Annotated in this window: 102 protein-coding genes, 2 tRNA genes and 1 pseudogene (2 of these 105 running past the window's edge); 58 read left to right on the top strand and 47 right to left on the bottom strand. The window is 65.9% G+C overall.

Annotated features, from left to right (window positions below):
- The 5 genes in view from BLW00_RS04795 to BLW00_RS04775 are tightly spaced (at most 40 nt apart) and all read right to left on the bottom strand, a layout consistent with a single transcriptional unit that may run on beyond the window.
- A protein-coding gene (locus BLW00_RS04795; protein WP_092549911.1) for an amidohydrolase family protein crosses the window boundary here: on the bottom strand, positions 1–520 show its 5' end (the start). Its footprint begins 932 nt before the window's first position; only the first 520 of its 1,452 coding nucleotides appear in the window; the start codon lies at positions 518–520; the stop codon falls past the left edge of the window.
- A 40-nt stretch (positions 521–560) separates the two neighbouring features.
- Positions 561–935: a hypothetical protein gene (locus tag BLW00_RS04790; RefSeq protein ID WP_092549908.1), complete on the bottom strand. Its 375-nt coding sequence runs from the start codon at positions 933–935 to the stop codon at positions 561–563.
- The gene (locus tag BLW00_RS04785) at positions 932–1,810 is read right to left on the bottom strand and encodes a DODA-type extradiol aromatic ring-opening family dioxygenase (RefSeq protein ID WP_092549905.1); all 879 of its coding nucleotides are present in this window, start codon (positions 1,808–1,810) and stop codon (positions 932–934) included. Before BLW00_RS04785 ends, BLW00_RS04790 begins: the two co-directional genes overlap by 4 nt.
- 39 nt (positions 1,811–1,849) lie before the next feature.
- A complete protein-coding gene (locus BLW00_RS04780; RefSeq protein ID WP_092549902.1) occupies positions 1,850–2,626 on the bottom strand; it encodes a citryl-CoA lyase in 777 nt (258 codons plus the stop codon).
- The gene (locus BLW00_RS04775) at positions 2,619–3,815 is read right to left on the bottom strand and encodes a CaiB/BaiF CoA transferase family protein (protein ID WP_245741266.1); all 1,197 of its coding nucleotides are present in this window, start codon (positions 3,813–3,815) and stop codon (positions 2,619–2,621) included. The genes BLW00_RS04780 and BLW00_RS04775 overlap by 8 nt, the downstream gene beginning before the upstream one ends.
- A gap of 164 nt (positions 3,816–3,979) precedes the next feature.
- On the opposite strand from BLW00_RS04775, the gene BLW00_RS04770 reads away from it, so the two are divergent.
- Both BLW00_RS04770 and BLW00_RS04765 read left to right on the top strand, forming a co-directional pair.
- Positions 3,980–4,777 (top strand): IclR family transcriptional regulator domain-containing protein, encoded by a 798-nt coding sequence (locus BLW00_RS04770; protein WP_217634293.1) that lies wholly within the window; start codon positions 3,980–3,982, stop codon positions 4,775–4,777.
- The gene (locus tag BLW00_RS04765; RefSeq protein WP_092549896.1) at positions 4,777–5,322 is read left to right on the top strand and encodes an NADPH-dependent FMN reductase; all 546 of its coding nucleotides are present in this window, start codon (positions 4,777–4,779) and stop codon (positions 5,320–5,322) included. Before BLW00_RS04770 ends, BLW00_RS04765 begins: the two co-directional genes overlap by 1 nt.
- Here BLW00_RS04765 and BLW00_RS04760 read toward each other — a convergent pair.
- Genes BLW00_RS04760 through pgm form a run of 3 tightly spaced genes read right to left on the bottom strand, consistent with a single transcriptional unit; the run spans position 5,319 to position 10,170 of the window.
- Positions 5,319–7,898, bottom strand: a complete 2,580-nt coding sequence (locus BLW00_RS04760) for a LuxR C-terminal-related transcriptional regulator (protein WP_092549893.1) — start codon at positions 7,896–7,898, stop codon at positions 5,319–5,321. The genes BLW00_RS04765 and BLW00_RS04760 overlap by 4 nt on opposite strands.
- Positions 7,895–8,491 carry a hypothetical protein gene (locus tag BLW00_RS04755; protein WP_092549890.1) on the bottom strand — a complete coding sequence of 199 codons (597 nt, stop codon included), beginning with the start codon at positions 8,489–8,491 and terminating at the stop codon, positions 7,895–7,897. Before BLW00_RS04755 ends, BLW00_RS04760 begins: the two co-directional genes overlap by 4 nt.
- Positions 8,492–8,541: 50 nt before the next feature.
- On the bottom strand, positions 8,542–10,170 hold the full coding sequence (pgm, locus tag BLW00_RS04750; RefSeq protein ID WP_092549887.1) for a phosphoglucomutase (alpha-D-glucose-1,6-bisphosphate-dependent): 1,629 nt from the start codon (positions 10,168–10,170) through the stop codon (positions 8,542–8,544).
- A gap of 61 nt (positions 10,171–10,231) precedes the next feature.
- On the opposite strand from pgm, the gene pheA reads away from it, so the two are divergent.
- A complete protein-coding gene (pheA, locus tag BLW00_RS04745; RefSeq protein WP_175494139.1) occupies positions 10,232–11,164 on the top strand; it encodes a prephenate dehydratase in 933 nt (310 codons plus the stop codon).
- A 112-nt stretch (positions 11,165–11,276) separates the two neighbouring features.
- Here pheA and BLW00_RS04740 read toward each other — a convergent pair whose 3' ends face one another.
- Together BLW00_RS04740 and BLW00_RS04735 are read right to left on the bottom strand one after the other, a co-directional pair.
- Entirely contained in the window at positions 11,277–12,707 is a 1,431-nt protein-coding gene (locus BLW00_RS04740; RefSeq protein WP_092549881.1) for a maltokinase N-terminal cap-like domain-containing protein, read from the bottom strand.
- Positions 12,708–12,799: 92 nt separating this feature from the next.
- Positions 12,800–13,207 carry a DUF5997 family protein gene (locus tag BLW00_RS04735; protein ID WP_092551978.1) on the bottom strand — a complete coding sequence of 136 codons (408 nt, stop codon included), beginning with the start codon at positions 13,205–13,207 and terminating at the stop codon, positions 12,800–12,802.
- A 76-nt stretch (positions 13,208–13,283) separates the two neighbouring features.
- Here BLW00_RS04735 and BLW00_RS04730 point away from each other — a divergent pair, with 76 nt between their 5' ends.
- Entirely contained in the window at positions 13,284–14,027 is a 744-nt protein-coding gene (locus BLW00_RS04730; protein ID WP_092549878.1) for a LysR substrate-binding domain-containing protein, read from the top strand.
- A 216-nt stretch (positions 14,028–14,243) separates the two neighbouring features.
- Here the strand turns inward: BLW00_RS04730 and BLW00_RS04725 are convergent, their stop codons facing one another.
- On the bottom strand, positions 14,244–15,407 hold the full coding sequence (locus BLW00_RS04725; protein ID WP_245741265.1) for a diacylglycerol/lipid kinase family protein: 1,164 nt from the start codon (positions 15,405–15,407) through the stop codon (positions 14,244–14,246).
- Positions 15,408–15,592: 185 nt separating this feature from the next.
- Between BLW00_RS04725 and serS the strand changes: the two genes are divergently transcribed.
- The 5 genes from serS (at position 15,593) to BLW00_RS04700 (ending at position 18,458) form a co-directional block, all read left to right on the top strand.
- A complete protein-coding gene (gene serS / locus BLW00_RS04720) occupies positions 15,593–16,861 on the top strand; it encodes a serine--tRNA ligase (RefSeq protein ID WP_092549872.1) in 1,269 nt (422 codons plus the stop codon).
- Positions 16,858–17,718 carry an HAD family hydrolase gene (locus tag BLW00_RS04715; RefSeq protein WP_217634292.1) on the top strand — a complete coding sequence of 287 codons (861 nt, stop codon included), beginning with the start codon at positions 16,858–16,860 and terminating at the stop codon, positions 17,716–17,718. Before serS ends, BLW00_RS04715 begins: the two co-directional genes overlap by 4 nt.
- Before the next feature lie 84 nt (positions 17,719–17,802).
- Positions 17,803–17,892, top strand: a tRNA-Ser gene (locus tag BLW00_RS04710).
- Between the two features lie 57 nt (positions 17,893–17,949).
- The gene (locus BLW00_RS04705; protein WP_092549869.1) at positions 17,950–18,201 is read left to right on the top strand and encodes a type II toxin-antitoxin system Phd/YefM family antitoxin; all 252 of its coding nucleotides are present in this window, start codon (positions 17,950–17,952) and stop codon (positions 18,199–18,201) included.
- Positions 18,198–18,458, top strand: coding sequence for a Txe/YoeB family addiction module toxin (locus tag BLW00_RS04700; RefSeq protein ID WP_092549866.1), 261 nt, complete (start codon positions 18,198–18,200; stop codon positions 18,456–18,458). Before BLW00_RS04705 ends, BLW00_RS04700 begins: the two co-directional genes overlap by 4 nt.
- On the opposite strand, the gene BLW00_RS04695 is transcribed toward BLW00_RS04700, so the two are convergent.
- Positions 18,446–19,333: a LysR family transcriptional regulator gene (locus BLW00_RS04695; protein ID WP_175494138.1), complete on the bottom strand. Its 888-nt coding sequence runs from the start codon at positions 19,331–19,333 to the stop codon at positions 18,446–18,448. The two genes, BLW00_RS04700 and BLW00_RS04695, sit on opposite strands and share 13 nt — an antisense overlap.
- 81 nt (positions 19,334–19,414) lie before the next feature.
- On the opposite strand from BLW00_RS04695, the gene BLW00_RS04690 reads away from it, so the two are divergent.
- Together BLW00_RS04690 and BLW00_RS04685 are read left to right on the top strand one after the other, a co-directional pair.
- Positions 19,415–20,677 carry an MFS transporter gene (locus tag BLW00_RS04690; protein ID WP_092549860.1) on the top strand — a complete coding sequence of 421 codons (1,263 nt, stop codon included), beginning with the start codon at positions 19,415–19,417 and terminating at the stop codon, positions 20,675–20,677.
- Positions 20,678–20,919: 242 nt separating this feature from the next.
- A complete protein-coding gene (locus tag BLW00_RS04685; protein ID WP_092549857.1) occupies positions 20,920–22,149 on the top strand; it encodes a ScyD/ScyE family protein in 1,230 nt (409 codons plus the stop codon).
- A gap of 74 nt (positions 22,150–22,223) precedes the next feature.
- Here BLW00_RS04685 and BLW00_RS04680 read toward each other — a convergent pair whose 3' ends face one another.
- Complete coding sequence (locus BLW00_RS04680; RefSeq protein WP_092549854.1) at positions 22,224–23,111, bottom strand: AraC family transcriptional regulator; 888 nt, start codon at positions 23,109–23,111, stop codon at positions 22,224–22,226.
- Between the two features lie 157 nt (positions 23,112–23,268).
- On the opposite strand from BLW00_RS04680, the gene BLW00_RS04675 reads away from it, so the two are divergent.
- Positions 23,269–24,288: an aldo/keto reductase gene (locus BLW00_RS04675; RefSeq protein WP_092549851.1), complete on the top strand. Its 1,020-nt coding sequence runs from the start codon at positions 23,269–23,271 to the stop codon at positions 24,286–24,288.
- 85 nt (positions 24,289–24,373) lie between these two features.
- Here BLW00_RS04675 and BLW00_RS04670 read toward each other — a convergent pair whose 3' ends face one another.
- Both BLW00_RS04670 and BLW00_RS04665 read right to left on the bottom strand, forming a co-directional pair.
- Complete coding sequence (locus BLW00_RS04670; RefSeq protein ID WP_092549848.1) at positions 24,374–24,847, bottom strand: SRPBCC family protein; 474 nt, start codon at positions 24,845–24,847, stop codon at positions 24,374–24,376.
- Positions 24,844–25,191, bottom strand: coding sequence for an ArsR/SmtB family transcription factor (locus tag BLW00_RS04665; protein WP_092551972.1), 348 nt, complete (start codon positions 25,189–25,191; stop codon positions 24,844–24,846). Before BLW00_RS04665 ends, BLW00_RS04670 begins: the two co-directional genes overlap by 4 nt.
- A gap of 143 nt (positions 25,192–25,334) precedes the next feature.
- Between BLW00_RS04665 and BLW00_RS04660 the strand changes: the two genes are divergently transcribed.
- From BLW00_RS04660 to BLW00_RS24480, 6 genes and pseudogenes are all read left to right on the top strand, one after another.
- Positions 25,335–26,609 (top strand): LCP family protein, encoded by a 1,275-nt coding sequence (locus BLW00_RS04660; RefSeq protein ID WP_092549845.1) that lies wholly within the window; start codon positions 25,335–25,337, stop codon positions 26,607–26,609.
- A gap of 58 nt (positions 26,610–26,667) precedes the next feature.
- On the top strand, positions 26,668–27,897 hold the full coding sequence (locus BLW00_RS04655) for an LCP family protein (protein ID WP_245741263.1): 1,230 nt from the start codon (positions 26,668–26,670) through the stop codon (positions 27,895–27,897).
- Positions 27,898–27,904: 7 nt separating this feature from the next.
- Positions 27,905–28,561: an alpha/beta fold hydrolase gene (locus BLW00_RS04650; protein WP_092549839.1), complete on the top strand. Its 657-nt coding sequence runs from the start codon at positions 27,905–27,907 to the stop codon at positions 28,559–28,561.
- Positions 28,562–28,603: 42 nt separating this feature from the next.
- Positions 28,604–28,694, top strand: a tRNA-Ser gene (locus BLW00_RS04645).
- A 791-nt stretch (positions 28,695–29,485) separates the two neighbouring features.
- Entirely contained in the window at positions 29,486–29,956 is a 471-nt protein-coding gene (locus BLW00_RS04640; RefSeq protein ID WP_092549836.1) for a hypothetical protein, read from the top strand.
- A gap of 292 nt (positions 29,957–30,248) precedes the next feature.
- A pseudogene (locus BLW00_RS24480) lies at positions 30,249–30,566 on the top strand (transposase); the annotation flags it as partial.
- A gap of 31 nt (positions 30,567–30,597) precedes the next feature.
- Here BLW00_RS24480 and BLW00_RS04630 read toward each other — a convergent pair.
- Positions 30,598–31,653 carry a cell wall-binding repeat-containing protein gene (locus BLW00_RS04630; protein ID WP_217634290.1) on the bottom strand — a complete coding sequence of 352 codons (1,056 nt, stop codon included), beginning with the start codon at positions 31,651–31,653 and terminating at the stop codon, positions 30,598–30,600.
- Between the two features lie 164 nt (positions 31,654–31,817).
- Between BLW00_RS04630 and BLW00_RS22845 the strand changes: the two genes are divergently transcribed.
- From BLW00_RS22845 to BLW00_RS24385, 6 genes are all read left to right on the top strand, one after another.
- On the top strand, positions 31,818–32,267 hold the full coding sequence (locus BLW00_RS22845) for a hypothetical protein (RefSeq protein ID WP_139256626.1): 450 nt from the start codon (positions 31,818–31,820) through the stop codon (positions 32,265–32,267).
- A 620-nt stretch (positions 32,268–32,887) separates the two neighbouring features.
- Positions 32,888–39,268: a GH-E family nuclease gene (locus BLW00_RS04625; RefSeq protein ID WP_139256625.1), complete on the top strand. Its 6,381-nt coding sequence runs from the start codon at positions 32,888–32,890 to the stop codon at positions 39,266–39,268.
- A complete protein-coding gene (locus BLW00_RS04620) occupies positions 39,247–39,675 on the top strand; it encodes an ankyrin repeat domain-containing protein (protein WP_217634289.1) in 429 nt (142 codons plus the stop codon). The genes BLW00_RS04625 and BLW00_RS04620 overlap by 22 nt, the downstream gene beginning before the upstream one ends.
- Before the next feature lie 146 nt (positions 39,676–39,821).
- The gene (locus tag BLW00_RS24390) at positions 39,822–40,004 is read left to right on the top strand and encodes an HNH/ENDO VII family nuclease (protein ID WP_092549824.1); all 183 of its coding nucleotides are present in this window, start codon (positions 39,822–39,824) and stop codon (positions 40,002–40,004) included.
- Positions 40,005–40,016: 12 nt separating this feature from the next.
- Entirely contained in the window at positions 40,017–40,445 is a 429-nt protein-coding gene (locus BLW00_RS04610) for an SMI1/KNR4 family protein (RefSeq protein ID WP_175494136.1), read from the top strand.
- A 7-nt stretch (positions 40,446–40,452) separates the two neighbouring features.
- On the top strand, positions 40,453–40,893 hold the full coding sequence (locus BLW00_RS24385; RefSeq protein ID WP_407650946.1) for an ankyrin repeat domain-containing protein: 441 nt from the start codon (positions 40,453–40,455) through the stop codon (positions 40,891–40,893).
- Positions 40,894–41,149: 256 nt separating this feature from the next.
- Here BLW00_RS24385 and BLW00_RS04600 read toward each other — a convergent pair whose 3' ends face one another.
- Positions 41,150–42,145, bottom strand: a complete 996-nt coding sequence (locus BLW00_RS04600) for a hypothetical protein (RefSeq protein WP_139256624.1) — start codon at positions 42,143–42,145, stop codon at positions 41,150–41,152.
- An 18-nt stretch (positions 42,146–42,163) separates the two neighbouring features.
- On the opposite strand from BLW00_RS04600, the gene BLW00_RS04595 reads away from it, so the two are divergent.
- A complete protein-coding gene (locus BLW00_RS04595; protein ID WP_175494134.1) occupies positions 42,164–42,619 on the top strand; it encodes an amidohydrolase family protein in 456 nt (151 codons plus the stop codon).
- A gap of 235 nt (positions 42,620–42,854) precedes the next feature.
- Positions 42,855–43,115, top strand: coding sequence for a hypothetical protein (locus BLW00_RS04590; protein ID WP_139256623.1), 261 nt, complete (start codon positions 42,855–42,857; stop codon positions 43,113–43,115).
- A gap of 228 nt (positions 43,116–43,343) precedes the next feature.
- On the opposite strand, the gene BLW00_RS04585 is transcribed toward BLW00_RS04590, so the two are convergent.
- Positions 43,344–43,919 (bottom strand): acyl-CoA-like ligand-binding transcription factor, encoded by a 576-nt coding sequence (locus BLW00_RS04585; protein ID WP_175494133.1) that lies wholly within the window; start codon positions 43,917–43,919, stop codon positions 43,344–43,346.
- Positions 43,920–44,045: 126 nt separating this feature from the next.
- Here BLW00_RS04585 and BLW00_RS04580 point away from each other — a divergent pair, with 126 nt between their 5' ends.
- A complete protein-coding gene (locus BLW00_RS04580; RefSeq protein ID WP_092549803.1) occupies positions 44,046–44,876 on the top strand; it encodes an SDR family NAD(P)-dependent oxidoreductase in 831 nt (276 codons plus the stop codon).
- Positions 44,877–44,929: 53 nt separating this feature from the next.
- Here BLW00_RS04580 and BLW00_RS23340 read toward each other — a convergent pair whose 3' ends face one another.
- A complete protein-coding gene (locus BLW00_RS23340; protein WP_175494132.1) occupies positions 44,930–45,106 on the bottom strand; it encodes a hypothetical protein in 177 nt (58 codons plus the stop codon).
- Here BLW00_RS23340 and BLW00_RS24380 point away from each other — a divergent pair.
- The 3 genes from BLW00_RS24380 (at position 45,036) to BLW00_RS04565 (ending at position 48,894) form a co-directional block, all read left to right on the top strand.
- A complete protein-coding gene (locus BLW00_RS24380; protein WP_092549800.1) occupies positions 45,036–45,335 on the top strand; it encodes a substrate-binding domain-containing protein in 300 nt (99 codons plus the stop codon). The genes BLW00_RS23340 and BLW00_RS24380 overlap by 71 nt on opposite strands.
- A gap of 163 nt (positions 45,336–45,498) precedes the next feature.
- A complete protein-coding gene (locus tag BLW00_RS04570; protein WP_175494130.1) occupies positions 45,499–47,046 on the top strand; it encodes an ABC transporter substrate-binding protein in 1,548 nt (515 codons plus the stop codon).
- Between the two features lie 60 nt (positions 47,047–47,106).
- The gene (locus tag BLW00_RS04565) at positions 47,107–48,894 is read left to right on the top strand and encodes a family 43 glycosylhydrolase (RefSeq protein ID WP_092549794.1); all 1,788 of its coding nucleotides are present in this window, start codon (positions 47,107–47,109) and stop codon (positions 48,892–48,894) included.
- Here BLW00_RS04565 and BLW00_RS04560 read toward each other — a convergent pair.
- The 10 genes from BLW00_RS04560 to uxaC are packed head-to-tail and all read right to left on the bottom strand — an operon-like array spanning position 48,884 to position 62,007.
- Complete coding sequence (locus BLW00_RS04560; RefSeq protein ID WP_092549791.1) at positions 48,884–49,993, bottom strand: LacI family DNA-binding transcriptional regulator; 1,110 nt, start codon at positions 49,991–49,993, stop codon at positions 48,884–48,886. The two genes, BLW00_RS04565 and BLW00_RS04560, sit on opposite strands and share 11 nt — an antisense overlap.
- Positions 49,978–51,009, bottom strand: a complete 1,032-nt coding sequence (locus tag BLW00_RS04555; RefSeq protein ID WP_175494129.1) for a Gfo/Idh/MocA family protein — start codon at positions 51,007–51,009, stop codon at positions 49,978–49,980. Before BLW00_RS04555 ends, BLW00_RS04560 begins: the two co-directional genes overlap by 16 nt.
- Positions 51,010–51,034: 25 nt before the next feature.
- A complete protein-coding gene (gene uidA / locus BLW00_RS04550) occupies positions 51,035–52,852 on the bottom strand; it encodes a beta-glucuronidase (RefSeq protein WP_092549785.1) in 1,818 nt (605 codons plus the stop codon).
- Between the two features lie 55 nt (positions 52,853–52,907).
- Entirely contained in the window at positions 52,908–54,131 is a 1,224-nt protein-coding gene (locus BLW00_RS04545; protein ID WP_092549782.1) for a glycoside hydrolase family 1 protein, read from the bottom strand.
- A complete protein-coding gene (locus BLW00_RS04540; RefSeq protein ID WP_092549779.1) occupies positions 54,128–55,606 on the bottom strand; it encodes a glycoside hydrolase family 43 protein in 1,479 nt (492 codons plus the stop codon). Before BLW00_RS04540 ends, BLW00_RS04545 begins: the two co-directional genes overlap by 4 nt.
- Entirely contained in the window at positions 55,603–56,430 is an 828-nt protein-coding gene (locus BLW00_RS04535) for an ATP-binding cassette domain-containing protein (RefSeq protein ID WP_092549776.1), read from the bottom strand. The genes BLW00_RS04540 and BLW00_RS04535 overlap by 4 nt, the downstream gene beginning before the upstream one ends.
- On the bottom strand, positions 56,427–58,253 hold the full coding sequence (locus BLW00_RS04530) for a dipeptide/oligopeptide/nickel ABC transporter permease/ATP-binding protein (RefSeq protein ID WP_245741261.1): 1,827 nt from the start codon (positions 58,251–58,253) through the stop codon (positions 56,427–56,429). The genes BLW00_RS04535 and BLW00_RS04530 overlap by 4 nt, the downstream gene beginning before the upstream one ends.
- Complete coding sequence (locus BLW00_RS04525) at positions 58,250–59,191, bottom strand: ABC transporter permease (RefSeq protein ID WP_092549773.1); 942 nt, start codon at positions 59,189–59,191, stop codon at positions 58,250–58,252. Before BLW00_RS04525 ends, BLW00_RS04530 begins: the two co-directional genes overlap by 4 nt.
- Positions 59,192–59,242: 51 nt before the next feature.
- Positions 59,243–60,616 (bottom strand): mannitol dehydrogenase family protein, encoded by a 1,374-nt coding sequence (locus BLW00_RS24375; protein ID WP_092549770.1) that lies wholly within the window; start codon positions 60,614–60,616, stop codon positions 59,243–59,245.
- Complete coding sequence (uxaC, locus tag BLW00_RS04515; protein WP_092551966.1) at positions 60,613–62,007, bottom strand: glucuronate isomerase; 1,395 nt, start codon at positions 62,005–62,007, stop codon at positions 60,613–60,615. The genes BLW00_RS24375 and uxaC overlap by 4 nt, the downstream gene beginning before the upstream one ends.
- Positions 62,008–62,207: 200 nt before the next feature.
- On the opposite strand from uxaC, the gene manD reads away from it, so the two are divergent.
- The 6 genes from manD to BLW00_RS04485 are packed head-to-tail and all read left to right on the top strand — an operon-like array spanning position 62,208 to position 70,446.
- Positions 62,208–63,446 carry a D-mannonate dehydratase ManD gene (gene manD / locus BLW00_RS04510; protein ID WP_092549767.1) on the top strand — a complete coding sequence of 413 codons (1,239 nt, stop codon included), beginning with the start codon at positions 62,208–62,210 and terminating at the stop codon, positions 63,444–63,446.
- Positions 63,447–63,487: 41 nt separating this feature from the next.
- Positions 63,488–64,864, top strand: a complete 1,377-nt coding sequence (locus tag BLW00_RS04505; protein ID WP_092549764.1) for an MFS transporter — start codon at positions 63,488–63,490, stop codon at positions 64,862–64,864.
- Positions 64,861–67,263 (top strand): alpha-L-rhamnosidase, encoded by a 2,403-nt coding sequence (locus BLW00_RS04500; protein ID WP_092549761.1) that lies wholly within the window; start codon positions 64,861–64,863, stop codon positions 67,261–67,263. Before BLW00_RS04505 ends, BLW00_RS04500 begins: the two co-directional genes overlap by 4 nt.
- Positions 67,260–68,276 carry an SDR family NAD(P)-dependent oxidoreductase gene (locus tag BLW00_RS04495; RefSeq protein WP_092549758.1) on the top strand — a complete coding sequence of 339 codons (1,017 nt, stop codon included), beginning with the start codon at positions 67,260–67,262 and terminating at the stop codon, positions 68,274–68,276. Before BLW00_RS04500 ends, BLW00_RS04495 begins: the two co-directional genes overlap by 4 nt.
- A complete protein-coding gene (locus BLW00_RS04490) occupies positions 68,261–68,836 on the top strand; it encodes a gluconokinase (RefSeq protein WP_092549755.1) in 576 nt (191 codons plus the stop codon). The genes BLW00_RS04495 and BLW00_RS04490 overlap by 16 nt, the downstream gene beginning before the upstream one ends.
- Positions 68,833–70,446: a GH35 family beta-galactosidase gene (locus tag BLW00_RS04485; RefSeq protein ID WP_139256622.1), complete on the top strand. Its 1,614-nt coding sequence runs from the start codon at positions 68,833–68,835 to the stop codon at positions 70,444–70,446. The genes BLW00_RS04490 and BLW00_RS04485 overlap by 4 nt, the downstream gene beginning before the upstream one ends.
- Before the next feature lie 1,497 nt (positions 70,447–71,943).
- Here the strand turns inward: BLW00_RS04485 and BLW00_RS04470 are convergent.
- The gene (locus BLW00_RS04470) at positions 71,944–72,699 is read right to left on the bottom strand and encodes an SDR family NAD(P)-dependent oxidoreductase (RefSeq protein ID WP_175494128.1); all 756 of its coding nucleotides are present in this window, start codon (positions 72,697–72,699) and stop codon (positions 71,944–71,946) included.
- Positions 72,700–72,956: 257 nt separating this feature from the next.
- Between BLW00_RS04470 and BLW00_RS04465 the strand changes: the two genes are divergently transcribed.
- Positions 72,957–74,321, top strand: a complete 1,365-nt coding sequence (locus tag BLW00_RS04465; RefSeq protein ID WP_092549742.1) for an aminomethyltransferase family protein — start codon at positions 72,957–72,959, stop codon at positions 74,319–74,321.
- 59 nt (positions 74,322–74,380) lie between these two features.
- Here BLW00_RS04465 and BLW00_RS04460 read toward each other — a convergent pair whose 3' ends face one another.
- The 5 genes from BLW00_RS04460 to BLW00_RS04440 are packed head-to-tail and all read right to left on the bottom strand — an operon-like array spanning position 74,381 to position 80,886.
- A complete protein-coding gene (locus BLW00_RS04460) occupies positions 74,381–75,559 on the bottom strand; it encodes an anthranilate synthase component I family protein (protein ID WP_092549740.1) in 1,179 nt (392 codons plus the stop codon).
- Positions 75,560–75,573: 14 nt separating this feature from the next.
- Positions 75,574–77,868 (bottom strand): LuxR C-terminal-related transcriptional regulator, encoded by a 2,295-nt coding sequence (locus tag BLW00_RS04455; protein ID WP_139256621.1) that lies wholly within the window; start codon positions 77,866–77,868, stop codon positions 75,574–75,576.
- A 29-nt stretch (positions 77,869–77,897) separates the two neighbouring features.
- Positions 77,898–78,758, bottom strand: a complete 861-nt coding sequence (gene folD / locus BLW00_RS04450) for a bifunctional methylenetetrahydrofolate dehydrogenase/methenyltetrahydrofolate cyclohydrolase FolD (protein WP_092549734.1) — start codon at positions 78,756–78,758, stop codon at positions 77,898–77,900.
- On the bottom strand, positions 78,755–79,666 hold the full coding sequence (gene purU / locus BLW00_RS04445) for a formyltetrahydrofolate deformylase (protein WP_092549731.1): 912 nt from the start codon (positions 79,664–79,666) through the stop codon (positions 78,755–78,757). The genes folD and purU overlap by 4 nt, the downstream gene beginning before the upstream one ends.
- Positions 79,663–80,886, bottom strand: coding sequence for an acyl-CoA dehydrogenase family protein (locus tag BLW00_RS04440; protein WP_092549728.1), 1,224 nt, complete (start codon positions 80,884–80,886; stop codon positions 79,663–79,665). The genes purU and BLW00_RS04440 overlap by 4 nt, the downstream gene beginning before the upstream one ends.
- Before the next feature lie 185 nt (positions 80,887–81,071).
- Here BLW00_RS04440 and BLW00_RS04435 point away from each other — a divergent pair, with 185 nt between their 5' ends.
- The 7 genes from BLW00_RS04435 (at position 81,072) to BLW00_RS04405 (ending at position 87,859) form a co-directional block, all read left to right on the top strand.
- A complete protein-coding gene (locus BLW00_RS04435; protein ID WP_175494127.1) occupies positions 81,072–82,199 on the top strand; it encodes a zinc-binding dehydrogenase in 1,128 nt (375 codons plus the stop codon).
- Positions 82,200–82,300: 101 nt separating this feature from the next.
- A complete protein-coding gene (locus BLW00_RS04430; RefSeq protein ID WP_092549722.1) occupies positions 82,301–82,828 on the top strand; it encodes a flavin reductase family protein in 528 nt (175 codons plus the stop codon).
- A 69-nt stretch (positions 82,829–82,897) separates the two neighbouring features.
- Positions 82,898–84,064, top strand: coding sequence for an NAD-dependent formate dehydrogenase (locus BLW00_RS04425; protein WP_092549719.1), 1,167 nt, complete (start codon positions 82,898–82,900; stop codon positions 84,062–84,064).
- A complete protein-coding gene (locus BLW00_RS04420) occupies positions 84,006–85,424 on the top strand; it encodes a bifunctional folylpolyglutamate synthase/dihydrofolate synthase (protein WP_092549716.1) in 1,419 nt (472 codons plus the stop codon). The genes BLW00_RS04425 and BLW00_RS04420 overlap by 59 nt, the downstream gene beginning before the upstream one ends.
- Before the next feature lie 14 nt (positions 85,425–85,438).
- Positions 85,439–86,503 (top strand): maleylacetate reductase, encoded by a 1,065-nt coding sequence (locus BLW00_RS04415; RefSeq protein ID WP_092549713.1) that lies wholly within the window; start codon positions 85,439–85,441, stop codon positions 86,501–86,503.
- Positions 86,500–87,384: an intradiol ring-cleavage dioxygenase gene (locus BLW00_RS04410; protein WP_092549710.1), complete on the top strand. Its 885-nt coding sequence runs from the start codon at positions 86,500–86,502 to the stop codon at positions 87,382–87,384. The genes BLW00_RS04415 and BLW00_RS04410 overlap by 4 nt, the downstream gene beginning before the upstream one ends.
- Positions 87,385–87,517: 133 nt before the next feature.
- On the top strand, positions 87,518–87,859 hold the full coding sequence (locus BLW00_RS04405; RefSeq protein WP_217634288.1) for an MBL fold metallo-hydrolase: 342 nt from the start codon (positions 87,518–87,520) through the stop codon (positions 87,857–87,859).
- Here the strand turns inward: BLW00_RS04405 and BLW00_RS04400 are convergent.
- The 3 genes from BLW00_RS04400 to BLW00_RS04390 form a co-directional block, all read right to left on the bottom strand.
- Positions 87,838–88,989 carry an MFS transporter gene (locus tag BLW00_RS04400; RefSeq protein ID WP_217634287.1) on the bottom strand — a complete coding sequence of 384 codons (1,152 nt, stop codon included), beginning with the start codon at positions 88,987–88,989 and terminating at the stop codon, positions 87,838–87,840. The two genes, BLW00_RS04405 and BLW00_RS04400, sit on opposite strands and share 22 nt — an antisense overlap.
- Positions 88,990–89,059: 70 nt before the next feature.
- The gene (locus BLW00_RS04395; RefSeq protein ID WP_092549700.1) at positions 89,060–89,425 is read right to left on the bottom strand and encodes a hypothetical protein; all 366 of its coding nucleotides are present in this window, start codon (positions 89,423–89,425) and stop codon (positions 89,060–89,062) included.
- A 13-nt stretch (positions 89,426–89,438) separates the two neighbouring features.
- On the bottom strand, positions 89,439–90,464 hold the full coding sequence (locus BLW00_RS04390; protein ID WP_175494124.1) for a zinc-dependent alcohol dehydrogenase family protein: 1,026 nt from the start codon (positions 90,462–90,464) through the stop codon (positions 89,439–89,441).
- Positions 90,465–90,592: 128 nt separating this feature from the next.
- Between BLW00_RS04390 and BLW00_RS04385 the strand changes: the two genes are divergently transcribed.
- Together BLW00_RS04385 and BLW00_RS04380 are read left to right on the top strand one after the other, a co-directional pair.
- Positions 90,593–91,483 (top strand): helix-turn-helix transcriptional regulator, encoded by an 891-nt coding sequence (locus BLW00_RS04385; RefSeq protein WP_092549697.1) that lies wholly within the window; start codon positions 90,593–90,595, stop codon positions 91,481–91,483.
- Between the two features lie 6 nt (positions 91,484–91,489).
- Positions 91,490–92,224, top strand: a complete 735-nt coding sequence (locus tag BLW00_RS04380; protein WP_092549694.1) for an SDR family NAD(P)-dependent oxidoreductase — start codon at positions 91,490–91,492, stop codon at positions 92,222–92,224.
- On the opposite strand, the gene BLW00_RS04375 is transcribed toward BLW00_RS04380, so the two are convergent.
- Both BLW00_RS04375 and BLW00_RS23335 read right to left on the bottom strand, forming a co-directional pair.
- A complete protein-coding gene (locus BLW00_RS04375) occupies positions 92,221–92,904 on the bottom strand; it encodes a zinc-binding dehydrogenase (RefSeq protein WP_139256620.1) in 684 nt (227 codons plus the stop codon). The genes BLW00_RS04380 and BLW00_RS04375 overlap by 4 nt on opposite strands.
- A 118-nt stretch (positions 92,905–93,022) precedes the next feature.
- Positions 93,023–93,160, bottom strand: coding sequence for a hypothetical protein (locus tag BLW00_RS23335; RefSeq protein WP_175494123.1), 138 nt, complete (start codon positions 93,158–93,160; stop codon positions 93,023–93,025).
- Positions 93,161–93,332: 172 nt separating this feature from the next.
- Between BLW00_RS23335 and BLW00_RS24370 the strand changes: the two genes are divergently transcribed.
- The 4 genes from BLW00_RS24370 (at position 93,333) to BLW00_RS04360 (ending at position 96,351) form a co-directional block, all read left to right on the top strand.
- Positions 93,333–93,752 (top strand): hypothetical protein, encoded by a 420-nt coding sequence (locus BLW00_RS24370; protein WP_407650945.1) that lies wholly within the window; start codon positions 93,333–93,335, stop codon positions 93,750–93,752.
- A 353-nt stretch (positions 93,753–94,105) separates the two neighbouring features.
- Positions 94,106–94,513, top strand: coding sequence for a TetR-like C-terminal domain-containing protein (locus tag BLW00_RS04370; RefSeq protein ID WP_217634286.1), 408 nt, complete (start codon positions 94,106–94,108; stop codon positions 94,511–94,513).
- Complete coding sequence (locus BLW00_RS04365) at positions 94,510–95,301, top strand: SDR family NAD(P)-dependent oxidoreductase (protein WP_092549685.1); 792 nt, start codon at positions 94,510–94,512, stop codon at positions 95,299–95,301. Before BLW00_RS04370 ends, BLW00_RS04365 begins: the two co-directional genes overlap by 4 nt.
- A 75-nt stretch (positions 95,302–95,376) precedes the next feature.
- Complete coding sequence (locus tag BLW00_RS04360) at positions 95,377–96,351, top strand: zinc-dependent alcohol dehydrogenase (protein WP_245741257.1); 975 nt, start codon at positions 95,377–95,379, stop codon at positions 96,349–96,351.
- A 4-nt stretch (positions 96,352–96,355) separates the two neighbouring features.
- Here the strand turns inward: BLW00_RS04360 and BLW00_RS04355 are convergent, their stop codons facing one another.
- The 6 genes from BLW00_RS04355 to BLW00_RS04330 all read right to left on the bottom strand — a co-directional run bounded on the left by BLW00_RS04355 (position 96,356) and on the right by BLW00_RS04330 (position 101,908).
- Positions 96,356–97,006: a TetR-like C-terminal domain-containing protein gene (locus BLW00_RS04355; RefSeq protein WP_217634284.1), complete on the bottom strand. Its 651-nt coding sequence runs from the start codon at positions 97,004–97,006 to the stop codon at positions 96,356–96,358.
- 45 nt (positions 97,007–97,051) lie between these two features.
- Positions 97,052–97,624 (bottom strand): hypothetical protein, encoded by a 573-nt coding sequence (locus tag BLW00_RS04350; RefSeq protein WP_092549676.1) that lies wholly within the window; start codon positions 97,622–97,624, stop codon positions 97,052–97,054.
- Positions 97,625–97,715: 91 nt separating this feature from the next.
- Positions 97,716–98,540 (bottom strand): SDR family NAD(P)-dependent oxidoreductase, encoded by an 825-nt coding sequence (locus BLW00_RS04345; protein WP_217634283.1) that lies wholly within the window; start codon positions 98,538–98,540, stop codon positions 97,716–97,718.
- Between the two features lie 422 nt (positions 98,541–98,962).
- Complete coding sequence (locus BLW00_RS04340; RefSeq protein ID WP_092549670.1) at positions 98,963–99,817, bottom strand: sugar phosphate isomerase/epimerase family protein; 855 nt, start codon at positions 99,815–99,817, stop codon at positions 98,963–98,965.
- A 5-nt stretch (positions 99,818–99,822) separates the two neighbouring features.
- Positions 99,823–100,911, bottom strand: a complete 1,089-nt coding sequence (locus tag BLW00_RS04335) for a Gfo/Idh/MocA family protein (protein ID WP_281242378.1) — start codon at positions 100,909–100,911, stop codon at positions 99,823–99,825.
- Positions 100,889–101,908 (bottom strand): sugar phosphate isomerase/epimerase family protein, encoded by a 1,020-nt coding sequence (locus BLW00_RS04330; RefSeq protein ID WP_092549664.1) that lies wholly within the window; start codon positions 101,906–101,908, stop codon positions 100,889–100,891. Before BLW00_RS04330 ends, BLW00_RS04335 begins: the two co-directional genes overlap by 23 nt.
- A gap of 664 nt (positions 101,909–102,572) precedes the next feature.
- On the opposite strand from BLW00_RS04330, the gene BLW00_RS04325 reads away from it, so the two are divergent.
- Entirely contained in the window at positions 102,573–103,949 is a 1,377-nt protein-coding gene (locus BLW00_RS04325) for a GH1 family beta-glucosidase (RefSeq protein ID WP_092549661.1), read from the top strand.
- On the opposite strand, the gene BLW00_RS04320 is transcribed toward BLW00_RS04325, so the two are convergent.
- The gene (locus BLW00_RS04320) at positions 103,933–104,943 is read right to left on the bottom strand and encodes a LacI family DNA-binding transcriptional regulator (protein ID WP_092549658.1); all 1,011 of its coding nucleotides are present in this window, start codon (positions 104,941–104,943) and stop codon (positions 103,933–103,935) included. The two genes, BLW00_RS04325 and BLW00_RS04320, sit on opposite strands and share 17 nt — an antisense overlap.
- 190 nt (positions 104,944–105,133) lie before the next feature.
- Here BLW00_RS04320 and BLW00_RS04315 point away from each other — a divergent pair, with 190 nt between their 5' ends.
- The 7 genes from BLW00_RS04315 to BLW00_RS04285 form a co-directional block, all read left to right on the top strand.
- Positions 105,134–106,066 (top strand): carbohydrate ABC transporter permease, encoded by a 933-nt coding sequence (locus tag BLW00_RS04315; protein ID WP_092549655.1) that lies wholly within the window; start codon positions 105,134–105,136, stop codon positions 106,064–106,066.
- 2 nt (positions 106,067–106,068) lie between these two features.
- A complete protein-coding gene (locus BLW00_RS04310; protein WP_092549652.1) occupies positions 106,069–106,893 on the top strand; it encodes a carbohydrate ABC transporter permease in 825 nt (274 codons plus the stop codon).
- Positions 106,894–106,956: 63 nt separating this feature from the next.
- Positions 106,957–108,219, top strand: a complete 1,263-nt coding sequence (locus tag BLW00_RS04305; RefSeq protein ID WP_092549650.1) for an ABC transporter substrate-binding protein — start codon at positions 106,957–106,959, stop codon at positions 108,217–108,219.
- A gap of 98 nt (positions 108,220–108,317) precedes the next feature.
- Entirely contained in the window at positions 108,318–109,286 is a 969-nt protein-coding gene (locus BLW00_RS04300; protein ID WP_217634282.1) for an aldo/keto reductase, read from the top strand.
- A 2-nt stretch (positions 109,287–109,288) separates the two neighbouring features.
- Positions 109,289–111,913, top strand: coding sequence for a family 78 glycoside hydrolase catalytic domain (locus tag BLW00_RS04295; RefSeq protein WP_217634281.1), 2,625 nt, complete (start codon positions 109,289–109,291; stop codon positions 111,911–111,913).
- Positions 111,910–114,348 (top strand): beta-glucosidase, encoded by a 2,439-nt coding sequence (locus BLW00_RS04290; protein WP_322788328.1) that lies wholly within the window; start codon positions 111,910–111,912, stop codon positions 114,346–114,348. The genes BLW00_RS04295 and BLW00_RS04290 overlap by 4 nt, the downstream gene beginning before the upstream one ends.
- Positions 114,345–115,343 carry the 5' portion of a glycoside hydrolase family 1 protein gene (locus BLW00_RS04285; protein ID WP_092549641.1) on the top strand. Its footprint extends 261 nt past the window's final position, so only the first 999 of its 1,260 coding nucleotides appear in the window; it begins with the start codon at positions 114,345–114,347; the stop codon falls past the right edge of the window. Before BLW00_RS04290 ends, BLW00_RS04285 begins: the two co-directional genes overlap by 4 nt.

Below are 115,343 nucleotides of genomic sequence, written 5' to 3'. Positions count from 1 at the left end.
TCGCGGCCCACTCCCACGGCGCCCCGAAGATGTTGCCCGGCGCGAACACGAAGCGCCCGGCCGAGTCGCGCAGCGATTGCAGAGCGGCCTCGGCGTGCTCGATGGTGCGCAGCCCGTGCGACCAGTCGACCGTGGTGGTGACGCCGGCGTCGATGGCGTCGAGGGCCGAGAGCGCGTTGCCCGCGTAGATGTCTTCGGGCCGGAAGTGCTGGCCGTACTCGAGGTAATACCAGACGAAGTACTGCGTGAGCGTCCAGTCGGCGCCGTAGCCGCGCATCGCGGTCTGCCACATGTGCCGATGCGTGTCGATCATGCCGGGCATCAGGATGCCGCCGGCCGCGTCGATCTCGAAGGTGCCCTCCGGCACGGCGAGGGCGGTGCCGACGGCGGCGATCTCGTTGCCGATCACGAGCACGTCGCCGTGCGGGATGACGTCGTGCCGATCGTTCACGGTGAGCACGAGGGCGTCGCGGAAGACGACGGGCCGGCCGTCGGTGGGAAGGGCGTCAGCGGTGGACATGGGCGGCTCCTTTGCCGAAAGGGGATTGAGGGTGAGGGGGTCAGAGCGCGACGGTCGGGTAGTCGTTGCCGAGCCAGTGCGAGAGCTTCGTGGCGTACTCGCGCTGGAACGACAGCGGGCCCTGCGATGCCGCGTAGTCCTCGTCGTAGATGGCGATGAAGATGGTGAGGCAGAGGAAGAAATGCGCGCCCATCTCGAACAACGCCACGTAGTCGTGCTCGACGAGGGCCCGCCGCTCCTCCGGCTCGAACGAGAGCCAGGTGGTGCGCTCGACCGGGTCGCCGTTGCCGAGCTGCCGCCCGAGGCTCGCCTCCCAGTGCTCGACGAGGGCCCCCGGATCGTCTTTGTAGGCGGCCAGCAGCTCCGGGTCGCGATCGATCTGGAAGAGGAATTTGTTCACGAAGTACTTGCTCATCGCGCGCCGTCCTTCCGCGGGTCGCCGTTCGGATACCACGTGAAGTACGCCTCCATCGTGTGGAAGAGGTCGAGGTTGTCGACGTAGGCGGCCTTCTCGGGCCCGGCGATCCCCATCATCAGGATGAGGTCCATGAACCCGTGTGTCGCGTTGCCCGCTCCCGACATCGACTCGTGCGTCACGTTCGCCAGGATCGCGTCGATGTCGCCGTTCGCGAGCCACTCGATCGCGTTGCGGTCGAACACCGGATCGGGCCCGGTCTCGCCGAACTGCCGAGGTCCGCCGAGTTCGAGCGAGAGGTGTCCACTGCCCACGGCGGCGATCTTCTTGTCCGACGGATACTCGTCGATGATCGAGCGGATGGCCCGCCCCAGATCCCAGAACCGCTTCGGCGACGGCAGCGGCGGCGCGAAGATGTTGGTGTAGATCGGCACGATCGGCAGGTCGGCATCCGGCCTGGTGGTGATGATCGGGCAGATGATCGAGTGGTCGATCTTCAGCTCGTGGCTCACCGAGAAGTCGAAGCCGCGATCGAGCAGCCCCTGCAGCATGAAGCCCGAGAGCTCCTCGTGCCCGTCGAGCACGTACTTCGGGATCGAGAACTCCCGCTCCTCGTTGTAGAACGTGGCGTCGTACGTCGGCTGCTTGCCGATGAGGAACGTCGGGTAGTTGTCGTGGAAGAACTGGTGAAAGTGATCGGCTCCCACCATCACCAAGATGTCGGGCTGAGCGGCCGTGAGCGTCTCGCGATAGGCCTCGACCTTGCGCTTCCACTCCGCCGCCTGCGGGATGCGTTCTTCAGGCGGGGTCAGCTCGGTGGCCTTGAGAAAGAAGGGGTGGTGCGTCGTGGCGAGCACCGCGCTCAGTTCTGCCATGGTCTCTCCTTCGAGTGCTTCGGTGACGGATGCCGCGGGTCAGGGTTCGTAGACCGCGTTGCGGTCGACCTCGGCGTAGACGGTGGGGCCGATCGGGTTCTCGCGTTCCTCGGCGAGGTGCCCGATGAGACCGGCGGTGCGGGCGAGCAGCGCGAAGCCGCGCAGCAGATCGACGGGGAGGCCCGCATCCGCGAGCGCAGCGCCGGCGACGCCCGCGCCGTTCAGCGGAAGCGTGCGGCCGAGGATCTCCGGATGCACGCGCCCGATCGCCTCGAACAGCTCCAGGTGCGCGCCCTTCACACCCGCCTCCTCGGCGATGCCGATGATCACCGGGGTGCGCGGGTCGCCGTTCTTGTGCACCGGATGCCCGAGCCCCGGGATCTTGCCGCCCGACGCCCGGGTCTCGGTGATGGCGGCGCGGGCCGCGTCGTCCCACTCGGCCGGAGTCCAGGCATCCGTGTCGCCGAGGCCGAGCACGACGTCGTGCAGGAACTGGCCCGTGTCTTCGGTGACGCCGAGGAACCGCGACCCGCCGCCGAGCAGGCCCGCCGCGATGGCACCCTGCAGCGAGTCGGGTGCGCTGTAGTAGGTGAGCCGCGCAGCGATGGCGGTGGGGGTGAAGCCGTGGTCGGCGAGCGAGACCAGCACGGCCTCGAACACCCGCAGCTGCCCCGGGGTCGGCCGGCGCTTCGTCGCGAGCCAGTAGGCGAGCTCGCCGAAACTGATCTGCCCGAGCAGTTCGCTCGCGAGGTCGTGGCCGAGCAGCGAGATCGAGTCTGTGGTGCTGGTGCCGATGCCGGTGGGGTACTCAGCCACGGGTGGCTCCTTCCGGCACGGCCGCACGGCCGAGCCATTCGCGGATGCGCTCGTCGTGCTCGCCGAGCGTCGGCGGCGGCGAGTCGTAACGCGGCGGGGTGCGGGAGAACCGGATCGGGTTGCGGATCATCGGCACCGCCCGCTCGCCCTCGCCCACGGTCACCACGGGCTCGAGGCCGAGCCGTTCGGCGAGGGCGACTCCGCCGTCGATGGTGTTGATGGGCCCGCAGGCGATGCCGGCGGCGGTGAGGATGTCGAACCACTCCTGGATGGTGCGGGCCGCCAGCGCGTTGACGAGCAGCGGCCGCAACTCTTCGCGGTTGCGGTTGCGCTCCTCGGTGCGCGCGAAACGGGGGTCGTCGGCCAGCTCGGGCCGGCCGAGCGCCTGGGCGAGTTTCACGAACTGGGCGTCGGTCGCGGCCACCACGATGATCTCGCCGTCGCTGGCCGGCAGTGGCTCGTAGGGGAACAGGCTCGGATGCGCGTTGCCCATCCGGAACGGCACGATGCCCCCGGCGACGTAGGTGGAGCTGTGGTTGGCCATCGCCGCCAGGGCGGTGGAGAGCAGGTTCACCTCGACGTGCTGACCCTCGCCGGTGTTCGTGCGGTGGTTGAGGGCGGACAGGATGCCGATGGTCGCCTGCATCCCGGTCATGATGTCGAACACGGAGACCCCGCTGCGATAGGCCGGCCCGTCGGGGGAGCCGGTGAGGCTCATCAGCCCTGACGCCGCCTGCACGATCAGGTCGTAACCGGGCAGCGCGGCTCCGCCGGCGGTGCCGAATCCGCTGATCGAGGCGTAGATCACGGCGGGATTGACGGATGCGACGGAGTCGTAGTCGAGGCCGAACTTCACGAGCCCCCCGGGTTTGAAGTTCTCGATCACGATGTCGGCGCGCCGGGCCAGCTCGAGGGCAAGCATCCGGTCGCCCTCGTCGCGGAAATCGAGCACGACGTCGTACTTGTTGCGATTGATGCCGAGGTAGTAGGTCGAGACGCCGTCGCGCTCGGGTGGCGCCCAGGCGCGGGTCTCGTCGCCCACGGGGCTCTCGACCTTCACCACGGTGGCGCCGAGGTCGGCCAGCTGCTGGGTGGCGAAGGGGCCGGCCAGCACCCGGGAGAAGTCGGCGACGAGCAGGCCCTCGAGGGGGCCGCCGGTGGTGGCGTCGGCGGCGTCGGGCAAGCTCACGACAGGCTCCTCGTTGAAATCGGTCAAGTGTCCGCTGTGCGGATACCTGATTGAATCCCAGGCCTCCTCGATTTGTCAAGAGTTGCTCCTCAGCCTGGGATCCCGCTTCGAAATAGGGTAAGAAAGGGGGAGTCCGAAAATGGACGCTTGACCGCTGGAGGATCATGCGCGAGGCAACCGGCCCCGAATTCATCGAAGCGATCGCGCGCGGGCTCGATGTCATCCGTGCCTTCGGCGAGGCCGGTCAGAGCCAGAGCCTCAGCGATCTCGCCGCGGCCACCGGGCTCGCCCGCCCGACCGTGCGCCGCATCCTGCTCACCCTCGACGAACTCGGGTACGTGCGTTCCGAGAACGGCTCGTTCGCCCTCACGGCGCGGGTGCTCGACCTCGGCATGGCATACGTGTCGTCGAGCAGCATCTGGGAGATCGCCCGCCCGCACCTCGCCGCCTTGAGCGAAGCGGTGCAGGAATCGTGCTCACTGGCCCAGCTCGACGGGTCGGATGTCGTGTACGTGGCCCGTGTGGCCGTGCCGAAGCTCGTGACGCTCTCGGTCACCATCGGCACCCGATTCCCCGCCGCGGCCACCTCGCTCGGCAAGGTGCTGCTCGCGTCGCTCGATCCGGCCGAGCTCTCCCGCGTGCTGGCCATCCCTTCGCGGTCGTCGGTCGTTCCCGCGTGGCAGCCCTCGGCCGAGGAACTCGAGGCGTCGTTGCGGGAGGTGCGGGCGGCGGGCTGGGCGCTCACCGATCAGCAGCTGGCGCCCGCCATCCGTTCGGTCGCGGCTCCGGTGCGCGACGGATCGGGCCGTGTGGTCGCCGCCGTCAACGTGAACGCGCACGCCCTCGAGACGAGTGTGGAGACCCTCGTGGGGTCGCATCTTCCCCGGCTGCTGACCGCGGCGAGCGCCATCAGCGCCGACTGGGCGCGCTGGGAGAGCCGCCCGCTCGCGGAGGTGAGCTGATGACCCGGTTGCTGATCGTGATCGCGAGCACCCGGCCCGGTCGCGTCGGCGGCGCGGTGGGCTCGTGGGTGGTCTCCCGGGCCCGGTCGCACGACGACGGCGCGTTCGAGGTGGATGTGGCCGACCTCGCCGAGCTGAAGCTGCCCTTTCTCGACGAGCCGGCGCATCCGCGACTCCGCGACTATCTCAACGCGCACACGCGCCGCTGGAGCGCGCAGGTCGACGCGGCCGACGCCTTCGTGTTCGTGATGCCGGAGTACAACCACAGCTTCTCGGCGCCGGTGAAGAACGCGCTCGACTACCTCGTGCACGAGTGGGACGAGAAGCCGATCGGGCTGGTGAGCTACGGCGGCCTCTCGGGCGGCACCCGCGCCGTGGTGGCGCTGCAGCCGGTGCTCGCCAACCTGGGCCTCCGCGGCGTGCACTCGAACGTGGAGATCGCCTGGGTGGCCGAACACGTCGCCGACGGCGTCTTCACCCCCACCGACCGTCACGAGCGCGCCCTCACCGCCCAGCTCGAGGAACTGGCGGCACGGAAGGTCTAACGCGGGTCGAGGTCGCGCGTCGTGGCGATCGTGATCGCATCGTCGCGGTTCGTGACGCCGAGCTTGCGGTAGATGCTGCGCAGCTGCGACTTCACCGTGTTGGGGGAGACCGAGAGGGCGGCTGCGATGTCGGCCACCGATCCGTGGCGCACCAACTCGCGCAGCACCACGTGCTCGCGCTCGCTGAGGGCGGGGATCGGCAACTGGTCGGGAACGACCGAGCGCAGGCCTGGGCGGGTGACGATGGGCACCAGCTCCTCGCGGCCGAGTCGCGCGGCGAACTCCTGGATCGCCAGGAGATCGGCGGGCGGGATCAGCGTCAGCGGAAAAGCGATGTCGTGGTCGGTGAGGAAGGCGAGCGTCGCTGCACCGACGTCCTGCACCTCGGCGTCGCGGCCCTCCCCCAGCAACGCGGCCAGCCGGATCACGTCGGTCTCGGCCGTCTGACGGATCGACAGCGTCCGCTGCCGGGCCAGGAGTGTCAGCCGGAGCGCACCGATCCGATCGCCTCGGCCGAGCGTGACGCGTGCCTGACCGACGATCGTGCCCCCTGACTGCTTCCCCGCTCCAGCCAAGGTGCGGGTCGCCGCGTCGGAGTCGCCGCCGGCCAGCTGCAGCAGGGCGCGCGTCGTGCCCAGGCGCTGCAGTGTCTGCGGGCTGGTCGCCGATCGCTTGCGGTGGGTGCGGATGCTCTCGTCGATCCGGGTGAGTGCGACATCCGGCTGGCCGCGCAGCAGGGAGATCATCGCGTCGACGTGATCGATCAGGGGCCAGTGCTCGATGGTCTCCCGATGGGGATCGAGGCCCCGGATGCGTTGCTCCGCGGTGTCGGTGTCGCCGTGTTCGAGCGCGATCAGCGCTTCGGCCAACCGGAACAGACTCCCCGCGTAGCCGTCCTTCCAGCGTGGCGGCCAGACCCGGGCGTCGGCTTCACGACACAGTGCCTGTGCGGCGCGGATGTCGCCGTGCAACGCGAGGGTACCGGCCAGGAGCGCCAGGCAGGTGAGCGCCGAGGGCCGTTGCAGCGCGTCGCCGACGGCGATTCCGGCGCGGAAACAGGTGATCGCCTCGTCGGGGCGCCCGGTGTAGAGGAACGTGGTGCCGACGTGCGCCCACAGCGCGGGTTCGAGACGGTCGAGGTCGTCGTGGTCGGCGGGCGAGAGGTGCTGGAGGATGTCGAAGGCGTCGAGCGCTGCTTCATCGGCGCCGCTGAAGCGGCCGATGACCCGCAACGACGCACTCTCCATGGTGCGCAGCAGCGCCCGTTCCGGGGCGCTCGCGCCACCCCGTTGCGCCCGGGTGGAGATGATCGCCAGGCCGAAGAGCTGAACGGCTCGGGCACGGTGCAGGCCCGAGGCGTTGAAGTACACGGCGAGCAGCATGGTGATCAGGGGGTATCGACGCAGTGCCAGCAACGAGGTGCCCGCAAACAATTCGCGTGTCTGCGCGCCATGGCTGGCGAGCAGCTGCAGCCAACCGTGCCGCACGGCGTCGCTCGCGAGGCTCAGGTCGTTGATTCCCACCGCGATCGACAGGGCCGAGAACGGCCGCTCGTGCTCGATCGACCAGCGGGCGACGCGCCTCAGCAACCCATCGACCTCGCCCGGGAACGTGCGACGCAGATCGCGTTGCAGGAGTTCGCGCACGAGGGTCGTGTAGGTGAAGACGCGAGACGAGTCGTATCCGGTCCACATGCCGAAGCCATCGGCTTCGACGAGGTCGAGCAGTTCGGCGCCCCGAGGATCGCCGGAGAGGTCGGAGGCGAGCTCGGCGGTGAGCACGTCGGCCACCGACGTCGTGAGCAGAAAGCGGCGCAGCTGCGCGCTGTGCTCGTCGAGCGCGCGGGCGCGCAGCGAGTAGTACGACTCGATAGCGGCCAGGGCGGGCCCCACGTTCGCGCTCTCGGCCGTGACCGGCTCGCCGCTGACCGCCATCGCGCGCACCGCGATGGCGAGCCCGCCGGTGAGTTCCGCCAGCAGCGCCGGGTCATGCGCCGAATCGGTCCTGGCCACCAGGGTCGCGGTCTCCTCGGCCGTGAAGGCGAGCGCGGTGGGCGGCACCGATGTGGTGTCGACGGCCAGCGCGGCTCCCGGCTCGGTGAGCGGGCTGGAGCGCCGAACCGCTGCCGCCACCCGCACCGCCGGGGTGCGGCGCACGAAGTCCAGCAGCTCGGTCAGCGTCTCGTCGTCGAGCTGATCGGCGTCGTCGATCACGATCCGGAGGTCGCCCACCTGATTCACGATGTCGGTGAGCAGTTCCCAGGCCGCGCCGCGCACGTCGAGCGCCGCCTCCATCGACGACACCACGGCTGCGGGCAACCCCACCGCCGACAAGGCCCGCACGATCGCACGCACGAGCGCCGACGCCGTTGTTCGGGGGCGATCGATCGTGACCCACGCGCCGCGCACGTCCGCGCTCTGCGCCCATTGCGCGAGCAGCACGGTCTTGCCCGAGCCCGCAGGCCCACGCACGACATGCAATGCCGCGTCGGTGTCCAGCATCGCGAGAAGGCGGGGTCGCACCACCGCAGCGGCCGGGATGCGCGGCGCGCCGGCGATGCGGTGGGCGCTGCTCATCCCGCCTCGTCCGTCTCGTTGCGTCGGCTCGGTCGGAGCCGCGAAACGCCGGCTCGTGCGAGGGCCCGCTCCGCCAGCACGGCCACGGCGCCGAGTGCGAGGTAGGCCAGCACTCGTCCGGCGAGAGTGAGCGCGACGACCGCGCCGCTCAGCACCCGCGGGTCGATCACCGCCAGCGAGATCGCGAAGATCGCGACACCACCCGCTGCCGCGCCGCCGAACCAGACCAGCCGGCTACCGGTTCGCCAGAAACGGCCGAGGCCGAGCACGATCTCCACGGTCGCGGCCGGGATGCACAGTGCCGGTATCACGAGGAGCCCGAGCGCCGTGAACGGTGTGGCGAGCACCGAGGCGACGAATGCCGTCACCAGGATGACGCCCGGCCGACGAAGCCAGCGGCCGGCGATCAGCGGGCCCAGGATGTGGAACGAACCGACCAGGGAGTAGAGCACCGGTGATGCGAGTGCCGTGGCGAACAGCACGGGGGCCAGCGCGACCATCAGGATCGCCGACGCGGCCGCGATCGCGGCGCACTGCAGCAGCGCGGCGGTCGACAGACCGGCCGCGCGCCGTCCTCCTCGCCCCGCCCCCATGGTGTGACGCTACCAAATCGCCCGGCCGGGCGACTGGTGGAGGGCCGGACTCAGACCCCCAGGGCCGCGTCGACGATCGACTTGGCCTCGGCCTGAACGCGGCGCAGGTGCTCCTCGTCGACGAAGCTCTCGGCGTAGATCTTGTACACGTCTTCGGTGCCGGAGGGCCGCGCGGCGAACCAGGCGCGCTCCGTCACGACCTTCACGCCGCCCACCGCCGCGCCGTTGCCGGGCGCGTGCGAGAGCTTCGCGACGATCGGGTCCCCGGCCAGCTCGGTCGCCGTGATCGCCTCGCCGTCGAGCTTCGCGAGCTCGGCCTTCTGGGCTTTCGAAGCCGGGGCGTCGACGCGTTCGTACACGGGCGCGCCGTACTCCTCGGTGAGCTCCGCGTAGTGCTGCGACGGCGTCTTGCCCGTCACCGCGAGGATCTCCGACGCCAGCAGTGCGAGCAGGATGCCGTCTTTGTCGGTGGTCCAGACCGTGCCGTCGAAGCGCAGGAACGAGGCACCTGCCGACTCCTCACCCCCGAACGCGACCGAGCCGTCGATGAGGCCCGGCACGAACCACTTGAAGCCCACCGGCACCTCCCACAGGGTGCGGCCGAGCGACGACGCGACGCGGTCGATCATCGACGACGACACCAGGGTCTTGCCGATCGCGGCATCCGGCGACCAGCCCTCGCGACGGGAATAGAGGTACTGGATGGCCACGGCGAGGTAGTGGTTGGGATTCATGATGCCGGCGTCGGGGGTGACCACCCCGTGGCGGTCGGCATCCGCGTCGTTGCCGGTGGCGATGTCGTAGTCGTGGCGGCGCTTCACGAGCGAGGCCATGGCGTAGGGGCTCGAGCAGTCCATGCGGATCTTGCCGTCCCAGTCCAACGTCATGAACGCCCACTGCGGGTCGACGGTCTCGTTCACGACCTCGAGGTTGAGGCCGTAGCGGTCGCGGATGAGGTCCCAGTACTCCACGCTCGCCCCGCCGAGCGGGTCGGCGCCGATGTGGATCTTCGACTTCGCGATCGCGTCCATGTCGATCACGTTCTCGAGATCGGCGACGTAGTGCTCGCGGAAGTCGTAGGTTCCGGATGGCGCGCCGGCGCCCCGGGCGACGCGCTTCACATCGACGAGCCCGCCCGCGATCAGCTCGTTGGCGCGGTTCGCGATCCAGCCGGTCGCATCCGAGTCGGCCGGTCCGCCGTGCGGCGGGTTGTACTTGAAGCCGCCGTCGGCGGGCGGGTTGTGCGAGGGGGTCACCACGATGCCGTCGGCCTGGTCGTCGTGACCGGCCTTGTTGTAGGCCAGGATCGCGTGCGAGACGGCGGGCGTCGGCGTCCAGCTGTCGCGCAAATCCGTCCACACCGTCACGCCGTTCGCGGCGAGCACCTCGAGCGCCGTGTCTTCGGCGGGCTTCGAGAGCCCGTGCGTGTCGCGCCCGATGAAGAGGGGGCCGGTGATGCCCTGACCGGCCCGGTACTCCACGATCGCCTGGGTGATGGCGGCGATGTGGTCCTCGTTGAAGGCCGTGTTGAAGCTCGAGCCGCGGTGGCCGCTCGTGCCGAAGATCACCTTCTGCTCGGGGTCGTTCACATCGGGGTGCAGTTCGTAATAGGCCCGCACCAGGGCGTCGACGTCGATCAGGTCTTCGGGGAGGGCAACTGTGCCTGCACGCTCATGCATGCCCCCAAGTCTGGCACCGCGCGGGCGCTCGCGGGTGAACGGGATCGCTAGCCTAGGAGACATGTCGGAGACGTACAGCTACCTCGGCCCATCGGGAACGTTCACCGAGGCGGCGCTCGCCCAGGTGCCGGAGGCGCAGGGCAAGGAGTGGCACTCGGTCAACAACGTCGGCGAGGCGCTCGACGACGTGGTGTCGGGCCGCAGCGTCGCGGCGATGATCGCCATCGAGAACTCGATCGAGGGCGGGGTGTCGGCCACGCAGGATGCGCTCGCCAACATCCCTGGGCTCCGCATCGTGGGCGAATACCTCGTGAAGGTGCAGTTCGTGCTGGTGGCGCGGCCGGGCACGACGCTCGACGACGTGCGGGTCGTGAACGCGCATCCGGTGGCCTACGCGCAGACCCGCAAGTGGCTGGATGTGAACCTGCCCGCCCACGGGCACATCCCGTCGACCTCGAACGTGGCCGCCGCGCTGTCGCTGTTCGAGAACGACCTGGCGGATGCCGCGGTGGCGCCCCCGCAGATCGTGCAGCACCACGCGCTCGAGGTGCTCGCCGAGAACATCTCCGACAACGCGAACGCCGTCACCCGATTCGTGCTGGTGTCGCGCAACACGGTTCTGCCGCCCGCGACCGGCGCCGACAAGACGAGCATCATCGCCGAGCTGCCCGACGACCGCTCGGGTGCGCTGCTCGAACTGCTCGAGCAGTTCTCGACCCGCGGCGTGAACCTCTCGCTGCTGCAGTCGCGGCCCATCGGCGACGCCCTCGGCCGCTACCGCTTCGTGATCGACGCCGACGGGCACATCACCGACGAGCGCGTGGCGGATGCCCTGCTCGGCGTGCGCCGGTTCAGCCCGAACATCATCTTCCTCGGCTCGTACCCCCGCGCCGACCGCGCGCCGGTGGAGTACGTGCCGCGCTACGACAACGGTGTGTTCGTGGAGGCGCGCGACTGGCTCCGCGCCCTCGTCTCAGGCGAGCCCGAGTCCTGACCTCCCCCACCCACCTCCTCGCGACCCGCCAAATTTCGCCCCTTTCCGGCCCATTTCGGGGCGGATTTTGGCGGGTCGCGAGGAGGAGGGTGGGGGTGGGGTGGCGCGGGGGTCAGGCGTCGACTCGGGAGCGATCACGGCGCGCGAGGTAGCGGATCGCGTTCGCGGGGATCGAGACCCAGTCGGGGCGGTTGCGTGCCTCGTAACTGACCTCGTAGAGCGCTTTGTCGAGTTCGAAGGCGTCGAGCAGCGCGCGTTGGGCGCGCAGATCCAGACCCGATCGCGCTATATACCCGTCGAGGAATGCGTCGCGGGCGACGTGCGCCCACTCGCTCACGGCCGCTGCGTGCGGCGACTGCGCGTAGGTTCCCGCCACGTAGTCGAAGGAGCGGAGCATGCCGGCCACATCGCGGAGGGTGACATCCGGTTCGCTCCGTTCCAGCAGCGGACGCATGGGTTCGCCCTCGAAGTCGAGCAGCACCCACCCGCGCCCCGGAACCGCGAGCACCTGACCCAGGTGGTAGTCGCCGTGGATGCGCTGGCAGTCGGGCCACGGGGTCTCCTCCGCCAGGCGGAACACCTGCTCGACGGCCTCGCTCTCGGCGGCCAGCGACGGCACCTCGGCCACGGCCTGGGCGGCCCGCTCGCGCATGCTCGCCATGATGGCGGCCTTCTCGGCGGCGGTCGTGCCGTGCACCGGGAACAGGCGCGCCAACTCCGCGTGCACCTGGGCGGTCGCCTCGCCGAGTGCTCGGGCAGGCGCCGCGAACGACTCACCCGCGTCGGCGGAGCGCAGAGCGACCCGCCACGCATCCTCCACCTCGGGGATGAACTCCTGCGCGAACGCGAGGTGCCCGCTGGCCCGCCCACTCGCCTCGCGCGGGTCGCGCCAGGTGCCCGTGACGTTGCCGACGGCGCGCGGGATGAGCCGCGACCCGGCGTCGGACAACGCCGACTGCACCACGACATCCGGATTCGGTCCGTTGCTGAGCGCCCGGAACACCTTGCAGATCACGGGTTGCGCCGGCTTGCCGTTCGGATGCACGAGGTCGTAGATGATCGACGTGTTCGACTGTTCGCCACGCAGCACATGCGAGTCGGTGACCCGGATGTCGGAACTCGTCAGCGCGTGATGGCCTTCCGCGGAGGCGTCGTGGAAGGCGTCGCTGCGTTCGGCCTCGTCATCGAGCATCAGCCCGAGCAGCGCACGCGTGTAGGCCGGGTCGTGGGGTCCGTCGTAGATGAACACCGGCTTGCCGTCGATCGACGCGCGTTCGATCAGGGCCCGGTCGCCGCCGAGCAGGGTGGAGGAACGGAAGGAGAGGGGCACCTGGTAGAGCACCGGCGTGGCCGCCGATTCATCGAGGATCAGGTGGGTTTCGAGGCCGACTTGATGCCGGTGGTCGACGAGCGACCACATGCCGACGCGGGACAGGACGGGATGCTTGGACGAGGATGCGAACCAGCGTTGGTGCTGAATCCAGTCCGCAAGCGCCGGTCGCACTTCCCGGGAAGGGGGAATTCTCACCGCAGAGACGCTCATGCTCGGACACTACGCCGGGTGGGGAGGACCCGCCAGAGCGATCGTGCTGGGCGTCCGCTCCGAATCGATCGGGCCGGCTGCCCGGATCGCCGCTATTCCGCGTCGCGCTCGGCCGCTGCGGCCGCTTTTCCGAGCTTGACGTCTTTCACGCGGCGATTCTCCGCACGCACCTCGGCCTGGGTGGCCCGCTCGGCCACCAGCCACTCCGGCGGTGCCTGCAGCAGGGCCTGGATCTCCGCCGTGGTGAGCGCATCCGTCACTCCGGCCCGGGCGAGACCCGAGATCGAGACCCCGAGCTTGCGGGCCATCACCTCGCGCGGGTGCGGGCCGTTCAACCGCAGCTGCACCAGCCACTCCGGCGGCGACTCGAGCAGCGTGTTCAGTTCGGCACGTGTCACGGTGCCCTCCTGGAACTCGGCGGGCGCGGCGGTCAGCAGGATCCCGAGCTTCTTCGCGGCCGTCGCCGGCTTCATGGTCTGCGGTGTCTTCTCGGGGCTCATCAGCACAGCGTATCCTGGGCGGGCTGCAGCGGTCTCGCGTTGCGGCGCTGCAGCAGGCCGAACGGAAGGGGACCGGATGCCGTTCCGCGTCGCTTTCGTGCCCGGCGTCACTCCCACCAAATGGTTCCGCACCTGGCAGGAGCGCCAGGAGTCGGTGCGCCCGAGTGAACGCGTGCCGATCGAGGCCGTGCCGATCGAATCGCTCGTGACCGGCGCTGATCCGCTCTCCGTGCTGCGCGACGACGAAGCGGATGTCGCGCTGCTGCGTCTGCCCGTCGACCGCACCGACGTGGGTGCCATCACCCTCTACTCCGAGCTGCCGGTGGTCGTGGTGCCGAAGGACCACGTGGTCACCGCGGTCGACGAGATCGACGTCGCGGACTTGGCAGGCGAACGGATGCTCGAGGTCGCCGTGGGGCCCACCGGCGGCCCCGATGCGGTCGAGCTGGTCGCGGCGGGCGTCGGTGTTCTCGTGCTCCCGAAGTCGGTCGCCCGGCTCTATGGGCGCAAAGACGTCGAGGCGCGGACGGTGACCGGGCTGCCCGAGACGGAGATCGCCCTGGTCTGGCTCAGCGAGCGGCAGACGCCGCTCGTCGACGAGTTCATCGGAGTGGTGCGCGGTCGCACGGCGAACAGCTCCCGCGCCGCAGACGACGCGGAGCGGGCCGCGATCGCCGCGTCGGGGCGCAAGCCGAAGGCCACCGACAAGGCGAAGGCGCGCGCAGCCGAGGCCCGCGCGGCGGCGGCCAAGGCCCAGCCCAAAGGCAAGTCGAAGGCCAAGCCTCCGCGCAAGGCCACCCGCCCGCGTCGCCCGCGCTGACCATCCGGCCGCGGGCGCGTTTCGGGCGAATCTGAGTGGCACAGCACCCGTATGCGGGCCCAACTCGACGCACGTTCGCCCGAAATGACGGCGGGCGGCGCGCGTCGGGCGGAGGAGTGGGCGGGCGGCGCGATTTCGGGAGGAGCAGAGCGCAACCTCCCCCGAATTCGGCCCCGGTCGTGCTCTGCTCCTCCCGAAACGGAGGAGCGCGCCGCATCAGGCGGCGGTGACGGCCTTCGAGTCGGCGGGAACGCGCACGAGCAGGGCGCCCGGGTCGACCCAGGTGTGCACGGCGCGCGCCATGCCCCACTCGTCGCCGTCGAGCTGGATCTCCTCCACGCCGTCGAGGGTCAGTTCGAAGTCGCGGCCCGTGGAGTAGGAGACCGAGCGCACGTCGTTGTTGAGGTCGATGACCTTGCGCCCCACGGCCGACTTGCGCAGCACCCCGTTCTCGAATGCGATCTTGTTCCACACCCGCAGCCAGCCGAACGGCCCCTCCGGCCGCAGCGCGACGATGTCGAGCACACCGTCGTCGGGTCTCGCGTCGGGGATGAGCAGCAGGCCGCCCGGCAGCAGTCCGCAATTGCCCACGATCACGGTGTGCACACTCGTGGTCTTCCACGACGAGCCATCGAGCCGGAATCGCAGCTTCACCGGCTTCAGCTCCGGGATGGCGCGGCCGATGCCGTCGACGTAGGCCAGCCATCCCACGGCCTTCTTCAGCTTCTTGTTCGTCTTGGCGATCATCTTCGCGTCGATACCGAGCCCCGCCATCACGAGGAAGACCTTCTCCTCCACCGAGTCGTCTTCGCGCGTCACGTCGATCACGCCGACATCGATGCGACGGTCGTGCCCGGTGAACACGGCCGTCACCGCCTGCTCGACGTTGGTGAGGGTCAGGTCGAGGTTGCGGGCCAGGAGGTTGCCGGTGCCCACGGGCAGAAGACCGATCGGCACCCCGGTGTCGCGCAGGCCCTCGGCCACCGCGCGCACGGTGCCGTCACCACCCGCCGCCACCACCACTGCCGCGCCCCGGGCGACTGCTTCGCGGGCGATCCGCTCGCCGGCGTCGTCGAGCGTGGTCTCGAACCAGAGCGTCTCGGCCCAGCCGGCGGCCTTCTCGGCCGCGGCCACGACCGGGCGCAGGCGGGAGGCGTCGACTTTGACGGGGTTGACGACTACGGCGGCTCTTGGGGCGGGCGCTGCGGCTGTGTTAGCTGCCTCGGGGGCCGTGCTGCGCGCGGCCTCCTCGGGCGTCGCCGGTCCTTGCCCGGCGCCGCGCGACATGTTCCGGTGAGGTCGCTTCGCGGCCTCGCCGTCACCCTGGGATGTACTGGCTGCCTCGGGGGCCGTGCTGCGCGCGGCCTCATCTTGGGTCATCGATAAGGGCCCGTTGGTTGCGATCGCGTGGGGAAGTCGTGGGGGTCGTGAGGGCGTGTGCTCACCGTGGGGCGTCGAGTAAGGCCCGTTGCGTCGTGCCACGTGCCAACCGTATCGGTTCCTGGCGGGCTATCGAGCCGAAGTCCGGGCCCTTGCCGCCCCGAGGCGCAAAGTAGGATTGGGGGGTGATCGATCCAGTGCTCTTGCGTGAAAGCCCCGATGTCGTCAGGAAATCGCAGCGAGCGCGGGGGTCCTCGGTGCAGCTCGTCGACCAGGCCCTCGCAGCCGACACCGAGCGGCGTGCCGCCATCCTGGAGTTCGAGAACCTGCGGGCCGAGCAGAACGCCTTCGGCAAGCAGGTTGCCGCGGCTCCGAAAGAGGAGAAGAAGGCACTCGTCGAGCAGGCCCAGGCGCTCGCCGCGTCGGTGAAGCTCGCCAACCAGCGGGCGACGGATGCGGAGAATGCGTTCGTCGAGACCGCACGGCAGATCCAGAACATCGTCATCGACGGCGTGCCCGAAGGCGGCGAAGACAACTTCGTGACGCTGCGCGAGGTCGGCACCAAGCCGGTCTTCGACTTCGAGCCGCGCGACCACGTCGAGCTCGGCGAGACCCTCGGCGTCTTCGACCTCGCTCGTGGCGCGAAGGTCTCGGGAGCACGCTTCTACTTCCTCACCGGCATCGGCGCCCGCCTCGAGATCGCACTGATGAACCTCGCCCTCGACCGCGCTCTTGCCGCGGGCTTCACCCCGCTCATCACGCCCACACTGGTGCGGCCCGAGACGATGGACGGCACCGGATTCCTCGGCGAGCACGCCGACGAGGTCTACTACCTGCCGGCCGACGAGCTCTTCCTCACGGGCACCAGCGAGGTGGCGCTCGCCGGGTTCCACATGGGCGAGATCCTCGAGTTCCCGGCCGACGGTGCGGGGCTGCGCTACGCCGGCTGGTCGACCTGTTACCGGCGCGAAGCCGGCTCGCACGGAAAAGACACCCGGGGCATCCTGCGCGTGCACCAGTTCAACAAGCTCGAGATGTTCAGCTACGTGCTGCCCGAGAACGCTGAGGCCGAGCACGAGGCGCTGCTGGGCTACCAGGAGGGCATGCTCACCGACCTCGGTCTCGCCTACCGCGTCATCGACGTGGCGGCCGGCGACCTCGGCTCGAGCGCCGCCCGCAAGTTCGACACCGAGGCCTGGGTGCCCTCGCAGCAGACCTACCGCGAGCTCACCTCCACCTCGAACTGCACCACCTACCAGGCTCGCCGGCTCGACACGCGCTACCGCACGGAGACGGGCAAGACGGCGCCGGTCGCCACCCTCAACGGCACGCTCGCGACCACCCGCTGGATCGTCGCGCTGCTCGAGACGCACCAGCAGGCCGATGGCTCGGTCGTGATCCCGGAGGTGCTGAGGCCTTACCTCGGCGGACTCGAGCTGATCGAGGCGAAGTGAGCGGGGCATCCGAACCGCGGGGTGAATCCGCTGCCGCGACAGATTCCGCCGAGGCATCCGCCGATCGCTGGCTCGTGGCGCTCGACATCGACGGCACGGTGCTGCACGAAGACGGCACCCTGAGCGACATCGTGGGCGCCGAGGTGCGCCGCGTGGTGGCCGAGGGCAACGAGGTGATGCTGGCAACCGGGCGTTCGGTCGCCACCACGCTCCCGGTGCTGCAACTGCTCGGCATCGCGCCCGAGTTCGTGGTGTGTGCGAACGGCGCCATCACGCTCGCCCGCGACGCGTCGGAGCCGCTCGGCTACCGGCGGGAGCACGTCGAGATCTTCGATCCGGGGCCGGTGCTCCGGAAGATCCGCTCCCACCTCTCCGAGGCCGTGTTCGCGGTGGAGGACGAGGACGGCTGGTTCCGCTACACCGAGGCTTTTCCCGAGACCGTCCTGGGCGCCGGCAGCGAGCAGGTGACCTTCGAGGAGCTGATCGAGACCGAGGCGACTCGCGTCGTGGTGATCTCACCCGACCACGACATGGAGGACTTCCTCGCCGTGGTGGAGCGGATGGGCCTGCACCGCGTGAGCTACTCGATCGGCTGGACGGCGTGGCTCGACATCGCGCCCGACGGCGTGAACAAGGCGACCGGGCTCGAACGCGTGCGCGAGCGGCTCGGCATCCCGCGCGATCGCGTCCTGGCGATCGGCGACGGGCGCAACGACATCGACATGTTCCGCTGGGCCGGCGAGTCGGGGCGCGCCGTGGCCATGGGCCAGGCGCCGCGCGACGTGATCGACGTGGCCACGGAGGTCACCGCATCCGTCTACGACGACGGAGTGGCCGGGGTGCTCGGCTCCCTCTGAAGCCCGGTAGCCCCCTCGGAGCACGCAACGCGGCGGCGGGCGGTATGCTCGTGGCTGGTTGCGCAGGCCTGGCCGGCGCAACCGGGAGGGCTGTCCGAGCGGCCGATGGAGCCAGTCTTGAAAACTGGTGAGGTGTTAAAGCCTTCTAGGGTTCGAATCCCTAGCCCTCCGCCAGATCGCTTGCTCCGCCCCCTTCGTGCGCGTACAATTTCACGTACAGGAGGCCCCGTCATGAAGACCATGTCGTATTCGGAGTCCCGCGCGCATTACGCGGAGACCCTGTCGTCGGTCGTCGACGACAGCGAAGAGGTCGTCATCACGCGCGCCGGTCATGAACCCGTCGTCATCGTGTCGCTCGCCGAGTACGAATCCTTGAAAGAGACGGCATATCTGCTCCGCAGCCCCGAGAACGCCCGCCGGCTCCTGGGCGCGATCGGCCGTCTGGAGTCCGGCCACGGTCGCGAGCGCGATCTCGCGGAATGATGTTCGTCTGGGATGAAGAGGCCTGGGCGGACTACGAGTGGTGGCAGGCGCAGGACCGCCGCATCCTGAAGCGCGTCAACGCCCTTCTGCGCGACATCGCCCGCAACGGCAACGAGGGCATCGGTAAGCCCGAAGCTCTGAAACACGGCTTCCACGGCTTCTGGTCGCGGCGCATCTCCGACGAGCATCGGCTCGTCTACCGGGTCGACGACGACCAGGTGCTCGTCGCCGGCTGCAGATATCACTACGGCAGCTGACGCGCACCCGCAGCGGCGCGGATGTTCTCGATGAGGGCACGGATCTGGGGGCGGCGGCCGGCGCCGTGGCGCACGGCGAGCGAGAGCACCCACGGCGCCATCGGCTCGGCAAGGGGGATCCGCACGCACCCGATCGTGTCGACCACGTCGGGCACCACCGCGACGCCGAAGCCGGCGGCGACGCAGGGCGCCACACTGGGAAGGTCGGCGAGCTCTGCGGCGATGTGCCTCACGATGCTGTGCTCGGCGAGCACGTGATCGAGCTGCACCCGGTTGCCGAAGCCAGGCAGCACGTCGACCCAGTCGTCGGCCGCGAGGTCGGCGAGCGACACCGATCGGGCGCTCGCGAGGCGGTGTGTCTCGGGCAGCAGCGCCACGAACTCCACCTCCACGAGCGGCCAGGAATCCAGGTCGGGCGGCGCCGGCACCGCCGTCAGAGCCAGGTCGAGGCGGCCGTGCGCGAGGTCGTCGAGCAGCCCGGTCGAGCCGGTCGGCGATGCCACCAACTGGATGTCGACCAGCGGATGCTCGCGTCGGAAGCCTCCCAGGATGACCGGCAGATCGAGCACCTGCATCGCCGCGAACGTGCCCATCCGCACCCGTCCGCGGAGTCCGGCCCCCGACTCCGTCGCCACCTGCCGGAATCCTTCGAGATCGTCGAGCAGCGCTCGTGCGAGTGGCAGCAGGGCCTCACCCGCGGGGAGGAGAGTCACCGTCTTCGTGGTGCGCTCGAACAGCCGCACACCGAGTTCGCGCTCGAGGCTGCGGAGTCCGGCCGAGACCGTCGACTGGGCCACGAAGAGGCTCTCGGATGCCCGGGTCACGTTTCGTTCGTCGGCCACGGTCACGAAGTACTCGAGCAGACGTGTCTCCATGCGTCGATAATAGAGGAAAGCGATTAGTCTTATCAGGATAAATCGTTGGACTCGATGAGGCATCGAGGGCATCCTCGAAGCATGACCTCGACCGCCTCCGTTTCGATCGCTTCCGAACTCCCGGGAGAGCTCCCGACCCGCCGCCTCCGTCTTCCGCACCGCGCCGGTTTCTGGGTGACGGCGGTCGCCTTCCTCGTGATGATGGCCTTCAACACCGTGCCCACTCCGTTGTACGCGCTCTATCAGCAGCGTGACGGCTTTCCTACTGCGGTCGTCACGGTGGTCTTCGCCGCCTACTCGATCGGCGTGATGCTGGCGCTGTATCTCGCCGGGCACGTGAGCGACCGGGTGGGTCGACGACCCGTCATCCTCTCCGCCGTCGTGATCGAGGTGCTGGCCGCCGTGCTGTTCCTGGTCTGGTCGGCGCCGGTGGGCCTGGTGCTCGCTCGATTCGTGGCCGGACTGGGCATCGGGATGCTCACGGCCACCGCCACCGCGCACCTGGCCGACCTGCGCCGCATCGCGCGTCCCGACGCCGGCATCGGCTTCGCGGCCACGATCGCGGGGGTCGCGAACATGGGCGGACTCGCCCTCGGGCCGCTGATCGGCGGGGTCTTCGCCGAGTGGCTCCCGATGCCGCTCGTTGCTCCCTACCTCGCCTTCCTCGCCGCCTTCGTGGCGATCGGCTTCGCCTACGCATTCGTGCCCGAGACGGTCGACTCGTCGCGCGAGCACGCGCCCTACCGCCCGCAGCGGGTGCGCGTGCCGCGGGAGAGCCGCGGCGCCTATTGGGCGGCCGGCATCGGCGGCTTCGTGGCCTTCGCCATCACGGGACTGTTCGGCTCGGTCGCGCCGACCTTCCTCGCGCAGATCCTGCACCAGAGCGACCGCTTCGTGGCCGGGCTCGTGGCGTTCTCGGTGTTCGGAGCCGCCGCGCTCGCTCAAGTGGTGTTCTCGAGGTGGTCGACGCGGGGGCAGCTCGTGCTGGGCGTGACGGCGATGGTGGCGGGGCTCCTCGCTCTCGGCGCCGCGGACCTGTCGGGTTCGGCCGTTCTCTTCGTGGGAGGCGGGGTCGTTGCTGGAGCAGGTGTGGGCCTGGTCTTCCGCGGGGCCCTCGCGACGGCCGGCGCCTTGGCGGGTGACGGCAACCGCAGCGAGATCACGGCGGGCATCTTCCTCCTCTCCTTCGCCGGTATGACCGCCGTGCCGCTTTTGATCGGCGGGGCCCTCCTCGTGCTTCCTCTGGTGCCCGTGCTGCTCGGCGCCGTGGCCGTGATGCTCGCGCTGATCGTGTGGGCAGGGCCGCTGATGATCCGGGCCACGTCGACACCTGCAGCGTCCTGAAGCAGAAAATCGGCCTGATCGGTCGATTGATGCGGTTTTCCGCATTTGCTGTGAGAGGGCTCGACGGCGGTTAACCCCCCGTTATAGGGTCATCGCGTCGGCGCCGAGCGTCGGCACGGGGCGAGCAACTGGACACGGGCGCGAGGGCGCCGACCGGACTTCCGCCCTGCCGTTCTCTCGCGCATCCGGTGCCCCTGCCGCCTCGTCGTTCCCGATCGACCCGGTGACAAGGAGCCGAATCAATGAAGAAGCGGACCATTCTGGGCGCAGCATGCGCCGCCACGATCGCGGCGGTCGCGGTCGCCGCCCCCGCCTATGCCGGTGGCCACCATGACGGCGGATGGCATCACGACGTCCCCGAAGCGCCCACCCTCAGTCTCGACCCGGTGGCCACTCTGGCCGACGGGCTGATCTCTCCCCTCAGCCTCGACGTCGACAGACACGGCGACTCCTATCTCTCGCAGAATTTCATCGGCGAACTGAACGGGGTGAGCGGCGAGGGCGAGCTCAGTACGCTCGCGACCGCCTCCGTGCCCGGCAACGAGATCGGTGCGGTGTCGTCGCGGCACGGCACCGTGTACTTCAGCCAGAACGACCAGCCGAACGGGGTGGCGAATCTGATGTCGCTCGAGGAGGGCGGCACTCCCGAAGCCCTTGCCGACCTCGGTGCCTACGAGGCCGAGGTCAACCCCGACCAGGTGAACACCTACGGCTTCACCGACCTCGACCCGGCGTGCGCGGCTCAGGTCGACCCGAACGGCCCCGCAGGTGAGCCCACCTACACGGGCAAGGTCGATTCGCATCCGTACGCCTCGCTGGCACTGCGCCACGAGATCTACGTCGCGGATGCCGGCGGCAACGACATCGTGCGCGTCGACTACGACGGCGAGATCTCGACGGCGGCCGTGCTGCCGCCCACCGAGCCCGTCGTCGTGACCGCTGAACTCGCGGCGCAGTTCGGCTTCCCGGACTGCGTCGTGGGCGCGAGCTATGTGTTCGAGCCGGTGCCGACGGATGTCGAGCGCGGCGACGACGGCTGGCTCTACGTCTCGAGCCTCCCGGGCGGCCCCGAAGACCCGAGCCTGGGTCTGCGCGGCAGTGTCTACAAGGTGAACCCCGACAGCGGCGAGGTGGAACTCGTCGCCACCGGGTTCGGCGGCGCGACCGGCATCGCGGTCGACAAGGACTCCGGCGTGGTGCTGGTGGCCGAGTTGTTCGGCGGCCCCGACGGCACCGGCCAGATCTCAGCAGTGTCGTCTCGCTCGGGCGAGGTGTTCGCCGCCTTCCCGGTGTCGTCGCCGGCGGCCATCGAGCTGCGTGACGGAATGGTCTACGCGACGACGGATGCCTTCGTGCCCGACGAATCCGGAAACCCCCAGCCGATCGGCAAGCTGAGCCTCTACCAGCTGACCGACGACGATCACGGCGGTTGCTGGGGCGACGACGGGGAGCACGAGGAAGAGGACGGTTAGCCTCCGACTCCCCGAACACCGCGCGGCGCCCTGCGACCTCCCCCGGTCGCGGGGCGCTGCCTCCGTGGGCTCGCTCAGACCACCTGCGGTCGTGCCGACGCCCGCAGGCGCACGGCGTCGCGGGCGGGTGGTTCGCCGAAGGCGCGACGGTACTCGCGGCTGAACTGGGAGGGGCTGTCGTAGCCCACCCGGAAGCCGACTCCCGCGATGTCGTCGGTGGCCGCGAGCAGGAGCGTGCGCGCCTCCTGCAGGCGGATCTGCTTCTGGAACTGGATCGGCGTCATGGAGGTCGCCGCGCGGAAGTGGCGATGGAAGGCGGTGGAGCTCATCCGCGCCATCTGCGCCAGGTCGTCCACCCGCAGCGGATCGGCGTAGTGCTCGCGAATCCAGCGCACCGAGCGGGCCACCCGGGCCAGGCTGCCGTCGGCCACCCCGATCTGCCGCACGAGAGCGCCCTGGTCGCCGGTGAGCAGTCGCCAGACGATCTCGCGCCGGTAGGCCTCGGCGAGCACGGGCACGTCGGCCGGGTGATCGAGGAGGGCGAGCATCCGCACCATCGCGTCGACCAGCTCGGGCGCCGCGTCGCTCACGGCCAGACCGGCGACGACCGGGGTGGGCTGCGCCGGGGCCTCGAGCAACAGCGACGCGATGAGTGCCGGGTCGAGGGCCAGCGTCGCCACGGCGAACGGATGCTCGGCACTCGCCTCCAGCACGAGTCCGGTGACCGGCAGATCGAGGGAGACCACGAGGAACTGACCTGCGTGGTAGTCGTAGGCCATGCCGTTCAGCACGGTGCGCTTGGTGCCCTGGGTGACCAGCGCCAACGAGGGGCGCGACATCACCGCCGCCGGTTCGGTCGGCTGAGCAGACACCCCGATGCTCAGGCCCTCGAGTACGTCGTGGCGGACCCCGCCGCGTGAGTGCCGCAGCACCAGCTCGCGCAGTTCGTCGATTCCGGCCATGCGTCCAGTCAAGCACGGGGGTCACGGCTGTGAGCATGATCCGGTCGAGGGCGGCGGGATCGTGCACGAGAAGGGCGCGATCTGTCTACGCTGCACCTCGCCTCCGGTGGTGACATGGAGGAACGGTGCAGACGCACCACAGTGAGGAACGAACGACATGCAGCACAGAACACTCGGCGCCACCGGCATCCGGGTCAGCGAATTCGCCTTGGGCACCATGATGTTCGGGCAGATGGGCAATCCCGACCACGACGACGCGATCCGCATCATCCACAGCGCCCTGGACGCGGGGATCGACTTCATCGACACGGCCGACGTCTACTCGGGCGGCGAGTCGGAGGAGATCGTGGGCAAAGCCCTGCGCGGCCGGCGTGACCAGGTGGTGCTCGCCACCAAGTTCGGCCTGCCGATGAGCGGCGACCCGAGGCAGGGCGGGGCGTCGCGGCGCTGGATCGTGCAGGCGGTCGACGACAGCCTGCGCCGGCTCGGCACCGACCGCATCGATCTCTACCAATTGCACCGGCCCGACTACGACACCGCCATCGAGGAGACCCTCTCGGCCCTGACCGACCTGGTGACCGCGGGCAAGATCCGCGCGTTCGGCTCGTCGACCTTCCCGGCCGACCGCATCGTGGAAGCCCAATGGGCAGCTGAGCGGCGGGGCACCCACCGGTTCCTCAGCGAGCAGCCGATGTACTCGCTCTTCGACCGCTCGCTCGAGGCGGCCGTGCTGCCGGCGGCCCAGCGACACGGCATGGGCGTGCTGACGTACAGCCCGCTGAACGGCGGTTGGCTCTCCGGCCACGCGGATGTCGCCTCCCGCCACCGCGCGGGCAGCCGCCCGGCGATGTACGACCCCACCAGCCGCGGAGGAGCCGCGAAGACGGCGGCGCTCGCCGAACTGCGGTCGGTGGCGGATGACGCGGGCCTCACACTGCCGCAGCTCGCGCTGGGGTTCGTGCTCGCGCATCCGGCGGTCACCTCCGTGATCATCGGGCCGCGCACGCAGGAGCAGCTCGACGGGCTGCTCACGGCTGACGGAGTGCGGCTGGATGCCGCGACCCTCGACCGCATCGATGCGATCGTGCCGCCCGGAACCGACCTCGACCCCGACGACAACTACAACGCGGCACCGCCGGCCCTTCGCGACGCGGCCCTACGTCGTCGGGCGGCCTGACGCGACGCTGATCCGCACGTTCTGGCGCTATCCGACCCCTCGGAAGCGCGAAAACGTGCGGATCAGTCGTTGCGAGGCGCGCTGGTCACGCGGCGAGGAGGGCGTCGAGGCGCTCGTAGCCCTCGACCACGCCCTTCTCCATGCCGTTCTCGATCATGCCGTCGCGGGCCTCGACGCTCGGGAAGGTGCTCCAGCCGGTGACGCGGCTGCGCCCGCCGCCGAGGTCGTCGAAGCGCGCCGTCTCGAGCGAGACGAAGTCGGGCATCCCTTCCCATTCGAAGGTCTGGATGATCAGCTCGTCGGGACGGGCCCGGTGGAACACGCCGTTGAAGGCGTACTCGTTGCCCTCCGGGTCGACGTGAACGTAGCGGTAGCGGCCGCCGTCGCGCACGTCGTACTCCTCGAGCCGCACCTCGTAGCCGTTCGGCCCGAGCCATTGCTTCACGAGCTCGGGATCGGAGTAGGCGTTGTAGACGGCGGAGACGGGTGCATCGAACTCGCGAACGATCTCGATGAACGGAACGCCCGTGGGGGCGGTGATGGTGACGGGGTTGGTCATTTCTTCTTCTCCTTCTCTTTCTGCAGCACCGCGTCGAGACGGCGGAACTGCTGTTCGTGGGCGATCCGGTAGCCGTCGATCCAGCTGGTGAGCCGCTCGAGGGTGGCCGGAGCGAGGTGCACCGGCCGGCGCTGCGCGTCGCGGCTCCGCGTCACCAGGCCGGCGGCCTCGAGCACCTGGACGTGCCTCGACACCGCCTGGACCGTGATGGCGAAGGGCTCGGCGAGCTCGTTCACCGTGGCCGGACCGCGGCTCAGGCGGGCGATCATCCGCCGCCGCACCGGGTCGGCCAGTGCCATGAACGCACGATCGAGTTCGCCGTCTGCGTCATCCTCTTCGAGCATCATCAACCTATCTGTTTATCAATGATTTGATTGAATAATAGATCGAGGCGATGCTACCGTCAACCCCTTCGCCGATGAGACTCTCAGTTTCATACGCGAACATGGAAGGTCTGCTTGTCCGCTTACCCGACCCCGTCACCACAATGAAGCATCCGCACGCGCGCCATCCGATCGCTCGTCACGGACGTCTGAAGACCCCGCATCCCGTCGCGCTGGTCGCTCAGTATCTCGCCGTGGCGCTCGCCGTCGTGCTCGTGAGCGGGGCGGCGTTCGCGGGGTATGCGACCTGGAGCGTCTCGAGCGAGGTGCAGACCGTGGCGCTCGCCGGCGAGACGGATGGCCCGCCTCCGCAGATCTCGGCCATCGACGGCGGCGTGAACCTGCTGCTCGTGGGCAGCGACAGTCGTGCGGGCCAGGGCGACGCCTACGGCGAGACCGAGGGCAACCTCAACGACGTGACGATGCTGATGCACATCGCGCAGGATCACTCGAGCGCCACCGTGGTGAGCTTTCCGCGCGACATGGTGGTGCCGGTGCCGTCGTGCCCCGATCCTGCCGGCGGCAGCTTCGACGCGATGAGCGCGCAGCCCATCAACGTCACGCTCTCCTACGGGGGCCTGCCGTGCACCGTGCTGACGGTGGAGGCGCTGACGGGACTCAGCATCCCGTTCGCCGCGGAGATCCAGTTCAACGGTGTGATCGAGATGTCGAACGCGGTCGGCGGCGTGCCCGTGTGCGTGGTCGATCCGATCGACGACGAGTACACCGGCGTGGTGCTCGACTCCGGCACCCATGTGCTGCAGGGGGCGGATGCGCTCGGCTTCCTGCGCACCCGGCACGGTGTCGGCGACGGCAGCGACCTCGGCCGCATCTCGTCGCAGCAGGTGTTCTTGTCGTCGCTCGTGCGCACGATGAAGTCGAGTGAGACGCTCGGTGACTTCGGAAAGCTCTACGGCATCGCGCGGGCGGCCTCGAGCAACATGGTGCTCTCGCAGAGCCTGGCCTCGCCCGACACGCTGGTCTCGATCGCCCTGGCGTTGAAGGACATCGATCTCGACCGGGTGACCTTCGTGGCGTATCCGGGGGTCACGGGCGGCGACGGGGTCTACGCGGGCAAGGTGGAGCCGCTCTACGATGACGCGGCCGTGCTGTTCTCGGCGATCTCGGCCGATCAGCCGGTGATCACCGCCGATCCGGCTAACACCGGGATCGGCGCGGTCGTCGACCCGAACGCGCCCACGACGGCTGCGCCCGCGACGCCCGCGACCCCGTCTCCGGACGTCGCGGGCGATACCGCTGCCGATGGAACGGCCACGACACAGACGCCCGAAGTCGCGAAGACCCCCACCGCCCTGCCACAATCGATCACGGGGCAAACCGCAGCGGAATACACCTGCTCGAAGGGGAACGACGATTAGTCGGAAGACGGATGCGACACCGGTCGCTCGACACGGCCGGCAGAAGTCGTCGCATCCGTTGTGGGCGGTCGCGACCTTCCTGGTGGCCACGGTCGCCGTTCTCGGAGTGAGCGGCGTCTCGATCGCGGCCTACGCCGCCTGGGACGTGACCAGTTCGATCACGACCGTGTCGCTCGTCTCCGACGAGGCCGCCGCCGCCCCCGGTGCCGCGCCGCCGCCCGAGATCTCCGCCATCGACGGCGGGGTCAACCTACTGCTCGTCGGCAGCGATAGCCGCACCGGGCAGGGCGACGCCTACGGCGAAGACGAGGGCGGCGAGCTCAACGACGTCACGATGCTGCTGCACATCTCGCAGGATCACACGAACGCGACGGTGGTGAGCTTTCCCCGTGACCTGGTGGTCGACATCCCCGACTGCCCCGAGGGCGGCGGCTACACGGCGCCGATCAACGAATCGCTCTCGCAGGGCGGTCTGGCGTGCACGGTGCTCACGGTCGAGAGTCTGTCGGGGCTCAGCATCCCGTTCGCCGCGGAGATCCAGTTCAACGGTGTGATCGAGATGTCGAACGCGGTGGGCGGCGTGCCGGTGTGTGTCTCGGAGCTCATCGACGATCCGTACACCGGCGTCTACCTCGAGCCCGGCACCTCGTCGCTGAGCGGTGCGGATGCGCTCGGCTTCCTGCGCACCCGGCACGGTGTCGGCGACGGCAGCGACCTCGGCCGCATCTCGTCGCAGCAGGTGTTCCTCTCGTCGCTCGTGCGCACCATCAAGTCGGATTCGACGCTCAGCGACTTCGGCAAGCTCTACGGTCTCGCGAAGGCGGCGGCGAGCAACATGACCTTGTCGGATCGCTTGGCGTCGCCCGACACCATGGTCTCGATCGCGCTGTCGCTGAAGGACATGGACCTCTCGAAGGTCACGTTCGTGGCCTACCCGAGCTACTCGGCCGACTGGGTGCCCGAGGGCAAGGTCGCGCCCGACACCGATTCGGCGGCGGTGCTGTTCGCGGCCATCCAGGCCGACCAGCCGGTGGCGGTCGAGGCGCCAGGCGGCATCGCATCGGTTCTCGACCCGAACGCGCCGGTGCAGGCGGGTGCGCCGGCGACCACGGCTCCCGTCGACCCATCGGTTCCGGTGGATCCTTCCGTTCCGGTCGATCCTTCGGCCCCGGTCGAGCCGGCCACGCCCGAGCTGGGTTCGGTGAACGCCGACGGATCGACGGTGCTGCCGTCGAACGTGAAGGGCCAGACCGCGGCCGACTACACCTGCTCGGTCGGCAACGACTGAAGTCGGCATGGCCGTCGAACTGCTGTGGACGGGTCCCAAGGGCGGCCCGGTGCTCGTGCTCGCGCACGGCGCCGGTGCGGCGATGGACTCGGTCTGGATGAACCGCTTCTGCGAGTTGCTGGCCGAGCGCGGCATCCGCACGGCCCGGTTCGAGTTCGCCTACATGGCCGCGCGGCGCACCGGCACGCGCAAGCCGGCGCCTCGGGCCGACCTGGTGCTGGATGAGTACCGCGCGGCGGTGGCTGCGGTGCATGAGGTGCTTGCGGCATCCGGAGCGGATCGGCCGGTCGCCATCGGTGGCAAGTCGTTCGGCGGGCGCGTGGCGAGCATGCTGGCCGAGGAGTTGTTCGAGGCCGGTTCGGTGTCGGCGCTGGTGTGCCTCGGCTACCCGTTCCATCCGCCCGGCAAGCCGGATCGCTTGCGCACTGAGCATCTCGCCGAGCTGCGTGTGCCGACGCTGATCTGCCAAGGCACGCGCGACCCGTTCGGCACGCGGGAGGACGTGACGAGCTATGCGCTCTCGCCGGCCATCCGCATCCAGTGGCTCGACGACGGCGAGCACGAGTTCAAGCCTCGCGCGAAGATCTCGGGCCACACGCACGCCGAGCACCTCGCGACGGCGGCGGATGCGGTGGCCGCGTTCCTGCGCGCCCCGTCGTCGTGAAAGCCCGTGTCGGTCGGCTATGATGGCGGAGGCGAAAGCCAAGGAGACGTCGCATAGTTCGGCCTAGTGCACCACCCTGCTAAGGTGGAGAACCCTTTATTGGGTTCCGTGGGTTCAAATCCCACCGTCTCCGCAGATCCAGACCCTCAAAGTTCCTTTTAGATAAAGGGATGTCCGGGGGTCTGTTCTAGTTTTGAGAGCTACTCTGACCACATTTTGACCACATTCGCCCCCGAAAGTACGTGATCAAGGCGTATCGCAACGTCGTCGAGATCGTCGTCAAACAAGTAGGTGAACGTCTGGTCTCCAAGTCTGGTGACGTTCCCATGCCGGTCGTACAGTACAGTGCCGGCGACAAGACTAACTGCTGGCCGCACCATGCCGGCCGGTGCCGATGATGCACCGGTAACTGTCTCGGTGCTTTCACTCAGACGGTCGTCTGCGTCGTAACAGTATCGCGTGGAGTACTCTAGACCGTTCCCGCCGACGGGGACATCGGTGGTCGTGGTTCTATTGCCGTTTGCGGCCGCGGAGGTTCCGGCGCCGCAGGTATTGGTTGGCTCGAACCCGTATGTAAGTGCGTGGCCAGGGATGACTGCGGTGACCAGCCGACCGGCTGTGTCGTAGCTGTACTTGTATGTAGCTGTACTTGTATGTGTAGCTCGTGGAGTTGTTTGTGATGGTGGTTTGCAGGACGCGGCCGGTTTGCGATAGCACGGTTGAGTCACCAACGGTTGCTGGGGCTCCGGCGAACTGCTATTGGTATCCACTCGTGCGCCCGGCGGCATTGTAGGCCACTGATTCCAGGCTGCTTCCGTTGGAGTAGTCAACCGAAAGGAGACGTCCAGCTGCGTCGTAGACCGGTTGCGCTAGGACCGTGTTTCCGCCGTCGGCGGACGGGTCGAGGGCGATACTCCGGGGCCGTTGCGCAACGTCGCCCGGCAGCTCGGCCGCACGGCCGGCGGCCGCGCCCCGTCGCAGTATGTCGCGACCGCGAAGAATCCCCGGCTGATCGCGGCCGAGGCCGGCATGCTGCTCATGATCGGCTCCGGCCAAGCGAACCAGAGCATGGCGGCCATGATGCTCGCACGGCAACTCGCAGAACTGACCCGGAGCATCATCGAGTGGAAGAGACAGACCGGGCTGCTCGAGCACGCGACCCGCACGGAGAAAGCATTGACCACGGTCCTCGCGTCGACGAGTACCACACCGGGTGCAACCGCCACGGCCGCTCCCCCGGCACGGCCCGTCGACCAGGACGAGGCGATGCGCGCGCAGCTGCGTGCACGACGGGACGCGCAGTACCGGGCCGGTCGTGGCCGGCCCGGCGGCGGTGAACCGGGTGCGCCACCGCGGCGCGATGCTCCGCCGCGCGACCCCAAGCTCGGCCGGTGAGCAACGGTCGACTGTCGGGCGGGGCCGAAGTGGAGGTGATCGGAATGCAGGATGCACAGCGGCGAGTCCTGTTCTAGGACATCAAACCGCACGCAGTTCCGGTGAGCCTCGATGACGTCCACGGCCACGCTCACGGTCTCTTCGAGCTTCCCCGCGGCGTCTACCGGGGGTCGGTGTCAATGGTCGATCTGGGCGTGCCGGGACGGGTCACGAAGGCGTCCCAGGCGGTGCTCCGCGATGGCGGCGTCAGCGACCTGGTCGACATGGTGAACCGCGACGTACTGATCCGTCCGCGATCGTCAGGTTGTGGAAGAACGCGTGGGCTGAATCCTACCGTTCCTGAGTTTCGACCGTGAGATCCGCCGGATCGTCTGCACCACGGACGCGATTGAGTCCGTGAACGCCCAGATCCGGAATGCGGTCCGAGCTCCCGGGCGCTTCCCGAACGAGCAATCCGCGCTCAAGTGCGTCTACCTCGCGGTGATGGCCAAGGACCACGGGCCGTGGCAGAGCACGTTGGACACAGCGCTGGAGACAAGCGCTGAACGCCTTCGAGATCCGATTCGATGGCCGCTCAGCGCCTCGAACCACAACCCAGTTGCACCGTTGAGTTTTATGTCGACAGTCCCCGCTCCCGAAAATTACCAGCCGCAAGAGGTGAGGGACTGCACGGGAGCCCCCAGTGTGTTGACTCCTCCGAGAATCAGAACGTTAGTAGCTGACCGGGAGCGAATGTCTGAAAGGACGCCATCCGGTACACAATCGCTCGGGACTAGGTACAACGGCGCATTGAGGGCGCCAGCTAGTGCGGAGCCCGAGAGCGCGTCGGGATAGACGGCACCTGATGCCAACACCACGTAGTTGCTATTTTCGGTGAATGCTTCTCGGTTGATGACCTCAGAACCCAAGAAGCGATCGTTGCCAGCCAATCGATAGGTCGGCCGACTGGCATCGAGAGAACTTTCAATGCCAGTCGAGACTGAGTTTGGTCCACCACCGATCCACACCTGGGTAACGCCCAGGTTCTGCAAAAGAGTTAAGGTCGGGGCATCAACGGCGGCTGCTGTTCCGTTGACCAGGATGACGGGGGCGTCCTTCGAGGCGGCCGCAGAACCTGTGCCGAGAGCATCAGGGAAGTCTACTCCGGTCACTACATATGCCTTGCTGCTGGACGCGAACGCATATGCGGCAATTCTCCGTGAAACTTCGAACCGATCGGCCCCGTCTATCCTCACGACAGTGGGAGCGAGCGACTGTAAGACTGTGAACACCGCGGGAGAAATGGTGTTCACGCCGCCGACCGCCACGATTTTGCTTGGCGCTAGCCGGGTGATCTCAGTCTGAACCACGGTCGGCAAAGATGCGCTGGTGGTGAGGAGCAGAGGCCCTCCCTCATGAGAGGCAGCGGGACCAGCACCCAATGCATCCGGGAAGTTCTCACCCGAAGCAACGTAAACCACCGGAGCCTGGCCGGGAAATGCTCGCTGGGAGATCTTCACCGCGCCATCGAATCTGTCCGCCCCAGATACCCGCTCGGGGGTGGGCAATCCTGCGGAGCTCACCAACGGCTGCAGCTCTGAATTCAGTGCAAGCGAATCAGAGGCCGTTGCTGCAGAATCCGCGTTCTCGTTGCTCGCTGCCATCGTCGCAATACCGACTGCCGATGCGGCAGCTGCCGTACCGCCCACTAGAACCATGGCCACTATGGCGGCGGCAGTTATTCTTCCCCTTGCCCGGCCCTGACGAGACACCACATTCCCCCTACTTCCCATCACCGCTGCCCCCTCGGCGAGAATGACGAGAATCCATTCGAAGATAGATTATGCCGTGTTGGGAAACAGACTTTACTGCGCCAGGGTGAATGGCAATCAGGGGGAAACAAATGCACAGGTATCCGCAGATCGGACTGATCGCCTCAGTCGTCGTCCTGGCGACCGTTGGACTCACAGGTTGTAGCGATGGGAACACGCAGGAATCCGCGTGTTCCAGGGTCGGAGACGCTTCAACTGGCGTCTTTGATCGTGTTTCCACGGCGATGCAAAATTTCAGTGCCGAACCGGAGGAGTCTGCCCATGTCCTAGACGATGCGGCAAAAGATTTCCGCTCGGGAATTAACGGGGTGACGTTCGCTGCTGTCGCGGAACCAGCGAAAGCGTTGGCAGATGCGCTCGACGATCTCTCGGCCGCGGCAGCCGCGGCCACCTCAAAAGCATCCGATGACTCGTGGATGGGAGACTCGGACCTGCTCGCAGCGCGGGATCGCATTAACAATGCGGCATCGCAACTTCAGGACCTGTGCGAAAAGGAGTAGCTCCTAGTCGATTCGCTTCAGTTCTTCGCACCGCTATATGATCTCGGCGGGGCTACTGCTCCGGGGGATCGGCTGAGAAGCGTTTTGCGAAGCGTGACTCGGTAACTTGTGCGGGGGTACTTGTGAGGGTCAAGCGACTTTTCATTCCGGCTATCGTCTTGTGCGTGGCTCTGTCCGGAGCTCAACTACAAGTAGTAGCGGCCAGCGAGAATGAGCCGGTTGACGACCCCGTGAACGAGTCAGTTGCTGTCGACCAGACAGCCAGCGGAGTCATTGACCTGAGTGCCTCGCCGTCCAATCTAGAGAACTCAACGCCCCTCGCAGGAACTGCCTCTACACCATGGAATCCCACGTACTCGCTTCCACAGTGGGTCGAGTCTTCAACGCTGTCGCCGACTGACGGGAGCGTGAACAACGGCCTGCAGCCCGTACTTACTCAGAGCTCAGCTGGAAATACCACAAGCGATCCGACGAAATACTTTTTCACCGTCTGCACCGGATACACAAAGGGCGGATCGACGCCGAGCGGCACCGGGAATTCCTACTGTGGAACCCAACCAACGACGGTCGCATACTCGGGGTGGGTCACCACGCCTACGTGGCAGGTTCCTGCAGGAGCCTTGCAGCCGAACGCGACGTACACCTGGACCGGGATGTCACGGTCGGGTGATTCGCTAACTATCCTCGACAGCTCTGCGGATGCGAACTGGTTCAGCACCGGCCCCACTCAACAGGGAACGCCGGGAGATTTCGATGCCGTCTTCAATTACGTGTCGCCCAGCGCCGCCTCGTTTCAGTATTCCCTGACTCCCACACTCGTCTCTAAGATCAAACTCGCTCAGCCCGGACGCCAGAACTTCATGAAGTTTTCGGTTTCAGCGTGCACAGACTCGACATGTGTCGGAGGCACCGAAGTCGCTAACTCAGGCTGGATCGCTGGGACATCGTGGACCGTGCCGAGCGGCGTAATGAACTGGGGCGGCCTGTACAAATGGAACGCCTCTATTGGCTCACCGTTTTTCGATGGGGTGCTTGACAACTTTGATTGGCATCCGGCTCGCTCGTTTGCTACGTCGATCCCAATCCCGAGTGGACAGCATCTCGGTCTCGACAATCAAAGCCCCACTGTCGCTGGCGTGAATCTCGCTGATCGGCATTTTGAGTACAGCGTTGTCGATGCGGCGATCGCGACCGCCAGTGACCCGCTCACGATTACACGGCAGTACTCGAGTTCTTCAAGCGCCGCGACCGGCGCTTTCGGCCCAGGCTGGGCATCAGTGCTCGATATGGGGTTGGTTCCAACCTCATATGGGTACTACGTCCGACTTCCCGATGCACACGAAGTGGCGTTCGGGCGTAATCCAGATGGGTCCTTCGTCCCGGCTCCGGGTAGTGAGGGAATGAGTCTCGGGCCTTGTAGTGGGGCGTGCCAGGCCAGCGATCTCGCGTTCGTGGATCAATCCGGAACTAAATACGTGTTCACCGCAAATCGACTGGTCAAGATCATTGACGGCGATCTGCGAGAGCGTGCTTTCGTCTACGACTCCGCAGGGAAGATCTCGAAGATCGTTGATGCGACCACTGGTCGAAGTCTTGGCGTTTCCTGGAGCCAGAACCGCGTTCTTCAAGTGACTCTCGAGCCTGCAGTTCAGGGGGTGCCGTCCACGTGGAACTACTCGTACCGGGCAGACCGGCTAGATTCGGTCTGCCCACCAGAGACCCGGACCAGTTGCACTCGCTACACCTACAACACCACTAGCCCCCGTACGCTCCTTGCAGTCATCGCTCCAAACGGCACGGCAGCTCAGCAAGTCACTTATGACAGCACCCGGCGGACTGTCACCGCGACAAACACCGCCGGCCTCACCACGCAGTTCACGAAAGCTTCTGACGTGAACAGTGGCCAAAAGGTGACGGCCACCGAGGCCGGAGGCGAAACCAGCGTTTACCGCCTGGATCAGTTCGGTCGAAACATTCAACTGACCGATACGGGCGGCGCTGACGAGCGGTGGGCGTACGACCTCCAAGGCCGCATGGTCACGTACCGGAACGCCGTGGGCGGCGGGGTTGACTTGACGTACGACAAGGGCCGGCTCTATTCGCGCAAGACGTACCGTGACGCCACCCTCACCTACACACAGATGTTCGCTTACATCACCACGGCGGGGCCTGCTCAAGGCAAGCTATGGCTCATTTCCGACGGGTCACAGGCGTGGTCAACTAACACTCCTTCGCCTAATCAAGCGCTGACCGAACTGCAGTACGACAGTCAAGGAAGGCTTGCGGCAGAGCATCAAGGAGCGCCCGGCGCCACCCGATCCTCGACAACTTACAGTTACACCACGGGTGGAGAGGCCGTTTGCGGGGGTGGCTCGGCACACCCGCCCGCAGGTCTTCTCAAGACCCGCACCGACCCAGCTGGGAACGTGACCACGCGAACTTACGATGCTTTGGGTCAGCTCTGCGACGAGACCGATGCCGTCGGGAAGCACACCACATACGGGTACGACGGGCTCGGCAGAGTCACCGCTGTTGCGGAAACAATCAACAACTCCACACCGACTCCCATCGCCAACTATTCGTACGCCCGTAATGGCCTGGTCGCGTCGATCACTGGGCCAAACATCGCAGACCCGACAACCGGCCTCAGCCGCAAGACGGTGACGTCGTTCACATACGACGCGAATTACAACATGCTAACCACGACCGAGACGGACGCCGTCAGCGCACAAACCCGCACAACCAGTTACGGGTATGACCAGTACGATCGCGTCACCTCTGTTACGCAACCGGATTCCTCAGCGGTGAGTTACCTCTATGACACCCGAGGAAACGTCACCCAGGCGACAGATCAGAACGGTTCAAAGACCTCCTACGCGTACAACGCGGCAAGCGACCTCATCACGACCACGGCCCTTGGATATGTCAATCCGGTCACCGGCGGAAGCCCGCACAACATTGTTCTCGAGCAACGCGGATACGACTCAAGTCACCGCCTCACGTCGACCACCGATCGGAATGGGCAAGTCCTTCAGTACGAGTACTACGCCGACGACCTGCTCAAGAAGACGACCGCGATCGCTCAACCTCTTGCCGACGGAACGACCGCAAACGTGGTTCGGGAATCGTACGTGTACGACGCGCTCGGCAATCCCACTCAGGTCAAGCTCAACAACGATCGAACCGTCGTGACTAACGTCTATGACAAGAAGTCCCAATTGACTTCCTCTGCCGTAACGGTGCCCGCGGCTGGAACTGCACCAGCTGCCACTCGCGTTCTCACACGAACGTACGATCTGCGAGGACTTCTCCTCACCGACTCGATTGGGGCTTCAGCTACCGAACCCTCCCGAACAACAACATACGTGTATGACAACGCCGGTCGGATGATCAAGACCTCTGTCGGACAGAGCGCCACTTCTACGGACCAGGCCGTCACCTACTATCAACGCAACCTCCGCGGCGGCGTCGTGGCCATCACTGACCCACGCGGTGGAAGCGCCGGCGATGCCGCGTGGACGACGAACGTCCAAATTGACGCGACCGGAAATGCTGTTTCGATCACAGCGCCTGCTCCGATCGCTGGTGCCGCACGCCCGGTCACCAAATTCGGTTACGACGCGTTCGGTCGCCAAACCCTCACAATTGGTCCCAGTGGGGAGCGCGTGAACCGCACCTACGACGCGATGAACCGCGTTCTCACCGAAACGGCACCGTACTTCACTCCCGCTCCTGTGGGAGGCGCGCCTAAAACCAGCTATCAGTACACCGCTTCAGGCCAGCTGCTTCAGCAAACTGACCGCGCCGGCGCCGTCACGACGAACACTTACGACACGCTTGACCAGGTTGTCCAGCAGACGAAATCACCGAAGTCTGTCGGCGGTACCGCTCGCATCTGGACGACGCAGTACAGTGATGCCGGCCAGCCAGTAGTCCAAACCAGTCCGTCCGGTGCCATCACCTACCAGGCATTCAATTCACTCGGTCAACGCTCCTCAGCCGCTACCGCACTCACCGGACCAAGTGGCGCTCAAACGCTAACGTCCGCGTACACGTACGACCTCGGTGGAAACCTCGCCTCCTCCACCAGCCCGGGCGGCGGGATCACCACCGCCGTGTACGACGCCCTCAACGAGCTCGCTGCCGTCACCGACCCGGACGGTGGCACGACGAACTACGCATACGACTATCTCGGGCAAACTACGAAAGTCACCGACCCTATCGGGAACTCTGAAGTGACCGCGTATGACGCCCAGGGAAACGTCACCGCGCTCACACAGAAGAACACCACCGGTGGAACCGTCCGATCGTGGAATTGGAAATACGACAAAGCCGGTAACCAGACGGAGCAGAAAGACCCGCGAAATGGCGTACGCACCTTCGCCTACGACGCTCTTTCCCGGCTGATCACCCAAACCTACGAAGACAACTCCGTCGCATCGATCGGGTATGACGCCAGCGGAAACGCCACCAAATACACTGACCCGCGGGGGAACATCACCACCGCCACGTACACTGCCGAGGGCGCCACGGCCACTGTCGTTGAACCATCGACCACGGCATACACTTCTGCCGCCAACCGCACGACCGCCTGGCAGTACGACGGTGCAGGACGAGTGACCGGAATCACTAACCCCGGCGGCTCGACTGTGTCTCGCACCTATGATGCTGACAGCAACCTCCTTACTGAGACCGCTCAACAAGCGGCCGCGCCCACCAGCAGCACACGCGCATTTGCATACGACGACCTCGACCGGCTTGTGTCGTTCTCGCACCCGAATGGCACTCAGGCGATTACGTACAACCAGATCGGCTGGATTACCGGTTCCACCGGCCCAGCGGGCACTGCGACATTCAGCTACGACAATGACGGGAACATCACTCAACGATCCGACGCATCGGGTGCCATGTCAGCCACCTGGACTCCCGGCGGGCGCCTCGCAACGCTCCGGACTGACACCGATGAGCCCCTTCTCAGCAACGAGTACGATCCAGCCGGTGAACTTATCCACCAGTCCTGGGGAGACGCTCTCACCCGGGATTACAGCTACGACGAATACGGGCTGCTAGTCGACGACAAAACTCGAGCAACCGACGGCACTCTCCTGGCCTCCACGGGATACGTGTACGACGGAGCCGGTAACGTCAAGACCCGCGTCGTAGGGCCGGCAACCGCGGCTGGAGCGGGAACAACCACCTACACATACGATTCACGAGAACGCCTCACGTCCTGGAAGACGCCTGACGCTGTCGTGCACACTAATGTCTGGGACAAAGCAAACAACGCCACAACACTTGACGGCACCACTCGCACGTTCGACGCACGAAACCGACTCCTCACAAGCGGTTCCGACGCCTTCTCTTATAACGCACGCGGCGACCTCACCTCACAAACGGGCGCCCACCCGCGCACACTGAGCTACGACGGATTCAGTCAACTCACCAACGACGGCTCTGCAACGTACAACTACGATGCCCTCTCTCGGCTATCAAACTCCGGCACCAGCACCTTCACATACGCCGGCGCAAGCCAAGAAGCGTCAACGATCGGCGCTGACAGTTACGGACGAAGCCCAGACGGAGCCCTCGCCACCATCAATGGGGCCCTGTCCGTCGCAAATAGCCATGGAGACATCACCAGCCAAATCACTCCCGACAGCGAAGCCTCGTCAGTCGCCTACTCACCCCTCGGCGCCGCAATCACCACAGTCGGCGCACCAACAGGAAGCCTCGGCTTCCAGAGCGACTTCAGCTCCACATCCGGACTCGTCAACATGCAGGCACGGTGGTATGACCCGACTATCGGGACCTTCATTACCCGCGATAATGTCGCGCTCACCTTGGACGAGCAGAACCGCTACTCATACGCATCCGGCAACGTCACCAACAAGACAGACCCCACCGGACATTGCCCCGCATGTGCAGCAGTCCCCATCGGTGCCGGCATCGCCATATCGCTCGAAACCGGAATCCTCATCGGCTCCGGCATTGCCGCGCTGTTCGTTGGGGTTGGAGCGTGGGATTACGGCGTGAACCATGTCAACGAAATCAACGCCGGCATATCGAACCTGTTCACCGGAACATCCACAGCCAGTTCGACCACTACAACGACCACGACGTACACCCTGCCTTTGAGCAACGCGGGGGGCGTATCGATACCTAACCTCAATATTTCACCCATCAGCATTTCGCCAATCAACATTCCGAAAATCGATCTGTCAGGGCTCGCAGCGAGCATGGCTGCATTGGCACAAAGCATGGCTGCGCTGGCAGAATCCATGGCCGCACTCAACGAGAGCCTCGCCCAGCTAAAGGCACTCACTTTCAGTTGGAAGGCCAACCAGTACACAGGCGAGCATCCAAATTCCTACATTGTTGAAGGTGTCGTGGCGCTCAGTGTCGCTGCGGCGGGCGGCGCACTGATCTGCGGTGCAGGTGGTAGCTCCGGCGCGTGCCAGTCGTCGGTGAGTTCGCTCGGCACCGCGTGCGCGGGACCAGGCGCTAGCACTGCCGTAGCCTGCTTGCCCCAAGTGACCGACATCTGGAACTCAACGACAGATCAGCAGGCAAAAAGCGATACCCAAACTGGGGAGTCTCAGCAGATCGCAGGCCCTAAGACCCAAACTGGCGGCGGGAGCTCGGGTGGCGGCTCAAAGCGGCCGCCCTGGGTTGGCGACTCCGAATGTCACGAAGCAGCTCCCGGCGGCAAGAACAAGCCGAATCGACCCGGACTGACCGACGAGACAAAGCAAGCGATTCAAGATGATGCTCCGAAGGATCCTCACGGCAATTTCATTGATCCAAATACCGGTGAATCCATCACTGGGCCGTGGGAATATGGTCATAAGGAGGGCTTCGAATGGTGGCGAACGGCTCAGGTCGCGCGCGACCAGGGCTGGACAAAGGAGCAAATTAAGGCCTGGGAAAACGAAGCAGACCACTATCAGATCGAAGATCGCTCCGAGAATAGGAGCCATCGGTGGGAGATGAAGCCGTGTTAGACCGCGCCAGGCGATCTCCGCTTCATTACGCAGCTTTGGAAAATGATGTTCTCCTCGTTGAGTCCAGCATTGCATCCGGTGCGGACGTGAACGGAGCCGACAGTGCAGGGTTTCGGCCGCTGCATTTCGCTGCGCAGGAGCACTCAGTCGAAGCGGCCGTGGCCCTGCTCAACCACGGTGCCGACCCAAATGCTCAAAACGTCCACGGAAATACACCACTCTTCACAGCCGTCTTCAACGCGGGAAAGGGTGGAGAGATAGTTGTGCTTCTGTTGGGGCATGGCTCCGATCCGAATATTCCTAACACAAGGGGCGTGAGCCCCTTTGATCTGGCTCATAGGATCGCGAACACTGACGTCCGGAAGTATTTTCCTGATCCTCACGAGGAATTGCCAGCTTCACTCTGAGTCGCCGCTCTGCCGCGGGAAGACGAGGGTGGTTGACAGGCCAGCCCAGAGCAGATTCGCGCCGAGTGGAACGCAATGCGGAGCCAGTCTGGATCGATGAAGCAGCCAAGAATGCTGGCGCTTAGTCAGCGTCTAACCTCTCGCTCATGCAAAGCGGGAGGGCGCCCTACGGGGTCGATGGCAAGCCTATGGAGGTTCATCACATTCGTCCGATTGGCCTCGGGGGCACCAATGATCCTGACAACTTGAAGATTATGACTCAGACCGAGCATCGACTCGGCTCCAACTACACGCTCAATCACAAGACGAACGTGCCCGATCCCTGTTAGGAGATGCCAAGCTTGTACGACGAATTGAAGGCAGTGCTGTCATCGCGACGTGACCTCGAACGGGGGAACGGCGCAACGGAAGCTGAACTTTCAGCAGCAGAGATGCAGATCGGAAGCATCCCCCAGGAGTTTCGTCAGTTCTTGATGGACTTTGGCTGGGTCATCCTTGGTCATTACGAGGTCTTCGGCGTCGGCGAGGGGATTACCGCCAGGAACGATCTCGTATCAGAGACTTTGAATGAGCGATCGTACGGTCGGATACCAAATTTGGTTCCAGTTATGAACGACGGAGCAGGAAACCTGTATTGCGTGACGCAGGACAGCATTACCCCGTCGCCAGTTCTCCTATCTACTCTAGATTCCAGTCCAGATTATGTAGTAGAGCAGGCTGGGTTTAGCAGCTGGCTCTTGAATTTGGCTCGCGGGTTGCCACATCAGTAGATGTCGCTTGTCGCTTGCCGTAGCGATTCGGACGCAGCCGAATCGATCGGCCAAAGAATCGGAGCCACAATTGGGAGATGAAGCCCTGTCAGATCGCGCAAATCGATCTCCAGTTTGCTATGCCGCTTTGGACAACGACATCGCGTTGGTTGCCTCCAGCATCGTCGACGAAGCTGATGTAAATGTAGCGGATCGGGCTGGTTTCCGCCCCCTACATTTCGCTGCGCAGGAATACTCAGTTGGCGCAACCTCAATACTTCTCGATCACGGTGCCGATCCCAATGCACAGAATGTCCACGGCAATACACCCCTATTCACAGCCGTAATTAGCGCACGAAAAGGCGGCGAGATCGTCATGCTCCTTTTGGAGCAGGGGTCTGACCCAACGACCCCAAATACCACAGGAGTGAGTTTCGCTAGATCTGGCCAGACGGATTGCGACAACTGACGTCCGAAAATACTTCTCGGCTTGGTGGCGAGACGCGAAGGGTCCCAGGCGCACCACGCGGTGCAACTGAAATAGCTGCTGGGTGGTCCAGCACGAAACGGGCGGGGCCTGAATCGCAACGGATGTGTGTAAGGAACAAGTCGGTGGTGACTGATGTTTCTGCTGAGGTTTTGGTTGGGTCTGGGTGCTGAGTGACTCCTAATAGGCCGAAGGGGCGTGACCACCTTGGTAGCCACGCCTGTGCCCTTGCTGATTCTCAGAGCCCGAGCTCGTTGTCCTTGCTGAGGTTCCGGCTGGTGCCCTTCCTAGCTTTCGGGGCCTGCTTCGGGGTGCCTTGCACGGCCGCGCTCGGCGGGGTGCGGCGGCCGCGTTCCGTGATCAACCGGGACTGGATCACTTCGGGGTCCACCTGGCGATCGACGAGGTCGCCGCGGAGCCGGTCGAGACGCCCCGGGGTGTCCCAGTCGGCGGCTTGTGCCCGGTAGTCGTCGATCGCCAATTGCTCCACGTGCGTAGACGGGTCGCCGGCACGTTCGTGCGCTTCTGCCGCAGTGGTGGCGGCCGCGCGAGTGCTGAGCTGGCTCTGCGCGTGCTGTTGCTCAATGTCGTGCGGGACATCCGGGGTGCGTGGCCCTTCGACCACGGCGCTGAGCTGTGCTTCGTCGCCGCGGGCGGCATCGACCAGCTTGTCTTTGGCCGCGGCATCCTCGCGGAGCCGCGCCAGCGGTAGTTGTCCGGTCAGCCCGTCCAGGGCCTCTTCCGCGGCCGCGGACTCGGCGCCGAGCCGATCGGCGTGGCCGGCACGCCAGGCGGCCAGGTCCTCGACGCCGGCGGCCTCCGCGCGCAACCGTTCCGCTTCGACCGCGGCGCTCGTGGCGGCATCCGACGCACTCCCGGCGCGACCGTACACGGCAAGATCCCGATCGTCGCCGCGCTCCCAGTTGACCTGCTCGGTGAGGTCGTCTGCGAGGCTGCGCTGCTCGGCCGCGAGGACGTCGTAGGCGCCCGCCTCAGCCAACAGAAGGGCTGTGCGGGCCTCGTCGACGCCCGCGTGAGCGCGCAGCCTGGTCTCGGCCGCGCGCTGCTCGGCGAGATCCCGGGTGGCTTGGATCACCTCGGAGGGGTCGCCCTGCAGCTGGTCGATGTCGATGCCGTACCGCTCCCGAACCTCGCGGGAAATCGTGTCGTGCGCTGCGGCGACTCGGTCTGTTGCGGGGGCGTCGTCGGCCCACCGATGCCTGGGCTCGGACACCGCGACCCGGGCCCTGTGATGGCGGCGCTCGACAACCCAGCCGTCACCCTGGAGCTGATCCTCGACTCGCATCACCTGCATCCGCGCATGTGTGCTTTTCTGTTCGACCTCGCGCCCGAACGAGTCGCACTCATCACCGACGCCATGGCGGGAGCTGCTGCTCCGGAAGGAAGCTACGACCTTGGCGGCTTCTCCGTAATCGTCTCCGCTGGCATCGCAACCCTTGAGGGAACGGGCATACTCGCGGGCTCTACGCTGACGCTCGATCACGCAATCCGCGAGGGGCTAGCCGCAGGAATCGATCCAGTCGCATTGGTGACCGCCGCCACCCTCGCTCCTGCGAGAGCGCTTGGGCTCGAAGACACACTCGGAAGACTTCAGCCCGGATGCCTCGCTGACATTGTCTTGCTCACCAAGGAATGGAACGTGCCGGACGGCCACTCTTCTAACCAGGAAGCCACCACTGATCTGTAGCGTCCGATTTCCGTCGTCACTCATTGAAATGAGCTCGTTTCCTGCGTCAATCTCCGCATCAATAGCTTGCTTCATCGACACGGCTGTTCGGAGGCGTCGGTGACTGTCATTCACTCGTCGCGAACGATATTGCTGAACGGCAATGGTGTCGGCGAGGATGAAGTTTGGGAGGGGCGTCGTCCCGCCCCGAGTTTCTCCTTGCAGATCGCAATGAAGGCCCGGCACAGTTAGGGCTATGCCGCGCTTCGTCCCATTGTCAGACAGGGACGGTCCCGCCGGCAGCGCCCGGATGTGGATCAATCCCGAGCACATCGTATCGCTCGTCCCGAAAGTCCACCGGGATGGCACCCACCACATCCTGCAGGTCGAGATCAAGCTCGTAGGCACGCCAGCCTTCGACGCCCGGCTGGGCCAGTTCAACTCCGGCGCCGATGCCGATACGCGCTGGGAGGAGTTCCTGCGGGACCTCGGACGTGAACCGCCTGCCGAGCCCTAGTTCCTATTGACATAAGGTTCATTCTCGGCGGCCCGTGGGGGCAGGGCGTGTGAGTAGCGGTGTGCCGAGGCGTGACCACATTTTGACCACACTCGCGCCAGATCGTACTGATCTTACGGCCACCGATGTGAACGAAGATCCTTGATTTTGCGCGGATTGTCGCTCATTTCGGCGCCACGTCAGGGGCAAAGATAGGGTTCAAATCCCACCGTCTCCGCACTGAGAACCTTAATAAGGTATCTCGCTCGAACGCCGGACGGGGTCCGCGAGGTGAGCGAGTCCGCTCAGGGCTTCCGCGACCACGTCCGCCGCCGCCACGTCATCGTTTCTCATCGCCCACCAGGCCAACGCTTCCATGATGGTGGTCTGGATGGCGGCTCCGGCGGCCTGCGGCCGGACGTCGGCGGGGTCAGCGCCCGAGCGGCGAGCGACGAACGCCACTGTCTCCTCGCGCCATCGGCGGTACACGTCCGGGTGGGTGATCTCGAGGCCGGGGGTGAGGGCGATGACCCGCAGCCGCGCCCTGCCGAAGGTGGCCTCCTCCGCCTCTTCGTGGAACACGGACACCATGGCCTCCGTGACCGCGCCGATGATCGACAGGCGCTCATCGGTCGTCTCGAGCGCGCTGCGGAGTGTGTCGAGTGCCCCGTCGAGGCCTCCCCAGACGATGTCCGCCTTCGTGGGGAAGTAGCGGTGCAGGGTTCGGACGCTCATCCCCGCATCGGCGGCGATCTCCGACATCGTCACGGCGTCGTAGCCGCGATCGATCAGGATGTCGAGCGCACGCATGCGCAGAGCGGACACGTTGGCCGACCGTGGGCGACCGCGGCCTCTGTGTGTCTCTGGCATACATCCACGGTACCGTCGGGGGCGATGATTAATGACATAGTCTGTCAATAATTCATAACCCCTCGTGACACGGAGGTCACCATGCCCTTTCCCTTCGCCGACGTCTCTCAGGAGCCGATCTCCGAACTGCTTTCGCTGAGTGGACGAAGGGCGGTGATCACCGGCGCGGCTCAGGGCCTGGGCAAGGCGATCGCCGCGCGCCTGGCCGAGGCGGGAGCGGACATCCTCATCATCGACCTCGACGCCGACCGCGCGTCAGCCGCTGCGGACGAGCTGGCCTCGCGATTCGGAGTACGGGGCCTCGGAACTCGCGCCGACGTGAGCGACACGGCCTCCGTCGTCGCCGCGGCCGAGCTCGCCGTCGCCGAGTTCGGTGGCATCGACATCTGGGTCAACAACGCCGGGCTGTTCCCGAACGCCCCTGCCCTGGAGATGTCCGACGAGATGTGGGACCAGGTCTTCGCCGTCAACACTCGCGGAGCTTTCCTCGGATCGCGCGAAGCCGCCAGGCGGATGGCCGAGACCGGAGGCGGCGTCATCGTGAACATCGTCTCGACCGCCGGCTTCCAGGCCGCGTTCCCGGGCATGACAGCGTATGTGAGCTCGAAGCACGCTGTTCGAGGACTCACGAAGTCGCTCGCCCTCGACCTGGCCCCGCTGGGCATCCGGGTGCTGGGCGTCGCCCCGAGCTACGTGCCCACCGAGGGCAACATCGCCGCCGCGAAGCTCGGCGCGGAGGCGGCCGCGGCAGCGGGCATCGAGATGCCGCCGCTGGACGTGATGAACCAGAGCCTGATCGGCCGCACGGGGACACCGGACGACATCGCACGGGTCGTGCTCTTCGCGGCGAGCGACCTCTCGATCATCATGACGGGCAGCACGCTGCTCGCCGACGCTGGCGAGATGATCTGAGCTGTGGTTCGGGTGAGGTGTCCTGCGGCACCTCACCCGAACCTGTTCGTTGCTCAGCCGTGGTTCTCCTGCAGGCGCGACGTCTGGCGTGCGGCGAGGTCGCGTTGCATCTGTGGCATGTGCTTGTTGGTCTTCATGAAGTAGACGATCACGCCCTGGATGACGGCGATGACCGCGGGCAGACCGAGGAAGAGGAACACTTCCATCGAACTCGCGGACGACTGCAGCATTTCGGTGCCATCTCAGCTCGCCGTCATCGGTCACGACAACTCGCCTTTCTCGACGTTGATCGCGCCTGCGTTGACCACGATCGACATCGACGCCTCCGGTCTCGGTCGCCACCTCGCGAATCGTGCTCTGGCGGTCGTGCGGGGAGAACCGGAACTGCCCGCTGTCCCCCCCCGGGGGGCTTCGAAGCGCGACTCATTCGTTGAGCGACCACCTGACCAGTCGCAGTAGCGGCGAGCACCACTTCTCGATAACGAAATCGAAACGGTTGACCATCCGTATGGCAATCGGTTGTCATTTCTTGGTTCGGCTGCTTTACTGCTCTTACAGGGAAATGCGACACTCAGAGAACAAGCGGTTGCCCTGCAATAATCATCCAAAGGAGTATGAATCCATGTCGAACTCTCGTTCGCGGTTGCGGGGCATCGCCGCCCTGGCCGCGATTTCTGCGGGAATGCTGGTGCTCGCAGGTTGCACCGGCACCTCCGAACCCGCCGCCACCGGCACATCCTCGACCGCTCCCGATCTGGCGCTCGCGGCCGTCTCCGGGCCGAACTCGCTCGACCCGGCGCAACTGGTCGACGGTCAGCAGATGTATGTGTGGGCCTCGCTGTACGACACGCTGCTCGCTCGCGACAGCGCCACCGGCGACCTCGTTCCCAACGCGGCGGAGAGCTGGGAGTACAACGACGACGGAACCGAGCTCACCTTGGTGCTGCGTGACGACATGACCTTCAGCAACGGCGACCCCGTCACGGCCGATGCCGTGGTCGCGACCATGAAGCGCACCATCGACACCCCCGGCATCGTGCAGCCTCGTTTCAGCCTCGTGACCGACGTGACTGCCGTCGACGACCACACGGTGAAAGTCTCGTTCAGTGCCTACGACGCCCAGTTCCTCTACCTTCTCGCGCTCGGCGCGGGGGCGATCGGCGATCCGGCCACGCTCGACGACCCGGCCATCGCGACGAACCCCGTCGGTTCGGGTCCCTACACGCTCGACGTCGCCAACACCGTCCCCGGCACGACGTATGTGCTCGACAAGCGCGACGACTACTGGAACGCCGACGCCTATCCGTTCCCGAAGGTCACCGTCCGGGTGCTGCCCGACCCGACGGCCTCCTTCAACGCGCTGCAGGCGGGCGAGATCAACGCCTCCACGGTGAACGCCCAACTGGTGGGCCAGCTCGACAGCAGCACGTTCACGGTCACCGACGTTCCGGCGCAGGCCGTCGCCTACCTCGACGTGCTCGATCGGGCGGGCGCCACGTGGCCGGCGCTGGGAGACCAGCGCGTGCGTCAGGCCATCAACTATGCCATCGACCGCGAGGGCATCCTGAAGGGGATCTACTCGGGAGATGGTCAGACCACGGAGCAGATCTTCAATCCTTCCGGCGACGTCTATGACGAGTCGTTGAACGGCACCTACGATTACGACCCGGCGAAGGGCAAGGCGCTCGTCGAGGAGGCCGGATATGCGGGGCAGAGCTTCAAGATCCCGAGCACCTTCCTCACCACCTCGATCGAGCCCACCCTCTCTCAGGCGTTCACCGACATCGGCCTCAACCTCGAGTGGGTCGCTGTTCCACCGCAGCAGGCTCAGTCGGCCCTGCTGTCGGGAGAGTATGGCCTGACGTTCCAGATCACCGGGTTCAACTCCGACCCCGCGGATGCCTTCACGCACTACAGCGAGAACGGCGACCGCAATCCGCAGCACTACACCGACGCGACCCTGGACAAGCTCTTCGGCACGATCAATACCACGGTCGACTTCGATCAGGCGGTGCCGACCTACAAAGAGCTCAACCAGTACGCCGTCGACCAGGCCTGGGAGGCTCCGATCGTCTTCGTCGGTGGCAACTGGGCGACTGCCGACGGGATCGGGATCGTGAACTACGGGGGCGCCCCCGCCACCATCCGCACCTTCTCGTACGACGGCTGAGCCGCTCTGGGGTGGGCCGTGGAGGGCCCACCCCAGCTTTTCTGATCACGGAGCCATCTCATGAACCGCATCACATGCAACCCGCTCGATCTTGCCTATCGGTACCAGGAGATCCGCTTCTCCGGGGTCGTCCGAGGTGTCACACTCGGTGAGCCGCGCCGGAGTGTCCACCGGGAGGCGGCGGATCCTTCGATCGTGCTCTATCGCGGCCGCTACTACCTGTTCGCGTCGATGTCGCGAGGGTTCTGGCACTCGCCGGATCTGGTCACCTGGCACTACGTGCCGACCGAGAAGCTGCCCCCCTTCGACTACGCACCGGATGTGCGCGAAGTGAACGGCGCGCTGCTGATCAGCGCCTCCCGCAAGGCGACGGACTCCCCGTTCTTCCGGAGCGTCGACCCTCTGGCCGACGACTTCAAGCAGGTCTCACCCGGCCCGTTCCCGTTCTGGGACCCGAGCGTCTTCCAGGACGACGACGGGAGGATCTACCTCTACTGGGGGTGCGACGACATCGAGCCCCTGTACGGGATCGAGCTCGACGATGAGCTGCACCCCATCGGCGAGCGGGTGCCCTTGGTGAGCTCCGACGCAGCCTCCCGCGGGTGGGAACGCCTGGGCGAGGACTACGTGATTCCCGAGCCTGCGACCGAGCGCGAGCGTCTCGCTGCCCAGTTCCTCGGCTCCCGGCCCTACATCGAGGGAGCCTGGATGACGCGGCACGGAGACACCTACTACCTGCAGTACGCGGCGCCGGGCGCTCAATACAACACCTACGCCGACGGCTACTTCACCTCGAAGAGTCCTCTCGGGCCGTTCACCTATTCGACCAACAGTCCGTTCTCTTCGAAACCCGGCGGATTCCTCCCGGGCGCCGGCCACGGCAGCACCTTCCAAGACGAGTACGGCAACTGGTGGCACGCGTCGACGATGCGGATCAGCGTCAACGACGTCTTCGAGCGTCGTGTCGGCGTGTTCCCGGCAGGGTTCGATTCGAACGGCGTGCTCACCTGCAACCAGAACTTCGCCGATTACCCGTACGAGGTGCCGGCAGGCCCGTTCGATCCGTGGGCACGCATCACTCCGGAATGGATGCTGCTGTCCTCTGGCGCCGAGACGAGTGCGTCCACCTCGGCGCCCGGCCACGGAGCGTCGCTTGCTGCGACGGAGGACGTGCGTACCTGGTGGGCGTCGAGCGGACCGGGTGCAGGGGAGTGGCTCTCGATCGACCTCGGACAGGTCTGCGACGTCGCCGTGGTACAGGTGAACCTCGCCGATCACGACATGGCGGCTCACGCCGACCCACTCACCGAGGGCTCCGACAGCGGCCACACCTGGCGAGGGATCTACGCGGAACACACTCCGGCGGAGATCCTCATGACCGGGTCGCTCGACGGCGAACTGTGGGAGACCCTCTACGACGGGCGCGACAGCGGTGACGATCGCCCGCACGCCACGATCGTGCTCGACGCACCCCGACCCCTGCGACACGTGCGCGTGCAAGCCCATCGCCTGCCATTCGACGGTGTGTTCGCGGTCAGTGGTCTCCGCGTGTTCGGAAGAGCACCCGGCACGCCCCCGACGGCCGTCGTGCCGCAAGCGACACGCGTGGATCCGCTGATGGCCAGGCTCACGTGGTCGCGGTCTGCCGGCGCCATCGGCTACAACGTGCGCTACGGAGCAGCCCCCGATGCCCTGTACCGTAGCTGGTTGGTCTATGACCGTGAGGCGCTCGACGTGCCGTCCCTGAACGCCGACGAAGACACCTGGTTCGCGGTGGACTCTTTCAACGGCGCCGGAGTCACACTCGGTCGGGCCGTGTGCGCCCCTACACCTTCGGTCATCGACTGACCTGAGGTTTGTCAGGCCCCACGGGTGCGGTGGACGCGCGCACGACCAGTGTGGTGGTGAGAAGCGGATTGTCGGGAAGACCGCTCGCGGAGTCATCATTGGCGAGTTCGGCCAGAAGGTTGAGTACGGCTCGCTCGCCAGCGGTTATGAGCTGCGCACGCACCGTGGTCAGAGCCGGCGTGATGAGCTCGCTGCCGAAGATGTCGTCGAATCCCGCCACACTCAGGTCCTGAGGAACCCGGATGCCCTCGGACATCGCCGCCTGCATCAACCCGATCGCGATGAGGTCGTTGAAGGCGATGACCGCCGTGGTGCGCGCCGCGATCACTCGTCTCAGAGCTGCGCGGCCGCCCTCGATGGTGGGGGCATTCCCCGAGATCTCGACGAGTGCCACGCCGAGTCGCTCGGTCGCGTCCAGCATGCGGTCGAATCGTTGATCGCTGATCCACGAGGCCTCGGGACCGGCGAGGTACGCGATGGAGCGGTGCCCGAGTCCCACGAGATGATCGAGCAATTCGTTCACGCCGCTGTCGATGTCCGGAAGGATCCCGATGATGCCCTCGACGGCCCGGTTGATGAGGACGACGGGCTTCTGCTCGGCGATCTCGCGGATGCGATCGCTCGACAGACGGGTCGTGGCCAGCACGATGCCGTCGACGCTGGGCAGAATCCGCTCGATCGCTTCGGACTCTGCTTCGCCGGACTCCTGTGACTCGGTGATGACGAGCGTGTAACCCTGTGCCTTCGCGGCGCTCTCGGCACCGCGAACGATGCCGAACACGACCGGGTTCGTGATGTCGGCCACGATCAAGGCGATGGTGTTGCTGCGCCCGGTCGGAAGTGCCCTGGCCATGGGGTTGAACCGGAAGTGGAGTTGCTCCGCGGCTCTCCTGATCTTGGCCTCGGTGGGTGCGCTGATCCGGCCCGGCTTGGAGAGCGCCCGTGAGACCGTGGACGGGTTGACGCCGGCGAGCTCGGCGATGTCGTAGATGGTCGGCGCGCTGCCGCGCCGCCGTTGCCGACCGCTCGAACCGAGCGCTGCCGAATCCTTGGGCTCGAGGTCCTCGGTGCCGGCGTCGCGCGTCATGCTGTCGTCCATTTCGTTGCAGGATAGCGGGTCTCGGGCGTGCCATGGGCGTGGATCTGTTCCCGCACAGCGTCCAGCGTCGTGGCGGTGCGGAGAGTTGCTGTTCGGTCGTGCTGCGGGTGTTGACGCAGTTCATCGGCGATGGCATCCACGACCGAGCGGATCATGGGCACGTAGCCGTTGCCCTCGCGCGGTCGAGAGAGTTCGTCGGGAGTGCCGAAGAGGGCTCCGGTGGACCCGGCGTGTATGCGTGCGACATCGGTCGCCCAGAACATGGCCGGGATCTCGATCCATCCGGCGGTGCCGCTCAGAGAAGCGGACGGGTCGGTGAACTCCATCAGGGAACACACTGCGTGCGACATCCGCCCGTCGTCGTGCTGCAGTGAGATGTCGGCTGTCACGTCGACTCCGTCGAGCACCCGGCCGGTGGCCGTGATGCTCTGCACGGGCCCGAGCACCCACTCGGCGAGGGTCACCGGGTAGATGCCCTGGTCGAGCACGGTGCTGCCGCCGAGCTCGGCGTTCCAGCGCGTGCCGCCTGCGGGGAACGGCATGCCGAACGCCCCCCGGACATAGCGCGGCTCGCCGATCAGGCCCTCGCCGATGAGGCGCGCGATCTCGACGTGCAGCGGATTGAACTTCATCCACATCGCCTCCATCGCGAAGCGGTCGTTCGCTCGTGCCCGCTCGAAGATCTCTTCCGCCTCGGCCGCGGAGAACGCCATCGGCTTCTCCACGAGCACATGCTTGCCGGCTTCCAGCGCCCGGATCGCCAGCTGCGCGTGCGTGGCGACCGGGGTGGCCACGTAGACGGCATCCACGTCGTCGCGTGACAGCACTTCGTCGAGCACGACGGAGTGCTGTGGGATGCCGTGACGGGCCGCGAAATCGGCGACGATCTCCGGGCGGCGGCCCCAGACCGACACCACCGATGCCGGATCGACGGTCTGGAGATCGGGCACGAAGGTCTCGCAGATACGCCCGGTGCCGACGACGGCCCACCGCACACGGGGACGGGACGGCGTCATCGCGAACTCCTTGCCCGACCCGGCCTCACTTCTGCCCGTCTGTCTCGGCGGTGCCCTCGGAACCGGGCTTCCGGCCATCGAGACCTCGCCAACGCTTGCGCAGAGCCCACGCGGCCGCCTTGGGTTTGCGGTCGCGGGTGAACACGCCCTTCTTGTTGCCCTCGACGCGGTGGAGGCCGTTGGTGGTCGCGAAGTCGGCGAAGTTCCACACCTGCTCACCTACGAACTGCGGGAACCGATCGAACACCCGGTGGTTCATCTCCAGATAGTGCACCTGGTACTCCTCCGTCCAGACCTGATCCCAGACCGAATGTACGCCCGGCTGGGTGTCGGCGCCGTACTCGGACATCAGGATCGGTTTGCCGGTGCGATCGACCCAGCCCTGGATGTCTCCCTGCAGATACAGCTCGGCGCTCTTCAAGTCGCCCGTCGCCACGTACCAGCCGTAATAGCGGTTCATGCTCACGACATCGAACAGGTCGATGATCAGGTCGTTCTGGAAGGTGGCGAACATCACCAGCGAGTAGGTGAGCGGCCGGGTGGGGTCGAGTTCGCGGGCGAGCGCGACCAGGGGCGTGAAGTACTCTAGCGCTCCCTCTTCGTTGGAGGCCGGTTCGTTGGCGATCGACCACATGACCACCGAGGGGTGGTTCTTGTCGCGGGCGATCAATTCGCGGATGTGCTGAGCGTGCGCGGCCTGCGTGGCCGCGCCCGCGTACTGTTCGGAGAACGTGGGGAAGGGTGGAGTGCCTGACATCCCGCCCACCACGCCCATGTTGAGACCGACCGCGGCGGTCTCATCGATGACGACGATGCCGTGCCGGTCGGCGAAATCCAGCACCTCTTCCGCATACGGGTAGTGGGAGGTTCGGAACGAGTTCGCGCCTGTCCATTCCAGCAGCTGGAAGTCGTGCACCAGGAAGGCGTTGTCGTGGCCTTTGCCGCGAATGGCGAGGTCCTCGTGCTTGCCGAAGCCGGTGAAGTAGAAGGGTTCACCGTTGATGAGGAATTCGTGCCCGCGCACCGCGACCGTGCGAACGCCGACCGACACCGGGTAGCTGTCGAGCACGACGCCGGCTTCGACCATTTCGGCCGTGAGCTCATACAGGTAGGCGGCACCGGGTCGCCACAGTGTGACATCGGGAATCTCCAGCGTGCCCGTGGTTCCGGATGCCTCCGCGACGACGGTACCCGACGCGTCGGCCAACCGCACGCGCACTTCGCGTTCCCAGGAGGTGGCGACCTTGTAGTCCACGGTGCCGGTCGATCCGTCGAAGTCGGTGACGACGGTGATGTCGGTGATGCGGGTCAGTGGCACGCTGTAGAGCCACACGGATCGGGCGAGCCCGGCGTAGTTGTAGAAGTCGTGGAAGTAGACCTGCTTGCGCCGGCCGTCGATGCCGACCTCGATCTTGCCCGGAGGGATGGTCTCGTTGCTGAGATCGCCGCTGACCGCGACGGTGAGGCGGAACTCCTCGCCTGCCGAGACGACGTCGGTCAAATCGATGTCGAACGGGGTATACCCGCCGATGTGCTCACCGACGAGGGCGTCGTTCACGTAGACCCGGGCGGCGTGGGTCGCGGCGTCGAATCGCAGCAGGATGCGTTCGTCGCCCCACCCGCGTGGAACCCGCACCGGGCGCTGGTAGTAGACCCAGCCGACGTGGTCGCGGATCTCCGCGTCGGTGAAGAGGTCGTTGTAGCTGGCCGGAACAGCGGCCTCGAGGGGCGTGGTGAGCAAACCTTTCCACGGCTCGGGGTCGACACGGGTGTCGATGGCGAATCGCCAGACGCCGTCGAGGTTCACCAGTTCACGAGTAGGGGTCGATTTGGGTTTCAGCATGGGTGTCTACTTTCTTCTCAGACGTCGGGATGATCGGGGAGGCAACGGGCCGGATTCAGTCGAGCCCGTTGCGTCGTGCGACCTCGCCCAGCCAGCCGAGGCTGGGCTTGGGGGTGCGCACGAAGGTCTCGTGGTCGACGGCGATCAATCCGAACGTGGGCTCCCAGTGTCCCCATTCGAAGTTGTCGAGCAGGCTCCAGTGAAGGTAGCCGCGCACGTCGACACCCTCGTCGATGGTGTCGTGCAATCCGGTGAGTGCCTCGGCTGTGTAACGGACGCGCTGGGTGTCGTCGCCGGTGGCGATGCCGTTCTCGGTGACGAGGACGGGCACACCCTCCGTGACCTGCCACGCGTGGCGGACCGCCATCGCGAGCGAATCGGGACGGTAGGCCGTGCCGACGAGCGTGTTGTCGGGGAGGATCGGGTGCGGCACGAGTCCCATTGCGTCGACCTCTTGGCTCGAGTAGGCCTGAACGCCGACGAAGTCGTCTCCGCGGCTGCCTTCCCAGTAGACGTCCTCCTTGCCGTAGCGGATCTCTGCGAGCTTCTCCTCGCCCCCCGGTGCGGCCGTCAGCGCGCCGGCGGCGATGGTCCAGCCGACCTTCGCCGACGTGCGCTTGCGCACGATCGCCCGCGCCGCATGGTGGATGCCGACGAACATCCGGCCGATCTCCGGATCGGCATTAGCGAGGAAGTTGCGCGACGCGCGCTGCTTCTCCTCCTCGGTGCCCTCGACGGTCGGACTCACCCACGTGCCGTCGGGCGACTGCTGCATGCGCTTCATGGCGGTCATGATGGCCGCTTGCATGTTCGGTTCGTTCATGGTGATGACCCATTCGACGCCGTCGAGAATGCTGCACGCCTCGGCGACGTAGCGCTGGAACTTCTCCGACGCATCCGGCGCCGACCACCCACCGGCCTCGGCGAACCACTGCGGCGTGGTGAAGTGCTGCAACGTGATCACCGGGGTGACGCCGCGCTCCAGGCACGCATCGATCATGCGGCGATAGTGTGCGAGCTCTGCCCTCGAGAAGCGGCCTTCGATCGGCTCGATGCGTGCCCATTCGATTCCGAAACGGTAGCTGTCGAGTCCGGCGTCGGCGAGCAGGGCGATGTCTTCGTGATAGCGGTGGTAGCTGTCGCAGGCGTCGCCTGACAGATCCATTCCGGGCGTCACCTGTTCTCGTGCCCACCAGTCGCTGTTGACGTTGTTGCCCTCGATCTGATGGGGCGCGGTGGAAGCGCCCCAGAGGAAGCCGGCCGGGAAGGTCGTGGTCATCGTTCATCCTTGTCGTGTGCGGGGGTGGCGTAGCTGAAGCGGGTGATCATGGCGTCGTCGCCGAGCGCCTCCATGCCGAGCATGCGCCCGGTGAAGCCGCCGGCCACCTCGGTCGAGAGGTAGCGGCCGTCGATGGAGCACAGCTCGCGTTCTGCTCCTGACTCGTCGGTTCGGCCGAGAACGAGCAGGTCCGGTCCCTTGCGCGCGCCCGGCGCGGCCTCGAACGGGATGGAGCGGAGGAGGAGCGAGCCGGATGTCGAGGCCACCGTGGCGGTAGCGAGAACCTGATCGAGCGGGCCGATGACGATGCGGGCGCGCACCCGGTCCCCGATCCGTTCCACGATGGCCTGGTGGGCGTCGTCGATGCGCACCGAGAGGGCGACGTCGCCGACGCCGTCGAGCGATGCGCTCCAGTGCATGTCCTCGACGCGCGTGGCGAGCATCCGCTCGGCCGCCGCCGACTCCGGGTCGCGGCCGGCCTCCAACGCCAGACCGCCATCACCCGGATGCGCGAAGGCAGCGGGGTGCACCGCGGGCGACACCCACCGCGGGTGGAGACGCGGTGCGGTGAAGGTGTCCACGAAATCGCGCGTCGTCGTCGGTGGCTCGAAACGGTCTTCGACCACGACGGGCCAGCCGTCGGACCAGTCGATGCCGGCGAGGAAGGTCTCGCGGCCGTTCGTGTGCCAGCGGGGGAATGATCCCCGCGGCCGCACTCCGAGGTGGACGAGCGCCCAGCTCCCGTCGGAGAGTTCCACGAGATCGGCGTGCCCGGTCGCTTGTACTGGTTGAGCGGTGCTGCGGTGTGTCAGGATCGGGTTCGCCGGATCGGGCTCGAAGGGTCCCTCGAGCGAGCGAGACCGGGCCACGGTCACCATGTGACCGGCGCCCGTGCCTCCTTCGGCCACCAGGAGGTAGTACCAGCCGTCGCGGGAGTAGAGGTGAGGACCCTCGGCGTGGGCGCCGCCGGTGCCGTTCCACAGGTGCGTCGGGGTCGAGAGCACCGCGCCGGTGAAGGGGTCGATGCTCGCGCTCGAGATGCCGCCGTTCATGACGTCGGACCAGGTGAGGTGGCACACCCCGCTCTCGTCCCAGAAGAGATCGGGGTCGATGCCGATCAGGCCCGGCACGTGCGCCGGCTCGCTCCACGGACCCTCCGGGCCCTTGGAGTGCACGATGAGGTGACCGCGGGCGACCTCGTGGATGTTCGTCGTCACGAGCCAGAAGAGTCCGTCGTGGTGGCGGAGTGTGGGCGCGTAGACACCCCCGCTCGCTCCGCCCACGCCCGGTTGCGTGGCGAGTTGCGACGGGCGGTCGAGCGCGTTTCCGAGCAGTTCCCAATTCACCAAGTCGGTGCTGGTGAACACGGGCACGCCGGGGAGGTACTCGAAGCTCGAGGTGGCGAGGTAGTACCGGTCGCCGACGCGACAGATCGAGGGGTCGGGGTGGAAGCCCGCGATGATCGGTTCGTTCATGCGCTGGCCGCTGTGGCGGCTTTCCTCTCGGTTCGGCGTCGGCGCTGCTCGTCGGGGTCGGCCACCGGGGCGGCCAGCAGCAGCCTCTTCGTGTAGGGATGCTCCGGTCGGGACGTCACGTCGACGGCCGCTCCGGTCTCCACCATGTCACCGCGGTAGAGCACCGCCACTCGGTGACTGATGTTGCGCACCACCGTGAGGTCGTGCGAGATGAACAGGTACGCGACTCCGGTGTGCCGCTGGATGTCGATCAGCAGTTCCATGACGCGGGTCTGAGTGGTGAGGTCGAGAGCGGAGACCGGCTCGTCGCACACGATGAGCTTCGGCTGGGGTCCGAGAGCCCGGGCGATGGCGATCCGTTGGCGTTGCCCTCCAGAGAACTCGCGGGGGAGCCGCTCGACCGCATCGGAGGGAAGACCGACCTGATCGAGGAGGCTCCGCACGCGGGCGCGCGCGTCGCGTCGAGTCGCACCCTGAGTGACGAGAGGCTCGGCGAGGGTGTCGCCGATGGTGATCGAGGGGTTCAGGGAGGAGTACGGATCCTGGAACACCACTTGGATGTCGTCGGAGAGTCCTCGGCGTGCGCGGCCTTGCAACCCGCCGATCTCACGCCCCTCGAACTCGATCGTGCCGCCGGACGGTCGCACGAGGCCGAGCACGGCGCGGCCGATCGTCGTCTTCCCCGAGCCGGATTCGCCGACCAGGCCGAGGGTCTCACCTGGCGAGACGCTGAGGGAGACTCCGTGCAGCACCTCGACGGGCGCTGCGCGGAAGCCCCGGCCGGGAAAGGACACCCGGAGGTCGTGAATGTCGAGAAGGCTCATGCGATGGCTCCCTCTGGCGCAGGTGCGACGGGTGGGTCGGTGCGGTAGGCCGCTTCATCGAGGATCGCTCCGAGGAGGGCTTTCGTGTACTCGTGTTCGGGCGCTCGGAAGATCTCGGCTGCTGTGCCCGACTCCACGATTCGTCCTTGCTGCATCACGGCGATGCGATCGCACAGGTCGGCGACGACGCCGAAGTTGTGGGTCACGATCAGCACGGCCATGCCGAGTTCGGTCTGCAGGTCGCGGAGGAGGTCGAGGATCTCGGCCTGCACGGTGACATCCAGCGCCGTCGTGGGCTCGTCGGCGATCAGTAGCTTGGGCCTGCTGGCCACGGCGCCGGCGATGAGCACCCGCTGCGCCATGCCCCCGGAGATCTGGTGCGGATACGAGTCGAAGGTGCGCGCAGGCTCATTGATCCCACACCGCTCCAGCAGCGCGAGCACCCGCTCCTTCGCTTCTTTCTTCGACACGGGCAGTGCCGCTCTCACGCCTTCGACCAACTGGGCTCCGACCCGGTAGGAGGGGTCGAGGTTCGACATCGGCTCCTGGGGGATGTAGGCGATCTCCTTACCGCGAAGCGGGCGCATCGCCGCATCGGAGAGTCCGATCAGTTCGCGCCCCTCGAACAGGATCGATCCGGCCGTGACCACCGCTTCGTTGGGCAGTACTCCGAGTGTGGCGAAGGCCGTCTGCGATTTCCCCGATCCCGATTCGCCGACGAGACCGAGCACTTCGCCCCGGGTGATCTCGAGATCGACGCCTTTCACGACCTCGTTGAGGTCGCCGCTCGGGGTGGGATAGGCGATGCGGAGTCCGCGCACCGCGAGGAGGGCGTCGGCACCCACGAGAACGGTGTCTTCCGCCCGTTCGGCCACATGCTGGCCGGCGCCGACCTTCGACGGCTTCGGTCTCGACCCTTCGAAGGCGTCGCGGAGTGAGTTGCCGAGGAGCACCAGCGACGCGGTGATCAGGCCGAGCAGCAGGCTCGGCCACAGGAACTGGGTCGGGGCGATGTAGAGGTTCCGGAAGCCGGAGGAGATCATCGCTCCGAAGCTCGGCACCTCGAGCGATCCGACGCCGAGGAAGGCGAGCCCGGATTGCACGGCGATCGTGGAACCCACCATGAACGCGGCGGCGATGATGATCGGCCCACGGACGACCGTGAGCACGTGCCGGCCGAGGATGCGCAGCGTGCCGACGCCCGACACGCGAGCGGCGTCGACGTACAGCTCGTTCTTCACCCCGAGTACGAGGTTGCGCACGATGCGATAGATGCCCGGTGCGAGCAGCACACCGAAGATCAGCATGGTGGCCCGGTAGTCGCCACCGGTGACGGGCATCAGGATGATGAGCAGCAGCAGACCGGGGAAGGTCATGATCAGGCTGAAGATCCATTCCGTGCTGGCCCTGGTCACCCGCCCGAAGTAGCCCCCGATGAGTCCGGCGATGATGCCGACTACCAACGCGACGCCGGTTCCGATCAACGCGGCGATGGCGGCGGTGTTGATGGAGTGCAGCAGACGGCTGAAGATGTCGCGGCCCGATTCATCGGCACCGAGCGGATAGCCGGGCGTTCCGGGGGGCGCGTTCACCATGCTGAGATCGGACTCATTGGGACCGTGCAAGGCGATCAGCGGCGTGAGGACACCGAGCGCGAAGACGATGACGAGGATGCTGACGGTGATGACTGCTTGCGGGTCTCGAAGCAGCTTCTTCCAGATGGGCGTACGCGACGCCGCCACCTCCGCGGCCTGCACGGTCGCGATGGATTCAGTGCTGGGGGCGGAGACCGCCTTGGTGACGGGTTCGATGCGCCGAGTCAATGTTGCCTCGCTTTCGGGTTGAGCCAACCGTTCACGAGGTCGGTGGCGAGGTTCACGACGGTCACCAGGATCACGCCGAAGGCGGTTATGCCGAGGATGACCGGGATGTCACCCTGAAGCGAGGCGTTGAAAGCGAAACTGCCGTACCCGGGGAGGGCGAACACGTTCTCGATGATCAACGCGGCGCCGAACATCTGGATGAACTCGAGCGACATGACGGTGAGGGCCGGACTTCCGGCGTTCCGCAACGCATGCCGGATGACGATCGAGGTGGTCGAGATTCCGCGGGTTCGCAGGGTGCGCACGTAGTCGCGTCGGAGCTCGTCGATCATCCGGCCGCGCACCTGGGCCGCCATGTTGGCGACACCGCCGATGGTGAGCACGATCACCGGGATGGTGATGCTGCGGATCCACGCCGCAGGGTCGTCGGCCAAGGGCGTGTAGCCGGTCGCCGGCAGCCATTTGAGCTGCACTGCGAAGATCACCACGAGCCCGATGGCCAGCAGCAGCCCGGGCACGACGTAGCCGATCAGCGATATGCCCTGTGCGACGCGGTCCACCGCCCCGCCGCGCGTGGCGGCCCAGACGCCCAGCAGCGTGGAGATCACCGCGGTCAGGATGAGGGCCGGCACGATGATCGACAGCGTCACCAGGAGTCGCTGTATCACTGACGGAGCGACGGGCAGCGACGTGTACACGGAGGTGCCGAAGTCGCCTCGCAAGGCGCTGAAGAGCCAATCGCCGTACTGCACGAGGACGGGCCGGTCCCACCCCTTCGCGGTCATCAACGCAGCCGTCGTCTGGTCGGTTGCCGATGGACCGAGGATGGTTCGCGCCACATCCTGGAACGAGGTCGACAAGAGCAGGAAGGTGATGAAGGTCACCAGGAGGGCGAGGACGATCCCCGTCCCCAGTCGCTTCGCAATATAGGAGATCATCGGAACGGGCCTTCTCTTCGCAGGCCTCGCAGGTTGTGCATCGGCATGAGTTCAAACTTCCTCGTATGAAACACGGATGGATTCCACCTCGTCGGCGAACGGCGCCGAGGCTCCGACGACATCGCTCAGACGGGTGAGGAGGCTGCTGAGTGCTGCGCCCGAGTGCGCAGACGGCGCGGTCGCTTCTGGCGGTAACAGCCCGCGTCGTGCGGCGACGATCCAGGCGGCGATGGCAGCCGCCCCGGCGCGGGGCAGCTCGCCTCGCCGGAGCAGGACCTCCGTGACCGGCACGACTCGCAGGCGTAGCTTCATGAAGCTGTCAGCGGCGATCTGCTCGAGTCGATGTTCGATGCGGGCATTGGCGAAGCGGTCGACGAGCGCTTGCCGGTACTCGTCAAGACCCAAACAGGCCGGCAGACAGGCGGCATCTTCGTTCCACAGCGATTCGACGGCCGCCCGGCAGACCGGGTCGCCGATCGATTCGGCCACGGTGCGATGGCCCCGCAGAAGACCGAGACAGGCCAGGAGTGTGTGAGCACCGTTCAGCATCCAGAGTTTGCGTGCTTCCCAGGGTTCGAGGTCGTCGACGAACCGTGCGCCCGCTGTCTCCCACTGGGGTCTCCCCCCGGGGAAGGCTCCCGAGACGACCCAATCGCTGAAGGGTTCGGCGACGACCGGCGCCTCGTCGCCGGTCGTGACGATGAGCTCCCGGAGTTCGTCCTCCGCGATCTGGGGAGTGATACGGTCGACGGAACTCGACGGAAACGAGACCGAGTCGCTGATCCAGTCGACGAGTTCCGGAGAGAGCGACGCCGCCAGCGCCAGCATCCCCCGCTCCAAGCGACCACCGTTGTCGGGAAGATTGTCGAGAGAGACGAGGGCGATGGGACCCGACTCACGCCGCCGACGCGCCTCGAGTCCGAGCAACACCCTGACGAGGGTGGTCTGCGGCCGAGCTGCATCGAATGCGACGATCCCGTTCGCTACATCGCCGAGAAGGCAGACGTCACGCGCAACGAGCGGGTCGGAGAGATCTGGGGCGTCATCGGGATCAAGGCGGTATCCGACCTCTGTGATGGTGAGGGTGACGATGGAGACGGCCGGAGAGGAGATGTCGTCGATCAGCGCACCCAGGTCATCACCGGGATGAGCACGGACGATGCTCGACACGACCTCGAAGCGGTCGCCCTGGGCGTCCCGCTCGGTCAAGGTGTACAGCCCGTCTTGTCGGTCGAGCTTGTCTGCCAGGGCGCGGCTGCGGCCTGAGTAGGCGGCTATTCCCCAGCTGCTCGCATCAGCCGCATGCTGCGTGTACCAGGCGAGGTGGGAGCGGGAGAACGCCCCCAATCCGATGAGAACGATGCGGACCGGTGGGGCCGGGGCATCCCGGACCAGGCTTGATCGTGCCGTGCTGAGTTCGGTCACAGTTTGAACACCCGCCGGGGGAGGGGGCCGACGAGGTCGTCGGCGATACGCTCCGCGTCGTCGAGCTGAATACGGCCCTCCGCGACGAGACGGGCAAGGAAGGCCGAGTCGGCTCGGCGTGCCGTGTCGTGCCGCACCGGGATGGAGAGGAAGGCGCGCGTGTCGTCGATGAACCCCGAGCCGCGGGAGAATCCCGCCGTTTCGGTGACGGCGGAGCGGAAACGGCCGATCGCGTCGGGCGCATCGAGGAACCACCATGGCGCGCCGATGAAGACGCTCGGATAGAAGCCGGCCAGCGGCGCGATCTCGCGCGAGTAGACCGACTCATCGATGGCGAAGAGTACGAGATGGAATCCGGATGCCAGTCCGAAGGCCTCGAGGAGGGGGCGGAGTCCTCGGGTGAAGTCCACCGGCACCGGGATGTCGTGTCCGGAATCGGCGCCATATTCGAGATGGGTGCGGCTGCTGTGATTACGGAGCACTCCGGCGTGGAGGGTCATCACGAGCCCATCGTCGACGCTCATCCGCGCCATCTGGAACAGCATGTGACCGCGGAAGAGACGTCGCTCGGCAGCACCGGCGCGGCCTGAGATCACCGTTTGGAACAGCTGCTCCGCAGCAGCGGCGTCAAGATCGACGGTGAAGGGCTCCTCGACACCGTGGTCGGCTGACACGGCGCCGTGCTCGATGAAGTACCGGCGTCGCTCCGTCAGCGCGTCGAGGTACCTGCCGAAGGTGGAGGGGGACGACGAGGACGCGAGCAACCGCTCGACGTTCTGCACGAACCCTTCCGCGTCGGGGTCGACGTAACGGTCGGGACGGAAGGTAGGGAGTACCCGGCCCGGAAGCTGCCCGCTGAGCGCAGTGTGCCGCGACAGATCGTCGAGGGGATCGTCGGTGGTGGCGAGCACCTCGATCCCGAATCGCTCGAATAGGGCTCGAGGCCGCCATTCGGGGCGGGCGATCGCGTCGGCAACGCGGTCGTAGACGGCGTCAGCGGTCGCGGGAGCGAGTCTCTCGTCGATGCCCAGAACCTGCGACAGCTCCTCGTCGATCCAGTAGCCCGATGCGGTGCCGGCGAAGAGGTGCCAGTGTTCGGCGAAGAGTCGCCAGGCGGCGCGGGGATCCACCGCCCGGCCGCCGACCCCGAGCCGCGCGAGATCGATGCCGGAGGCATGCAACAGCCGGGTCACATAGTGATCGTGTGTGACGAACAGGGCGGTGGGATCAGCGAAGGGGATGTCATCGGCCAGCCAGCCGATCGGCACGTGCCCATGGGGTGAGACGATCGGAGCGTCGGCGACGCGGTCATAGAGGTCCCGGGCGATGGCGCGAGTGACCGGCTCGGCGGGGAGCAGGCGGTCAGGGTCACGTCCTTGTGGCTGGTGCATGAACAGTAGTTTGTAGTGGATCATCCATGTTGTCAACCGATTGCACAGCAGCGTTCTAGGGGTCGATGGCTTGGCCAAAGGAATTTCTGCCATATGGCGGCAATCGCTTGCCAAACTGTCGCGGTTCATGCTTCACTTGCTGACATCGCCGCAGCGCCGCGCAGGCCTGTCGGCTCACGCCAGACCGAAAGTTCTCATCCATGAAGATCCGCCAGGCCGAAGTCATCGTCACCAGCCCCGACCGCAACTTCGTCACTCTGAAGATCACCACCGAAGACGGCCTCACCGGCCTGGGTGACGCCACCTTGAACGGTCGCGAACTCGCCGTGGTGAGCTATCTCCGCGACCACGTGGTGCCGCTGCTGATCGGCCGCGACGCGTCGCGCATAGAAGACACCTGGCAGTTCCTCTACCGTTCCGCCTACTGGCGCCGCGGCCCGGTCACCATGGCTTCGATCGCCGCGGTGGATGTCGCGCTCTGGGACATCAAGGCGAAAGCGGCCGGGATGCCGCTCTACCAGCTGCTCGGCGGCGCCTCCCGCACCGGCCTGCTTGCCTACGGACACGCCTCCGGCAGGACGAACGAGGAGATCTTCGACAGCATCCGTGCTCATCAGGAGCAGGGCTACAAGGCGATCCGCGTGCAGGCGGCCGTGCCGGGGCTGAAGTCGATCTACGGCATCGCCTCGAACGCCACCTTCGAGGCCAACAAGGGCGTCCGCTACGACCACGAGCCCGCCCAACGCGGCGCGCTGCCGAACGAGGAGGACTGGGACACCCACTCGTACCTCCGCCACATCCCCACGGTGTTCGAGGCGGTGCGGAACGAGTTCGGCCCCGAGCTGCCGCTACTGCACGACGCACACCACCGGATGACGCCGATCCAGGCCGCGAAACTGGCGAAGTCGCTCGAACCCTACGACCTGTTCTGGCTCGAGGACTGCACCCCGGCCGAGAACCAGGAGGCCCTCCGGCTGGTGCGGCAGCACTCCGTCACTCCGCTCGCGATCGGTGAGATCTTCAACACCATCTGGGACTACCAGCTCCTCATCCGCGAGCAGCTCATCGACTATGTGCGTAGCGCCGTCACGCATACCGGAGGCATCACCCACCTGAAGAAGGTGCTCGAGTACGCCGCGCAATACCAGATCAAGTCGGGTATGCACGGCCCGACGGACATCTCGCCGGTCGGCATGGCCGCCGCGATGCACCTCGGGCTCGCCATCCACAACTTCGGCATCCAGGAGTACATGAAGCACGGCGCCCGCACCGACGAGGTGTTCGAACAGTCATTCACCTGGAACGACGGGATGCTCCACCCCGGCGACCAGCCCGGCATCGGCGTCGAGTTGAACGTCGACGAGGCCGGCAAGTATCCCTACGTGCAGGCGTACCTGCCTTACAACCGGCTCGCTGACGGCACCGTCCACGACTGGTAGCCGACCCACCCGAACACCGCTTCATCGACAAAGGAGTCTCGATGCCCAGAGACCGGCACGAACCGACCACCGACGAACTAGAGCTCGCCGAGATCGACGCCGCAACTGCGCAACCCGTCACGGCCGGTTCCGCCGCGGGCAGCCAGATAGACGACCCCAGCCCGGCCGAAGCCGGGACAACACCCCTCCGCCGCGTGAGTTCGGGATGGCTCGCGCTCTCGTCGATCGCCAACTTCGGCGTCTCCATGGCGTTCATCGTGCCGCTGTCGTTCTCGCTGGCCGTGCGCATCTCCGATCTCGCCCCGGGCCACGAGGAGGTGCTGGGCTATGTCACGGGCATCGCTCAGATCGTCTACCTCATCGCGAGCCCGCTGATCGGTGTCTGGAGCGACCGACTGCAGTCGAGGTTCGGGCGGCGAAGCCCGTTCATGCTCGGAGGCGCACTGCTCGGAATCATCGGACTGTTGGTGATCGCGTCGGCGCCGTCTGTCCTGGTGATCGGGGTGGGCTGGATCGTGGGTCTGATGGGGTGGGCCACTGCCGGTCAGGCGATTCAGAACCGCCAAGCCGAAACCGTCCCCGAGGAACAGCGCGGACGCATCTCGGCTCTCACCGGGCTGCTGGCGCAGGTGGCGCCGGTGATCGGCATCGGAATCGCCTATGCAGTCTCTTCGAGCACCCTTCTCGTCTTCATCGTCCCGGGAATCGTCGGACTGATCTGTGTGCTGCTCTTCACCGTGCTGAAGAAGGAGGGTAGCTCAGCGACCATTGCACGCGCATCCGCTGTCTCGGTGAAGACGGTGCTGTCGAGCTACGTCTTCAATCCGCGTAAGCATCCTGATTTCGGTTGGAACTGGCTCGGCCGATTCCTGTTCTTCATGGGCCTGTACTTCAACACGTCATTCGGCGCGTTCTTCTACGCGCAACGTCTCGACCTTCCGGTGAAGGAGGTCGCGGGAACCGTCTCGATCATCGGCCTGATCGGCATCGTCGCCGCCACAGCCGGCGCACTCGGCGCCGGGTTCCTGTCGGACAAACTGCGTCGACGGAAGCTCTTCGCCTTGATAGGCGCGGTCCTTTTCGTGCTGGGCGCGGTGACCGAAGCCTTCGCATACTCTTTCGTCACCTTGCTGATCGGCTCCCTGATCATGCAGCTGGCCATCGCGGCTTTCAGCGCCGTCGATCAGGCGATCGTGTTCGCCGTGATCCCCGATCGCGCGCAAACCGGCCGCTACCTCGCCGTTGTGGCATTCGCGCAGAAGATTCCGAGCGGCATAGCGCCCCTGATCGCTCCGTTCATCATCACCATCGGAGCCGTGGGCGCCGACAAGAACTACACGGCCCTCTACCTGGCCGGTGCTGTGCTGGCACTCATCGGCGGCTTGGTCGTGGTGTCGAAGGTGAAAGGTGTTCGATGACCAGCTCGCCCCTCGAATGGACGGCGGAATGGATCTCGCCGGCAGAGACCGCCGATCACGCGTCCGCCTCTGAGCGTGGAGCCTTCGTTCTGAGTCGACACTTCGAACTCCCCGAGGTGCCGTCGAGCGCGCGCCTGACCGCCACCGCCCTCGGAGTCTATGAAGCCTTCGTGAACGGACGACGCGTCGGAGACATCGAACTCGCTCCCGGGTCGACGAGTTACGACGAGACGATCTACGCTCAGCGCTACGACGTGGGTGCCTTCCTCGTCGAGGGGGCGAACACCCTCGAGATCGTGCTCTCCGACGGCTGGTACCGCGGTCGGAACAGCGGCGTGCAGCGTCGCGACGTCTGGGGCGGCACGACCGCAGCCCTCGTTCAACTCGACGTGGTGCTGTCTGGAGGACTTGCCCTCACGATCGCGAGCGACGGCAGCTGGACCAGCCGGCCGAGCTCGATCGTGCGCGCCGATCTGATGACCGGTCAGACCACCGACCTGCGCGTCGATCTCGTGGACGATGTTCCCCAGGCCGCAGCCGTGCGCGTCGGGCAGGTCTCGCCTCCGGCCCCCACTTTCTCGCCTTCACCCCCGGTGCGGCGGGTGGAAGAGCGTCGTCCGGCCGCGCTGCGGCCTCTGCGACCCGGTGTCTCGATTCTCGACACGGGCCAGAACCTCTCCGGCTGGCTCCGGTTGACGGAGCTCGGCCCCCTGGGCGCCGAGACGGTATTGGAGTTCGGTGAACACCTCGACGCGAACGGCGACCTCAGTACGAGCCACCTCGACCTCATTCCTCGACAGGGTCCTCGCCTGACCTTCCACCAGATCGATCGCGTCATCTCCGACGGCCGAGGCACGCCGTTCGAGCCCCGCCACACGGTCCACGGCTTTCAGTACGTGCGGATCACGCATCCGAACCGAGCCCTCTCGATCGATGACCTGACTGTGATCGTCGTGCACTCCGATCTGGAGCGCCGGGGGTGGTTCCGTTGTTCCGCGCCGGAACTCGAGAAGCTGCACGAAGCAGCACTGTGGAGCTTCCGGAGCAACATCGTCGACGTGCCCACGGATTGCCCGACGCGAGAGCGTTCCGGCTGGACCGGTGATTATCAAGTCTTCGCGCCCGTGGCTGCGATGCTCTACGACGTCGACGCCTTCTCCCGTAAGTGGCTTCAGTCCGTGCGAGACGACCAGGACCCGAGCGGCCTGCCCGCCGCGTTCTCACCGGACTCCCTGCGCATCCGACACCACCCCGACAACCCGATCCGCATCCTCGGCGGGTCGGCGGGTTGGGGTGACGCCACCGTGCTCGTGCCGTGGGCCGTCTACAGCGCCTACGGCGACCCGGACGTGCTCTCCGAGAGCTGGGCATCGATGCGTGGGTGGGTGGAATATGCGCTCGGTCTCGCCCGCACTCTCCGGCACCCCGACCGCATCGCACGCTCCGAAGAGCCCGAACCCCATGAGGAGTTCATCTGGGACGGTCCGTTCCATTTCGGGGAGTGGCTCGAGCCGAAGAAGCGGCGCGCCGACGGCTCGCTCGTCGACCCCGTGGCAGAGAACCCCGTCGCCGCCATGTCGGCCGACCGTGGTGAAGTCGGCACCGGCTATCTGTACCTGTCGACGCTCACTGTCAGCCGCGCCGCGGCCGCACTGGGTGACGACGACGCAGCCCACCATTACGCCGAACTCGCCATGAAGATCAAGACGGCGTGGCAGAAGGAGTTCCTCCGAGAGGATGGACGCACTGCAGAGGACAGTCAGGGTGCCTACGTGCGCGCACTGACCTTCGGACTCGTGCCCGAGCCGCTGAGGTCTTTCTCGGCTGATCGGCTCGCGCACCTGGTGCACGAGAACGACGACCGTCTGGGCACGGGGTTCCTCTCCAGCGGTCTTCTCCTCGACGCGCTCGCCGACAACGGCCACGCGGAGACGGCGTACCGACTGCTGCAGCGTCACGGCACCCCGTCATGGCTGGGCATGCTCGACCGCAGGGCCACCACGGTCTGGGAGGACTGGGACGGCATCGACGAGAACGGCGACGCCCACGAATCCCTCAACCACTACAGCAAGGGCGCGGTGATCCGTTTCCTGCATCAGCACGTCGTCGGGCTCAGACAGGCGGCCGGATCGGTCGGGTGGGAGCGATTCGACGTCCGACCGGTTCTCGGTGGCGGGCTCGAGTCGGCCGGCTTCACCTATCGGGCACCCGGCGGGGAGATCGTCGTCGACTGGGCGCTGAAGAGCGGCGTGTTCACTCTCGATCTGACCGTTCCACCGGGTTCGACGGCCGACGTTCTGCTCCCCGACGGGAGCCGGAGCGAGCACACGGCCGGCACGGTGCGCCTGGATTGCCTCATGACCGCCCTTCCCGCCAGCGCTAGAGAGCAGAGACCATGACAGAGAACACCCCCATCACCGCGTCGAGCACCATCGCCGCCTGGCTCGATCACCCCGTGGGCGGCCCGCTCGTGCGCGGGATGCTCGGCCAGGCCGGCATCGACGAGACCACCCTCGCCCCCGTCGCCGGATTGCCGTTGCAGCAGCTCGTCGTGCTCAGTCAAGGGCAGCTCGGCCAGGATGTCGTCGACGGGCTGGTTCGGGCCGCGAACGGCGGCGAGATCCCTGATGACGTAGCTGACGAGGGTCAGTGGCGTGAAGTCGTCACCGCGGGCCGTTTCGCCGGTCGCACTGTGGTGGTGACCGGCGCGGCGTCGGGCATCGGTCGCGCCACCGCATCCCGGGTCGCCCGCGAAGGTGGCCGGGTGATCGCCGTCGACATCTCCGAGGAGCGGCTCGCCGAGCTCGTCGCGTCGCTTCCCGACCAGCTCGTCGTCCCTGTCGCCGCCGACATCACGTCGCAGCGGGGCGTCGACACGATCATCGAGGCGGCCGACGGTCGGATCGACGCGCTGGCCAATGTCGCCGGCATCAACGACGACTTCTCGCCGGCGCACGAGACGTCTGACGCCGTGTGGGACCGCGTCATCGCCGTGAACCTCACCGGCGCCTTCAAGCTGACCCGTGCCGCACTGCCCGTGATGCTCGAAGCCGGTCGGGGGTCGATCGTGAACGTCGCATCCGAGGCCGCGCTTCGTGGCAACTCCTCGGGAACGGCGTACACGGTGTCGAAGCACGGCGTGATCGGGCTGACCAAGAGTGCCGCGTTCATGTACGGGCCGCAGGGCATCCGGGTGAATGCCGTCGCGCCAGGAGGCGTTGCGACCGGTATCCCGATGCCCCCGACCATCTCAGCCGCCGGACTCGGCCGCCTCAAGCCGTTTCAGGACATGATTCCCACCATCGCGACAGCTGATCAATTGGCCGCATCGATCACCTTCCTCCTCAGCGACGACGCGGTCAACATCAACGGAGCGGTGCTGGCATCCGACGGCGGATGGTCGGTTCAGTAGCCGGCGACGCGCGCCTGCGGCAGCGCGTGATCGTCGTGTCGGGGGTGGCCGGCTCGGGCAAATCGACGGTCGGAACTCTTCTCGCATCCCGGCTCGGGCAACCGTTCATCGACGCCGACGACCTGCATCCGCGCAGCAACGTGACAAAGATGAGCGCCGGGACTCCTTTGACCGATGACGACCGCCGCCCCTGGCTTGACGCGGTCGGCCGAGCGGCCCGAGAATCGACGGCCGTGGTGGCCTGCTCTGCTCTGCGCAGGATTTACCGGTCGCAGCTGCGCCACTGGGTTCCGGACGCCGTGTTCGTGCAGCTCACCGCCCAGCCTGAGCTCGTGGGCGCCCGGCTCGCCACACGCGCCGACCACTTCATGCCCGCATCGCTCCTCGCGAGCCAGTACGCCCTGCTCGAGCCTCTGACGCCCGACGAGGGGGGCCTCACGCTCGACGTGGCTTCGAGGCCAGAGTCGCTCGTGGAGCACATCGTGAGCCATCTCGCACACGCAGACGATGACGGGGAAGCCCCAGCCACACAGCAGCCACTGAAGAAGGAACGCGAATGACCAGTACCGACACCACCTCCGCCGGCCAGGACGCTGCGACGGACACGGGCGACTCGTCGACCCTTCCTCGGATCGTGCGTACCGCCCACGGCTCGCACCTCGTCGTGGACGGCTCACCGTTCCTCTCCCTCGGTGGCGAACTCCACAACTCGAGCCCTTCGAGCCCCGTGTACATGGCGGACATCTGGAAGCGTGTCGGGGAGTTGGGTGTGCGATCCCTGATCGGCGCCGCGAGCTGGCAACTGCTCGAGCCCGAAGAAGGCGTCTTCGACTTCACCGCGGTCGACGACCAAGTGCAGCAGGCGCGCGTGCACGGCATCAAGCTGGTGCTGATCTGGTTCGGCTCCTACAAGAACGCCGAGTCGTCGTATGCGCCGAGTTGGGTGCGTCGGGACGAGAAACGCTTCCCTCGGGCCGAGCGGGATCCCGAACGGCTCCTCGCCGGGCGATTCAGCCTCGACGGCCCCGTCCTCAGTGTGTTCGGCGATGAGCTCGTGGAGGCCGATTCCCGAGCCTTCAGCGTCTTGATGCGGCACCTGCGCGAGATCGATCCGGACCATACGGTGATAGCGGTGCAGGTGCAGAACGAGGTCGGTCTGTTGGGGGACAGCCGGGATCGCAGCTCGCTTGCCGACGCGGTCTGGGCGGCGCCGGTGCCCGCTCAGCTCGTGCAAGGTCTCGCGTCCCGCGGCGACGACCTGCAGCCGTGGATACAGGGGTTGTGGAGACGGAACGGCTCCCGCACCTCGGGAACCTGGAACGAGGTGTTCGGCTCCGACCGCGAGGCCGAGGAGGTGTTCATGAGCTGGGGCTTCAGCAGGTTCGTCGACCGTGTCGCTCGAGCCGGTGTCGCCGAACATCCGCTGCCGGTGTACACCAATGCGTGGCTCGGACCGCAGCCGAATGCAGACATCCCCGGCCGCTATCCCAGCGGAGGCCCGGTATCGCGCATGATCGACATCTGGCAGATCGGCGCCCCCACGCTCGACTTCCTCGCGCCCGACATCTACATCGAGGACTTCGCCGGAACCCTCGCGTCCTACGCCGTCGCCGGCAACGCCCTCTTCGTGCCGGAAGCACGCCCCGATCCTGGCCTCGCCTTCGTCGCCATAGGCGCATACGGTGCGTTCGGATTCCACCCGTTCGGCATCGAAGACGTACTCGACCGCGAGGACCTCTTCGATGCGTTCTCGGTGATCGGCGCCCTGAGCCCGGAGATCACCGCCGCCCAGGCCACCGGCAGCATCCACGGATTCAAGCTCGCCACCGGTGAGCAGGCACAGATCGAACTCGGCGGCTTCACCGTGACGATCTCGGGCCCCCTGGACACCCGCGGCATGTTCGGAACGGGCACCGGTGAGCAAGCGGCCCAGCTGATCGGCTACGGGCTGATCATCCACTCCACAGGAGACGAGTTCCTCGTCGTCGCGCAGGGCGCGTCCATCGGCTTCACTCGCACCGACGGTGTCGTCGAGCTCGACACCGTCACCGAGCTCGAGCACCGCGCGGGCGAGTGGGTTGCCCGGCGCACGTTGAATGGCGATGAACGCTACTTCATGTTCCCGAACACTGCCCTGCGCACGGTACGCATCGAGCTGCTCCGCCGCTGAGGACCGGGCCAGGCGGGGCAGTAATGCGTCATGTGAAGGCACCGGAACCGGTCATGGGCCGCAATAGGGACCAGACTGATGTGTGGATCTTGGCCGGCGACGAGACCTGGGAACCCCTTTATGACAACGAGCGCCCGCATCAAGGGTTGCCTGGGCGGTCGACGCCGCTGAACGTATGGTTGGGACTCCGAAGGCTGAACCGACTCGCCTGAAGCCGAGACCGGCCGCAGCGCTGCCGGATGGTGTTCGGGTGACGCGTATCCGCGACACCGGGACCGTGTTCCTGCGAGGGACTCTGTTCTATGTCAGCCGTGCACTCTCGGGCAGCCTCGCGTTCCTCGTCGAAACCGACGCGACCCTGCTGGTCTTCGATGACCAAGGAACCCAACTCATCGAGCACGCATGGCCGGCTTCCGGCACCAGATACGTCGGCAGTGGCCGACCGAATGGTCCCCGCGGGCTGCGTACGACCGGGTAAGTGTTGCCCATGTACTTGGGTTCTGTCGTCCTGATTCGATGGTTATCGACATGAACGAAGAAGCTCGAATTTCCGGGGATCAGTGCTCCCTCCGGCGTCATTCCAAGCATGCATATAGAGTTCAAATCCCACCGTCTCCGCACTGAAAGCCCTGGTCAAAACATCTTTTATGCTGTGCTTGCCCACAATTTGCCCACACTTTGTGCGGCAACGGCCGCCGATCCGGCGCCGCGGTCGACTGTCTGAATGCGGGCGTCGTCGCGTTCGACGATGAGTTCACGCTCGTACTCGGCGAGGGTCGCGGGCAATTAGCAGCAGCCGACCCGTAAACGTCGCCGGATCGATCCCGTCAGAAATAGATCGCACGGTGATGTCGGCGAAGATGTCCCGCTTCTGCACTCTGTAGAGAGGGGTGGATCGACCTGGAGCTGAGCGTCTTGGCCGGCGGTACTGACGCGGTTATAGCCAAGAAGCCTCATCCCGCAACGATGTCTCACTAATCCCAACAGCCAATATCGAGACACGCTGCTCGACGAGATGACTTCGTGAGACATCGAGGATGACTGGGAATCCAGTGGATGGGAGCGGCCGGTACAGCCAGCACGTAATGTCTCGTAAGTCTTTTGTCTACCGAGACGGTCGCTCGCCACCGCGACCGCAGATCAGTTATGGGATGCCGTTCGATCTCACTCGCCAAGGATCGAGGTCGACGGCATCGAAAACGGAGTCGCTGGAGTTCCAGTCCCAAATCGACGCGTTCCGCCCTTTCGCGGTGCCGGCGCATCTATTCGGCGCGCAGTACGCGTCCGAGACGGGCGCGAGCTCGCGCCACCACATGGTCGACCACGGCTTCTACGATCAGATCATTCGCATCCAGCCCCCTGCGCGAGTGACGAAAACACTCCAGGCTGCAGTTGGTCTCGTCAGGTCAAGATTCATTCATTGGCGTCCGACGAACGACGAGAACAGGAACTTCATCGATAAGGCGGCCGCGTCGGCGAGGCCAGCAACCTAACCGGTTAGTCGCCGCTACCCGGCACTCGGCCCGCGATGATGCCGCCATCGATGAAGAAGTCGCTTCCGGTCGCGTAGTGGGCGTCTCTGACGATGAACAGCATGGTTCCCGCGACGTCCTCAGGAGTGCCGAAGCGTCGGAGCGGTACCCGTGCGATCGTTTCCGCCTCATCCGCGTCCGCGGTCATGTCCGTAGCGATCATGCCCGGGTGAAGCGCATTGACACGAATGCCGTACGGAGCGAGTTCCATCGATGCGACACGGGTGAGCGACGTCACGCCCGATTTCGACGCCGTGTAGGAGGCCATGGCGACGGGGTGCTGGTGGGTCGTCATGGAGGAGGTGTTCACGATGGCTCCGCCGCCGTATCGCTTCATCGGCTCGATGACACTGCGGATACCGAGGAACGAGCCGGTCAGATTCACGGCCAGAGTGAGGTCCCAATCGTCGAGCGGATGGTTTTCAATCAGGTGCGGGCGAGCGATGCCCGCGTTGTTCACGAGAACCGAGACAGGTTGTCCGAACTCCTCCGCGACGGCGACCGCGGATTCCCAGGACTCCGCGTCCTGCACATCCAGGCGGGTGAATCGCGCCCGATCTGCTCCAAACTCCCGAGCGAGCCGTTCCCCGGGTTCGGCTGCGACGTCTCCGATGACCACGCGGGCTCCGGCGCCGATCAGAGCGCGAACGTGCGCTTCCCCGATTCCGCGGGCTCCGCCGCTGACCAGCGCAACTCTTCCCTCGAACTGTGATGCGACCACGTGTGAATCCTCCTTGACTCCTCGCGCACCATGAGACGGCGGCACGACGCTCTCACGCTAGAGGGCGGCGGCGCACTTGTTGCTCCGTGGAATTACCCGAAGAAAGCAGCCGCGTACTCGACGCGACAGGTAAGTGCCGGCATGAGCGCGAGGTAGGGAACGCGTATGCATCAGGTGACATCACGCTAGGACTCAATCCATGATCGGGTGACCATATCCAGATAGGGCTTTGTCAACGAAGACAGAAAGTGGAGACGATGACCACAGATGACACGATCGCAGAAGGAGCATTCACCTTCGCCCATCTCGGGCCGGTACTTGCGCCGCTGGAGTACACGGGGTGGCGGCGGGAAATCCTTTCCGCCAAGGAGACGGCCCATATCGGAACGGCGTTGCACGGGGTCTCCCCGGTGTACGACGTATCGGGGCCGGATGCCCTCAAGTTACTCCGGTCGGTGGCGATCAACTCCTTCAACAACTTCGAAGTCGGCCAGATCCGGCACGCAGTTCTCTGCAACGACAAAGGCCAGATCCTCGCCGACGGCGTGATCGCGCACATCGACGAGGACACCTATCGCACCTACTGGCTCGCTCCGGTGCTCGAGTATTACGTGGTCAACTCCGACCTCGATGTCCACGGAACCGATCAGTCCACCAACGAGTTCTTCTTCCAGGTCGCCGGCCTGCGCTCCCTGGAGATCCTCGAGGCGGCGAGCGGCGAAGACCTGCACGACATTCGGTTCGGCCGCCACCGCATGACATCGATCGCGGGAGTGCCCGTGCGCATCTTGCGACTCGGCATGGCCGGAACTCTGGGATACGAACTCCACGGAGCCATGGCAGACACCGAAAAGGTCTACAACGCGATCTGGGAGGCCGGTCAGGAGTTCGGACTCGTCAAGCAGGGCCGCGTCAGTTACCTCATGCAGCACACCGAGGCGGGCTTCCCGAACATCAACCTCCACTACCCGCTCCCGTGGTACGAAGACCCCGACCTGGGCGCGTTCTACGACACGCGGCCCCAGTTCAACTTCTACAACAAGTACCGTGCCCTGGTCGGGAGCGTCGGTGACGAACTCGAGCCCCGCTTCGTGACGCCCTTCCAGGTCGGCTGGGGCAAAATGGTCGACTTCAATCACGACTTCATCGGCAAAGCCGCGCTGGAGCGTGAGGCCGCTGCCGACGCCCGGGCGACAGTCACGCTGGTCTGGAACGAAGAGGATGTCGCGGCGATCTACGCCTCCCAGTTCAGCGGACGTGACGTCGAGCCGATCGACCCGATCGACGCTCGCCCTGTCGACATCTACTTCAACCCGAACGATAACGCGGGTTGGGCCTATCACGCCGACTGGGTGCTCGCGGATGGTGAGCGAATCGGCACCTCGGTGCTGCGCACCCACAGTGTCTACTACCGCCGGATGATCTCGATCGGCCTGATCGACAAGGCCCATTCCGCGCAGGGCACCGAACTCACGGTGCTGTGGGGTCGACCAGGAGGACCACAGAAGGAGGTGCGGGTAACGGTGGACCGCTACCCGTTCTACGACCTTCCGAACAACAGCAAGATCGATGTCGAGACCATTCCTCGACGGCACGCGGATGTGGCGGCGGCGCTGAGCTGATCTGCACGACAAAGAGGGATGCGGCTAGCCACGTGAGGACCGACCGCATCCCTTTGTTCTCAGTCCGCCGCCCGCAGCGCGGAGAGCGCGGACTCCGCCTTGAGACGCATCTCCTGGTACTCGGCGCCGGGGTCGGAGAGGGCGGTGATGCCGCCTCCGGTTCCAATGTGGGCGAGCTGCCCGTCAAGGGTGATTCCTCGGATGCTCATGGACAGGTCCATCCGCCCGGCACCGATTGTCCCGAACGCTCCTGCGTAGAGGCCTCGCGGTTCGCCTTCGAGGGAACGCAGGATATTGGTGGCGGAGCGTTTCGGAGCTCCTGTCATCGATCCGGCGGGAAAAAGCGAGTCGATCACCGACCAGAGTCGTGAACCCGGAGCGAGTGTGCCGCTGACGGTGCTCTCGAGCTGATGCACCGAGAGATACGATTTGACCGCGAAGAGCTCTTCTACGAGAACGGAACCAGGAACGCAGACGCGGCTCAGGTCGTTCCGCACCAGATCCACGATCATCAGATTCTCGGCACGCTCCTTTTCATCGAGCTGCAGCTCGTGTGCTGCTTCAGCATCCCGCCCCGGGTCGTCGTACCGCGCTCGCGTCCCTTTGATGGGGCTCGACACCACACGCTCACCGGCAATGGTCAGGAACCGCTCGGGAGACGCGACCAGATAGCTGATCCCGTCCATGCGTAGGAGTGCCTGCCGGGTGCCCGGGCTGCTCTGTCTCAGTGCGGCGAATGTGGCGATCGCGTCCCACCCCGTCGCCGATCGCATTGAGGCGCGGCTGGTCAGGCACAGCACGTACGCGTCTCCAGCCCTGATGCGGTCGACGCACGAGGCGATCTTCCGAAGATACTCATCCTCGGAATCCCGCCAACGAACGTTCTGTTTGGGCAGGTATGGCGTGCGGTTGCCACTTCCGGTGGACTCTTTGACCGTGACGACGTGGTCCGTGATGAGGAACTGAGGGCGCCCCGCAGAGGCCACGCGCATCCCGCCAAGAGTCGCGGCTGAGTATTCGTAGGGGATCCACCCCACGGCGGAGATCGGTGCTTCGGGTTCTGTGTCGCCGGGCCTTTCGAACAGTTCCGTGGTCCGTGCGCGTGCCTCGGCTCCGCGTACGACCTGCCCCGAGCAGAACATGTGCTTCGTCCCGTCCGATGAAGGGAGCCAGGCTGCGTTCTCGAAATCGGCGAAGAATGTGCGAGCGAAACGGGCCGCGGGGCCTTCCTCAGTCATTCATCTCGGGTCGCTCATCGCAAAGCCTCGGGAGACTCCGCAGCGTTGAACTCCGACACCCACACGGCGATCTGGCTCCGAGATCGGAAGCCGAGTTTGCCGAGCACGCGCTGTACGTGGCCCTCCACGGTGCGTCGTGAGATCACGAGACGTGCTGCGATGGCCTGATTGCTCAGTCCCTGCGAGATGAGATCGGCGATCTCCCATTCGCGCTCGCTGAGAATGGCCCGATTGCTGTGATGGTCTGAGGCGGCAGTCACCGAAGTGCGTCCGTCGACGATCATCAGAGTCGCGATGGGAAGAGGATGGCGCCCCAGCGCCCGTGGGGGGTTCCGCGCGACGTCGACCTGACTGGCGGGAGCGTCGTTGGGGAGCCACTCCGGCATCGATGGGTAGACGGCGACGCCGAGGATGCCGGTCTTCGTGATCTGGTCGTAGGTCGTGCGGTCCCCGCGTTGTTGCGCCAGCGCCGCCATTAGCTGCAGGCAGATCGCCTGCCCGGGAGCATGTTCGAACTGTATGAACGATGCGAGGGCACGGTTGAGCAGCATGGACGCCTGGTCCAGGTCGCCTGCCTGGAGTTCGATCGACGCGAGCAGCCACGTGGAATTGTCGAAACCGAAGGAATCGCCGGCGATCTCTTCGCGGCGCATGCTCGACACCAGCACCTGTCGGGCCCGTTCGAGCTCGCCCTGGGCGAAGAGTACGAGGCTGAGAAACCAGTTGAGCTCGTTGGAGGCCGACTCGGGTCCGGGAAAGGTGCGTTCGGACAGCTCTTCGAGTTTCGTCGTGGCTTCGGTGAGTCTGTCGCGACCGATGTCCACAAGAGCAGAAACGAGAAGATCGAGTCGCTCGAGTCCGGGCACTGAGGACCGCTCGCTGGCGATTGACCGACTGGAGAGGAAGTGTGCCTCAGAACCGTCGATGTCGCCGTCGAGGAAGTCGAAGTAGGAGAGGAGAAGTTGTCCGCTGACCCTCGACAGATCGGAGAGTGACACTTGAGCCTGTGCGCGGCTGAGCCAATCGCGCACCTCGGTCCAGGAGCCGACTATCCGCGTGTGGAGGAAGAATCTGAGCCGCCACACGAGGTCGATCACGTCCTCGGACCGGCCTGTCTCCAGAAGCGCTTCGATGGCGCCTCGGATGTCGAGGGAGTAACGGCGGGTGTGGCGCGCCACCCGTAGCTGCTCTTCGGAGAACCAACGGGCCTGAGCGTCCTCGAGACTCGCGAGCAGATGGGATCGGAGCAGCGCCTGGTTCTCGGCCGACTCGTCGTCGTCGCAGAGCGACCGGGCGAGGTTTCGGTATGGCTCGAGGATTCGGAACACCGGCTCGCCCGCCGAGCCGACTGTTCTGACGACTAGTGAGTGATCGACCAGGCGGGCGATGATTGCAGACACGGACGCGAAACCGCCGGAGGCGAAGATACGCGAGACCATGGAGATGTCGAACTCGCTCCGGAACCAGGTGAGCGCGGAGAGCAACTTCGCCTCCTCGGGCCCGAGCTCCTTCGCGGAGCGCCTGAACAGCCGTTCCGTGCGGGCCCCGGCGCGGCCGCGGGGCAGGAATTGTTCGAGGTCGAAAGACGAGTCCTCGAGCGCTGTCAGGAGTTCGGCCGGGCTGAGTACCCGCAGCGCCCGGGCCACGGCCTCGATGCGTCGCGGCACACCGTCCACGGCTCGAGCCAGGTCGACGAGATCGATGAGGGCGTCCTTCGAGGTCGAGAACTCGCGGGTCTCATCCTGCAACCGTGATATGAGCATCCGTACCGCGTCCGCTGCGTGAATCTCGTGCTCATCGAGCCACCGGTCTTCCATTTCGGCCGGCAAGGAAAGAGGAGGCACAACGAAGACGGCCTCGCCGACGATGCCGGTGCGGCTGGTGGAGACGACCATGAATCGCGCGGTCTCGGACACATCCGCGAAACCTTCCAGTACATCGGCAAGCTCGAGAGCCGGGTCATCTGCCGCGTCTACGACCAGAAGCCCGGAGAACGAGGAGATCGAGGTGCGCACGGCAGCTTCAGACGGATTCTCCGACCGGAGCCGCGACGCGAGTGTGGCCATGAGCGCGGCCCGGCCGGTGATGGCCGACGCATCCACCCGGATCACTCCGTCACGATAGGTCCGCGACAGCGACTCCAGCAATCGGTCGACGAGGCGGGTCTTTCCGATCCCGCTGAGTCCTGTGACCAGAACATATCGATGGGCGCCGATCATCTCCCTGAGCCTGGTCAACTCGGCCTTGCGGCCGACGAAGTCCGAGAAATCCTGACCTTGTACTCCGCGGACGACACTGTCCGAGGTCATGCTCACCTCCAGTGAGAGTTTCGTCGATGTCACTGCTGAGGTTCGGACACCATGATCGCCGCCGTAAGAGTGTTACGCATGAGCATAGCTATCGTCATCGGCCCGACTCCGCCGGGCACCGGGGTAATGGCCGAGGCGACCCCGACGACCTCGTCGAACCGGACGTCGCCTGCGAGACCCGTCTCGGTGCGGTGGATGCCGACGTCGATGACGACGGCGCCCTTCTTCACGTGTTCCGCGCCGATCAATCCCGGAACACCGGCCGCCACCACGAGGACATCCGCATCGCGCGTGACAGCAGGGAGGTCCTGGGTACGCGAGTGCGCTGTGGTAACCGTGGCGTCCCGCTGCAGGAGCAACTGGGCCAGCGGCCGGCCGACCAGCTCCGAGCGACCGACGACGACCACCCGTGAGCCGCTGAGCGTCACCTCGGAGGAGTCAAGCAGCTCCACCGCGCCGAGCGGCGTGCAGGGGCGAAGGCCGGGAAGGCCTCGCGCCAGCAAACCGGCTGAGGCGGTGGTGAGGCCATCGACGTCTTTCGACGGCGGAATCAGGTCAACCAGCCCCGTCGTATCGAGCGACTCAGGCAGGGGCAGCTGGAGCAGGATACCGGAGACCGCGTCGTCGGACGCGAGCTCATCGAGCAACCGAGCGACGTCATCCCGACTCGCCGTGCTGGGGAGGTGACGGTGGAAATCGGCCATGCCGAGCCTGACCGACGTTCGCCGCTTGCTCTCTACGTACACCGCGCTCGCGGCGTCGTCTCCTACGAGAATCGTCGCCAGACCCGGTCGGGTGCCCGTTCGGTCTGTGAACTCTGCGACTGCTTGTGCCGTCTCCTCGTTGGTTCGCGCGGCCACGGCCTTGCCGTCGATGATCGCAGCGGTCATGCGAAGACCACGGTCGAGTTGCCGTGCCGCATGACGCGGTCCTCGCAGTGCCAGGCCACCGCACGGCTCAGCACAGCGCGTTCGACATCCGCCCCACGCTGCACGAGTTCGTTCGTGGTGTGGGAATGACCGACCCTCACGACGTCCTGCTCGATGATCGGGCCCTCATCCAGATCCTTCGTGACGTAGTGGGCCGTGGCGCCGATCAGTTTGACGCCGCGATCCTTCGCCTTCTGGTACGGCCCTGCGCCGATGAAGGCGGGAAGAAAGGAGTGGTGGATATTGATCACGGGCACGCCGACCTGTTGCAGGAAGTCGTCGGAGATGATCTGCATGTACCGGGCGAGCACGACCAGGTCGACATTGCCCTGCAGGAGCTCGAGGTGGCGTGCCTCGACTGCCTTCTTGTCGCCATCGACGACAGGTACGTGGAAATAGGGAACACCGAACTCCCGGACCTGTGAGGCGAGGTCAGGATGATTGTCGATCACCATCTCCACGTCCATGTCGATCTGCCCGCGACGCTGCCGCCACAGAAGATCGAGGAGGCAGTGGTCGGTCTTCGACGCCAGGATCGCGACTCTCTTCCGGCGCGACGCAACCGAGAGCGTCCACGTCAATCCCAGGCGTTCGCAGGTTTGGGAGATCGCGGCTTCGAGGTCGGGCAGGGCGGCCGAGAGACCGTCGAGGTAGAACTCCGTGCGCTGGAAGAACAGCCCCCGCTGCGGATCGGTCGAATACTGGTCGAGTGAGATGATGTTCGCGCCCTGAGTGGTCAGGAGCGTCGACAACTCGGAGACGATGCCGGGCCGGTCGTTCCCTTGTACGAGCAGCCGCGCCGTGTTGTCGTGGGCGCGGGCCGACGAACTGGCCGGTATGGATGCGGTGGTGGGCGACAGCGTGGTCATGCGTCGGCCTTTGCGCTCTCGAAGTGCGATGCGGCGTACATGGTGGTGAGCGGGTCGCTCAGCTGCGTGTTCAGGTGGCTCCACCATTGGCTGAGGTCGCGCCAGATCCGCTCGGGTCGGGTTCCGGAGACGACGGCGCTCGAACCGATTGACTTGAAGAGGAAATCGCTGACGGCAGCCCAGAGCAAGCGGGCGGACTCGCCGGCCACCAACCCGATACGCAGATCGACCTCGCGTGAGAACGGCGTGGTGTCCATCGCGGCGAGCGCTTCGTCGAACATGGCCCCGGCGTGGTCCATCGTGCCGACCGCGGCATCGAGCTTGGCCCGGGCCGTCCCGTAACGCCACTGAAAGAAGGTGTCTTCCATGCGCGGGCCGAACGGTGGGGTCACCGTGCGACGAGTGATCATCTGGGTCTCGTACTCGTCGAATAGGGCCAGCGCGGCCCCGAGTGCCAACGAGTTCAACTCGAGAGAGAAGAAGCCCATGCCGGGAGCGCCGTACATGGGGTTGCCGTGCAGGAGACGACCGTGTGCCTGGGTTGCGGCGTCGATCGTGATCTGCGTGACACCTTCCAGCACGAACTCCTCCGGGATGAATGCGTTCACGAACTCGACCGAGTTGGAGCCGCTGCCGCGCAGCCCCAGAGTTCCGCCCCAGTCGTCCAGGATGGTGTAGCTCTCGCGCGGCGCGATGAAGGTGGAGATGACTCCTTCGCGGTCGTCGTGGAACGCGTGGCCGCAGAAGTGGGTGGAGTATGGCACTCCTGATGCGTACCGATGAACGCCGTCGACGATGAAGCCTCCCTCCACGCGGGTCAGTTTTCCTGCCGGCGCGCTCGTCATCGGAGCGGCGAAGTACTCGCCGCTGAAGACCTGCCGCTGCGCCTTCTCACCCCAGAAGGATGCGACCTGCAGATTGTGGCCCGACGCGAGGGTCAGGCACCACGCGGTCGCCATGTCGGCTCGCGCGATCTCGCGCATGACGCGGAGGAACTGCGGGAGCGTGAATTCGTACCCGCCGAAGGTCTTGGGGCGTAGCAGGTGGTAGAAGCCGGCCTCGAGGAATGCCTGGTGCAGCCCCTCGGAGTGGCGGGCGTTCCGCTCCGTCTCCTCTGCCTCGGTGAGCACGCGGTCGTGGAGCGAACGTGCATTCTCGAGAGCCTGATCGAAGGTCAGGGTGCGCGGCGCAGTGACCTGCACGGTTGCCGGTGAGTTCATGAAATGTCCTTAGGTCGTCGTTGACAAAGCCCTTCATTCATGGTCGGCGAATGCCGCGCACCCCCGTAGCGTGATGTCACCTGATTCATACCCGTCTCGCCGGTGAAGCCTGTCCGCACGGGCTCCCGGCGGCCAGCATGGTCACGTCCCCATCACGGAGTGGGACAGCAACGAAGGAGTTGACCATGAGAGCGGCACTGTCCCGGAAGTCCGGCGAACCACTCGTCGTCGAAGACGTCACGATCGATGATCCCCGCGATGACCGCGTGCTCGTGAGGATGGACGCGTCGGCGGTGTGCTCGACCGACAGCATGTTGCTCGCTCCCGGCGGCTTCGAGCAACCGCGGCCGGTCATCCCGGGCCATTCCGGCACCGGCATCGTCGAGGCGGTCGGACCGAACGTGCGCTCCACGGCGGTGGGCGACCGCATCGTCGTGACGGGCACGATGGAGTGCGGGCAGTGCTACTTCTGCCGTCACGGCGCGCCATCCCAGTGCGAGCTGCTGTGGCGAGACACGTTCGCCGCGCCGAAGATCGGCACCACCGGTGACGGCTTGGAAATCCGGGCGGTGGGGGGCATCGGCACGATGTCGACGCATATCACCTACCCCGAGCGGGCGTTCAGCGTCGTGCAGAGTGATCTGCCGGTGGAGCAACTCGCCCTGCTCGGATGCGGGGGGATCTCGGGCGTCGGAGCGGTGCTCGAAGTCGGCGGCGTCACCGCCGGAGACACCGTGGCGGTGATCGGGTGCGGGCACCTTGGACTCTGGATGATCCAGGCGGCGAGAGCAGCCGGCGCCGCGCTGATCGTCGCGATCGAGCCGATAGCGGCCCGACGCGCGGCAGCGGCTGCGCTCGGCGCAACAGTCACAGTCGATCCCGGGGCGGACGACCCGCTCACGGTCATCCGAGACCTGACAGGAGGTCGAGGGGTCGACGTCGCGCTGGAGGCCACCGGAGCCCCGAACGGCGTCAGCGACGCGTTCGCCCTCGCGCGCAACTCCGGCGTGGTCGTGGCAACCAGCATGGTTCCACCGCTGGACTCGACGAAGGTGGTTCTGCCGAACCTCGACGTGTCGATGTTCGGCAAGGTCGTCCGCGGGTCCCAGAGCGGAGGAGGTTTCATCCACCGTGACATCCAGATGATCGCCGACTTGATCGCGGCGGGCCGGATCGACGCCGCGGCGATGGTGAGCCGCGTGTTCTCTCTCGATCAGACAGACGAGGCGTTCGCCGCCGCCGTCGCCCGCGAGGTCATCACCGGGGTGGTGCTCAACCAGGAGCAAGGCGCCCTCTCCGGGGCCAACACCTAGTCTCACGACACGTAGTCGATGGCGTAATTGCACGCTCGGCTGACGCCGATGCCCCTGCCTAACGTCGGGTCACGCGGTTTTCGCAAACGAAGGAGTTTCCGATGGAGCACATCAATACACGGATCGGGCTGTCGCCCGACCAGTTCAAGAACGCGTTCCGACGCCACCCTGCTGGCGTCGCCGTGATCACGGCCGACGACGGATCGGGACCGGTCGCTCTCACCGCTACGTCGGTGATCTCCGTGAGCGCGGAACCTCCGCTGCTCGTCTTCTCGTTGTCCGGACTTTCTTCATCGACGCCGGTTATCACGGCCTCTCGTTCCGTCGTCGTCCATCTGCTCGATGCGAGTCGTGTCGACCTGGCCGTGCTGGCCTCGACGAAGAACGTCGACCGCTTCGCCGAATCGGTCGGCTGGCATCGGCTGCCCACCGGTGAGCCGGTCTATGACGGGGTGCCGAACTGGATCCGTGGCGAGATCGTCGACTCCATGGGTGCCGGCGGATCCACAATCGTCGCGGTCCTCGCGCTCGAGTCGGGGCTCGATGGCACCGATGAGTCGAAATCCCCCTTGGTGTATCACGACCGCACCTGGCACCACATCGGCGAGCATTCCGTGCTGGCCGGCTGACGCCGCCGCATCCCGTCACCAGCTCTCTTGCGGCTCAGCGCCGCTGCTTCTCAACAGAAGGGGCCCACCATGGCCAAGATCATCATCGTTCTCTACCCCGACCCCACGAACGGCTACCCGCCCGAGTACGCCCGCGACAGCATTCCCCTGATCGAGGCGTACCCGAACGGTCAGAGCCTTCCCGCCCCGGCGGGCTTGGACTTCGTGCCCGGTGAACTGGTCGGATCCGTCTCGGGCGGCCTCGGCCTTGTTCGCTGGCTCGAATCGCTGGGTCACGAGGTGGTGGTCACGAGCGATAAGGACCGCACGGGGTCGGTGCTGGACCGCGAGCTGCCGGACGCCGAGATCGTGATCAGCCAGCCCTTCTGGCCGGCGTACCTCACCCCCGAGAGAATCGCTCGGGCTCCGAAACTCCGGCTGGCCATCACCGCCGGCATCGGTTCCGACCACGTCGATCTGCCGACCGCTATCGAACGCGGCATCACCGTGGCAGAGGTCACCTACTCGAACTCCATCGGCGTGGCGGAGCACACCGTGATGATGGTGCTGAACCTCGTGCGGGACTTCGTTCCCCAGCACCGGATCGTCGTCGAGGGTGGGTGGAACATCGCCGACGCAGTGGGGCGCTCGTACGACCTGGAAGGTATGGACGTCGGGGTGTTCGCCGCGGGACGGATCGGCCGCGCGGTGATCGAGCGACTGGCCCCGTTCGATGTGCGCGTCGCCTACACGGACCGTTTCCGTCTCTCTCCCGAGGTCGAGGAGCGCTACGGACTCACCTTCGTGCCCAGCATCCGCGAGCTCGTCACGGGAATCGATGTGCTGACCGTTCACGCGCCGCTCACCGACGAAACCGCGGGATTGATCGACGACGGACTCTTGGCCACGATGAGGCGCGGCTCCTACATCGTCAATCCGGCACGGGGGGCGATCACCGATCGCGACGCGATCGTGCGTGCGCTCGAGTCGGGACAGCTCGCCGGCTACGCCGGTGACGTCTGGTTCCCGCAGCCGGCACCCGCCGATCACCCGTGGCGGACCATGCCGAACAACGCGATGACCCCGCACACCTCGGGAACCTCTCTTCCCTCGCAGGCGCGGTACGCGGCAGGCACTCGCGAGATCTTGGAGGCCTACTTCGCCGGGCGTCCGATTCGGCCGGAATACCTGATCGTCGATGGCGGCGGGTATGCCGGGACCGGTGCGCACTCATACGCATCGACACCGGCGGGTTGAGACCGTGCACACTCTTGCTGTCGCGACCAGTCGACACCGATTCGAGGACGAGCTGCGCAAGCGCGGAGGCGAAGCGCTCCCGCAGCCCAGACTCGACCCGGTGCGAGCCGCTCTGGCCCGACTCGATGACCCGCATCGGTGCGCCCCCGCCATACACATCACAGGCACGAACGGTAAGACATCGACTTCGCGCATGATCGAGAGCATCCTCCGAGCATCGGGGATCCGCACAGGATTGTTCACGAGCCCACATGTCAGTGACATCCGCGAGCGGATAGCGATCGACGGCGAGATGATCTGTCCCGTCGCCTTCGAGGCAGCCTGGGTGCGCTCTTCTCTGGCCATCCAGGAGGTCGACGAGCAACTGCGCAGCGCGGATCAGCCAGCCCTGACGTACTTCGAGGTGCTGGTCATCGCGGCCTTCGTGGCGTTCCAGGATGCCGGTGTCGAGGCGCTCGTGATCGAGGTCGGCCTCGGCGGCGAGTGGGACGCGACGAACGTTGTCGACGGCGACGTCGCCGTGTTCGCGCCAATCGATCTCGACCATACGGCCATGCTCGGCCCCACCATCGCCGCGATCGCGCGAACCAAGGCCGGCATCGTCAAGTCCGGCGCGGTCGTCGTCTCCGCACGCCAGCATCCGGATGCGGACGCCGCGATCGAGAGGGCATCCAAGCGCTGCGGTGCAACGCGTATGCGAGACGGCATCGACTTCGGAGTCGAATGGCGGATGCCCGCCGACGGTGGCCAGCTTGCCGGCTTGCGGGTCGGAGACCTTGTGGTGGATGAAGTCTTCCTGCCCCTCGCCGGAGCCTTCCAGGCTCAAAACGCCGGTCTGGCCGCGGCGGCCGCCTTCGCGTTCCTCGACCGGAACGGCCGGCGCTTGACGACGAACGACCTGAGGAACGGTCTGACCACAGTACGTTCCCCTGGCCGGATGGAGGTGCTCGGGGATCCGCTGCCGACGATCGTGGACTCTGCGCACAATCCGCACGGCGTGGGCGCCGCTCTGGCCGCAGTCGACGAACTGTTCCCCGGTCGGCCCGTCGTCGTGGTGCTCGGGCTCCTCGCCGACAAGGACGCCGCGTCGATCATCGACACGATCGCCCGCTCTGCGGCTCACATCGTCACCACGACGACCTCCTCACCGCGCGCCGTCGGCGCCGGAGAGCTCGCCGCCCTGATGGCGACCATCGCGCCGACCGTGCCGTGCAGAGTTCGGCCCGTCGCCCTCGATGCGGTGCACCTGGCGCAGGATCTGGCCGGAACGGTGGATGGTGTCGTGCTGGTCCTCGGATCGATCAGCCTCGTCGCCGACGCTCTCGCGGCCGCTGCGTCACTCCGGTCCGACACCCGGTGAGACAGGAGAGCAGCATGCAATTCGACCAGACGACTGGAACTCAGCGGGTGGTCTTCGGCCGCGGCAGTCGCCTCACACGCCTCGCGCCGCTAGTCGATGAACTCGGCTGGCGATCGATCGCCGTGCTGACCGGCCGATCGCACGACGTAGGCACGATCGTTGCCGCTCTCGGCGACCGAGTGCGGCTGGTGTTCGACGAGGTGCGCCAGCACGTGCCTTCGGCGATGGTGGACACGTTGCTCTCCAGAGTCAACCCGGCGGATTTCGACGGACTGATAGCTGTGGGAGGCGGTTCGGCCGTCGGAGCGGCGAAGGCGGTTGCGCTCGACACCGGCCTCCCGATCCTCGCCATACCGACGACGTATGCCGGATCCGAGGTGACGCCGGTGTGGGGCCGGACCGTCGACGGAGTCAAGCGCACCGGCCGTGACCCGCGCGTGCTACCCCAGGTCGTGCTCTACGATCCCGACCTGCTGGATGATCTGCCCCGCGAACTCGCCGTGACGTCGGCGCTTAACGCCCTTGCTCATTGCGTGGATGGATACTGGGCGGCCGGCAGCACTCCGCTCAGCGATGCCCTCGCCGCGGAGGCGTCGTCGCGCATCCACGACGGGTTGACACGACTTCAGGATGCTGGAACTGTACCGTCACCGGAAGCCACGGACGAACTGCTGGTCGGCGCTTACCTGGCGGGAGGCAGCTTCGCGATCACCGGCTCGGGCCTGCACCACAAGATCTGCCACGCCCTGGGCGGTGCCTTCGACCTGCCTCACGCGCCGCTGCATGCCGTGATGCTGCCGATCGTCACCGCCTTCACCGTCGAGGCCGCTCCCGCAGCAGGGGAACGCATCGCGCGGTCCCTTCGCTCACCCTCGGCGGGTGACGGCCTCCAGGCGCTCTATCGCGCCGTGAACGCCCCCACATCGCTGACCCAGATCGGTTTCGCTGTGGAGAACCGAGACCAGGCGTTGGATGTGCTCACCGCGCTCCTGCCCATCAGCAGCCCGCGGCCTGTCACTCCGGAAGCCATGGCGGGGATGCTCGACGCGGCACTCGTAGGAAGAGCAGAACGATCATGATCGACCAGCAACTCCAGTCCGCTCGCGAGCACGAGGTGACGGACACCGTGGTGGCCAGCTTCGGAGGAGCTGGCGACGCACGATTCAAAGAGGTGATGACCTCCCTGGTACGCCATCTGCACGGCTTCGCGCGTGAGGTGCGCCTCACCACGGCCGAGTGGGACGCCGCCATCGCGTTTCTGACCCGGGCCGGCCACATCACCGATGACCACCGACAGGAGTTCATCCTGCTCTCCGACGTGCTGGGGCTGTCGATGCTGACCGTCGCGATCAACGCGCCCGCCGATGGCGATGCCTCCGAATCGACTGTCTTCGGCCCGTTCTTCGTCGAAGACGCGCCCGAGGTGCAGGTCGGAGCCGACATCTCCGGAGGCCTCACTGGCCTGCCGTGCTGGATCCATGGCACGGTCACCGCCACCGACGGCACACCGATTCCCGACGCCCGCATCGAGGTCTGGGCCGCGGACGACGCCGGCTTCTACGACGTCCAATATGACGACGGAAAGCTGAGAGGGCGTGCTCACTTCGCCTCGGCGGCGGACGGCAGATGGGACTTCTGGACGGTGCAGCCCGCCGCGTACCCGATCCCGCACGACGGCCCCGTGGGGGATCTTCTGACGGCGGCGGGCCGAGGGCCGATGCGCCCAGCTCACGTGCACTTCATGGTCAGCGCGCCCGGCTACCGAACGCTCATCACACACATCTTCGTCAAGGGAGACGAGTGGCTCGACGACGACGCGGTGTTCGGGGTCAAGGACTCGCTGATTGTGCCGTTCGTCGAGCACGGGGCGGGAACCGCCCCTGATGGTCGACAACTCGATGGGTCCTGGAGCGAAGCCGAATTCTCCATCGTGCTCGCGCCGGCCGGAGGGCAGTCATGACCGCCGCCGGCTCGACACCGGAGCAGCTCGAACCTGCCCTCTCTGTGTGGCAGGTCAGATACGGCGAACGGTGCGGAGGAGCCAGGTCTTCCACGACTTCGCCCGGTACGGCGTACCCGACCGGGAACTCGCTATGGACTACAGCTTCTGGGTGCTGCGTGCCGTCGACCCGGCAGACGTGCAACTCGTGATCGCCAGCCACTTCCACTACGACCACATCGGTTACCTGGGTCTGTTCACGCGAGCGGAGGTGGTGGCCGGCCGGGCCGAGTACGACCACTGGATGGCCAAGAAGTGGGCCGGTGCGCTCGAGGGGGAGTTCGCCACCGAAGCCGATCTCGAAGCGTCGAGGCTGCTGAGTCGGAGGGGCGGCTCAGACTCGTCGATGCTCCCGAGGAAGTCTTCCCTGGTGACAACTACGGCATTGCGACCATGGCGGTTTTGCGCGGCCGATCAGGAGGAGCTTCCTGGGTGAATCGCGTTATGCGTGCCTCGGATGGTGAGGATCAGGGCTGCGACCCCGAGTACGCTCATCACGATCGGCAGGACCAGCCCGTCGAAGTTAGCGAGGAGGACCGCTCCAGCGATCCCCGCGCCGAAGATGGCCAGATTGAAGGCGACGGGAAGGAATGAGTTGGCGACGTCGGAGTTCTCTCGCCCGGCCGTGGTGAGCGTTGCTTGTAGCTGAGCGGACGACCCGCCGAAGCTGACGCCCCACAGTCCCACCGCCGCGAGCACCGCGGGTGCGGACTGATGGGCGACGATCAGGATCAGGGCCGCGACGACGAAGAGCAGCACGCTGGTGTGAAGGAGCCTGCGCGGCCAGCGGTCGATGAGCACGGCGGTGATTCCGATGCCGGCGACGGATGCGACTCCGTAGGTGAACAGGACGAGATCGGTCGGCAGTCCGGTGCCGGTCGCCCGGAGGTAGGGGGCGATGTAGGTGTAGATCGTGCTGTGGGCGAGCATCCAGACCGCGATGACGGCGAGGACGAGCGCCACGCCTGGGAGCATGAATACTCTTCGGAGGGGGAGCCGGGTCGTGAGAGGTTGCCCGGGGGCGTCAGGCACGAGGGTGGCGATGAGCGCTCCTACGACGACGGTGAGGAGAGAGATTCCGCCGAACGCCCAGCGCCAATCGAATGCTGTGCCGAGAGTGACGCCGAGTGGGGTGCCGAAGGCGATTCCGAGCGGTGCGCCGGTGGAGACGACGGCGAGTGCGAGGCCACCGCGGCCGGGTGGACTGATGCGTCTGCCGTAGGCGGCGAGCATGCCCCAGATGATTCCGCAGAACGCTCCGCCGATGAACCGGGAGATCAGTGAGAGGGTCACGTCGGGTGAGAGAGCGGTGATGGTATTGGCGAGGAGAAGGCCGGTGATCGCGGTCAGGAGAAGCGGCTTCCGGCGGAAACCGCGCGTGAGGCTGATGGCCGGGATGGTGACGACGACTGTTCCCAGTGCCCAGACGCTGATGAACTGTCCGATGAGTCCTTCGTTCGTCCGAAGTCCCGATGACATGACCGGGAGCAGTCCGGCGGGCATCGTTTCGGCGGCAATGAGAACGAAGCCCATTGCTGCGAGGAGGGAAAGGGGAACCCACTGCATGGTCTGAGGTTCGGTCGTCGATGGGTCTACTGGGGTGGGGCTGGTTGTCGCTGTCATCGCTCGGTTCTTCTCAGTGTGTCGGTGGGATGTCGATGCCATACCTGATGAGCGCGTGGTGTCGGAGCATGCGTTCTGCTTCGGCCGCACGATCGTCGACAGCCATCCAGGTCCGTGCGGTTTCGTAGAGACGCGTGAGCTCTCCAGGCTCGCTCGAGTTCGGGTCGAAGCGGGCGAAGGAGGCTAGTGCGGCTTCCCGTTCTCGGGAGAGCCTCTCGAACAACCATCTGTGGTTTTCTGGGCCGGCGGTGCGTGCGTGCTCTAGGGCGTCATGGGAGCGGGCGATCGCGACGCCGACGTGGGCGGCGGCCAAGAGCGCGGTTCGGATGTTCGCAACGGACGGCTGTGTACGTTCCGCTTTCGGTATTGTCACGGGCATCCGGGTTCCTATCTCAGATGGTGAGCAGCACTTTGATAGCGCGGCGCTCGTCCATGGCCTTGTAGCCTTCGGCAGCGTCTTCGAGGGGGAGGGTGAGGTCGAAGACCTTGCCCGGGTCGATTTCGCGGTTCCAGATCCGCTGGATCAGGTCGGGCAGGAACCGGCGCACGGGTGCCGGACCGCCGAGGAGGTGGACCTCGGCGAAGAACAGCTCGTCCAGCGGAAGGGAGAGCCCTTCGTGGGCGACTCCGACGAATCCAACGTGCCCGCCGCCCCGGGTGGACCGGATGGCCTGCAGCATCGACTCCTCGGTGCCGACCGCCTCGATCACGCTGTGCGCACCGAGACCATCGGTGAGTTCTTTGATGCGGGCCACGCCGTCGGCTCCGCGTTCTTCGACGATGTCGGTTGCGCCGAACTCGCGGGCCAGTGTCTGCCTGTCGGCATGGCGGGACATGACGATGATCCGTTCCGCGCCGAGCTGTTTGGCTGCGAGAACGCCCATCAGCCCGACGGCTCCGTCACCGACCACGGCGACGACCTTTCCCGGGCCGGCCTCGGCGGCGACGGCCGCGAACCAACCGGTGCCGAGCACGTCGGATGCGGCCAGAAGCGAGGGGATGAGGTCGGCGTCGGGCTGGCCGGGTGTGGCGACGAGAGTGCCGTCGGCGTACGGGATCCGAGCGAGCTCGGACTGGGTGCCGATCGTCATCGACACGAACTCGGCGTGCACGCACTTGGACGGGTAGCCGGCCTGGCAGATCTCGCAGCTGTTGTCGGAGATGACAAAGGAGCCCACGACGAAGTCCCCGACCTTGATGGTCTTGACGTCGGTACCGATCTGCTCGACGACGCCAACGTATTCGTGGCCCATGTTGGTGTGGTCGACCGGCTCGACGCCGCGGTAGGGCCACAGATCGGAGCCGCAGATGCAGGTGGCGGTGAGGCGGATGATCGCGTCGGTCTGATCGATGATGGTGGGGTCGTCGCGGTTCTCGACCCGCACGTCGCCCGGGGTGTGCATGACGACTGCGCGCATGATGATCTCCTGTCGGATTCGGATGTCTGCAGACAGTCAACGTGGCGGCGGCGAGACGCGGGAGTCTCTGCCGGGAGGTGTACCAGCAGAACACCTCAGCAGCCCGTGACACGTCGTAGGGTCAGGGCATGGACAATCGGGCCGAAGTGCGGGAGTTCCTCATGTCGCGGCGGGCGAAACTCACGCCCGAGCTCGCAGGCCTCCCCGCGGGACCCAACCGCCGAGTGCCCGGCCTGCGGCGCGCGGAGGTGGCGACCCTTGCCGGGGTGAGCGTGGAGTACTACGCCAAGCTGGAGCGAGGCGTCATCGCCGGCGCCTCCTCATCCGTGCTGAATGCGATTGCCAGGGCGCTGCAGCTGGACGACACCGAGCGCGCGCACCTCTTCGACCTCGCCCGCGCAGCAGACGGTACCCCGCTGTCGGGACGCCCGCGGCGGCGATCATCCAAGCCCGGCACCCTGAGACCGAGCCTGCAGTGGGCGATCGACACCATCACAAGCGGTATCGCGGTGGTTCGGAACTCCCGCCAAGACATCCTCGCTACGAACAAACTCGGTCAGGCCTTCTACTCGCCGGTGATCGGTGACAGCGGCCGCACACCCAACCTCGCCCGGTTCCAGTTCCTCGACCCGGCATCGCACGAGTTCTATCCCGATTGGGATCTGTTCGCCGAGATGTGCGTGGCCGTGATGCGCGCCGAGGCAGGACGAGACCCCCACGACAAAGACATCCAGGACCTCGTTGGGGAGCTCTCCACCCGGAGCGAGGTCTTCCGTCGCTTGTGGGGTGCCCACGATGTGCGAAGCCACGGCGCGGGTGTCAAACGATTCACCCACCCCGTGGTCGGCGATCTGACCTTCATCTACGAAGAACTCGCCATCACCGCCGACCCCGGCACCGTACTCCTCATTTACACCGCTGAGCCGGGGTCGCCCAGCGCTGAGCGCCTCGCGCTCCTGGCCAGCTGGGCCGCCAGCCAGGAGGAGGACGCCGGCCGCGGACTCGCGCACAGCGAGTAGACGATCGTGGCACACATTCTCGTCACCGGCTCGACCGACGGACTCGGCCGCGCATCGGCGGAATCACTCCTGGCCCAAGGCCACACCGTCACTCTCCACGCCCGAAGCCGCGCACGAGCTGCCGCCGTCTCGCCTCTCCTCGAGCGGGGCGCCGGCCTGATCGTCGCCGACCTGTCCAACCGCAACGAGGTCGTGGAGGCTGTCGACCAGATGAACGCCGGGGCTTCTTTGGACGCGGTCATCCACAACGCCGGCGTCATCTCGGGCGCCGCGGTGCTTCCGGTGAACGTCGTGGCCCCATACCTGTTCACGGCACTCCTCCGCACTCCCACCAGGCATGTGTATCTCAGTAGCAGCATGCATCGAGGGGGAAGGGCCGACCTGACCGGTCTCGACTGGACCAGTGGGCGTGCCACGGCCAGCTACTCAGACAGCAAGCTCCTGGTCACGACCCTTGCGGCAGCGATCGCTGACCGGTGGGCGCCGAACGTCGTCGCCAATTCGGTCGACCCTGGTTGGGTGCCGACCAAGATGGGTGGAGCCAGTGCCCCCGACGACTTCGATCTGGGCCATCGCACCCAGGATATTCTCGCCACGGATGCGAAGTCAGCGATCAGCGGGGGCTACTGGCATCACGGGCGCCAGGAGCGCGCCGCCGCTGCCGTCACCGACCCCGCCTTCCAGGCTGCTCTCCTGACCGCGTTGGCGATCACGACGAACGTGGAGTTGCCGCACCGCTAGCCGGGTACGTCGGGTGCGGCGACTTGCCTGCTGTATTCCCACACGAAGGAAACGCCCATGATCGACTCCCGCGAGTTGACGAGGAGATCATATGCCTCCCGGCATTCTTTGGGCGGGAACCGGTGAGAAACCATGCCGTCCACGGAGAATCTTCCGGCGCTGAGAAGGTCCAGGAAGAGCGCGCGAACGCGCTCGTTCGGCCACCCCTCCCGATTTTGCGCGCCGAAGGCACCCACGATGGTCGGGTCCTTGATGAGCACGTCGGATGTCAGCCGCTGTTCCCCTGGATGGCCGGCGTCGCCCAGCAGAACGACACGACCGAAGCGAGGGACGCGGCGTTGGACGTCGGAGAAGACGTGGGGATTACCGGTGGTGTGGATGTAGGTAGTCGGGATCGCTTCGTTCTCGCCGTGCAGCGCTTCGACAATGTCCGCGATGGTGGAGTCGAATACGTGGTGCGCTCCACCATCGAGCGCGTGCCGCAACCGCTGGCCGGCGGGGTCAACGACCGTGATTATTCCGAGGCCCGCGGCGGACGCCCAACGAACGACCATCTGTCTGATCGGTCCCGCGCCCACTACGACGAGCGATCCACCGATTCTTGTGTCTGTAGTCCACAAGCCTCGAAAGGCGATCTGCGCGAGCGCGAACCAGGCTGCGCTCTCGGCTGCTTCATCCACACGTGCTCCGACTGCCTCCACGCGACCGACGGACGAGTATCCCGGCCGGAGGGGCAGCTTCGCGAAGGTCACCCAACAATTCGTGCCGGGGGCGAACCGTTGAGTGAATGCAGTCAACTCAGTGCCTGCACTGGTGACGGAGACTTATCGTCTTGACGAGCACGTGCTCCGGCTGCAAGGAGGGCAGGTCGAATTCCTCGAGCACCGCCGTCTGGGCTGATTCGAACACGATTTCGCGGCTGCGGACGGCGGTCATGAGGGCATCTCCGATCGGGGGACCGTACTGGATATCTCGACCGCACGGCCGAGTTCGGCGGCGGCCAAGGCAGCAAGGCAGATCTTTGGAATGTGACGGCCGAGTTCTGCACTGACGACTGACGACTCGCCAGCCGCTATGCGGTCCGCGACATGTTCCAGCCCGTTGACAAATGACCACTCGACACTTCGGGGCTCGCGGGCATGAGGGATCCGCGGTAAAGGTGCTCGTACGTCATCCATCCGCGAACGCCCGTGACGTGGTCGCTGCGGAAGAGCTCAATCGGCGGTTCCTCTGGCCGGGACCAGACGGAAGGAGGGGGCCTTGCATTGATGGAGTCCGCGGATGTGTGGCAGTCACTCGCGGACCAGAGGTTTACGGTCTTGAGTCCATCGATCTCCCCACTGGCATCTCCGATGTCGCAGACGTCATCGTCGATTCGTCGGTACCTCCTTTCGAAGAAGAGGGGGAAGTGCTTGTCACAATCCGGAGGCGCAGCTTTCGCCATGCGTGTCTGGCTGCCGACCGAGTGAGCGATGAGGATCGAATTCGAGAGAGCTGGAGTAGCCGTCGTATGTGGGTTTGGACGTGACAGGGGCGACGGCGTGCGAGCGGAGTCCCGACTGGTTCCGGGGTGGATGGTGGCGATGATGTGTTGGCGGCCAGCCGCATACATCCAATAGATGTCCGGCAATTGTCTCTACGCTGCACTTGTAGGGTATCGTGCATCTGTAGATAGACCGGAGGTACGGCTTGGTGATTCGAGATGCGGGCGAACGTTCTGCTGACCGCGTGCCCGACAGGCGGATTGCGCGGACACGAGCGCTTCTCGATCAGACACTCCTCGTCCTCCTGGATGACGCTGAGCTCTCGGCAATCAGCGTCGCACGCCTCTGTGATACGGCGGGTATCAGTCGATCGACGTTCTATGACCACTATCGAGACGTGCATGAACTCGCCGAGGCCGCATCTACATCACTGATCGACAATCTCGTGCAGTCCCTTCCGCAGCCCGGTGCAGGGTTCGGAGACGACGACGGTCTGCCGTCGCTCCTGGCGTTCTTCGCTGAGCTGAAAGAGCATGCTGGGCTTTACCGGAGCCTGCTCGGCCCTACGGGCAGCGCCCCGGTGACCGAACACATCCGTCGGCGGATCACCGAGGCGGTCGTGTCGGACTCGCCCGAACGACGCGACATCTATCCGGAGTTCGTCGCCGGTGCGCTCCTAGGAGTGGCGACGGCGTGGCTCCATGCCGATCATCCCGCGGAGTCCGCGGATGTCGCGCAGCAAACCTGGCGACTCCTCATATCACTCACTCCACGCCAATCGAACCAGCCGGAAGCGACGACATGAACATGATAAAGAGCAGCAGATTCGCCGGAAAGGTTGCGATCGTCACGGGAGGTGTCTCCGGCATCGGCGCTGCGATCACTCTCAGACTGTTGTCTGAAGGAGCGACCGTCGTCGCCTTCGACATCGCGGCTGGCGCGGTCGAGTCCTTCTCCGCCATCCATGCGGGGTCCGGCCTGCACCTCCAAGCCCACGTCGTCGATGTCGCCGATGCCGAGGGCGTACAGGCGGCCGTCGCTGCAGTGGTTGCGGAGCACGGCCGCCTCGATATCGTCGTTCCGAACGCAGGTATCGCCTCACCGGGGACTGCAGCCGATGTCAGCCTCGAAGGCTGGAACGCGGTTCTGGGGGTCGACCTCAACGGTGTCTTCCACACCATGCGCTTCACGCTGCCTCATCTTGTGGCCACCCGCGGTTCAATCGTGACGACCGCATCTATTTCGGGACTCGGAGGTGACTATCGATTGGCCGCCTATAACGCCGCCAAGGGGGCCGTGGTTAACCTGACCCGTAGCGTGGCCGTCGACTTCGGCAAGCAGGGAGTGCGGGTCAACGCCGTTGCGCCCGGGCCAGCGCTGACCGAGGGGCTGCGCCAGTGGCTCGAGGCAGCCCCTCACGTGCGGGACGCATACTCCGAGAACATTCCGTTGGGCCGTCTCGCCGCACCGGAGGAGATCGCCTCCGTCGTCGCGTTCCTGGCTTCCGATGACGCCTCCTACATCACCGGAACGACGATCGCCGTCGACGGGGGGCTCACCTCCTGGACCGGTCAGCCCCACGTCATGGGCTGAAACCCACCCAATGAATCCGAAAGAGCAGCAGCGATGAAATCAGTTCATGTCACTGGACCGGACCGTGTCGAATGGGTGGACGTCGAGAAACCCGTGATCGGCGACGCCGATGTCCTGCTCCGCATCAGAGCGTGCGGCATCTGCGGATCGGACGCGATGTACACCCACATCGGCGGCATCCCGCCACACGTGGGCGCAACTCCGCTCGGTCATGAGCCGGCCGGCGAGGTAGCCGAGGTGGGTGCCAGAGTGGAGGGATTCGAGATCGGGGACCACGTGGTGGTCGACACCATGCGGCTCAACGACGGGCTCCTCGGCTCCGGCGGAGCCCAGGGTGCGCTGACGCCATTCGTGGTCATCCGCAACGTGCAGCCCGGGATGCACCTGAAGAAGATCCCCGCTCACGTCCCGTGGGACGTCGCGGCACTCAACGAGCCGATGGCGGTTGCCCTGCACGCGGTCAACCGCACCGCGCCCCAGCCCGGTGCGAAAGTGGCTATCTTCGGAGCCGGTCCGATCGGCTTGGGCGCACTCCTCGGCTACCGCCGGAAGGGCGCAGCGCACATCGTCGTCATCGACGTGCAACCCGAACGTCTCGAGAAGGCTCTCGAGATCGGCGCCGATGCTGTCATCAACTCGACCACCGAAGACGTCGCCACCCGGCTGCTCGAACTGCACGGCGATGCGCCGCCGTCGTTCGTGCGCGAGGCGCGCCCCGACACCGACGTCTACCTCGATGCTGCCGGGGTGGCCGTCGTGCCTCAGACCGTCTCCGTGCTCGCCAAGAGCGGGGCGACTCTGGGGATCGTCGCCGTGCACAAGCAACCGGTCGAGCTCGACTTCGCGGGCATCCTGCTCTCCGAGCTGACGGTCGTGTGGTCTATGGGGTACCCGACCGAGATCTTCGAGGTCACCGACGACATCGTCGAAAACTGGGAGCGCTACGCGAAGATCATCAGCCATCGGATCCCATTCGAGCATGCCCTCGACGCGCTCGAACTCGCTCGCACCCCAGGCGCTGCGGAGAAGGTCACCGTAGTCTTCGACTGAACGATCAGGTGTCGGCGAGGGCGCCGGAGAGCAGGTTCCAGCACATGCGGGCAACGGAGCGCGGTGTCTCGGGGCAGCCACGGTCGAGCCAGTCGACGGCCACTCCGGTCAGTGCCCCTGCCGAGAACGCTGACCGGACTTCCACCTCTGCGGTGCCTGGATGGGCGCCGGGGAGTTCCGTGGTAGCGCCGGCCAACCCGGCACGCACTGCGGCGGTGATGCGGCGCCGGACGTGGTCAATCAGCCGGGCACTTCCGTTGGCCCCGAGGAGGTTACGGTAGAGGCCGGCGTTCGTGCGCAGATGCTCGAAGAACGACTCCAGCGCGCGTGGACCATCTTCGTCGACCGCGTCGGGTCGTGGGCTGGGGAGCGACTCGACCAGTTCGTCGATGAGCGAGGTGCAGGCGGCCTCAGCCAACTCGTGGACATCCTGATAATGATCGTAGAACGTGGACCGGCTGATGTTCGCCTGCTCGGCTATGTTCGCAACGGTGATGTCGGCGAGCTCGCGCTGTTCGAGCAATGTCAGGAGCGCTGCGTTGAGCGCGCTGAGCGTTCGGCGGATCCGGCGATCGGTGGGTGGTGTCGAGCTATCGCTCGCGTCACTCGGCATAACAGTCAGGCCCGCCCGTTTCATGGTCGACACCGTGTTCATTGTGTATTCAGCGTACTCGGCCGAGTGGGCCGGCGAACGGTCCGCTCAGTGGGCAAGCACGAGGACGCCGACGACGGTCGCTCCGAGTGCGAGGAGTCCGCACAGGGCGAGCGCTTGGTGATGCCACCGCAACCCGGTCTGGCGGGCGGCGATGAGCGTGATCACAACGAGCGTCGCCAGATAGAGGGCAACGCCGATCCGTAGCGCAGTCTCCAGTTCGACAACTCCGAGCCACGCGATTGCGAGCGCAACGAGGGCGGCGGATGCCGACGCGAGCGCTCCGGCGGCTATCCTCAGCATCGTGCGGATGGCACGGAATGTCGGTGGGGCTCCGTGGGACACGAGGTGGCTGATGACCTCGGCCGCGAATCCCGCGAGGGTGATGCCGACGATGCCGGCCAGTAGTGTGAGGAAGGCTTTGGCGGTGCTCGTGTGGTCCACATCCAGCGCCAACACGGTGACGATCGCCAGCCCGGTGAACGAGGCGTAGATCCGCTCCTTCAGTGCACTGACCTGCTCGGAGATCGGTCGTGTTCGGAAGAGGATCCGTGGCCCGGAACTCGGAGGGTCGACGGTTGGCCCCGAGGGTCGGGGGGAGTCGTTTCGTGGCGTCGGCATGGTTCGCTGGTCGCTTTCATCGGCCTAGTTCAGGTTGGCAGAGAAATGAGTGGGCCGGGATGCCGCGGCGTTCCCGTCCCACTCTCGCGGGTCATTCCCGCAGCAACAGTCCGCCATTGATCGACCAGACCTGACCGTTGATCCACTCCGCGTCATCGGACAGGAGGAAGGAGACGATGCCCGCGAGGTCCTCCGGTGCTCCGAGACGGGTGCTCGGGATGGTCTGCTTCACGAAGGCGAGGCCCTCCGGCGTGAGCGCCATGCGTTCAGCGGACTCGGTCAGGACGACACCAGGGGATACGGCGTTCGCCCGGATCCCGTCACGACCCCAGCGAGTTGCGATATGACGGGTCAGCGCGTTGATGCCGGCTTTGCTCGTCTGGTATGCGGCGCGTTGTTGATCTCCGACGTGGGCGGCGGCCGACGACGTATTCACGATGACGCCATGACCCTGCTCGATGAACGTGGGCAGGACGGACCGAGCCGTCAGGGCGTAGCCGATGAGATTGACCTCGAGCGTGCGCCTCCAGACGTCGACGTCCATACGAAGCAGATCGCCATCGTGCCCGAGAACACGCTCGGACGTGTCGGCAGCGACGTTGAACAATCCGTCGACGCCACCGAATGCCGCGATCGTTTGTGCAGTGAGTTGTTCCACGGACTCCTCATCGCCGAGGTCGAACGCGATGGCGATTGCCCGCCCGCCTGCCTCCGTGATTCGCGTCGCCGTCGCCTGCGCGCTGGGCAGATTGATATCGCCCACCGCGACAGACACTCCTTCCCCGCCGAGACGCTCCGCGGTGGCGCGACCGATGCCGCTCCCACCTCCCGCGACGATGATGCGCTTGTCGTTCAAACCCTTCATTGGTGATCCTCCGTAGCTCACGAATTGATTCAGCTGAAGTCGGTCGGCCATCACCTCGAATCGAGACGATATACTTCAGTAGTAGGATAACCTACAGACGCAGCCTGAATCTTGACTGAACGCGGCAGGCGTCGGGGCTGGTGTGCGCGATCGGGTCGAAGATGACCTGGCCTTCGACCCCGAAGATTCCAGCGACCCGTCGGTGAAGGGCATCGCCGCTTCGATGCTGAGGTGTTGGTCGCTGACCTTGGCGAACCTCGTGGCCTGATCGCGGAGCGGGTCCTGAAACGCACGCAGTCGGATCCTCAGAAGTCGCGTCGAGATCACTGACCGTGCAGCGTGCGTATCTCACTGTGCGTCATCAACTTCCGGCGACGGGCAGCGATCATGGGCGGACCATTGCGCTAGTGGCCGTAGCCGCACCGCTCCTGATCGGGGCTTTGTGGCCGTGCAGCGCCGTGCCTACCCGCGCGCTAAGAAGCAGTCTGTCTGAAGCGTGAGGAACCGAGGAGCGTCTCGAGGTGATGGCGGCTTCGAGCGGCTGCCTCCCGCGCAGGGCGAGGGCTGGTCGTGGTTCGGTCCAGTTCCACATTGACCCACCCCGCGTAGCCGACCTCGTCCGTGAGGACATCGAGGATCGAATTGATCGGCAACACGCCGTCACCGATGGCCTCGTAGTTCAGATAGCCGCTGTGATCCGTTTCCGCGCCGTCCGTCGTCCGTCCTTCACCGTTCCAGTCTTTGAGGTGCACATGGACGATTCGGTCGCCGTGGACTCGGAGAAGGTCGAGGACATCGCACCCGGCTTTCGCGATCTGCCCGGTGTCGGGTGCCAGGCCGACCAGGCGAGGGTCCGACAACGAGAGGATGGTGTCGATGTCGGATCTCGTCTCGACGGCGGTGTCCGTGTGAGGATGCAATCCGACCCGCAGGCCGATGTCGTCACAGTGGGCACCCAGCTCGTTGAGAATGTCGGCCAGCTGCGCGAGCTCGTCCGGAGCGGACGTGTCTGAGGACCGTGATCCGGCTTGCACGACAAGGGCGGTTGCGCCGGGCAACGCCGCGAGGCCGTCGGCTTCGGCCTTCGCCTCGTCGAGCGCTTTCCGGGACGCCGTCCATTCCTTGTAGCAATAGCCGGCACTAGTGGGAATCTTGTTCTGCTCGACCAGCCGACGGTATCCGCCGGGACGCCCGTTCCATTCCAGGATCGTCTGCGTGAATGTCTCGAATCCGAGGTACCCGAGCTCAGCAACGTCTCGGTAGGCGGTTTCGACGTCGCCGGGGATTCCCCAGGTGATGCCCGTGTGTCCGATCAGGAACGGAGCCATCGGCTTCACGCACCCAACCGGGCCGCTCGTCGCTGCAGTTCGATGTCAGGCAATGCCTCGCGCTCGCTCGCCATCTCAGCGAGCGGAAAGGTTCGCGTGGAAACAGGCAGCACAACCGGCGCGTGCTGTCGAGCAGATTCATAGATGGCGATCAAGACCTCCAAGTTCGCGCGAGCAGAATCGCCGGACAGCGGATGCTCCGGACCTCCGCCCAGCGCATCGAGGGCGGTTCGCACTTCGGCCGCGAACGCGTGGCTGCCGGACTCCGCGGGGCCAGCCGGAATGTCCTGCGGCCCGTGACCGTCGCGCTTGACGACGAGACGGAGGTCTGAGTCGCCCCTGACATCGATGCTTCCGGCGGAGCCGGTGATCGCTATTCGCTGGTATGCGTTGCTCGGGGTGGCCGAGCCGAGTTCCATGAGCGCACGGACGCCGTTCTCGAAGTCGATTCCAGCCAGGGAGCCCGCCTCTGTCAGGTGCCCATATCGCTGCACCACCTCGCTGAGATCGACTTGGGCGAACACCCTGACCACGGGGTTGTCGTCGTTCAGAAATCGGATCAGGTCGATCGAGTGGGTGCCATCCGTGAGCAGGTCGCCGAGCGACGTGACTTCGATGCGTTCGATGTTCCCGATCGCGCCGGCTCTCACGAGTTCGCCGGCGGTGCGATACGGCGCCGCGAAGCGGCGATAGTGATTGACCACCAAGATAGCTCCGGCGTCTTGGCAGGCGGCGAGCATGTCGTCGGCTTCGTCGAGGTCGATCGCGAGAGGCTTCTCGCAGAAGATGACCTTCGCTCCTGATCGGGCAGCTGCCAGAACCATCTCGTGGTGCAGCGGGGGCCACGTGCAGATGCTCACGATGTCCAATTGCTCGGAACTCAGCATCTGGTGGTAGTCGTCGTACAGTTTGTCGACGCCGAACTCCTGGCCGAAGTCGTTTCGGATCTCAGCCACGGGCTCGGCGGCTGCGACGACGGCGACGTCTTCGACGTCCAGGTATCCGCGCACGTGCATGCGGGAGATGCGCCCGCACCCGATGACTCCGACTCTCAACGCCTCTCCTCTAGAGTCAGGCAACGTCTTCAGAACCATTCCTCTTGTCCTGTGTGTGGCGGGCGACGACGTCATCCCGCAGCCTCCGTGCGAACTCCGCGTTGAGGTGCATTCGGCCTTCGATCACGTCTGCCCAAAGCATCCGATCGCTCTCCTCCGGTGTCGGCTGCAGACCCGTGCGCACGAGCTGCTCCCCGGCGAGTAAGAGCCGGTTGAAGTTCATGACCCCCTGGGGTGTGAGTTCAGTCAGCGAGTCGAAGAACCGCGGATCATCAACCGGGATGAGAAGGTATCCGCCGCTGTCTTCGATGTTCAGGTTGACATCGGGATTCGCCGCGTACAGGATGTCGACGATGGTGGGCAGGTCGACCAGCCCTCGCCCGAGCACGGACCCGCCTTGCCAGTTGTAGCCGCCCGGCGCCGGATAGACGCAGCTGTCTTTCAGGTGCACCGTCCGAACGAAGGGGGCTAGTCGCTCGGCGGCCTCGACCGGGTCTTCCATCAGGCCCAATGCGTTCGCAGTGTCGAGGTTGACCCCGATGAAGCGGGAATCGACTGCCTCGACCATGCGAACGAGTTCGCGAGAAGTCAGGTCGACGTGGAGTTCGACGGTGATCGCGACATTGTGCGCCTCTCCCACAGGCGCAAGCTGACGGAGCACCTCAGTGGTGAGCCCGATCTGCTCTTCCAGGGCAGGGGACTGCATCGTTCGCTCCCTCAACAAGCCGAAGGAGGTGTTGGCCAGAGGCGCGCCCAGGGCAGCGGCGCGCGAAATCAATTCCACCCATTCGGCCACGACGTCTGCGACTGTGCGCCTTCCCCGGCAAGGATTGATCGAGGGGCCGGCTAGCTCCAGGTAGAGACCGAGGTTGCGGTTGCAGCCTGCGAGGTCTTGGATCTGGTCGGTCGACAGGTCCTCGAGCAGGGTGTGGCTGACCTGCATGCCTTCGAGGCGGTGAGCCACGATCCAATCGATTAGTTCCCAGACGTCGAGTTTCGACTCGCGCAAGGTGTAAGCGTCCAAGCCGACTTTCACCGGTCTCCTTCACAAAGTTCGGATAGATCATCGTGGCTGGTCCCACAGTAGTCGTGAACGTTCACTATGGGCAGTCGATTGTCTCGAGAAAATGATGATCGCCGCGTTCTACGACGGTGGGCTGGCCACCAGGCAACACGATGTCGCCCCGTAAGGCCAGGCGGCAGGTAGCGGTTGAGGCTCGTCATGTCTCCGGGATTGATGGTCCCGTTGGGCAGCGTCCCTGCAAACCCGGTCGTGACCTTGCAATCCGAGCCTCGGACGATCTCGGCAAGACGATCGCTGGCCCCGCCCAGGTACTCACCCTCCCAAGGGTTCAGTGTGCATCTCGCGGCCGCGATGCCGCCTGCCCTCAACCCCGGGAATGGAGCATCGAGAAGGCCCCCTGGGCGGATGACTTCTACGAACCCGCGTTCGACGTGCGAGACGGCGCGGTAACGCTGAGTGATGGTCCGGGGTGGGGGATCGTCGTCGACGACGCGGCCCTTTCGGGCGCGAAGCGCGCAACGTCACGTCTCGCGACCCTCGCGTAAGAAGCGGCTGACCGGTCGGTTTATCCGGAAGTCCTCCACCGATGGTGGAGGGCGCGCTATAGTCGTGAACGTTCACGGTGACATTCTCCCGCCGGCTGCACACCTTCCATCGACGAAGACGAGGACTCTTGATGCCCGACCTGGACCTTCCCCCGCATTTCCGTTTCGGAGTCGCGACAAGCGCCTTCCAGATCGAAGGCGCTTGGAACGATGACGGCAAGGGTCCGTCCATCTGGGACACCTTCGGTCACACACCGGGCAAGGTCCGCGACGACATCCCCGGGGACGTGGCGTGTGATTCCTACCATCGCTACGGCGATGACATCGCTTTGATGAGCAGCCTAGGCCTCGACACGTACCGGATGTCGCTGAGTTGGTCGCGGCTGATCCCCGAGGGTGTCGGTCGACCGAACCCGGCCGGCCTGGACTACTACGACCGCGTCATAGACGGGCTGCTCGAAGCCGGCATCGATCCCAATGTGACGCTCTACCACTGGGATCTGCCGCAGGCCCTCGAGGACAAGGGCGGCTGGGCCAATCGCGACGTCGCTGACTGGTTCGCGGAATACGCCGCCCTGGCCTTCGACCGGTACGGTGACCGGGTACGCCGGTGGGCGACCCTGAATGAGCCCATCTCCTTGTGGATCGGATACGGCGTCGGCTTCTTCGCGCCCGGACACCGCGATGCCATCGCAGGGCGCCAGGCGATGCACAACGCCATGCGCGCCCACGGCCGTGGCGTGCAAGCCTTCCGCGCTGCCGGGTCTCCCGGCGAGATCGGAATCGTGCTGGATATCTGGAAGCGCGAGCCCGCCACGCAGTCTCCCGAAGACATCGCGCTGGCTCACCAGGGAGAAGATGACGGCTTCCGCTTCTTCCTCGATGCCCTCCGTGGCGGAGGCTACAGCGATCGACTCCGCCACAGACTGGAAGCTGAGGGGACGCTTCCGGACATCCGTCCCGAGGACCAGGCTCTCATTGAGGAGCCAATCGACTACCTCGGCCTGAACGTCTATTCGCGGGTCGTCGTGAACTCCAAGACGAACGATCCCGACGTGTGGGCGCAGAGCGACCCGCAACCGGGCGGCAACTTCCTCGACAACGGACTCGAGTACTACCCCCGAGCCGTCTTCGAAGCGCTCGAGATGGTGCGCGACGACTACGGCTGGACCGGGCCCACCTACATCACCGAGAACGGCATGATCGACGGTCCCTCCGCGGCGGAGAATCCGCTCGAAGACGACGAGCGCATCCGCTACGTGCGGGGCTTCCTCGAGTGGATCTCTGAAGCGATCCGTGCGGGCCACGACGTGCGCGGGTACTACCTGTGGAGCTTGATGGACAACTACGAATGGTCAGCAGGGTTCAGCGCGAAATTCGGGATCGCGGCACTTGACCCTGTGACCCTGGATCGCCTTCCGAAGAAGTCGGCCCTCTGGTATCGCGATTTGATCTCGGATCATCGAGCGAAGCGGGCGGTCAGCGAGGGCGTCACGTCGAACGTCTGACCGTCAGCTCCGGTGTGACGCTCCGGTGTACTTCGGGGCCTCGCACCGGAGCCTGCCCCTCGGCGATCTGGATCACCAGGTCGACCGCGAGATCAGCGACTGCCTGAAAATCCAACTGGAGCGTTGTCAATTCCGGGGTCACCACGAGCCCGAGCGCCAAGCCGTCCATGCCGACGACGGCGATCTGATCGGGGACGTCGACCCCGCTTTCCGTGAGTTGCTTGATCACGCCGATGGCAACGACATCGTTGAAGCACACGATCGCGTCGGTGTCCGGCCAGAGGTGGAGTGCCTCTTCCGCGGCACCACGCGCCGCATCGAGATCGGGGTCGGCGTCGGTGTGGGTGAGCAGAACTCGAGGGTCCCGGCCCCGCGATGTCATTTCGGCAGCGAACTGCTCTGCACGCCACGAACGGCGACTGCTGAGCGACCAGTCGAGCATCGCGATGTGTTGGCGCCCGCGGACAAGGAGGTGCTCGATAGCGGCTTGGATCGCCGAGCCGAAGTCCAGGATGATCGTCGCCCGGGACTGGCTTTCGGGCGAGCGGTCGAAGAGAACGAGCGGCATCGACCCGAAGACCTCTTCGATGTGGGAGTCGTCGAGTTCCACGTGCCCGAAGACGGCATCCACTTGACCGACGAGGCTGCTCGCCGCTGCGACTCCACCATGAGCCGACTCGGCGATGAGGACCGTCCATCCGCGTCGGGTTGCCGCATCGAGCACTCGCGAAGCTAGTTCCGCCCAGAAACTGTTCGTCAGATCGACCACGATCAGCCCGAGGGTGGGCGCGACCTTCGTCACCAATCCGCGGCCGAAACGGCTCGGCCGATAGTGAAGTTCCCGCGCGGCCTCGAGCACGCGCTGCTTGGTGGCCGCGTTGATGCCTGGCATGTCGTTCATCGCTCGCGTGACGGTCTGCCGAGACACTCCCGCGCGAGCCGCGACGTCAAGGATGCCGGCTCGCCGAGGGGCGACGAATTCAGGATCAGCCATGACCGAATCGTAACGCCCGCACCGAATCGTGACACGAACGAGCTTGACAGCGTGTTGGGAACTCCGTACAGTCGGCCTGGTCGTGAACGTTCACGACGCGAATTGAACCGGCACCGCATCGCCCAGAAACTGTGACGAACAGGATCTGACCGCCGGCTGATAGCGAGTGGTCAACGACGACAGGAGGCTCATGTCCCAGATGCAAGAACGCCTCCCCGCTGCCCCTCTGCAGCGCGGAGCCAAGGCGCGAAAGTCCCGACGCCAGGGCGTCGGTGCGATGTGGCTCTTCGTGTTGCCGGCTGCGGCGGTCTACCTGTTCGTGGTGCTCTGGCCGACGCTGCAGGGCATGGCGCTCTCGTTCACCGACTGGGACGGTCTGTCAGCCGTCAAGAACTTTGTCGGCTTCGACAACTTCGCTCTGATCTTTGCCGACCCGGAGTCGTTCGCAGCGACCTGGCGCACCATCCTCATCGCCGTGGTGATCACGGTGGTCCAGAATGTATTCGGTCTGCTGCTCGCGCTGGGCGTCAACTCCAGGATCAAGAGCAAGTACGCGCTGCGGGTGGCCCTGTTCGCACCCGTTGTCATCATCCCGGTGGCCACCGCGTACACCTGGCGTTTCATCCTGGCCCCGACCGGCCCGCTCAACGACGTGCTGTCAGCCCTCGGCGTACAAAACCCGCCGGACTACCTGGGTGACAGCCAACTCGCCATCTGGGCGGTGTGCCTGGTGATGATCTGGCAGTACAGCGGCTACTCGATGGTCATCTTCCTTGCGGGTCTACAGGGCGTGCCCGAGGAGATCATCGAAGCCTCCTACCTCGACGGGGCTGGCCCAGTTCGCCGCTTCTGGAGCATCATCCGCCCGGAGCTCGCCCCCGCTCTCACGATCAACTTGATGCTGTCGATCATCGGCGGGCTCAGGATCTTCGACCAGGTCTGGGCGTTGACGAACGGTGGCCCGGGCAATTCGACGATGACCATCAGCACTCAGCTCTACCAGGCGGCTTTCCGATTCGGCGAGTTCGGCTACAGGGCGGCCCTCGCGGTCATCCTCACCCTCATGGTGGCCGTGATCTCGGGAATCCAGTACCTCGCCTTGCGCCGACAGAACGGAAACTGACGATGCATAACAAATACACCTGGCGCACCGGCATCCTCGAGGTCGTCATGATCGTCGTCGCGATCCTGTTCGTCATCCCCCTCTACCTGTTGGTCAATGTCGCGCTCCGCACCTCGAATGACCCGGCCTCCGTGCTCGCGCTGCCGACGCAGATCACCTTCGACAACTTCGCCCGGGCGTGGGTGGACGGAAACCTCGGCAACGCGCTCGTCAACAGCGGAATCGTGGCGGTGGTGAGCACGGTGCTGATCATCTTGTTCTCCGCTTTCGCGGCGTACCCGCTTGCTCGCAGCATGCGCAGACTGTCGAAGTTCGCCTACTACGGGTTCCTCGCGGGCCTGCTGCTGCCGTTCCAGCTCGCGCTGATCCCCCTTTACCTCACCATGCGCGACATCGGGCTCCTCGGTACCGTGTGGTCGCTCGTGCTGTTCTATGTCGGCAGCCAGATGCCGTTCTCGATCTTCTTGTATGCCGGGTTCCTCCGTCGAGTCCCCATCGAATACGAGGAAGCAGCATCTGTCGACGGTGCCGGACCCGTGGGAACATTCTGGCGCGTGGTGTTCCCCCTGCTGCGCCCCATCACGGGAACCGTGGCGATCCTGAATCTGATCAACATCTGGAACGACTTCTTCACCCCGCTCCTCTACCTCAGCGGAAGCGGCCAGCAAACCGTTCCGGTCGCGCTGTACTCCTTCTTCGGTCAGTACTCGACAGAGTGGAACATCGTCTTCGCCGGCCTGTTGATCTCGGTTGCACCGGTTCTGCTGCTCTACTTCCTTCTCCAGCGAACCGTCATCCAAGGCTTCGCCAGCGGGCTGAAAGGCTAACCCGCTGACGACCCGCCAGCCACCTGGCACCCCCCCCACCAAAACACAGTGAAAGGTCAACTCATGCACTACAAGGGTGTAGCAGTACTCGCGGGCATCGCGCTCGCAGCGGTCAGCCTTGCCGGCTGTTCGAACACACCGAGCGGCGGTGACTCGTCGACCCTGAAGGTCGCGGGTCTCGGCGCCGGCGATCACGACGCGTTGGTCGCCGTCGGCGATGCCTTCACCAAGGAGACGGGCATCAAGCTCGACATCTCCGAGGATGGGTCGGCGAACTACGCGACGACGCTTCGCACCCAGCTGGGTGCAGGCACGGGGCCGGATGTGTTCTTCGTCTACCCCGGAAGCGGCAGCCCTGGCGCCCAGAAGACGCTCGCCGAGGCCGGACTGCTCGAGGATCTCTCCTCCCTCGGTTTCGAATCCAAGATCCCGCCGGCCTACGTCGATGCGGCGACGTACGACGACAAGTCGTACCTGGTGCCGATGACGCAGGGCCTCATCGGAGCCATCTACAACGACACGGCGATGCAGGAGGCGGGCCTCACCGCACCGACCACTTTCTCGGAGGTGCTGCAGTTCTGCGCAGATGCCAAGACCGCAGGTAAGACGGCGTTCGCTCAGGGGTTCCTCGACGAGTTCATCCCGCAGATGATCCCGTACGCGCTCACACCGACGCTCGTCTACGGACCCGACCCGGACTTCGCAGCACAGCAGGCCGATGGCTCAGCCACGTTCGCGGACTCGGGGTGGAAGGAAGCATTCGACGAGTACAAGCAGATGACCGATGCCGGATGCTTCCAGCCCAACTTCCAGGGAACATCGTTCGTGGACTCGGCCGGGATGGTGGGCCGGGGTGAATCACTCGCGCTGGTGGGCGTGAACGCCTTCCTCCAGCAGATCCAGGATGCCGCTCCCGACGGCACCACCTTCGCGATCCGTCCCCTGCCCGCAACGGACAACCCCGACGATACGCGCATTGCTGCAGCGTTCGCGGCCGGCTACGGGGTGAACGCCAAGGCGAAGAACAAGGACTCGGCGATGAAGTTCGCTGAATACCTCGCGACGCCTGAAGCTCAGGCGCTCTACGCCAAGACGGCGGCCGGCCTGCCGGTCTTCATCCCGGAAGGTTTCGAAGCCGACCCCGTGTTGGCCGACATGATTCCTTACCTCGCGGACAACAAGTTCTCGCCGTATCCCGACCAGGGATGGCCGAACAACCGTGTTTCGGCTGTTCACGCCTCTGCTCTCCAGCAGCTCCTGTCGGGTGACATCTCCGTCGACGACGCGCTCGCGCAGATGGACCAGGCCTACAACTCGAAGGGCTGATCCATCCGGGGCCCGTTGCCTTCATCGGCAGCGGGCCCTTGTTTGTCCTGTCATCGAGAACCGACCACGAATTGCCCTGACTTGAGAGGCGCACCGACATGAATGATCCCATCGGCGACTTACTGGCTCCACGACCGCTCGGACGAACCGGAATACTGGTGCCCGGCATCGGTATCGGCGGCAGCCCCCTGGGAAGCTCTGCCTCGCTCTACGGACATGGCACCGCCGAGGATCAGGGTGTGGCAACGGTCACTCGGGTCCTCTCAGGGCCGCTCGGCTTTCTCGACACCTCCAATGCGTACTCGGCCGGTGAGAGCGAACGCCGCATCGGGCAGGCCATCGCCAGCTACGGAGGCCTTCCCGACGGATTCGTGCTCGCCACGAAAGTCGATGCCGACCCCGATACCGGGAGATTTGACGGAGATCGAGTACGCCGCTCGTTCGAGGAGAGTCTCAGTCGACTGGGTGTCGATCGGGTGCCGCTCCTTCACCTTCACGACCCCGAAGGGTTCATCTCCGTCGAAGAAGCCAGCGCACCGAACGGAGCGATCGAGGCGCTCCTGCAGCTCAAGTCGGAGGGTGCCGTCGATGCGATCGGCGTCGCCGGCGGTCAGGTCTCCGAAATGAGGAAGTACGTCGAGACGGGCGCGTTCGATGTGCTCCTCACCCACAATCGTTTCACTCTCGTCGACCGTTCGGCGCAGCGGCTCATCGAACTCGCTTCCGAACGCGGCCTCGGAGTGATCAACGCTGCAGCCTTCGGGGGCGGCATCCTGGCCCGAACTCCACGTTCGGGAGACAAGTACGCCTATGGCATGGGCACCGAGCAACAGGTTCGTGCGGCATCTCTCATGGCCGCCGCCTGCGACCGCTACGGCGTGCCCATCGCCGCCGCCGCCCTGCAATTCGCGGCGAGCCTTCCAGGAATCGACTCCGTGCTCGTCGGCGCATCGCGACCCGAGCGGGTCGACGAGACCATCCGTCTGGCAACTCTGGACATCCCTGCTGAGCTGATCGAGGAGCTCGACGCTTTGACGCCCGGCAGCGATTTCTGGATTCAGGACTAATGATGACCGACCCCTTCGGCGGAGCCCACTGGATTTCCCGGCCCGTCCCTCGTTCCGCGAGGATCGTGCGCCAGATCACCCGAACCCGAACGGACTGGGCAGAACCCGGGCACACCCTTGCCCAGTCCTTCCACGCAGACGGACCTGTCGCCGCGGTGAACCTCACCCTGGTCGAGCTTCAGGACATCCAGAATCCCTACACCACCGACGTAAAGTTCTCGATCGCTCTGGAGACTCCGGCGGGCGACGCCATCGCCCGCCGGGACTTCGAAGGCCCGCAGCTGGTCTGGGACTACTTCGGGCCGTTCTTGGACGTGGCACCGACGGCACCTTCTGGTGACTATCTCGCGGTGCTCCGTGTCGAGAGGGGCACGATCGGATGGGCGACCGCAGACATGCCGGATGCCCCGATCGACGACGGGGTGTCACCCGTGCCATTGACCGGAACTGCCTTCGCCGATGGCCAAGCCGTCGACGGTGCACGGATGCTGGGGATCGACACCATCCCGGCGCCGAACCCGGTGTTTCGTCGCTCATTCCGCGTGGACACAGCCCCCGCATCCGCGACCCTCGCGGCAGTCGTTCTGGGCACCGGTGTCGTCACCATCAACGGCCACCGCGTGGGAGACGAAGCCCTCGAACCGGCCGTGACGGATTACGACCGAACCGTGCTGTACCGCACCTGGGACGTCGCGCACCTCCTCCGAGAGGGTGAGAACGAGATCGTGGTCGAGGCCGGCCGGGAACGCTATGCCGCACGCGGAGGCGACACCTGGGGCTGGCACCTCGCCCCCTGGCACCGGGAGCCGACCGCCCTCGCGCGCTTGGAGATCGTCGGCGCCGACGGATCGTCGGCGTCGATCGTCACCGATGACCAGTGGGAGTGCGCCCCCGGTGCGGTGGAGGCCGAGCGTCTGTTCCGGGGTGAAGACTGGGTCGTGCGCTCCACCGAAGCCGAGTGGACGCAGGTCGTGGTCGTGACCGGACCAGCGGGAGAGCTGCGCCTGAACTCTGCGCCACCCGTCAAAGCCCTCGCCCCCAGGCCCGCCGCTCTGGTCGAACGACTCGATCCGCAACGGACCGTGTATGACTTCGGTGAAGTCATGGTCGGCCGGATACGGTGCCGGGTCTCTGGGGCCCCGGGCGCCGTCATTCAGGTGCGATCCGGTGAGCAAAGAACCGACGACGGCGCTGTGATCTGCGACAACAATCTGGTCGCGGGCGAGGCGCAACTGGACACCCTGCGACTCGAGAAGTCGGTGACCGACTACCTTTGGGAGCCCCAATTCGGCTACCGCGGGTTCCGCTGGATGCAGGTCGAGGTCTCCGGCGACGTCACGGTCGAAGATGTCCGCGCCATCCTGTTGTACGCCGACGTCGAACGTGTCGGCGAGCTTCGCGCCAGCGAACCGGTCGTGGAATGGATCGACACCGCGACAGCGCGCACGTTCCGCAACAACCTCCACGGCATCCCCACCGACACCCCCATCTATGAGAAGAACGGGTGGACGGCCGACGCGCATCTCGCGACGGAGGGGCTCCTTCATCACTTCGATCTGCGCGACGCCTTCGGCAAGTGGATGGACGACCATACCGACGCCCAGTCCGCTGACGGATCGATGCCGCAGATCATCCCGACCCCCGGATGGGGCCGGGCATCCGACCCGGCATGGTCAGCTTCCGCCGTGCTCATCCCCTGGTACCTCTACCGCGAGTACGGAGACCGAGCGATCCTCGAGCGCTCGGCCGACACCATCCGGCGTTACGCCGACCAGACCATCCGTGCACTCGATGGTGCACTGTGGAGTGGGCGGACCTGGGGCGACTGGTTGTCTCCCGGCCACACCCTCGGACCAGAAGGAATGCCTTCCATCGGTACGATCATGGCCGTCACCGTGTTGCAGTACACCGCCTCGGTCATGCGCGAACTGGGAGATCCGGCCTCTGAGCACTACGACGATGCCGCCGCCGGCGCGGCTGCGAACTATCACAATGCCTTTTTCGACCTCGAGTCCGGCACGTACCGTGTGCCGGGCGTCGGATATCGTCAGGCCCTGAACATCCTGCCGCTGGCTTTCGGCATCGTGCCCGATAGGCACGTCACGTCTGTGCGCGCCGGGTTGATCGCCGACATCGAAGAACGAACCGATGGTCACCTCGATTGCGGCGCCGTGGGCGTGCGACACCTCCTACCGGTGCTCAGCGCGGCCGGGCGCGATGACTTGGCTCTGACGATCTTGACCCGGCGAACCAGGCCCGGGTGGGGCGCCTGGTTCGAGAACGGGGAATCGACGCTCCTGGAATCCTGGGACCCGGATGCGCGCTCCCGCAACCACTACTTCCTCGGCTCGGTATCCGCATGGATCCAGCAGCGAGTGGGCGGTCTGCGCCTGACCGAACCCGGATGGCGGCGATTCGAGATCGCGCCGGTCGACGACGCGCGCGTCTCCCGCGCATCCATCCGCCACCGGACGCCGCTCGGCGAGGCGCGAGCGGCGTGGGAGCGCGGCCCAGGTGGCTGGCGTTTCGAGGTCACCGTTCCGGCCGGAGCATCGGCTCGGATCGTCGTGCCCGGTGGAGAGCGGGAGCTGTCCGAGGGTGACCACATCGTTCGGATCAGCGCGTGAGTGAGAAGGACATCGACGAGCTGGTCGCAATCATGACGCTGGAGCAGAAGGTGCGGCTCCTGACGGGTCGAGACTTCTGGTCGACCTGGCCCGACGAGGCTCTGGGACTCCGAAGCATCGTCTTCTCCGATGGACCTGCAGGAGTGCGGGGCATCTCGTGGGATGAGCGCGAGCCGTCTTTGAGCCTTCCGTCGGGAACCGCCCTCGGGGCCACCTGGGACCGGGAGCTCGCCGAGCGCTATGGCGCAGCTCTTGCGGTCGAAGCCATCCGCAAGAACGTCGACGTCGTGCTCGGCCCGACCATCAACCTGCACCGCTCGCCCCTCGGCGGCCGCCACTTCGAGTCGTTCAGCGAAGACCCTGAGCTCACGGCCCAGCTCGCCGCAGCCTACGTTCGAGGCATCCAGAGTCACGGCATCGGAGCCACGCCGAAGCACTACGTGGCCAACGAGGCCGAGACGGAGCGCTTCACCGCCGATTCGGTCGTCGACGAACGAACGCTGCGCGAACTCTACCTCCGCCCCTTCGAGGCCGCGGTCGTCGAGGGCGACGCGTGGGCGCTCATGAGCGCCTACAACTCCGTGAACGGCGTGACGGCAAGCGAGAACGATCTGCTCCGCGCGCCCTTGCGCGAGGAATGGGGTTTCGAGGGCCTCGTTGTCAGCGACTGGACCGCCGTGCGCACGACAGCCGCGGCCGCCGCGGAGCAAGACCTCGCCATGCCCGGCCCGCACGGGGCGTGGGGAGGCGCTCTCGTCACGGCCGTCCGCTCTGGAGAGGTCGACGAAGGCGCGATCGATCGCAAGATCGCCCGGCTGCTTCGGCTCGCGTCCCGTGTCGGTGCCCTGAGCCCGTCCCTGCGGGAGGCCTCGCCCGACGCCCTATTGGAAGACGGGGTCGGCCTCGCGCGCGAGGTGGCAGCGCGGTCGTTCGTGCTGGTGAAGAACGACGACCTCTTGCCGATCGCACCAAGGCCGGGGCTTCGAGTCGCGGTGATCGGGCAGAGCGCCGCCGTGCCCCGCACCGCGGGCGGTGGATCGGCCACGGTCATTCCTGAGCGAAACATCACCCCGCTCGAGGGCATTCGCGACGCCTATCCCGAAGCCGAGATCGAGTATCGGATCGGCGCGGTCATCGACGACTCCCTCACCGAGCTTCCTGTGACCGAATTGATCAACCCGAACACCGGTGCTCCTGGCGTGAGGGTCACCTTGCGAAACGCCATGGGGGACACCCTCCACGTCGAGGACCGCTTCTCGACGCGCCTGATCTGGCTCGGCTCCCACGCGCCGATCCAACAGGCCGCACGTGTCGAAATCGAGACCATCTGGACCCCGACCGATAGCCGCGCCGTGCGGTTGGATGTCGCCACCATGGGACAGGTTCGAGTCCGCGCCGGAGAAGAGACGTGGGCAGGAGGGCTCTCCGCCGAGGGAGCGGACATCGCGGTCGCGCTTCTCGCCCCGCCAGCGCTGGAGCACTACCTCAATATCGAAGCCGGACAACAGATTCCTCTCTTCATCCAGATCGATCGACGGATCGATGTCGAAGGCACGGAATCAGCCATGTCCGTGATCATCGGAACCTCGCCGGAGGCGGCCGATGAGGAAACGCTGATCGACGACGCTGCAGAAGCCGCAGGCCGCGCCGATGTGGTGGTGTTGGTGGTCGGCACCACCAGCGCCGTGGAATCCGAAGGATTCGACCGCGTCGACCTGTCCCTGCCAGGCCGCCAGGACGAGCTGGCCCGACGCGTGCTCGCAGCCAACCCGAACACCGTGGTCGTCGTCAATTCCGGCGCCCCCGTCATCCTGCCGTGGCAGGAGTCTGCGAGAGCTGTGCTCTTGGGCTGGTTCGGTGGGCAGGAGTTCGGGCACGCGGTCGCGGACGTCATTTCCGGAACGCGGGAGCCCGGTGGAAGGCTTCCGACGACGTGGCCCGCCGCGCTCACGGATGTGCCGGTTCTCAACACCACGCCAGTCGAGGGAAGGCTCGCCTACTCCGAAGGTCTCAACATCGGCTACCGCGCCTGGCAACGCGAGAACCAGCGACCGCAATGGGCGTTCGGCCACGGCCTGAGCTACAGCTCCTGGGCGTTCGTCGCACTCGACGTGCCGAGGCAAGCCAACCGTCATCAGGAGATCGTCGCCCGCGTGCGTATCAGGAACACGGGCCATCGAGCCGGCCGTCAAGTCGTGCAGGTCTACGTGCAACGCTTCCTGTCGAAAATCGATCGCCCGGCCCTCTGGCTTGCCGGCTTCACTGTCGTCGACAGCGAAGCCGGTGCAGCCCACTGGGTAGACGTGGCTGTTCCGGCTCGCGCCTTCGAGCACTGGACCGACCAGGGTTGGCAGGTCGAACCAGGCACGTTCACCCTCAAAATCGGATTCGCCTCCGATTCCCTACCCCTGTCGACCGGAATCGAGCTGGCATGACAACGGATCGAGACTTCCCCGAGGACTTTCTCTGGGGTGCGGCCACGGCAGCCCACCAAGTGGAAGGCGGAAACACTAACAGCGACTGGTGGCACTTCGAACACGACCCGAAGACTGCCGCCCGGGAATCGTCCGGCGACGGTATCGACCACTTCCACCGGTATGCCGACGACTTCGCGCTGCTTGCCTCGCTCGGGCACAACGCCCACCGGCTCTCGATCGAATGGGCGAGAATCGAACCCGCCCCGGGCGAATTCAGTGACGCAGCCCTGCAGCACTACCGGCGAGTGCTCACCGCCCTGAAAGAGCAGGGCCTCGTCTCGTTCGTCACGCTGCATCACTTCACTGTCCCGAAATGGTTCGCGGATCGTGGCGGATGGGTGGCTCCCGACGCCGTCGCAGTCTTCGAGCGGTACTGTCTCCGTGCGTTGGAGGTACTCGGCGATCTCATCGACTTCGTCTGCACGATCAACGAGCCGCAGATGGTCGCGCTCCACGGCTACCTCGAGGGATATCACCCTCCCGGTGTGACCAACGCCGTGCTGTGGAAACGAGTCGGGCGCACACTTCTCGCCGCTCACACGCGCGCGGTCGCGGCCACGCGGCGAACGAGCGACGCGCAACCGGGTCTCGTCGTCCAGCTTCCTCTGCTCGCCCCAGTTCGAGATGACGCCGTCACTCGTGCATTCCACGATCACCTGCAACACGAGATCGTCGACCTCTATATAGAAGGAGTCGCCGAATCCGACGACGGCGGCGATTGGCTCGGCGTGCAGTACTACCGCAAGAACTGGGTGGATCCGGCATCGCCCACACTGTTCGCGGCACCTCCGGTTGGCACGCAGGTCACTCAAATGGGCTGGGCCGTGCACCCCGACGGACTCCGACAAATGTTGCACCGCGCAGCAGAAGCCGGACTGCCCCTTTATGTAACCGAGAACGGCATCGCCACCGAGAACGACGCGGAGCGCGTCGACTATCTCGAGAGCCACTTG

The sequence above is a fragment of the Herbiconiux ginsengi genome (assembly GCF_900107435.1).
GTDB classification, from domain to species: Bacteria; Actinomycetota; Actinomycetes; order Actinomycetales; family Microbacteriaceae; genus Herbiconiux; species Herbiconiux ginsengi.
The sequence above is the reverse complement of the archived record's forward strand: the minus strand, read 5'-3'. Positions and strand labels throughout refer to the sequence as shown.

Coding starts and splice junctions, on each gene's coding strand:
- BLW00_RS04790 (WP_092549908.1), bottom strand. CDS start 935: ATGAGCAAGTACTTCGTGAACAAATTCCTCTTCCAGATCGATCGCGAC.
- BLW00_RS04785 (WP_092549905.1), bottom strand. CDS start 1,810: ATGGCAGAACTGAGCGCGGTGCTCGCCACGACGCACCACCCCTTCTTT.
- BLW00_RS04770 (WP_217634293.1), top strand. CDS start 3,980: ATGCGCGAGGCAACCGGCCCCGAATTCATCGAAGCGATCGCGCGCGGG.
- BLW00_RS04765 (WP_092549896.1), top strand. CDS start 4,777: ATGACCCGGTTGCTGATCGTGATCGCGAGCACCCGGCCCGGTCGCGTC.
- BLW00_RS04760 (WP_092549893.1), bottom strand. CDS start 7,898: ATGAGCAGCGCCCACCGCATCGCCGGCGCGCCGCGCATCCCGGCCGCT.
- BLW00_RS04755 (WP_092549890.1), bottom strand. CDS start 8,491: ATGGGGGCGGGGCGAGGAGGACGGCGCGCGGCCGGTCTGTCGACCGCC.
- pgm (WP_092549887.1), bottom strand. CDS start 10,170: ATGCATGAGCGTGCAGGCACAGTTGCCCTCCCCGAAGACCTGATCGAC.
- pheA (WP_175494139.1), top strand. CDS start 10,232: ATGTCGGAGACGTACAGCTACCTCGGCCCATCGGGAACGTTCACCGAG.
- BLW00_RS04740 (WP_092549881.1), bottom strand. CDS start 12,707: ATGAGCGTCTCTGCGGTGAGAATTCCCCCTTCCCGGGAAGTGCGACCG.
- BLW00_RS04735 (WP_092551978.1), bottom strand. CDS start 13,207: ATGAGCCCCGAGAAGACACCGCAGACCATGAAGCCGGCGACGGCCGCG.
- BLW00_RS04730 (WP_092549878.1), top strand. CDS start 13,284: ATGCCGTTCCGCGTCGCTTTCGTGCCCGGCGTCACTCCCACCAAATGG.
- BLW00_RS04725 (WP_245741265.1), bottom strand. CDS start 15,407: ATGACCCAAGATGAGGCCGCGCGCAGCACGGCCCCCGAGGCAGCCAGT.
- BLW00_RS04705 (WP_092549869.1), top strand. CDS start 17,950: ATGAAGACCATGTCGTATTCGGAGTCCCGCGCGCATTACGCGGAGACC.
- BLW00_RS04700 (WP_092549866.1), top strand. CDS start 18,198: ATGATGTTCGTCTGGGATGAAGAGGCCTGGGCGGACTACGAGTGGTGG.
- BLW00_RS04695 (WP_175494138.1), bottom strand. CDS start 19,333: ATGGAGACACGTCTGCTCGAGTACTTCGTGACCGTGGCCGACGAACGA.
- BLW00_RS04690 (WP_092549860.1), top strand. CDS start 19,415: ATGACCTCGACCGCCTCCGTTTCGATCGCTTCCGAACTCCCGGGAGAG.
- BLW00_RS04685 (WP_092549857.1), top strand. CDS start 20,920: ATGAAGAAGCGGACCATTCTGGGCGCAGCATGCGCCGCCACGATCGCG.
- BLW00_RS04680 (WP_092549854.1), bottom strand. CDS start 23,111: ATGGCCGGAATCGACGAACTGCGCGAGCTGGTGCTGCGGCACTCACGC.
- BLW00_RS04675 (WP_092549851.1), top strand. CDS start 23,269: ATGCAGCACAGAACACTCGGCGCCACCGGCATCCGGGTCAGCGAATTC.
- BLW00_RS04670 (WP_092549848.1), bottom strand. CDS start 24,847: ATGACCAACCCCGTCACCATCACCGCCCCCACGGGCGTTCCGTTCATC.
- BLW00_RS04665 (WP_092551972.1), bottom strand. CDS start 25,191: ATGCTCGAAGAGGATGACGCAGACGGCGAACTCGATCGTGCGTTCATG.
- BLW00_RS04660 (WP_092549845.1), top strand. CDS start 25,335: ATGAAGCATCCGCACGCGCGCCATCCGATCGCTCGTCACGGACGTCTG.
- BLW00_RS04650 (WP_092549839.1), top strand. CDS start 27,905: ATGGCCGTCGAACTGCTGTGGACGGGTCCCAAGGGCGGCCCGGTGCTC.
- BLW00_RS04630 (WP_217634290.1), bottom strand. CDS start 31,653: ATGGTTCTAGTGGGCGGTACGGCAGCTGCCGCATCGGCAGTCGGTATT.
- BLW00_RS22845 (WP_139256626.1), top strand. CDS start 31,818: ATGGCAATCAGGGGGAAACAAATGCACAGGTATCCGCAGATCGGACTG.
- BLW00_RS24390 (WP_092549824.1), top strand. CDS start 39,822: ATGCAAAGCGGGAGGGCGCCCTACGGGGTCGATGGCAAGCCTATGGAG.
- BLW00_RS04595 (WP_175494134.1), top strand. CDS start 42,164: ATGGCGGCGCTCGACAACCCAGCCGTCACCCTGGAGCTGATCCTCGAC.
- BLW00_RS04590 (WP_139256623.1), top strand. CDS start 42,855: ATGCCGCGCTTCGTCCCATTGTCAGACAGGGACGGTCCCGCCGGCAGC.
- BLW00_RS04580 (WP_092549803.1), top strand. CDS start 44,046: ATGCCCTTTCCCTTCGCCGACGTCTCTCAGGAGCCGATCTCCGAACTG.
- BLW00_RS24380 (WP_092549800.1), top strand. CDS start 45,036: ATGACGGCGATGACCGCGGGCAGACCGAGGAAGAGGAACACTTCCATC.
- BLW00_RS23340 (WP_175494132.1), bottom strand. CDS start 45,106: ATGCTGCAGTCGTCCGCGAGTTCGATGGAAGTGTTCCTCTTCCTCGGT.
- BLW00_RS04570 (WP_175494130.1), top strand. CDS start 45,499: ATGTCGAACTCTCGTTCGCGGTTGCGGGGCATCGCCGCCCTGGCCGCG.
- BLW00_RS04565 (WP_092549794.1), top strand. CDS start 47,107: ATGAACCGCATCACATGCAACCCGCTCGATCTTGCCTATCGGTACCAG.
- BLW00_RS04560 (WP_092549791.1), bottom strand. CDS start 49,993: ATGGACGACAGCATGACGCGCGACGCCGGCACCGAGGACCTCGAGCCC.
- BLW00_RS04555 (WP_175494129.1), bottom strand. CDS start 51,009: ATGACGCCGTCCCGTCCCCGTGTGCGGTGGGCCGTCGTCGGCACCGGG.
- uidA (WP_092549785.1), bottom strand. CDS start 52,852: ATGCTGAAACCCAAATCGACCCCTACTCGTGAACTGGTGAACCTCGAC.
- BLW00_RS04545 (WP_092549782.1), bottom strand. CDS start 54,131: ATGACCACGACCTTCCCGGCCGGCTTCCTCTGGGGCGCTTCCACCGCG.
- BLW00_RS04540 (WP_092549779.1), bottom strand. CDS start 55,606: ATGAACGAACCGATCATCGCGGGCTTCCACCCCGACCCCTCGATCTGT.
- BLW00_RS04535 (WP_092549776.1), bottom strand. CDS start 56,430: ATGAGCCTTCTCGACATTCACGACCTCCGGGTGTCCTTTCCCGGCCGG.
- BLW00_RS04525 (WP_092549773.1), bottom strand. CDS start 59,191: ATGATCTCCTATATTGCGAAGCGACTGGGGACGGGGATCGTCCTCGCC.
- uxaC (WP_092551966.1), bottom strand. CDS start 62,007: ATGCACCAGCCACAAGGACGTGACCCTGACCGCCTGCTCCCCGCCGAG.
- manD (WP_092549767.1), top strand. CDS start 62,208: ATGAAGATCCGCCAGGCCGAAGTCATCGTCACCAGCCCCGACCGCAAC.
- BLW00_RS04505 (WP_092549764.1), top strand. CDS start 63,488: ATGCCCAGAGACCGGCACGAACCGACCACCGACGAACTAGAGCTCGCC.
- BLW00_RS04500 (WP_092549761.1), top strand. CDS start 64,861: ATGACCAGCTCGCCCCTCGAATGGACGGCGGAATGGATCTCGCCGGCA.
- BLW00_RS04495 (WP_092549758.1), top strand. CDS start 67,260: ATGACAGAGAACACCCCCATCACCGCGTCGAGCACCATCGCCGCCTGG.
- BLW00_RS04490 (WP_092549755.1), top strand. CDS start 68,261: ATGGTCGGTTCAGTAGCCGGCGACGCGCGCCTGCGGCAGCGCGTGATC.
- BLW00_RS04485 (WP_139256622.1), top strand. CDS start 68,833: ATGACCAGTACCGACACCACCTCCGCCGGCCAGGACGCTGCGACGGAC.
- BLW00_RS04465 (WP_092549742.1), top strand. CDS start 72,957: ATGACCACAGATGACACGATCGCAGAAGGAGCATTCACCTTCGCCCAT.
- BLW00_RS04460 (WP_092549740.1), bottom strand. CDS start 75,559: ATGACTGAGGAAGGCCCCGCGGCCCGTTTCGCTCGCACATTCTTCGCC.
- BLW00_RS04455 (WP_139256621.1), bottom strand. CDS start 77,868: ATGACCTCGGACAGTGTCGTCCGCGGAGTACAAGGTCAGGATTTCTCG.
- folD (WP_092549734.1), bottom strand. CDS start 78,758: ATGACCGCTGCGATCATCGACGGCAAGGCCGTGGCCGCGCGAACCAAC.
- purU (WP_092549731.1), bottom strand. CDS start 79,666: ATGACCACGCTGTCGCCCACCACCGCATCCATACCGGCCAGTTCGTCG.
- BLW00_RS04440 (WP_092549728.1), bottom strand. CDS start 80,886: ATGAACTCACCGGCAACCGTGCAGGTCACTGCGCCGCGCACCCTGACC.
- BLW00_RS04435 (WP_175494127.1), top strand. CDS start 81,072: ATGAGAGCGGCACTGTCCCGGAAGTCCGGCGAACCACTCGTCGTCGAA.
- BLW00_RS04430 (WP_092549722.1), top strand. CDS start 82,301: ATGGAGCACATCAATACACGGATCGGGCTGTCGCCCGACCAGTTCAAG.
- BLW00_RS04425 (WP_092549719.1), top strand. CDS start 82,898: ATGGCCAAGATCATCATCGTTCTCTACCCCGACCCCACGAACGGCTAC.
- BLW00_RS04420 (WP_092549716.1), top strand. CDS start 84,006: ATGGCGGCGGGTATGCCGGGACCGGTGCGCACTCATACGCATCGACAC.
- BLW00_RS04415 (WP_092549713.1), top strand. CDS start 85,439: ATGCAATTCGACCAGACGACTGGAACTCAGCGGGTGGTCTTCGGCCGC.
- BLW00_RS04410 (WP_092549710.1), top strand. CDS start 86,500: ATGATCGACCAGCAACTCCAGTCCGCTCGCGAGCACGAGGTGACGGAC.
- BLW00_RS04405 (WP_217634288.1), top strand. CDS start 87,518: ATGGACTACAGCTTCTGGGTGCTGCGTGCCGTCGACCCGGCAGACGTG.
- BLW00_RS04400 (WP_217634287.1), bottom strand. CDS start 88,989: ATGCAGTGGGTTCCCCTTTCCCTCCTCGCAGCAATGGGCTTCGTTCTC.
- BLW00_RS04395 (WP_092549700.1), bottom strand. CDS start 89,425: ATGCCCGTGACAATACCGAAAGCGGAACGTACACAGCCGTCCGTTGCG.
- BLW00_RS04390 (WP_175494124.1), bottom strand. CDS start 90,464: ATGCGCGCAGTCGTCATGCACACCCCGGGCGACGTGCGGGTCGAGAAC.
- BLW00_RS04385 (WP_092549697.1), top strand. CDS start 90,593: ATGGACAATCGGGCCGAAGTGCGGGAGTTCCTCATGTCGCGGCGGGCG.
- BLW00_RS23335 (WP_175494123.1), bottom strand. CDS start 93,160: ATGACCGCCGTCCGCAGCCGCGAAATCGTGTTCGAATCAGCCCAGACG.
- BLW00_RS24370 (WP_407650945.1), top strand. CDS start 93,333: ATGACCACTCGACACTTCGGGGCTCGCGGGCATGAGGGATCCGCGGTA.
- BLW00_RS04365 (WP_092549685.1), top strand. CDS start 94,510: ATGAACATGATAAAGAGCAGCAGATTCGCCGGAAAGGTTGCGATCGTC.
- BLW00_RS04355 (WP_217634284.1), bottom strand. CDS start 97,006: ATGAACACGGTGTCGACCATGAAACGGGCGGGCCTGACTGTTATGCCG.
- BLW00_RS04350 (WP_092549676.1), bottom strand. CDS start 97,624: ATGCCGACGCCACGAAACGACTCCCCCCGACCCTCGGGGCCAACCGTC.
- BLW00_RS04345 (WP_217634283.1), bottom strand. CDS start 98,540: ATGGCCGACCGACTTCAGCTGAATCAATTCGTGAGCTACGGAGGATCA.
- BLW00_RS04340 (WP_092549670.1), bottom strand. CDS start 99,817: ATGGCTCCGTTCCTGATCGGACACACGGGCATCACCTGGGGAATCCCC.
- BLW00_RS04335 (WP_281242378.1), bottom strand. CDS start 100,911: ATGGTTCTGAAGACGTTGCCTGACTCTAGAGGAGAGGCGTTGAGAGTC.
- BLW00_RS04325 (WP_092549661.1), top strand. CDS start 102,573: ATGCCCGACCTGGACCTTCCCCCGCATTTCCGTTTCGGAGTCGCGACA.
- BLW00_RS04320 (WP_092549658.1), bottom strand. CDS start 104,943: ATGGCTGATCCTGAATTCGTCGCCCCTCGGCGAGCCGGCATCCTTGAC.
- BLW00_RS04315 (WP_092549655.1), top strand. CDS start 105,134: ATGTCCCAGATGCAAGAACGCCTCCCCGCTGCCCCTCTGCAGCGCGGA.
- BLW00_RS04310 (WP_092549652.1), top strand. CDS start 106,069: ATGCATAACAAATACACCTGGCGCACCGGCATCCTCGAGGTCGTCATG.
- BLW00_RS04305 (WP_092549650.1), top strand. CDS start 106,957: ATGCACTACAAGGGTGTAGCAGTACTCGCGGGCATCGCGCTCGCAGCG.
- BLW00_RS04300 (WP_217634282.1), top strand. CDS start 108,318: ATGAATGATCCCATCGGCGACTTACTGGCTCCACGACCGCTCGGACGA.
- BLW00_RS04295 (WP_217634281.1), top strand. CDS start 109,289: ATGACCGACCCCTTCGGCGGAGCCCACTGGATTTCCCGGCCCGTCCCT.